This window comes from Mycolicibacterium stellerae, assembly GCF_003719305.1.
Classification (GTDB): Bacteria; Actinomycetota; Actinomycetes; order Mycobacteriales; family Mycobacteriaceae; genus Mycobacterium; species Mycobacterium stellerae.
In genome coordinates, this window is the sequence record NZ_RARC01000006.1 from 55754 (window position 1) to 169189 (window position 113436).

Genomic DNA, 113436 nt, shown 5'->3' on the forward strand with positions numbered 1-113436 from the left:
GGGTCGACCTCGCTGGACGTCAACGACGCCACGTGACCGCGCTCACCTCGACGCACCACCGAGATGACCGTCGTCCTGCGCTGCACCGAAACACCGTTGGTGGTCATCGAGTTGTTCGCCCACCGCAGTGAGGCGTCGCTGCGGTCGGTGACCGTGACGATGGTCTCGTCGGCCTTCCCCAACCGCGCGGCTTCGGCCAACACAGTGTCGACGACTTGCTGTGCCCCGATCACCGCTACCGCCCTCCTTCGGCGCGCGTGTTGAGCACGTTGACGCCGCGGAACAAAGCCGACGGGCAGCCGTGGCTGACCGGTGCGACCTGTCCCGGTTGTGCCTTGCCGCAATTGAATGCGCCGCCCAGCCGCCATGTCGACGGGCCGCCGACGGCTTCCATCGCACCCCAGAAGTCGGTGGTGACGGCCTGATAGGCCACGTCGCGAAGCTGGCCATCCAGCTTCCCGTCGGTGATCCGGAAGAACCTCTGCCCGGTGAACTGAAAGTTGTACCGCTGCATGTCAATCGACCAGCTCTTGTCGCCAAGGATGTAGATCCCGTCCTCGACCCGCGAAATCAGGTCGTCGGTGGACAGCTCGTCGGCGCCCGGCTGCAGGGACACGTTGGCCATCCGCTGAATCGGGACATGGTGCGGTGAGTCGGCATACGAGCAGCCATTGGAGCGGTCAATCCCCAGCCGCGGTGCGAACACCCGATCTAGCTGGTAGCCGACGAACAGGCCGTCGCGCACCAGATCCCACCGTTGCGCCCGCACACCCTCGTCGTCCCAACCGACACTTGCCAGCCCGAAATTCTCGGTGCGGTCGGCGGTCACGTTCATCACAGGTGATCCGTACCGCATCGTGCCCAGCTTGTCCGGCGTGGCGAAAGACGTGCCCGCGTAGGCGGCCTCGTAGCCGATGGCGCGGTCATATTCGGTGGCGTGCCCGATGGATTCGTGGATCGTCAACCACAGGTTGGACGGATCGATGACCAGGTCGGTCGGTCTCGCCGTCACGCTCGGCGCCTTGACCTTCTCCGCGAGCAGCGTCGGCAGCTCAGCGAGCTCGGCCGTCCAGTCCCACACGTCGTCACCGTCGACCGCCTCCCAGCCCCTCCCGGTCGGCGGCGCGAGCGTGCGCATGGTCTCGAAGGATCCCGCAGCAGCGTCGACGGCGACGGCCTCGAGTGTCGGTTGCACGCGCACCCGCTGTTGGGTGATCGACGAGCCTGCGGTGTCGGCGTAGAACGTCTGCTCCTTGACCGCGTGCAGGTTTGCCGACACGTGATTGACGCCGTCGGCGGCAAGCAGCCGCCCAGAATACTCGGCGAGAAGTCCAATCTTGTCGGCCGCGGGGATCGCGAACGGGTCGATCCGGTAGTCGGACACCCAGCTGACGTCGGTGTACACCGGTTCGGGAGCCAACTCGATCTTCTCGGCGTTGAGCGCCGCCAGCGTGCGAGCCACCGCAACGGCGCGACGGGCGGTCTCCGCTGCGACACCCGCGTCCAACTCGGCGTGCGATGCGAAGCCCCAGGTGCCGTCGACGATCACCCGCACCGCAAACCCGACCTCGCGGTCGACGACGGCTGTCTCCAGCTCACCGTCGCGCAGCGCCACGACCTCGTTGACGATGCGGTGGATGCGCAGGTCGGCATGGCTGGCGCCGGCTGCCACGGCGGCCGACAGCGCGGCGTCGGCAAGCTCATGGCGCGGCAGCGCAAGGAAGTCGGGATCGACTTGTCGGGATGCTGTCACGGCTACACCGTAGTTCGACGGCGTTGCGACCGCTTTAATGGCTCAGTGGCAGCCAATCGAGTGCGGTCGACGGCAGTGGGCTACGCGCTGCTGGCACCCAGCTTGTTCGGCGTCGTCACGTTCCTGCTGTTGCCGATGCTGGTCGTCGCGTGGCTCAGCGTGCACCGCTGGGACCTGTTGGGGCCCATTGCGTATGTCGGACTGGATAATTGGCGTTCGGTGTTGACTGATCCGTCGTTCGCCACGTCCCTTGTGGTGACGGCGCTATTCATCGCGATCGTGGTGCCAACCCAGTCGGTGCTCGGCCTCTTCGCCGCGGCGATGCTGGCCCGCGGGCTGCCGGGCAGTGGTTTCTTCCGCACGCTGTACGTGCTGCCCTGGATCTGCGCACCGCTGGCGATCGCCGTGCTGTGGCGGTGGATCCTGTCGCCGACCGACGGCGCGGTCAGCACGCTGCTTGGCGAGCGGATCGAGTGGTTGACCGACCCTGACCTGGCGTTGCCCGTGGTCTCGGCGGTGACGATCTGGACGAACGTCGGCTACGTGACACTGTTCTTCCTCGCGGGCATGCTCGCCATCCCCGCCGACATCCAGGACGCGGCGCGCACCGACGGCGCGAACGCATGGCAGCGGTTTCGCCGCATCACGTTGCCGATGCTGAGGCCGACGCTGTTCTTCGTCCTCGTCACCGGCGTCATCAGTGCGGCGCAGGTGTTCGACACCGTCTACGCGCTGACCGCGGGTGGGCCGCAAGGCCGCACCGACCTGATCGCTCATCGGATCTACGCCGAGGCGTTCGGCGCTGCTGCGGTCGGACGGGCGGCGGTGATGGCCGCGGTGCTCTTCGTCCTTCTTGTCGGCGTGACGATCGCCCAGCATTCCTACTTCCGCGGCCGGATCACCTATGACGTCGTTTAGCCGGGCAGTGTCCGCCCCGCTGATCTACGCCGGGCTGGCAGCGGGTGCGCTGATCACCCTGGCACCGTTTGCGCTGGGGTTGATGACGTCGTTCACGACGGCAGAACAGTTCAATACCGGTAGGCCCCTGTCGTTTCCCGCGCCGCCGACCCTGCAGAACTACACGGGATTGGCCGATGCCGGGTTCGGCCGCGCGCTGGTGGTGACCGCGCTGATGACAGCCGTCATCCTGGTCGGTCAGCTGACCTTCTCGGTATTGGCGGCGTATGCGTTCGCCCGACTGGAGTTTCCCGGCCGCGACGCGCTGTTCTGGGTCTACCTCGCGACCTTGATGGTGCCCGCGACGGTGACGGTGGTGCCGCTGTATCTGATGATGGCGCAGGCCGGTCTGCGAAACACGTTCTGGGCGTTGGTGTTGCCGTTCGTGTTCGGCTCGCCGTACGCGATCTTCCTGCTTCGCGAGTACTTTCGTGGGATTCCGGCCGATCTCATCAAGGCGGCACGCATCGACGGCGCCAACACCCTCGATGTTCTCGTTCATGTCGTGGTGCCTGCCAGCAAGCCGATTCTGGTGACGCTGTCGCTCATCACCGTTGTCAGCCAGTGGAACAGCTTCATGTGGCCGCTGGTGATCACCACCGGTGGCAAATGGCAGGTGCTGACGGTCGCGACGGCGGGTCTGCAGTCCCGCTACAACGCGCAGTGGACGTTGGTGATGGCGGCGACGACGGTCGCGATCGTTCCGCTGATCCTGCTGTTCGTCGCCCTCGGCAGACACATCGTGCGTTCCATCGTCGTCACGGGGCTGAAATGACGTTGCGCCCCAAGGTTTCCACGATGGCCGCGACGGGCCTGGCTCTCACCATGGCCCTTCTGCTCGTCGTCGCGGTGCTGCTGGGCCGGTCGACCGAACCAGCAGGCCGCACAGTGGTCACCGTGCGACTGTGGGGCGAGCAGGTGGCCGCCGCTTACCGGGAATCGTTCGACGAGTTCACCCGGAGCCACCCCGACATCGATGTGCGGGTCAACGTGGTGGCGTATGCCACCTACTTCGACACCTTGCGCACCGACGCCGCGGGCGGCAGCGCAGACGACATCTTCTGGCTGTCGAACGCGTACTTCGCCGCGTATGCCGACAGCGGCCGGCTGATGGATATCGCAAAAGTGTTGGGTCCAAACGCTGCAGCGGACTGGGAACCGTCGGTTGTCGACCAGTTCACCCGCAACGGTGTGCTGTGGGCGGTGCCTCAGCTGACCGATGCGGGCATCGCGGTCTACTTCAACGCCGACCTCATCGAGCAGGCAGGCGTCGACCTGCGGCAACTTCAGGATATGCGGTGGTCTCCCGGCGATGTGGACACCCTGCGGCCCCTGCTCGCCCGGCTGACAGTCGACGCGGACGGACGCAGGGCCGACGAACCCGGCTTCGACCCCGGGCGCATCCGGCAGTGGGGATACAACGCGGCCAACGATCTTCAGGGCATCTATCTGAACTACGTCGGCTCGGCAGGAGGCATGTTCTCCGACGGCGACCGGTTCGCCTTCGACAATCCCGGGTCGGTCGCGGCTTTCGACTACCTGGTGCGCCTGATCAACGACGACCACGTCGCCCCGCCCGCATCGGACACCAACGGCAACGGTGACTTCTCCCGCAACCAGTTCCTGCAGGGCAGGATGGCGCTGTTTCAGTCCGGTACCTACAACCTGGCGGCGATCGCCGACGACAGCCGCTTCAGGTGGGGTGTCGTCCCGATGCCCATCGGGCCGGTGGGCCGGGTGAGCGTCACCAACGGCATTGCCGCTGCAGGGAATTCGGCAACCAAGCATCCCGACGCCGTTCGAGAGGTACTGGCCTGGATGGGTAGCCCACGTGGCAACCAGTACCTGGGTGCGCGCGGCGCGGCCATCCCCGCCGTCCTGCCCGCGCAACGCGCCTACTTCGACTACTGGACCGGGCGCGGCGTCGACGTCGGACCGTTCTTCTCGGTGCTCGACGGCCCGCGGATACCCGCGCCTGGCGGCCCCGGCTTTCCCGCGGGCTACGAGGCGCTGCAACCGTACTTCGACGAGATCTTTCTGGGGCGGGCCGATGTGGCCACCTCGCTGGCCGATGCCCAGGCCGCCGCCAACGCCGCCGCCGAGCGCTAACTGGTTCCCAGCACGGTGAGTTCCAGCACCAGCGCCGCGCCGCACACCAGCAGGACGACCGAAAGGGCCACCCAGTCGCGCCGTTCGGGTCCCGACGGGGCCGCAGAGATTTGACCGGCACCGCCGCGCGCGGTGATCGCGTCGCCCATCTCGTCGGCACGTCGGAGCGCCACGATGACCGCCGCTGCGATCAGGTCGACCGCCTCCAGCGCCCAGCGACGCCTGCGAGCCCGTCGCGTCGTCAGTACCGATCTGGGACGCAGGCTGCGCGCGGCATACAGAGTCCGGAACTCGTCGATCAGCATCGGGAAGGCCCGCAGGGCGAGCGCGAGCGTGACCGCCCATTCGTCGACCGGTATCCGCAACCGGCGCAGCGGTCTGCCGAGTTTCGCCACGGCGGGCGCGATCTCGGCGACGTTGGTGGTCCACGACACCATGCCACCCAGGGCGAGCAGCACGATCGACAGCGCGGTGATTCGCAGGAACTTGAGCAGTCCACCCAGTCCGAGGTCGAGGCCGAATAGTTCGACGACGGGACTGCCGCCGGACATCGCCGCGGTGACTCCGCCGAGTGCCAACAGGAGCCACAGCCATCGCGGAATCGACGGCAGCACGCCGCGCGGTATGCGGGCCAGCCGCGTCGTGACAAGCACGAGGACCGCGACTGCCCCGATCGGCACCCACCCGGGATAGAAGGTCAGCAGCACGCCGATCGCCGCCACCACAATGAGTTTCGTGCCCGCCCACAGGTCGTGGATGACGGTGCGGCCCGGCACCGGGCGCAGCAGCACGATCGGCCTGCGTTGTTGCTTTCGGGTTGGAGCGGTCATGACATGCCCCCGGCTGCGGTCGGTGCGGTCGCCAGCACGCCGTCCTGCAGGTGCAGGATGCGCGGGCACAGATCCTCGAGCCCGGTGAAATCGTGCGAAATCACGATGATGGTCAGCCCCTCGTCGCGCCGCAGTTGCTCGAGCAGGCGCAGCAGCCCGCGCGCGCTGGCGCCGTCGAGCCCCGCCAACGGCTCGTCCAGGATCAGGGCCCGCGGGGATCGCGCCAGCAGGCCGGCCAGCACGACGCGACGCATCTGTCCGCCGCTGAGCTGGTCGATCCGCCGGTCCGCCAACGTCGCATCGAGGCCGACGGTGGCCAGCGCCGTGATCACCCGGGCACGGTCACGGGGTGAGAACCCTGCCGCCGACGCGATCTCCAGGTCCACACGGCTGCGCAGCAGCTGCAACCGGGCCGCCTGAAACGAGATGGCGACGGCGCCGACCTGGTCGGCGGCGGGCGCACCGTCGAGCAGGCAACTCCCGCTCGTCGGCTCGGCGAGGCCGGCCATGATCCACGCCAGGGTGGACTTACCCGACCCGTTGAGGCCATGAATCAGTACGCCGTCGCCCTCATGAACGGCAAAGTTGATATCACGCAACGCCTCTGTGGCCCATGGCGTGCCGCTGCCGTACTCATGGTTGACGTCGATGAGTTCCAGGACTGGAGCCTCACGACGCGGCTTGAGCGGGCCTTTCGCGGCCGGCGCCTCGGTCGTTTCCACCATCTCGGTGTTGTCGGAGGCACCGCCGTTGCCGGTCAGGTCGATCGCACGGTCGGCGGAGTCGGCCTCGTCGTTGTAGTGGGTGATGTGCACCAACGACATCTGGTGATGGTTGGTCAGCCCGGACAGCACGGCCAGCAGCCCATCGCGGCCCTCCTGGTCGACCATGCTGGTCACCTCGTCGGCGATCAGTAGCGACGGCTCCCTCGCGAGAGCCGCTGCCACGGCGAGGCGTTGCAGCTCGCCGCCGGACAGCCCGCCGGTGTCGCGTTCGGCCAGGCCGTCGAGGCCGACCTCGGTGAGCAGCCTGTGCACATCGGTGGTGGTGCCCGGCGGCAGTCCCCAGACCACGTCATCAGCGACCCGCGTGCCGAGCACCTGGCTTTCCGGGTGCTGCAGGATGACCGCGGTGCCGCCGAGGCGGCCGAGCCCGACCGAGCCGGGACGATCGACAGTGCCCGATGACGGCTCGCGTCCGGCAAGCATCAGCATCAGCGTCGTCTTACCGGAGCCGTTGGGCCCGGTCACCGCGACGTGTTCACCGGGTTCGATGGTCAAGGTCACCGGGCCGAGCGCGTCATGGTCGCTTTCGGGATACCGGAATCGGACGTCGGTGAGCCGCACGGGAACGGGCGCGATCGGTGCCGTATCGGGTGGGGAATCGAGCTTGTGCACATCGGGTATCACGACCAGCCGGTTGATCACCTGCGCCAACGCCCACCAGCCGATGAGCATCACGACGGTGATGACGAGCACAGACCACCCGCCGAGCAGATAAGGCCAGTAGTGCAGCGCTGTGGCAAAGCCGGTCTTCAGACGCTCGGCCAAAGCGTCCATGTTGGGGAGCCACCACCATTTCGGGAGGCTCGCCATGAACGCGGCGACGCCGTCGACGTTGGCGGTCATCGATTCGAAGATCAGGTGTCGCAGCCGAACAAGGACCGCGAGCGCCGCCACGACGGCTGCCCCGAACACCGCGCCCGCGAGGACCCCGACGCAGAGAACCGTGAGGGTGCCGCGGCCACGCCGCAGGATGAGACCGATCAGCAAACCGATGTAGGCGTCATTGACCACCGTCATAAATCCGCCCATTCCGGCGATCAAGAACGCGATCGTGGCACCTGCGACGGTCGCCGCGATCAGCACCCGAAGCCGGAACCGGTAGATCAGCAGGCCCATCGGCACGGTGCCGAGCAGCCCGATCCCTGCGGCGAAAGGCACCACGACCGCGATGATGGCGGTGGCCGCACACAGCGCGGCCATCACCGATGCGTGCGCGAGTTCGACGGGCTGCAGTGAACCTCGCCGCCGAGTCACGCTCGAGCGGCGAGTTGCAGTCATTGCACGATTCTGCCAGTCGCCGCTCGATCCGCCCGTGGCGGCGCTGTGAGCGCCGACACGCGTCCGGGGGTTTGATTCGTATAGTGAAACTATGTAACTATTGTGTGGTGACTCAACCGCTTGGTGCCGACCTGCTGGCCGTGGTGGCGCGACTCAACCGCCTGGCATCTCAGCGGGCCCGCATACCGCTGCCGTTCGCGCAGGGACGGCTACTGTCCACGATCGAGGACCAGGGTGCAGCGCGCATCTCGGATCTGGCCACACTCGATCACTGTTCGCAACCGACGATGACCATGCAGGTGCGTCGGCTGGAGGACGCGGGTCTGGTGTCACGCACTGTCGATCCCGAAGATGCACGCGCAGTCCTTATCCGGATCACCCCGAAGGGGGTGGACATGCTGCGGCAGGTTCGCGTCGATCGCGGCGCCGCGATCGATCCATACCTGGAACGGCTCGATGCCGGCGACCGGCAGACGCTCGAGGATGCCGTACGCGTGATGCGCAACCTTCTCCAGGACGCGGCAGCCCCAAAACCAACCGTCAAATAGCGTCAACCGTTAGGAGCAGCCGCACCGTATGTGGCGTCAACCCAAGGCCGTATGGGCCGTCGCGTTCGCCTCTGTCGTCGCCTTCATGGGAATCGGCCTTGTCGACCCGATACTCAAGCCGATCGCCGACAACCTCAATGCCTCGCCGTCGCAGGTGTCACTGCTGTTCACCAGCTATATGGCGGTGATGGGGGTAGCCATGCTCGTCACCGGCGTGGTCGCCAGCCGGATCGGCCCGAAGAGGACGCTGCTGGTTGGCCTGGCGGTGATCATCGCAGGCGCAGGGCTGGCGGGCATGTCGGACACCGTGATGGGCATCGTCGGCTGGCGGGCGCTGTGGGGTCTTGGCAACGCCTTGTTCATCGCGACCGCATTGGCCACCATCGTCAACTCCGCACGCGGATCGGTCGCCCAGGCGATCATCCTCTACGAGGCGTCGCTCGGCCTCGGAATCGCCGTTGGCCCGTTGGTCGGGGGTGTACTCGGCTCGATCTCGTGGCGCGGCCCGTTCTTCGGAGTTTCGGCGTTGATGGCCATCGCGCTCGTCGTCACCACCTTCCTGCTTCCGTCAACGCCGCGCGCCGAACACGCCACGACGCTGGCCGACCCGTTCCGCGCACTGCGCCACCGTGGGCTGCTCGGCGTGGGTATCACCGCGCTCCTCTACAACTTCGGCTTCTTCACCCTGCTGGCGTTCACACCGTTCCCGCTCGATATGAACGCCCACCAGATCGGGCTGATCTTCTTCGGCTGGGGCGTCGCGCTGGCATTCACCTCCGTCGTGGTGGCGCCTCGGCTGCAGCGCCGGTTCGGTACGGTGCCAACGCTTTTGGTCAACCTGCTGGCGATGACCGCAACGTTGGTGGTGATGGCGCTCGGCACGGACAGCAGGGCCGTGCTGGCGGCGTGCGTGGTGGTCTCGGGCCTGTTCATCGGGATCAACAACACGCTGATCACCGAGACCGTGATGAAGGCCGCACCGGTGGAGCGTGGAGTCGCTTCTGCGGCATACAGTTTCGTGCGGTTCTCCGGCGCCGCGGTCGCACCGTGGCTCGCCGGGGTTCTCGGCGAACGGGTCAGCGTGCACCTGCCGTTCTGGGTCGGCGCCGCTGCGGTGCTGCTCGCAGCCGGTGTGCTCGCGCTAACGCGCCGTCATCTCGTCGGCATCGACGCCGAGGAGACCGAACTCGACGAGATCACCGACCACGCCGAGTCGGTCACCGTCGGCAGCGACACGTGATTTCGGCGCGCTCATCGACGCTCAGCGCACGCGAGCGCGCCGAAATCACAAGAACGAATCGACGAGCTTGCCGACCAGATAAGTGGCCGCGATCGCGACGCCACCGAAGAGCAACTGCCGCAGCCCCGCCCACCAGATGGGTCTGCTGGTGAATTTCGCCGCGGCGCCGCCCGTGATCGCAAGGCCGATGCCACCGCAGACCACTCCCAGCCACAACGACTCGAATCCGAGCAGGTACGGGATGAGCGGCACGATCGCGCCGATCGCAAACATCACGAACGACGAGCCTGCGGCGACCCACGGAGACGGTTTCTCGCTCGGGTTGACGCCAAGCTCCTGCGCCACATGAAGGTTCAGCGCGCGGTCCTCGTCGCGGTGGATTTCCTCCGAAGCCTTTTCCGCGGTTTCCGCCGTCATCCCCATCTCGACGAACATCCAGACCAGTTCGGTTTCTTCTGCCTCGGGGTGGCTGCTCAGCGCGCGTCGCTCCAGCCGAACCTCGGCATCGATCTGCTCGTTGGCCGTAGTGACTGAGGTGTATTCGCCAAGGGCCATCGAGAATGCGCCGGCCAACAGTCCGGCCACACCACTGAGCACCACGGTGTTGGCGCTCGCGCTCGCCCCCGCCACGCCGGCGATCAACGCGGTGTTGCTGACCAGACCGTCCATCGCCCCGAAGGTGGCCGCGCGCAACCATCCGCCGGACACATCGGAGTGTCGATGTTGCGGAATGTGCGGCATTCCGGTCGGCGATACCGGTGCCTTGTCCTCGGCCATGGCCTGAAATTCAACGCCATCCGTTCGCCCAGGTCTAGCGAGGTTTGCCTACGTTTGCCAAGTCACAGTTTCCACGAAGGCATTACGGGCTACCGTCTGGGTATGACCACCACTGCGGAGCATCTACGCAATACGCTGGACGGCCGTTGGCGCGATGTGAAGAACAGGGTGAGGCAGGAACTCTCCACGGAGATCTTCAAACCCCACTACACCCCCAACACCGTTATCGCCCGCACCAAGGTGGCGGAGCAGCTGAAGATCATGGCTCAGCGGGGTGCGGCGGAGGACGGCTTCAGGAAGGAATTCGGCGGTAACGGGGACGTCGGCGCGGCCATCACCCAGATCGAGATGCTGGCGATGTCCGACCTGTCGCTGATGGTCAAGGCCGGTGTGCAGTGGGGCTTGTTCGGCGGCGCAATCGAGAACCTGGGCACCGAGCGGCATCACAAGGCGTACGTCAAGAAGATCATCGACCTCGAGCTGCTTGGCTGTTTCGCGATGACCGAAACCGGTCACGGCAGCGACGTGCAAGCCCTTGAAACCACCGCCACTTACGACCCTGCGACGCAGGAGTTCGTCATCGACTCCCCCACCCGCACCTCGCGAAAGGATTACATCGGCGGCGCCGCCCAAACTGCGAGGGTGGCGGCAGTTTTCGCGCAATTGATCACGCCGGACGGGAAGGGCCACGGCGTGCACTGCTTCGTCGTGCCGATCCGCGACGACGAGGGCAACGACCTGCCGGGCGTGACCACGTCTGACTGCCACTACAAGGGCGGCCTGCCCGGCGTCGATAACGGTCGCATCCAGTTCGACCGGGTCCGCGTCCCCCGCGACAACCTGTTGAACAAGTACGCCGACGTCGCCGAGGACGGCACCTACTCATCGCCGATCGAAAATCCCGGGCGCCGGTTCTTCACCATGCTCGGCACCTTGATCCGCGGCCGGGTCACCGTCGGCGGCAGCGCGGGCGCGGCGGCTCGGGTGGCATTGGACATCGCGACCCGGTACGCATTGGAGCGCAGGCAGTTCCAAGCACCCGGCGACGACCGCGAGGTGCTGATCATGGATTATCTCGTGCACCAGCGCAGGCTCTTTCCGTTGATCGCAAAGTCCTACGCGCTGCAGTTCGCGCAGAACGAGCTGGTGGCCAAGTGCCATGAGCTGCAGACGGCGGACGACCCCGACGCCGAAGAGCAGCGCGAACTGGAATCCCGGGCGGCCGGCCTCAAGGCCGCCAACACGTGGCACGCGACGCGTGCGATCCAGGAGGCCCGCGAAGCCTGCGGCGGCGCAGGCTATCTCGCCGAGAACCGGCTGATCGCGCTCAAGGCCGACACCGACGTCTTCACCACCTTCGAGGGTGACAACCATGTGCTGACCCAACTGGTGGCCAAGGAGCTGCTGACCGCCTACGCGGACGACATCAAGGGCATGAGCCCGGTCGAGTGGGTGCGGTTCGCCGCCAACTTCGCCGGCGAGCGGGTGATGAAACGCACTGCGGCCGAGACGATCATGCAGACCATCCTCGACACCCGGCAGGACAACGAGGAAGAGGGCAGCCTGTTCAACCGCGGCACCCAGGTCAAGATGTTCGAGGACCGAGAGGAGTACATGCTCGCGACGGTTGCTCGCCGGTTACAGAGCAAGTCGAAGGAGATGAGTGCTTTCGATGCGTTCAACTCGGTCCAAGACCATGTGCTGCACACGGCACGGGTACACATCGAACGCATCATCCTGGAATCGTTCGTCGCTGGCATCGACGCATGCGAGGACGACAAGGCCCGCGAGATCCTGAACATGGTCTGCGACCTGTACGCACTGTCGGTGATCGAACAAGACAGGGCCTGGTTCATGGAGCATCGCTTCCTGTCCACTGAGCGCGCCAAGGCGGTGACCCGCGGAATCAACGAACGGTGCCGCAACCTGCGGCCGTATGCCGAACTGCTGGTCGAAGGCTTCGGGATCCCCGAGCAGCTGCGCTACGCCGAGATGCTGCACCCGGAGAACATTCCCGACGCCGACGAGCATCAGCAGAAGGACGTCACCAGCTCCGGCACCATCGAGCCGAAGTAGCCGCCGACCGCTTCGCCGCGGAATTCTGACAGTCCAGCGCTTTTGCCGACAGCGTCGTCGTAAAGAAATCGGTGTCGGTGCCGCGTGACAGACTCGGCGCGTGACCGATCTTGGTGAATTATCCGGCCGTACCGCACTGATTACCGGTGGAACTCGCGGCATCGGCAAGGGCATCGCCGACCGTCTGCGTGCGAACGGGGCACGGGTATTGGTCGCTGCGCGGTCGACACCCGAGGATTCCTCTGCTGACGACGTCGTGGTCGCCGACGTGGCCACCACCGACGGCGTTGCGGCATTGGCCGCCGAGGCGCTCGAGCGACTCGGCGAGATAGACATCGCGGTACACAACGTCGGCGGCTCCGGGCAATACGAGGGCGGAGCGGCATCGCTCACCGACGACGACTGGCAATCGGCGTTGGACACGAACCTGCTGGCGGCCGTCCGGCTGGACCGTTGCGTCATCCCGGGAATGATCGAACGAGGATCCGGGGCCATTGTGCACATCACGTCGATCCAGCGTCGCGCGCCGCTACCGGCGTCGATTCCGTACGCAGCGGCCAAGGCGGCGCTCACCAACTACAGCAAGGCCCTGTCGAACGAGTTGGCGCCAAAGGGGATTCGCGTCAACGCGGTGTGCCCGGGCTACATCGAGACGGAGTCGGCCTACCGGATGGCGGTCGAGATCGGCGAGATGAACAACATCACGATCGACGAGGCACGCACCCTGATCATGGACTCGATCGGCGGCATTCCGCTCGGTGCGCCGGGTAGCCCTGCCGACGTCGGTGAGCTCGTCGCGTTCCTGGTGTCCGACCGCGCCCGATACATCAACGGCGCCGAGTACGTGATCGACGGAGGCAGCGTCCGCGGAGTCTGACTACGGGTTGGGGATCGGGTCGCGTGCCTCGAGCTTGCCGTCCTCGCCGATCTGGAAACGGACCGAGCCGATGCCGGTGGGACAGCACGCCGGATCCTGGCCCTGACGCCACTGGTACTGCACGTTCGCGGTGTCATTGCCCATCGATATGACGTTGATGTACGGCCGCGGCTCCGGCGTGGCCGGGCCCAGCGGATTGTTGCGGTCGAAGAACAGCACCTGCATGGGGCTGTCCGACGCGTCGCCGGCGGTCACCACCACCCAGTTGAGCCTGCAGTCGGGCGTGTGACCGCGCGCGGATTCCCGCCACTGCGCACCGGCAGGCAGGCTCGCGATCGCCTGCCCGACGGTGTCGGGGCTTGGGCCGTCCGAAGGCCCGCAGGCCTGCGTACTGGTCGGCGATGGACCCGGTGGGCTCCAGCCACATCCGATGGCGAACAGTCCAACGGCGATCAGGGCCGCAAGCAAGCCAGACAGTCGCATGGGCACGAGCTTACGGACTCCGCGCTTTTGGCCAGACGACGATCGGTGGCGATCACCCAGCGGTGAGTGCTTTCTTGCCGTAGACCCGCTCCATCATGGCGGTGTCCCCGTGCATCAGGGCGCGGACGGTTTTGCCGTTACGGACGGTGAATACGTCAGCATCCCTTCCGGTTTCGCCGCCGGCGGACACCTCGGTGAGCGCGACGACCGTGTCGCCTTCGGCGATGACGTCGATGAGCCGCACGGCCAAGGACTTCTCGGCCAACCGACCCATGTACTCGAGGACTTCGGTCTTTCCGTGGAAAGTGCCACTGACCGCGCTCTGACCCGGCTGCACCCATTCGACATCGTCGTCGAACAGGCTCATCACCGTTTCGATGTCACCCGTCGCGAAGGCGTCGTAACCCTTCTTGATGAGTTCCTTGTTTTCTTGCTCGGACACTGTGGAGACTCCCTTCGTGCGCATCCGATATTCCGGCCGCGAGAGGAGTGGCCGGTCTGGGGAGCAGCACGTCGCAGCTCCGGATCGGTCAGACCGTTCGCCGCCACCTAACAGTGTCGACTCGATTAGTCGCGAATTAGCGAATTTCGCACTTACCGCTTGATTTCGCTTTCGAGGGCGTCATGCTCGTCGACCAGCCAGTTTGTCGACGTACAACCGGACCCTCGGAATGCCGACTGCGCTGCGCGATCAGTCGGCGATGAGAGCAGGGCGCTGTTGGCTCAACACTCGGTTGCGCCGCCCATCGCCTGACGATGTGCGAACGCAACCAGTCCAATGCCCACCGCTTCGGCGGCGGATACCCAAGGTCGACCCACTCGCAAACTACCGGGACGCGGGGAGGTCGAAGTGTGCTCCCCCGGGTGGACTCGAACCACCAACCCTTCGGTTAACAGCCGAATGCTCTGCCAATTGAGCTACAGGGGATTGCCCTGTCCGCGCGGGTTCAGCCGCGGACCGAGGGTTGACTTTAGCGTACGTGCGGGCCGGCCCGCCAATACTGTCCCGGCCCGGCGCGCACCCCACTCGGTGAGGCAGGATGGACACTGTCACACCGTCGTCGGGAAGGGGCTCCGTGTTCCGGTATGTCGTCGTAATGGCGGTCGGCTACGTGTTGGGTACGAAGGCGGGCCGACGCCGCTATGAGCAGATCGCGGGCACGTATCGCGCCGTCACCGAGAGTCCGGCCGCCAAGGCCGTGATCACGGCGGGACGCCGAAAGATTGCGAATCGGGTCTCACCGGACCCGAAGATGGTGACGCTGACGCCGATTGACGGCGAAACCGCGGTGCTCAACCCGCAGACAGCACCGACGGCCGATAAGCGCTAGTTGACGCCGCCGGTGTAGGTCTGACCCGGCAGCAGTCCGCCGTTTTGGTAGTTGTTGGGCCCGTAGATGCCCCATGGTGTGCCGAAGTTGTTCGGTGAGCCGTTCGAGTAGCTCAGGCAGTGCCCGTCCTCTTGGTTGCCGAACCAGGCGAGGCACGCCGGACCGGCCTGGTAGTTCTGGGGCGCAGAGGTCGAAATCGTAGTCGCGGCGATAACGGGTCCCGCCGCCGCGGCAACCGCGAAAGCGCTGATGGCGATCACCTGACGAGTCTTCTTCGAAGCCACAATTGCCTTTCACCGGTGGGTCGAGGGCTGTTACACCATAACTTGTAGGGGCTGCTTACGCAGTAAGGTCGTCGCCGCTGGCCTGTTCCAACAGGCTGCGGCGATAAGCCTCCATCGCCACCAGGTCCCCAAACAGCGCGTGATACTCGTCACCCTGCTCCACCGGTGACATGCGCTGCAGCTTGGATTTCACCTCGGCGATCTGGCGACCGACCGCGACCTCCTGCAGGCGAGCCAGCACCCCGCTGATGTAGCGCGGCAGCCTCTCGTCGTCTTCCACACTGATCGACTCCACCCCGAGCTCGTAGACCAGGCTCGCGGCGGCGTCCGAACCGGTCTGCTGGCGGACCGAGTCGATCCATTCCGCACCCGAGGCGCCCGCCGTGGTGCCGCCCGCCGCCGCGATGGCGGCCCGCACCGCCGTATATCCCGGATGGGTGAAGCTCTCGGGAGTCAGCGCGTCGAAGACCGGTCCCGCCAACGCCGCGTATTGCAGGGCCGACTTCAGGGCCTCCCGCTGCGGCCACAGCGTGGGATCCCGCGGATCAGGTCGCGCCACCGCCGTCGCCGAGGTGGTCGACGGCCTGGCCCGCGTACGTTCCGATGCTTGCTGACCGCCGCCCTTTGACTGGTCCCGGACCCTGTTCACCACCTGGGCCACGTCGCCCCAGCCCACCCAGCCGGCCAGTTGGCGGGCATACTCGTCGCGCAGCGTCGGATCCTTGATCCGCGCGACCATCGGCACGCACCGGCGCAGCGCGGTGACCCGGCCCTCCGCGTTCTCCAGGTCGTGGTCGGCAAGCTCGGTGCGAATTGCGAACTCGAACAACGGAGTTCGGCGTGCCACCAGGTCACGAAGGGCCCCGTCACCAGACTTCAGCCGCAAATCGCACGGATCCATGCCGTCGGCAGCCACAGCAACGAACGACTGCCCGGCAAGATTCTGTTCACCGCCGAACGCCTTCACCGCCGCAGCACGGCCTGCGGCGTCGCCGTCGAACACGTAGATCAGTTCGCCGCGAAAGAAGTTGTCGTCCATCATGAGTCGCCGCAACATCGCCAGATGTTCGTCACCGAACGCGGTCCCACACGATGCCACCGCAGTGGTCACCCCGGCAAGATGCATAGCCATCACATCGGTGTAGCCCTCGACGACGACCGCCTGGTGAGCCTTGGCGATGTCCCGCTTGGCATGGTCGAGACCGAAAAGCACCGAGGACTTTTTGTACAGCACGGTTTCGGGTGTGTTGACGTACTTCGCCTGGTTTTGGTCGTCGTCGAACAACCTGCGGGCGCCGAAACCGATGACCTCTCCGCTGGACACCCGGATGGGCCACAGCAGCCGCCGGTGGAAGCGGTCCATCGGCCCGCGCCTGCCTTCTCGCGACAGCCCGGCCGCCTCGAGTTCTTTGAACTCAAAGCCCTTGCGCAGCAAGTGCTTCGTCAACGAATCCCAACCCGAAGGTGCGAATCCGCAGCCGAAATGCGCTGCGGAGTCCGCATCGAAGTTGCGGTCACGAAGGTACTCACGCGCGGGCGCCGCCTCGTCCGACTTCAGCGCCTCGGCATAGAACTCCTGCGCGGCGGCGTTGGCGGCGATCAACCGGCTGCGGCTGCCCCGGTCACGCTGCACGCTGGTCGCCGCCCCGGTGTAGGTGACGGTGAAGCCGACGCGGTCGGCAAGTAGCTCGACCGCCTCGACGAATGTGACGTGCTCGATCTTCTGCACGAACGCGTAGACGTCGCCGCCCTCACCGCAGCCGAAGCAGTGGAAGTGACCGTGATTGGGGCGCACATGGAACGACGGGGACTTCTCGTCGTGGAACGGGCACAGGCCCTTCAGCGAGTCTGCCCCGGCACGGCGCAGTTGGACGTAGTCGCCGACCACATCTTCTATCCGCACGCGTTCGCGAATGGCCGCGATATCGCGATCTGGGATACGGCCGGCCACCGAATCAGTCTAGAGCGGGTTCCAACCGCTCCAATCGGCCTTCGGTGAACGACGCGATCTGGTCGACGACCACCCGGAGGCGCCCGCCGTCGTCGTCGGCCGCATTGAACGCGGGCACGAAGATCGGGTCGAGGGTGGCGGGTGCACCGGCGAACAGCCACTGCGCGACACGGTGAATGCGGTCACGCTGACGGGCCTGCAGGTCCAGGTGTCGCGGGTCGGACATGATGAACTGCAGGGCCAGCACCTTCAGCACCGCCACCTCGGCGCGCACCAGCGCGGGCACGCGCAGCTCGGCGGCATAGCGGACCAGCGGCCCAGGGCCGGCATGCGCCCTGGTGGCGGCGATCGCCGCCGACGCGAACCGCCCGACCAGCGCGCTGGTCAGAGTCTTCAAGTCGACCGACGCGGCGAGCGTGGAGTCATACTTGCCGACGGCCGCGACCACCGGCAGCTCGGAGAGCCGCACGGCCGCCGACACCAGGTCGTCGGCGGACAAGCCACCGCCCATTCCGTGCGACTCCCCCAGCCTGCCCAGCTCGGTGGCGGCGTCGTCGTCGGCAAGCACCCGCATGTCGATGCGGCCAGACACCACGCCGTCCTCGACGTCGTGCACCGAGTACGCCACGTCGTCGGCCCAATCCATCACCTGGGCCTCCAGGCAGGGCCGGAGTTCGGGCGCTCGGTCCCGCATCCAGTCGGCGGCGGCCATATCGTCGGTGTAGAAGCCGAACTTGCTGCGCTGCGGGCTCCGCTGCCACGGGTACTTGGTGACGGCGTCCAGCGCCGCCCGGGTGAGATTCAGCCCGGCGCTACGCTCTTGCGGATCAAGGACTTTGGGTTCGAGCCGCGTCAGGATCCGGAAGTTCTGGGCATTGCCCTCGAAACCGCCGTGCGCATCGGAGAATTCGTTGAGCGCGCGCTCACCGTTGTGCCCGTACGGCGGATGCCCGATGTCATGGGCCAGCCCGGCCATGTCGACGAGGTCGGGATCGCAGCCAAGCCCGATCGCCATCCCGCGGCCGATCTGCGCGACCTCCAACGAGTGCGTCAGCCTGGTGCGCGGGGTGTCGCTCTGACGCGGCCCGACGACCTGCGTCTTGTCAGCGAGCCGACGCAGCGCCGCGCAGTGCAGTACCCGGGCCCGGTCGCGGGCGAAGTCGGTACGGTGTTCGGACTCGGTCCCCGGCAACGCGGCACTCTTCGGCGGCTCGACCACCAGGCGCTGCCGGTCGAACTCGTCGTATGCGTCGTTGTTCATCGCCACCGACGCATAGTCTGCCAGGACTCTTCTTCGGTACCGGCTGTCGCGGCGTGGCAGCGCACTACATTGACGATCATGCGCATCGCCCGCTTGCTCAGCCTGGTCCTCGCGATTCTGGCCGCCGGGGTCCTGCTTGCGCCGACCGCAGGCAGCACACCGCCGTTCCGGCTGCCCGGCTACGTCACCGATCAAGCGCAAACCCTGAACGGCTCGCAGCGCAGCGAGGTGGAAGCGGCCGTCGACCAGCTCTACACCGATCGCCGGGCGCGCCTCTGGGTGGTCTACGTCGACAGCTTCGATAGCCTCGGCGCGGTGACCTGGGCCGAAAGGACCAGGCAAACAAGCGACTTGGACGCTAACGACGCCATCCTTGCCGTCGCCACCCGCGACCGCTCCTATGCGTTCCAGGTGCCGACCGACATCGTCAGCAACTCGGCTTCCAACGACATTCGCCGCGATGCGATCGAACCCAAACTGCGCCGCAACGACTGGGCCGGTGCTGCGGTTGCGGCGGCCGAAGGACTGAACACCGCGAGCGCACCAGGACCGGGAGTCTCAGGGTTCGGCCTACTCGTCGCGGTGGCCATTCTTGTCGTCCTGGTGCTGCTGTTGTGGATTTGGACCCGGCGGCGACGACGCAAGCGTCGCGAAGCCGAGTTCGCCGCAGCGCGCCGCGTCGACCCCTCCGATCCCAACGCACTGGCCTCGGTCCCCCTCGACGCGCTCGACGACCTGTCCAAGTCGATCGTCGTGGACGTCGACAACGCCGTGCGCACGAGCGACAACGAACTCGTGTTGGCCGTCGAGGAATTCGGCGACAAGGACACGGCGCCGTTCAGCAAGGCGGTCATGACCGCGAAAACTACGCTGGCGCAGGCATTCAACGTACGTCAGATCCTCGACGACGCCGTCCCGGAGACGCCCGCGCAGCGGCGAGACCTGCTGACCCGAGTGGTGGTGGCGGCGGCCAAGGCCGACCGCGAACTCGATTCCCAACGGGAGGCATTCGCGCAGCTGCGGGATTTGGTCATCAACGCACCGAGCCGGCTCGATGTGATGACGCAACAGATGGTCGACCTGACGGCGCGCCTAGAACCATCGCAGCAGGCGCTTACCGCGCTTCACAACCAATTCGCCGATACCGCACTGGCTTCGGTGGCAGGCAATGTCGATACTGCAAAGCAGCGACTGAGCTTCGCCGAGCAGAACATCACCAGCGCGCGGAGCCTGCTGGCCCGTCCGGCGGATCGCCAGGGTGGGCTCGTCGACGCCGTCCGCGCCGCCGAGTCGGCGCTGGGTCAGGCGCGCATGCTGCTGGACGCGGTGGACACCGCCGCAACCGACATCAACCGCGCGATCGCTACACTCCCGGCAGCGATCGCCGATATTCAGGCCGGCATCAAGGCCGCGGGAGACCAACTGGCTCAGGGCGGCATCGCTCAGGCCGACAAGCTCGGCGCGGCCCGGGATGTGGCGGTCAGGGCCGTCGCGGAGGCCCAAAGCGCGGGCACCGCAGACCCGCTTGGCGCGTTCACCAAGCTGACCCAGGCCGATGCCGAGCTGGATCGGCTACTGGCCAGCGTCACCGAGGAACGCGAAGCCGCCGAGCGGCTCAGCCGCGCATACGATCAAGCGCTCTTCGCTGCGCAGTCCAAGGTGCGCGCCGTTTCGGACTTCATCGACGTTCGTCGCGGCAGCATCGGCCCAGAGGCGCGCACACGGCTCGCCGAAGCGGTGCGCCAACTGCAGGCCGCGCAGGACAGGCGAGAGAGCAATCTCAACGATGCGATCGCGCACGCGAACGGTGCGGCGATGCTGGCGTCGCAGGCGCAGTCGATGGCCACCTCCGACGCGCAGGCCGCTGCGCGTGCATACACCGGGCGCTACGGCAGCGGCGGCGGGTCCAATATGGGCGCGGTGCTCGGCGGCATCATCCTCGGAAACATCCTCAGCGGCGGGATGGGCGGTGGCATCGGCGGCGGCATGGGCGGCGGCTGGAGCTCGACCTCCTACGGAGGGTCCAGCTCGGGCGGCGGCCTTGGTGGCGGCGGCGGCCGCTTCTAGGGCTCGGTTCCACTCGCGAGCAGTCGCAAAAGTACCCATTTCGCGGCCGTTTCGGGGACATCTGCGTTCCCCTACTGACGTGTGGGCCCAGCTCGCGGAAGAACGTCAGCTGCCTTTGAGGCGCACCGCCAGATAATCCGCCACGGCGTCGAGCCCCACCCGCTCCTGCGACATCGCGTCACGTTCGCGAATCGTCACAGCCTGGTCGTCGAGCGTGTCGAAGTCGACCGTGACGCAGAACGGCGTGCCGATCTCATCCTGTCGGCGGTAGCGCCTGCCGATCGCACCCGCGTCGTCGAATTCGACGTTCCACGACTTGCGCAACTCGGCGGCGAGGTCACGCGCCTTGGGCGACAGGTCCTCGTTTCGCGACAACGGTAGCACCGCCGCCTTGACCGGGGCCAGCCGCGGGTCGATCCGGAGCACCGTGCGTTTGTCGACGCCGCCCTTGGCGTTGGGCGCCTCGTCCTCGGCGTAGGCATCGACGAGAAACGCCATGAACGACCGGGTCAGACCTGCTGCGGGTTCGATCACGTACGGCACATACCTGGTGTCGGTGGCCTGGTCATAGAACGACAGGTCGACACCGGAATGCTTTGAGTGCGTTGACAAGTCGAAGTTGGTGCGATTGGCAACGCCTTCCAGCTCACCCCACGGGTTGCCCTGGAAGCCGAACTTGTACTCGATGTCGACGGTGCGATCCGAGTAGTGCGACAACTTGTCCTTGGGATGCTCGAACAACCGCAGGTTGTCACTCTTGATGCCGAGGTCGACATACCACTGCAGCCTGGTGTCGATCCAGTACTGGTGCCATTCGGCAGCGGTGTCCGGCTCGACGAAGAACTCCATCTCCATCTGCTCGAACTCGCGGGTGCGAAAGATGAAGTTGCCCGGTGTGATCTCGTTGCGGAAGCTCTTGCCGATCTGGCCGATGCCGAAGGGCGGCTTCTTCCGTGATGTCGTGACTACGTTGGCGAAGTTCACGAAGATGCCCTGTGCGGTCTCCGGCCGCAGATAGTGCAGGCCTTCCTCCGTCTCGATCGGGCCGAGGTAGGTCTTGAGCATCATGTTGAAGTCGCGTGGTTCGGTCCACTGACCCTTGGTGCCACAGTCCGGGCAGACGATCTCCGACATCGAAACGGATTCGGGGTCGCCGATGCCCTTCTTCTCCGCGTAGGCCTCCTGCAAGTGGTCCTGCCGACGCCGCTTGTGGCAGTTCAGGCACTCCACCAGCGGATCGTTGAACACCTCGACGTGTCCTGAGGCCACCCAGACCTCGCGAGGCAGGATGATCGCGCTATCGAGGCCAACGACGTCGTCGCGGCTGGTGACCACGGATCGCCACCACTGCCGCTTGATGTTCTCCTTGAGCTCGACGCCCAAAGGGCCGTAGTCCCAAGCAGACTTGGTGCCACCGTAGATCTCGCCGGACTGGTAGACGAGGCCACGGCGCTTGGCCAGGTTTGCAACGGTGTCGATGATTGACGCCACGGGTAGAGCGTAACGATGCGTTTGTTGCGGGAGATACCCGCACGTCGCCGCGACGAGCGACGCGGAACCTGCGCCATTGACATGCGCGATCGCGCATGTATCGTGGCGGACATAATGAAAACGGTTTCCACCTTCGCATCAGGGCGGGCGCCGGATACCGATGACCGCCACCAGCACAGCGACGCGCCGCTGCCGGATCCGCCTCGGCGGGAGGTCCTCGACACCGCTGGCGACCTGCTCCGCGCTCTGGCCGCGCCCGTGCGAATAGCGATCGTGCTGCAGCTGCGCGAGTCGTCGCGCTGCGTGCATGAACTCGTCGACGCACTCGGTGTGCCGCAGCCGCTGGTGAGCCAGCACCTTCGCATCCTCAAGGCCGCGGGTGTGGTGGCAGGCGAGCGGTCCGGCCGCGAGGTGCTCTACCGCCTCGTCGATCACCACCTCGCCCACATCGTGGTCGCCGCGGTGACACATGCCGCGGAGGACAGCGAGTGAGCACCGCGCCAGGCGTGCGCGCGACCAAGCAGCGCGCGGCGATCTCGGCACTGCTCGAAAACCTGGACGACTTCCGCTCGGCCCAGGACCTGCACGACGAACTGCGCCGCCGTGGTGAGGGCATCGGCCTGACCACCGTTTACCGCACGCTGCAGTCGATGGCGGCGACGGGTTTGGTCGACACTTTGCGCACCGACACCGGCGAGTCGGTGTACCGGCGCTGCTCCGAGCATCACCATCACCACCTGGTGTGCCGGGTGTGTGGCTGCACGGTCGAGGTGCAGGGCGGGCAGGTCGAATCATGGGCCGCCGACGTCGCGCGCGAGCACGGCTTCTCCGACGTCAGCCACACGATCGAGATCTTCGGCGTGTGCGGCAGCTGCGCGCCTGGTGACTAGGCGCCTGCGTCGCCGACCAAAGCCTGACGCACATCGGCGCCCGTGCTGAGCACCATCATGACCAGCGTCCGCAGCGCCTCGTCGGTCAAACCTGCCGCCGGGAAGTTGTAGCGCAGTGTGACATCCGCGCTGCCTCCGCCGGCCACCTGCTCGGCCAGTGAGACCGTTCCCAGCACGGTGTCGTGTGCGAGCGCAAGGACCTTGTCTCGAATTTCGTTGTCCAACTGGAGGTCCCACGCCAGGATCTGGGTCAGCGACACCATCTCGAGACCGTCGGCGATCGTTACCACCCGCACCGACGCGAACGTGTGGCCATGGTGAACGGTGAGCGCGCCGTCGTCCTCTTCCTCGAACGGCAACACGCCATCGATGACGACCCGCAGGCGGTCGGCGAGCTCCATCAGGCCCTGCCGCTCATGCACATCATTCGGCTCTGCCGAAGCGACGATTGCGGTTCACGTATTCCTCGCACGCGTCCCACAGGTCGCGTCGGTCGTAGTCGGGCCACAGCTTGTCCTGGAAGACGTATTCGGCGTAGGCCGCCTGCCACAGCAGAAAGTTGCTCGCGCGCTGCTCGCCAGACGTCCTGATAAACAGGTCGACGTCGGGGATGTCGGCGCGGTGCAGGTGTTTGGCGAATGCAGCTTCGGTGATCCGGTTCGGGTTGATCTTTCCGTCCACGGCTTCCTGCGCGAGTTCGCGTGCGGCCTCGACGATTTCGGTACGACCGCCATAGTTGACGCAGTAGTTGATGGTGATGACGTCGTTGCCGACCGTCATCTGCTCGGCGATATCGAACTCTTTGATGACGCTGCGCCACATCCGGGGACGCGAGCCTACCCAGCGCATCCGCACACCCATGTCGTTGAGGTTCTCCCGCCTGCGCCGGACGACCTCGCGGTTGAACCCCATCAGGAAACGGACCTCTTCGGTACTTCGCTTCCAGTTCTCGGTCGAAAAGGCGTAGACCGTCAGATGCTTGATGCCGATTTCGATGGCGCCACAAGTGATGTCGATGAGGACTGCCTCACCCATCTTGTGGCCCTCGGTGCGGTGCAGCCCCCGCTGGGTGGCCCAGCGACCGTTGCCGTCCATGACGACCGCCACGTGCTGAGGCACCTGGGCGGCCGGGATCTGAGGCGCGGCGGCCTTCGACGTGTGCTGAGGCGGACGGGCAAACCTGCCGTTACTGTGCGCGGGCAACTGCGGAAAGACCACCGGCCAGCTCGACTTGTCGGGGAAAGTCGGATAGTCGTCAGGCGCCGGAGGCAGCTGTGGGTACGTGGTCTTGGCCGCCCTTTTCATCGCCACGGATGACATCCTGCCCGAACAGCGAAACGCGGTGCTCGGCGACCGCGCGATCGACCCGGTACACGCGTTCGACCAGCGGCAATGTCCGGAGCTGACGCTCGAGGTGCCACTGCAGGTGTGCGGCCACCAGCCCGCTGGCCTGGGTACGGTGCGACTGTTGCGACGCCTGGGCGGTTTCCCAGTCACCGTCGTAGAGCGCCGACATCAGGTCGAGCACAGCCTGCGGCGGGGTAACCGAGCCGGACGGCCTACAGTGCACGCACACGCTGCCGCCCGCGGCGATGTGAAACGCCCTGTGCGGACCGGCAGCAGCGCAGCGGGCGCACTCGGTGAGCGAGGGCGCCCATCCGGCGATTCCCATGGCGCGCAGCAGATAAGCGTCCAGCACGAGTTCCCACGGACGGCCGCCGTCGGCCACCGCCCGCAGCGCACCGACCGTCAGCCGGTGCAGCGCGGGCACCGGAGCGCGTTCCTCCCCTGCCAGCCGCTCTGCGGTTTCCAGCACAGCGCACGCACAGGTGTAGCGACCGTAGTCGCTGACAATGTCGGCGGCGAACGCGTCGATGGCCTGCACCTGGGTGACGATGTCGAGATTGCGGCCTGGATGCAGTTGAACGTCGATGTGGGCGAAGGGCTCCAGCCGGGAACCGAACTTGCTGCGGGTGCGCCGGACCCCCTTGGCCACGGCACGGACCAACCCGTGCTCACGGGTGAGCAGGGTGACGATCCGGTCGGCCTCGCCGAGCTTGTGCTGGCGAAGCACCACAGCCCGATCCCGGTACAGGCGCATCGGACTAGTTTCGCACCGTGTTCCGACAGAGCCGGGAGGCAGCGCCGGGATATTCTCGAGCTTGATGGCCCAGCCTGCCCTGCCCACCCTCACAGGCTTGCTCTACCGGCTGGCCAGTGGCGGCGTGACGTCGGTTGAGCTGGTGCGGCAGTCGCTGGATGCCATCGAGGCCAGCCAACCGACACTCAACGCCTTCCGCGTCGTGTTGCGGAAGCAGGCGCTTGCCGACGCCGCCAAGGCCGACCACAGGCGCGCCGCCGGACACCAGGCCCCATTGCTCGGAATTCCGATCGCGGTCAAGGACGACGTCGACGTCGCGGGCGTGCCAACAATGTTCGGCGCGGCGGGGCGGGTGCAGCTGGCGATGGCCGACGCTGAGGTCGTGCGCAGGTTGCGGACCGCAGGCGCGGTGATCGTCGGCAAGACAAACACCTGCGAGCTTGGCCAGTGGCCGTTCACCAGCGGGCCCGCGTTCGGACACACGCGCAACCCGTGGTCACGCAACCACACTCCGGGTGGTTCCTCCGGCGGCAGTGCGGCGGCCGTGGCAGCGGGACTGGTGACCGCCGCAATCGGGTCCGACGGCGCGGGCAGTGTCCGGATTCCCGCCGCCTGGACGCACTTGGTCGGCATCAAACCGCAGCGGGGCCGGATCTCGACATGGCCGCTGCCGGAGGCATTCAACGGCATCACGGTCAACGGCGTGCTGGCCCGCACCGTCACCGATGCGGCACTGTTGCTCGACGCCGCGTCGGGCAACGTCGACGGGGACCGCCACAAGCCGCCGCCGATACAGGCGGCCGAGGCCGTCGGCCGGGCACCAGGCGCGCTGAAGATCGCCATGTCGACGAAGTTCCCGTACAACGTCTTCCGGCCAAGGCTGAACCCTGAGATCCGGGCCGCGCTGCACACCGTCGGCGAGCAGCTGACCGACCTCGGACACACCATCGTCGCCGCCGACCCCGACTACAAAGTCGGGATGTCCTGGAACTTCCTGGCCCGGTCGACGTCCGGGCTGCTGGACTGGGCGGACCGCCTCGGCCACGGCGTCGAACTGGACCCGCGCACCGTCGAGAACCTCCGGACCGGACGGTTGCTATCGGAGAACGTGCTGCGCAAGGCCCGCGCGAAGGAAGCCGCGGCCCAGCGCCGAGTCGGCTACATCTTCAACCTCGTCGACGTGATCCTGGCGCCGACCACCGCGCTGCCGCCGCCCACAGTGCACCACTTCGACAACCGCGGCGGGTTCTCCACCGACCGGGCGATGATTCGCGCCTGCCCGGCCACATGGCCGTGGAACTTGCTGGGGTGGCCGTCGATCAATGTCCCCGCCGGCTTCACGTCGGACGGATTACCGATCGGCGTGCAACTGATGGGTCCGGCCGACAGCGAGCCGCTGCTGATCTCCCTTGCCGCCGAGCTAGAAGCGGTAAACGGCTGGGTGACCAAAGAGCCCGAGCCGTGGTGGACTGAATCCGGCGATGCGTCCGGAAGCAGCTCTCTTGGCTAAGGCTCTGGGGTAAAGTCCCACGACGTGAGCGTGTGGCGCTGCGCAGTCGTGATCCCGGCCGTCGTTGTAATGGGTGCTGCGATCGCAGGCACACCCACCGCGGCCGCCAACAACAAACGGCTCAACGACGGTGTGGTCGCCAATGTCTACACGATCCAGCACCAGCACGGCTGCGCCAACGACGTGACGATCAACCCGCAGCTGCAGTTGGCCGCGGAGTGGCATACAAACGACGTGCTGAACAACCGGGCGCTCGACGGCGACGTCGGGTCGGACGGGTCGACACCGCAGACGCGGGCTGATGCCGCAGGCTACAAAGGCATCGTCACCCAGACCGTCGCGATCAACCCGGCGCTGGCGATCAACGGCATCGACATCATGAACCAGTGGTACTACCGGCCCGATTACATGGCGATCATGTCGAACTGCGCCAACACCCAGATGGGCGTGTGGTCGGAGAACAGCCTCGACCGGTCGGTCGTTGTCGCCGTCTACGGCCAGCCCGCCTAGAAGCGCCGTTGACCAGCCGCTAACTGACCCCTTTACTCGACCTTGACCGCGTGTTTAATCGCGCTCGTGACGATGGCATCGTGACTACGCTTCGACAGGTGGAGCTGGGGGTTCTCGGGCCACTACACGTCCGGCAGTTCGGTCTCCCGGTCGCGATACCTGGCGCCAAACCACGCGTCATTCTCACGATGCTCGGGCTGCACGGCGGATCTGTGGTGGCGGCCGACGCACTCGTCGAACTCCTGTGGGGCGATGATCCGCCGCGGACCGCCGTCAAAGCCATGCAGACCCACATCTCCGCTCTGCGTCGCGCCCTCGGCGACGGCTTCGTGTTGACGGAGGGCACGGGCTGGACCCTGGGTACCGTTGAGATCGACGCCACCCGATACAAGTCGGCCGCTCAACTCGGCCGCGATGCCATTGCCGCCGGGGACGCAAACCAGGCGGTGACCCACTTCGACGAGGCGCTGGCCCTCTGGCGCGGCATCCCTGAACTACCCGACGGACGGCGCGGCGTTTCTGAGAAGACGCGCTGGACCGAGGGCCATGCCGCGCTCGTGGAGGATCGGGCCGACGCGCTGCTTGCGACGGGCCGCGCCGCCGAAATCATCGGTGAGCTCGAGGCCGCCATCGCCGACTCTCCGTTGCGCGAAAGGCGTTGGGGCCATCTGATGCTGGCCCTCTATCGGGCGGGCAGACAAGGCGAAGCCCTCGGCGCTTATCAACGGGCCCGATCGCTGCTCGCCGAGGAGCTGGGCGTCGATCCAGGTCCAGATCTGCGCAGGCTCGAATCCGCGATCGTTGCACAAGACGTATCTCTGGAATTGCCTGTATCGCATCAACTTTCGGCAGTTACACGCGCAGTGACGTTCCTACTCACCGATATCGAAGGATCGACTGCCGCGTGGGAGGCGGATGCGGACGCGATGGCCGCGGCGCTCGCGCGTCACGACGAGATCGTCGAACAGGTCGTCACGTTCCGCGCAGGGCGGCTCATCAAGACTCGCGGCGAGGGCGACGCGACGTTCTCGGTCTTCGACCGACCGTCCGGGGCGGCCGCCGCCGCCATCGAGCTCCAGGAAGCGATCCGGCGGGAGCCGTGGCCGTTGGCGGACCCGATGCGTATCCGCGTTGCTCTGCACACCGGCGAGGTGGAGTTCCGCGACGGCGACTACTTCGGCAGGGCGGTCAATCGGGCCGCACGCCTGCGGTCGCTGGCCACGGGCGGTCAGATCCTGTGCTCGGGGGCGACCGCTGAACTCGTGATCGACACGCTCGCCGACGATGTCGTGCTGGCCGATTTGGGGACGCGCCAACTGAAGAACCTCGCGCGCCCTGAGCACGTATTCGAGCTTCGCATCGAGGCCGAGGAGTCCCGGTCGCCGGTAGTCGATTCGCCGGTGGAGCGTCCCCCGCTGCCCGCCGTGCTCGGCGGCTCCGGACCGTTTGTCGGGCGCGGACGCGAACTCGAGCGGCTACTGGCCGCCTGGCAGACGACGCAGGTCGCGGGCAGCCACGCCGTGCTGATCTCCGGCGAACCGGGTGTGGGCAAGACGCGACTGGCCGGCGAATGGTCCCGCCACGTATACGAACAGGGCGCCATCGTCCTCTACGGGCGCTGCGACGAGGATCTGGGCGCGCCGTATCAGCCGTTCTCAGAGGCGCTGCGGTCTCTGGCGCCGGGCTTCGGCACCAGCCGGTTGCGCGGGATTCGCGGTATCGAAGCGCTGATACCTCTTGTCCCGGAGCTGACCGAGGTGCTGCCGGAACTGGCGGCGCCGCCCCGAGCCGACCCGGACACCGAGCGTTATGCACTTTTCGACGCTGTCGGTGCGCTCTTGGGTGTCGCCGCCGCGAGTGCGCCCGTGATCCTGGTCCTCGACGACCTGCATTGGGCGGCCAAGCCAACACTGTTGTTGTTGCGGCATCTCCTTCGCTTCGGCGAGCACGCACGCATTCAGATCGTCGGCACATATCGCAGTACTGATCTCGATCGCTCGCACCCGCTCGCGGCCATGCTCGCCGATCTTCACCGCGACGGTTCGGTCAGTCGCCTCACACTTGGCGGCCTTGACGAAGACGACGTCACCGCATACGTCGCCGAAGCCGGCTACGACGACGAGGAGTTGGCCCGCGCTTTGGCGTCGGTCACAGGAGGCAATCCATTCTTCCTCATCGAGGCACTCCGTCACGTCGATGAGAGCGGTGGGCGCTGGGATCCGACGACCCTGCCGCAGGGCGTCCGGGAAGCCGTGAGTCGCAGGCTTTCTCGGCTTCCAGAGGAGACGAACACGGCGCTCGCAACCGCCGCCGTCGTGGGAAGCCGGTTCGAGCTGGCGCTGGTCGAGCGCGTGGTCGGTCACGACCTCGTCGATGCGTTTGACGAATCGGCCAAGGCGGGCATCGTGATCGAAGAGCCCGGCGGCCGCTACCGGTTCAACCACGCAATCGTCCGGCAGTCGCTGTTGGCCGAGCTCGCTTCCGTCCGGCGCATGCGCCTCCATCAGCGCATAGCAACGACTTTGGAGTCCGAACCGGGCGCCGACGACGAACTTCTGGCCGAGCTGGCCTACCACTACTTCGAATGCGCGTGGGCGGGAAATGCGGCCAAGGCGGTCGATTACTGCAGGCGCGCGGCCGACCAGGCAATGGCGCGCCTGGCTTACGAAGGCGCCGCCGACCTCTACAACAAGGCCGTTCACGCGCTCGAAGACCTCGACGACGAGCTACCCGACCGCGACGAACAGCGGGCGGAACTGCTGGTCGCTCGCTGCGAGGCGCTGCTGGCTGCAGGCGATGTGGTCGCAGCAAAGGGCGCTGTCTCCCAATTACAGTCGACTGCAGCTCATTCCGGTCGACTTGCGGCGTGGGGCGCGTGCTTTGACGGTCAGCTATCGATGCTCACGGATCCGGAGCGGCTGGACGAGATCGAGTCCGCGGTGGCGGACGCCGCCGCGAGTTTGGCGCAGTTCGAGGATGCCGCGGGTGAGGCGAAAGCTCACACCGTCCGCGCCGGAGTCCTGGTCCGGCTCGGCCGAATCGGGGATGCCGAGACCGCCCTGGATCAGGCGTTGACGGCAGCGCGGCGAGCGCGCGACCACCGCCGTGTCAACGCAGTGCTGGCCGGGGCACCCCTCGCCGCGCTGTGGGGTCCCAATCCGGTCCCCCGCGCTGGCGGACGGTGTCTTGATGTCGTTCGCCTGCTGCGCATCACGACCGGCTCACCGGTTGTCGAGGCAACATCGACAAGGTGTCAGGGAGTGCTGGACGCGTTTCGCGGGCGCGCGTCCGCGGGGCGCCAGCTGATCGAGTCCGCCAGACGATCACTCACCGAACTCGGTATGCGGCACGCCTTGCTCGAGGTCGACCAGTTCGCAGGCATCGTCGAGTTGGTCGCCGACGATCCCGCGGCTGCGGAGCCACTTCTTCGCCGGGCATACAACGGCTTTCGACGCATGGGCCTCGAAGCGGACACGGCGGAGACCGCCGCTTTGTTGGCGCGGGCGTGCGTGGCACTCGACAGAGAGACCGAGGCCGACGAATTATGCACCGAGAGCGAACGTCTCGCGGGTAACGACTTAAAGGCCGCGATCGCCTGGCGGACGGTTCGGGCGCAACTCCTGGCGCGCGGCGACGACCACGGCGATGCCCGGCGGATCGCTCAAGAGGCTGTCGCCATTGCCGAGCACACGGACCTGTTGGTCGATCACGGCGACGCGTGCCTCGCGTTGGCGACGGTGCTGAGGGCCGCGGGCGACACTGCGAGCGCACGAGTCGCCGCCGAGAAGGCAGTCAGCTTGTACGAGTTGAAAGGCGCTGAGGCACTTGCAGTAAAAGCGCGGACCGTTCTTCTCCAGGGTGTGCCACCCGCCAGGTCATTTGAGCACGCGGCAAGCAATGAACCGGACAACCAGTGTGTGCAAGCGCTGCGAACGATGGAGGCCGCGCTCAACCTCGAAGACTGGGACGAGTTCGAACAGATGTGGGCACCAGACGTGTTCGTCGAAAGCCGTCGGAAGATCGTCGGCTTCACCCAGGCTGATCTGCCGTCGAGCGACTGGCCACGCGAGGCCCGACGCCTTCTCGACATCGCCGGTCCGATACGGGGTCGGATGGTGGAGGTGATCGCAGTGCGCGGCGATCACCTCGCCCTGACTCGATTGGAGTTCGAATATACCGACACGACTCCCGGAGCGCCCAGTGATGAACTGATTGTTCTGTTCGGTATGAATGCAGAACGTCGAATCGCGCTACATGTGGTATTCGATGTCGAAGACATCGACGCTGCGATCGCGGAGCTCGACGCCCAGTACGTGCGGCTCGAAGAGCAAGAACCTAGGGCCGCGATTGCCGAACCTGAAAACGCCTGCGTGCGTGTCGTTCGCCGCATGGAGTCGGCATGGCGTAACGAAGACTGGCGTGAGGGCGAGAAGCTGGTCGCTCCCAGCGTTCACGTCGAGAACCGCAGGAAGATCGTCGGCGTCGCACGCGGCGACCTTTCGTCGGCCGAATGGGTAGCCGAGGCAAGGCAGTTTCGGCAACCAGGCATGGTGCGGCACCGAAGTTCATTCGTCGCGATCCGAGGCGAGCGTTTGGCTCTCACCAAAGTGCAAGTCAGCACAGTCGATACAAGTTCGGGCGCGCCGGAAGACGAGATGCTCATTCTCTATGGCGTCGATGATCGCGCTCGCATCGCGCTGCAGGTGACTTTCGATGTCGGCGACTTCGACGCTGCGATCGCCGAACTGGACGCCCAGCACGAGCGGCTCGAGACACTTTCTGCACGAACACCGCTTGAGAACAGCGCGAGCCGCATCGATGCAAAGTTCAACGAGCTGTTCGCCGAAAGGCGTTGGGACGAGGTTGCTGCACTGTGGGTCGACAACGTGTCGGTTGAAGACCGGCGGCGAGTTCTCCGCAGAGAGGCGAACTACGACCACGCAGGTGGGCTAGCAGAAGTCCGAGCGATGGCCGACCTGGGCGTCCAAACCATGACGTCGGTTGTCGTGGCGACCCGTGGCCAACGGCTGACCCTGTGCCGAGCCCGCTACTCCGGCCGAGACCAGCGCCCCGAGGCGTTTCACACCGAGATACTTCGCATCATCGAGATCGACAGCAGTGAGCGATGTGTCGCGTCCGTCGCGTTCGACCTCGACGATTTCGACGCCGCCTCCGCCGAACTGGACGCCAGATACCTGGCAGGCGAGGCGGCGCCGCACGCGCATACATGGACAGTCATCGCGGGAGCCTATGCCGCACTTGACCGTCACGAAATGCCTCCGACAACACCCGATTGGGTCAACATCGACCGTCAACGGCTGGCAATGATGGAGCCAGGCGACGCCGCGACACATCTTCGGGCGGTTTGGGAGGTACTGCCAGACTTTGGCATTCACGTCGTGGCGGTGCACCGGCTGACCGACCTTGGCGCGGTTGTCACCTGGTTTGCCAGTGGAACTTCACAACAGGGCTTCGATACCGAGCAGCAAGGCATCGGGGTCCTGATGGTGCAGGGTGATTTGATCAATCATTTCGAGTTGTTCGACGACGTGGACCTCGAAGCCGCACTCGCGACGTTCGACGAACTCAGCCGACCGGCGCCGCGGCTGGACAACTCGGCAAGCCGAGTGCTTCAGCGATTCCACGCCAACTTCGAGGCGCAGAACTGGGCGGCGATGGCCGAAATGATCGCCGATGAGCACTACGGCGACGATCGTCGACGTGTCATAGGCGCGGGCATACGTCGCGGTCGAGATTCCCAGATCAAAGATCTGCAGGAAATGAGCGTCGAGTCATGGACGCTGACCCCAGACGTCATCGCAATTCGCGGAGAGCGGCTTCTCCTCTATCACGGCCGCGTGTCGGGGTACGGCCAGCAGACCGAGGCGCTGCAGTGGGAGCTGCTCGTCATCGTTGAAACCAACGCCGACGAACAAATCACGGCGTGGCTCGTCTTCGACCCCGACGATATCGACGCCGCGTTCGCCGAACTCGATTCCCGTTACGCCGCAGGCGAAGCCGCCGCGTCTGCAGGGACTTGGTCGGTCATCGCGGGCGTATACGCCGAATTCAACCGGCACGAACTTCCCACGACCACACCGAAATGGATATACCGCGACCATCGCTCCCTCGTGTCCACTAAGGCGCAGGATTTAGCCGCATACATCGATTCCGCATGGGATGCGACGCCGGATCTGAGTATTCATGTGGAGGCGGTGCATCGCCTGAGCAACTTTGGAGCAGTCGTAACCCATACGGCGTCTGGCACGAGTCGGGAGGGCTTCGGTGTCGAGTGGCGAATGATCCACATCTACACAGTCGATGGCACGATGATCAGCCGCTGCGAGATGTTCGACGAGACCGATCTCGGCGCCGCATTGGCGAGATTCGGGGAGCTGCATCCGTCGGGGCACCGCCTGGAAAATGCGGCAAGCCAGGTCTACAAGCGTCTTTGGAATCTGTTTGAGACCGGCGACTGGCGCGCGGTACCTGACGTGTTCACCGAAGACATTGCGAACGATGATCGCCGTCGGGTCGTCAACGCCGGAGTGGAACACGGCCGCGACATCCAACTGGAGAACCTGCGACGCCTTGCCGACATCGGAGCCGCGATATCGACCAACGTGATTGCGACTCGGGGTGATCGGCTCATCCTCACCCGGTTCCGCAGCACCAACAGCGATCTGCGGATCGGCGAGTTCGACAGCGAGATGCTCACCATTATCGAAACCGACGTCGATAATCGAATCACGGCGGGTGCGCTGTTCGAGCCCGACGATCTCGAAGCCGCCTTCGCCGAACTCGATGAGCGATACCTCGCTGGCGAAGCAGCGCCGCACGCGAACCTGTGGTCGGTCATAATCGGGACCTACACCGGAATGACCCGAGGCGAACTTCCCACGACGACGCCGAACCTGGTGAACATCGACCACCGTCACGTGACCCGCATGGAGCCCGATGACGGGATCGCCTACTTCCGAGCCTCGTGGGACCTTGCAAAAGGTTTCAAGCTCTATATCGAAGCTGTGCACCGGCTCAATGACCTCGGAGCGGTCTTCACGCGAACGGCCGCCGCAACCTCAGATGCGGGATTCGAGGCAGAATGGCGGGCGATCGATCTCGTCTTGGTCGACGGCGGCCTGATCAACCGCGGCGAAAATTTCGACGAGGATGACCTCGACGCGGCGCTTGCTCGATTCGAGGAACTGCATCCGCCGGTGCACACACTCGAAAATGTGGCAACACGGGTCCACGACTGTTACCAAGAGCATTTCAATTCACGCGAGTGGGATGCACTGATCCAGTTGCTGGCCGAGGACCACCACAGCGACGATCGACGGCCGGTCGCGAACGAAGGAATACGGCATGGTCGCGAAGCCGAACTCTCGAACCTCAAGACGATGGCGGATCTGGGCGTCAGGACTACGTCGGTACACCTGGCCACCCGCGGAGATCGCCTTGCCCTGTGTCGCGTTGAGGGCACGGCGGGTGAATCAGTCGTGCTGGCGGTTCTGCGCATCGTCGAGATCGACGCCGACGAACGGATCGTGGCGCGCGTCATCTTCGATGTCGAAGACCTCGACGCGGCGTTGGCCGAACTCGACGCGCGGTTCCTCGCCGGTGAAGCCGCGTCCAATGCGCGCACATGGTCGGCAATCCTGAGCGCCAGCCGAGCGTTCAATCGGCGTGAGATGTTCCCGACGACGGCGAACTGGGTCAACATCGATCACCGGCGTGTGACAGCTTTCGAGCCAGGCGACATGTCGGCCTATGTCCACGCCACATGGGACGTCGCTACAGGCGTCAGACACCGCATCGTTTCGGTGCATCGTTTGGGCGAGCTCGGCGCGGTGCTCACCCAAATGTCCACCGGGACCTCGCGCGAAGCTTTCGAGGTCGAATGGCGCGAGATTGTTCTTCTGGCATTCAAAGACGATGCTATGAGCCGCTGTGAGATCTTCGATGAAACAGACCTCGGCGCCGCACTCGCGAGATTCGACGAACTCGGCAGGTAATAGCGAGTTCGGCGCAGTTCGTTGCGCCCACCGCAACCAAATGCGCCGAAATTACTAGAAGCCGAGCCGGCCAAGCTGTTTGGGGTCGCGCTGCCAATTCTTGGCGATCTTGACGCGTAGGTCCAGATACACCTTGGTGCCGAGCAGCTTCTCGATCTGTGTGCGCGCGGCCGTGCCGACCTCGCGCAACCTCGCTCCGCCCTTGCCGATGACAATGCCCTTCTGGCTGTCCCGCTCGACGAAAAGGATGGCATGCACATCGATCAGGTCGTCACGGCCTTCGCGCGGGCTGACCTCCTCGATCACCACGGCCAGCGAGTGTGGCAGCTCGTCGCGCACGCCTTCCAGTGCGGCCTCGCGAATCAGCTCGGCCATCAGCACTTCCTCGGGCTCGTCGGTCAACTCGCCATCGGGATAGAACGCAGGCCCGGGCGGTAGCAGGTCAGCGAGCACGCCGATCAGCACGTCAACCTGCTCCCCGGTCGTCGCCGAGACCGGCACGATCTCGGCGTCCGGCCCGACCAACTCGCTTGCCGCCATCAGCTGTGCGGCCAGCCGCTCCTTGGGGACCTTGTCGATCTTGGTGACGATCGCGACCACCTTGGTTCTGGGAGCGACGGCTCGGATCTGCTCATGGATCCACCGGTCGCCCGGACCGATCGACTCATCGGCGGGTATACACAAGCCGATGACGTCGACCTCCGAATAGGTGTCGCGGACGAGGTCGTTGAGGCGCTGGCCCAGCAGCGTCCTCGGCCGGTGCAGCCCTGGGGTGTCGACGAGGATGATCTGGAAGTCGTCGCGGTGCACGATCCCGCGAATGGTGTGCCGCGTTGTCTGCGGGCGGTTCGACGTGATCGCCACCTTGGCACCGACGAGAGCGTTCATCAATGTCGATTTGCCGGTATTGGGTCTGCCGACGAAACAGACAAAGCCGGAACGGAACTCGCTCATCGCTCCCCGAGCCTGCGGGGAGATCGCGATTTCCGCCCAATCGGCGATCTGTGAGCAGTTTCGGCGATCACAGCGGCGTGCCCGCCCGGTCGGTGACGATGACGACGGCGTCCGCCGACAGTTCTCGCACGGCGGCGACCCCGGCATCGTCGGCGGATCCGCCGACCAATATAGCCGCCTCGAGACCCGTCGCACCGCTCGACACGGCGGCGGCCACCGCAGCCTGCAGAGCGGTCAGCGCCAATGCCTCCAGTGCGACGGGCGCGCCTGCGTAGGTGCGGCCGTCCTGATCCCGCACGGCGGCGCCGCTGCCTGCCTCGGCACGGCCCATCGCACCGCGGGCGAGCGTCACCAGCTTGGCGTCTTCTGCGTCGAGCTCAGTCATCGTCACCCTCCTGCTCAGGTGCGGTAGGGCTGACCAGGACGGTGCCGATCCGCACCCGGCCGCGATGGTCACGGCCGCCTTCGGCACGCAACTGCAGCCCGTCCCACGTCACTTCGGCACCGGGAAGCGGCACCCGACCGAGTTCCAGCGCCAGCAGGCCGCCGACGGTGTCGACGTCGAGGTCCTCGTCGAACTCGATGTCGTACAGCTCGCTGAGGTCCTCGATGGGCAGCCGGGCAGACACGCGAAAGCGCTTGTCCCCCAGTTCCTCAACCGGCGCGACCTCATCGGTGTCGTACTCGTCGGCGATTTCACCGACGATCTCCTCGAGCACGTCCTCGATGGTGACCAGTCCGGCGATCGCGCCGTACTCGTCGACGAGCAGCGCCATGTGGTTGCGGTCGCGCTGCATTTCGCGCAGCAGCGCGTCCAGCGGCTTGGAGTCGGGCACGAAGACCGGCGGGCGCATGACCGCCGACACGTTGGTGTCGCGTCCGCCATTGTTCGAGTAATAGGTGCGCTCGACGAGATCCTTCAGATACACCACGCCGACGACGTCGTCGACGTTCTCCCCGATCACCGGGATACGGGAATGCCCGCTGCGTACCGCAAGAGAGGTCGCCTGGCCCGCCGTCTTGTCGCTTTCGATCCAGACCATCTCGGTGCGGGGCACCATCACTTCACGCGCGGGTGTGTCGCCGAGCTCGAACACCGACTGGATCATCCGCCGCTCGTCGTCGGCCACCACGCCACTCTGTTGGGCAAGGTCGACGACCTCGCGCAGCTCGATTTCGGACGCGAACGGCCCGTTGCGAAAGCCCCGACCCGGTGTCAGGGCGTTACCGATGAGGACGAGGAGGCGGCTGATGGGCGTCAGCAGAACCGAAATCGCTTGCAGGGGAACAGCCGCGCCGAGCGCGATCGAGTAGGCGTTCTGCCTGCCGAGGGTTCGCGGTCCCACCCCGATCAACACGAAGCTGCTGACGACCATGATCGCGGCCGCCGCGATCAGGCCCCAATCCAGGCCGAGGTGCTCGTAAAGGTAGTCCACCAGCAGCGCCGTCGCGGTGATCTCGCACGCGATACGCAGCAGCACAACGAGATTGATGTAGCGCGGCCGTTCGTTGATGACGCGGGCAAGCCGGACCGCCCCTGGCCGCTCGTCACGAACCATTTCTTCGACGCGGGCGATCGACACCGTGCTGATTGCGGCGTCGATCGCTGCGAACAGACCGCCGAGACCGATCAGCGCGATCGCGCCGACCAGCGAACCTATGCCGGTCACGACTCGTCGAAGTAACGAGACTTGTCCAGCAGTCGCCGATCCTTCTCGGTCTGCCGGTCCTGGTGATACGCCTCGACCTGGGCGGCCACCCACTCCTCGAGCAGTTGGCGTTGCAGCGTGAACATCTCCTTCTCTTCGTCTGGTTCGGCGTGGTCGTAGCCGAGTAGATGCAGAACCCCGTGCACGGTCAGCAGCGCCAACTCCTGCCCGAGCGTGTGCCCGGCCTTGGTGGCCTGGTCGGCCGCGAACTGCGGACACAACACGATGTCACCGAGCATCGACGGCCCCGGCTCTGGTGCGTCTGGCCGGCCACCGGGCTCGAGTTCGTCCATCGGAAAGCTCATCACGTCCGTCGGCCCCGGAAGATCCATCCACCGCATGTGCAGATCGGCCATCGCGGCGCTGTCGAGCAACACCATCGAGAGCTCCGCTGCGGGATGCACTTTCATCTTCTTGATGACGAAGCGGGCGACGCTGACGAGTTCCTCTTCGGAGACGTCGAGGCCCGATTCGTTGGAAACCTCAATACTCATGACTCCGCGGTCCGCCTATCGCCGCGGCCGGTTGCCCGTGGCGCGGCGTTGCGCGCGGTTGGTCAGCCCGGGCTCTTCGTTTCTGGCGTAGGCGTCGACGATCTCGGACACGAGCCGATGCCGCACGACGTCGGCGCTGGTGAGCTCGGCAACGTGGATGTCCTCGACACCGTCGAGAATGTTCACCGCCGCCCGCAGCCCGGAGTTCGTACTGCCGGGCAGGTCGACCTGCGTGATATCGCCGGTGACAACCATTTTCGCGCCGAACCCCAGCCGGGTGAGGAACATCTTCATCTGCTCGCCGGTGGTGTTCTGCGCCTCGTCGAGAATGATGAACGCATCTGAGATCGTTCTGCCCCGCATGTATGCCAGCGGCGCTACCTCAATCACCCCGGCGCTCATCAGCTTCGGGATCAGCTCCGGATCCATCATGTCGTGCAGGGCGTCGTAGAGCGGTCGTAGATAGGGGTCGATCTTCTCCGATAGTGTGCCGGGCAGAAAGCCAAGGCGCTCACCGGCTTCCACCGCCGGCCGGGTGAGGATGATGCGAGACACCTGCTTGGTCTGCAGTGCGCGCACGGCCTTTGCCATCGCCAGATACGTCTTGCCGGTGCCGGCCGGTCCGATGCCGAACACGATGGTGTGCGCGTCGATCGCGTCGACATATCGCTTCTGGTTTAGCGTCTTCGGCCGGATCGTCTTTCCGCGCCTCGACAGGATGTCGAGCGTCAGCACCTCGGCGGGCGACTCCCCCTCGGTGCCGGTCAGCATCGCGACGCTGTGCCGCACCACCTCTGGGGTGAGCGGCTGGCCGCCGGCCGCGATCGCGATCAGTTCGGAGATCACTCGCTCGGCGAGTGCGACATCGGCAGGTTCACCGGTCAGGGTGAGCGCGTTGCCGCGGGCATGGATATCGGCCGCCAGGACGCGCTCGAGTGCGCGCAGATTCTCGTCGGCGGAGCCAAGAAGGCCCACGATGAGGTCGGGCGGAACATTGATGCTGCTGCGGACGGGCGTATCCGCGTCAGCGTTCGTCTCGCTGGGCGTCACGTGGGGTTTTCTGCCTGCTTTCTGGGTTCTTGCCTGTTTCGTTGCTGCCGAATACCCAGTTTACCGCCGGGCACCGACGCGTCCCAATGTTTAACCTGCGACGACGTCGTCCGGAGCGGGACGCGAGTCAGGCCCAGCGCGGCGTCAACGCCCCGAGCGCGCCCAACGCGACCGCCGCGGCTGTCGACGTCCTCAGCACCGTCGGCCCCAGCCGCACCGCGTTCGCCCCGGCCGCAGACAACGCGGCGATCTCGTCGTCGGCGATGCCGCCCTCCGGTCCGATCACCAACATCAGCGAATCTACTTGTGCGAACGACAGTTTCGTCATTGGCTCGATAGCAGACTCGTGCAGCGCCAGGACCGTCGCTCCCCGGGAGACCGCCTCGCGCACGTCGGCCAGCAACGCGTCAGTGCTCGCCACGCCCGTGACCGATGGGATGTGCGGCCTGCGCGACTGGCGGGCGGCCGCGCGGGCCACCGCACGCCACCGCCGCAGGCCCTTGTCGGCCCGTCCGCCGTCCCAGCGCGCCACACATCGAGCCGCCTGCCAGGCCACGAACGCGTCGGCGCCGGCCTCTGTGGCCAACTCGATGGCCAGTTCGGATCGGTCGGACTTGGGGATTGCCTGCACGACGGTGACCGACGGCGTCGCAGGCACGACCGTCCAGCGGTTCAGGACACGAGCCGTCAGCCGCGCCTTGCCCACCTCCTCGATCACGCAATGCGCCACCGAGCCTGCGCCGTCACCGAGGTCGAGCTCTTCACCGGCCCTGATCCGCCGCACGCTGGCCGCGTGGAAACCCTCGTCACCGTCGACGACGGCCAGGTCACCGACTTCGGGCAGGTGGTCGACGTAGAAGAGGGCCCGGTGAGCGCGTGCGCGAAGAGAATCAGACACTGCACTCATGGCCGTTAGCGGCCGGTGAACGTCTCGCGCAGCCTGTTGAACAGCCCGCCGCCTGTGCTGCCCGACTGGGTGGACCTCACCTCGGCCGTGTCCCGGGTGCGGTGCTCTTTCAGCTTGCGCAGCAGCTCGATGTCGTCGTGATCGAGCCGCGAGGGAACCACCACGTCGATGTGGGCGTGCAGGTCTCCACGCACCCCCGACCTCAGATGCGGCATGCCGCGGCCACGCAGCGTGGTCACCGAGCCGGGCTGGGTGCCCGCCGCGATGGTGACCTCGATGGGGCCGTCCAGGATCGCGTCGACCGCCACTGAGGTGCCCAGTGCGGCGTCCACCATCGGCACCGAGATGGTGCAGTGCAGGTCGTCGCCGTCGCGGACGAACGTGTCGTGCTGCTGTTCGTGAACCTCGACGTACAGATCGCCCGCGGGGCCGCCGCCAGGGCCTACCTCGCCCTGCGCGGCCAGCCTGACGCGCATACCGTCCCCGACGCCTGCCGGGATCTTGACGCTGATCTCGCGCCGGGCGCGCACCCGGCCGTCGCCGCCGCAGCGGTTACACGGGTCCAGAATGACCTCGCCCACGCCGCCGCAGACCGGACACGGCCGCGACGTCATGACCTGGCCCAGCAGCGAGCGCTGGACCGTCTGGATCTCGCCACGCCCGCCGCACGTGTCGCAGGTGGTCGGTGTGGACTTGCCGTGTGTGCCCCTGCCCTGACACAGGTCGCACAAGACCGCGGTGTCGACGGTGACCTGTTTGGTGACCCCGGTCGCGCATTCTTCGAGGTCCAGCCGCATCCGCAGCAGCGAGTCGGCGCCGGGCCGGACCCTGCCGACCGGGCCGCGGGACGTGGAACCGCCGCCGAAGAAGGCCTCGAATACGTCGCCGAGCCCGCCGAAGCCGCCGAACCCGTTACCTGGTGCACCCGCCGACTCGAGCGGATCGCCCCCGAGGTCGACGATGCGTCGCTTCTCGGGGTCGCTGAGCACCTCGTAGGCGACGCTGATCTCCTGGAACCGCGCCTGGGCCTGCTGGTCTGGGTTGACGTCGGGATGCAGTTCACGGGCCAGCTTGCGGTAGGCGCGCTTGATCTCCGAATCACTTGCGCCCTTGCTCACCCCGAGCAGGGCGTAATAGTCGCGTGCCACTCCCTGACCTTCCTTACCGCTGACGCGGTTTACCGATTGCCTAGAACTTCGCCGATGTAGAGCGCAACCGCGGCAACGTTGGCGATAGTTCCCGGATAGTCCATCCGAGTCGGTCCCAGCACACCCATACCGCCGTAGACAGTTCCCATACTGCCGTAGGCCGTGGTGACCACCGAAGTGCCCAGCATCTCCTCGGCTTCCGTCTCGTGTCCGATGCGCACGGTGACCTTGCCCGCCTCCTGCTGTGCGGCCAGCAGCCTCAGCACCACGACCTGCTCCTCGAGCGCCTCGAGGACCGAGCGCAGGGACCCGCCGAAGTCGGCGGTGTTACGGGTCAGGTTGGCGGTGCCGCCCAGTAACAGCCTCTCTTCGGTGTGTTCGACGAGCGACTCCAGCAGCACCGTTGCCGACCGGCCGATCGCGTCACCGAGACCGCCTCTGCCGTCCATGTGGACGGCCAGATCCGACACCGCAACCGACGCAGCGGACAGTCGCTTGCCCTCCAGCGCCTGGCCAAGCATCTCGCGAAGCTGACTGACCTGATGGTCGTCGATGGTGTCACCGAGTTCGACCATGCGCTGGTCGACGCGGCCGGAGTCGGTGATCACCACAAGCAGCAGCCGCGCAGGCGTCAGCGCCACGACCTCGAGATGGCGGACCGTCGAGGTGGACAGCGTCGGGTACTGGACGATCGCGACCTGGCGGGTCAGCTGTGCCAGCAGCCGCACCGCGCGGCGCAACACATCGTCTAAGTCCACACCGGACTCGAGGAACTTCAGGATGGCCGAGCGCTCCGACGTCGACAGCGGCTTGATGTCCTCGAGCCGGTCGACGAACTCGCGGTAGCCCTTCTCGGTCGGCACCCGGCCCGAGCTCGTGTGCGGCTGCGCGATGTAGCCCTCAGCTTCCAAAACGGCCATATCGTTGCGCACGGTCGCGCTGGACACGCCCAGGTTGTGCCGCTCGACGAGGCTCTTCGAGCCGATCGGTTCCTTCGTCGATACGAAGTCGGCAACGATGGCACGCAACACTTCGAACCGCCGGTCCTCGGCACTACCCATGGTGTTCACCTCCCGATCGAATCCATTTTACGGTGACCAACAGGGGCTATGCCTCCTCGCCGCCACCTCGATGATGTTCGCGTGGCGGATCGGCCGGTTGGGACTAGCCTCTGATCATGGTGAAGCCGTCGACACGCGGAACGAGTCGAGAGGTTTCGGGCCGGTGATCTTCAAGGGCGTACTCGATGGCAAGCCGTATCCCAACCACGGGCTGACGCACCGGCAGTGGTCCCAGATTCCGCCTCGCCAGATCCGCCTCGACGAGCTGGTGACGACGACGACTGTGTTGCAGCTGGACCGCCTGCTGTCGGAGGACTCGACGTTTTACGGGGACCTGTTTCCGCATGCTGTGCGGTGGCGAGGGGTGATCTACCTCGAGGATGGGCTGCACCGCGCAGTCCGGGCCGCGCTGCGCAATCGGACAGTGCTGCACGCCCGGGTATTCGATATGGATACGCCGGTCCCACACCAGGTTTAGCGCTCAAAGCCGCGTTGCAACGCCGCCGCGTTTCGTTCCTCACGCCGCTCAAACAGGCCCGCGGGCAACATCTTCCTTGCCAATCCAGATGGAAGGACAAGGTATGACGAGTAAACGTGTCGCAATCCGCACGGCAATGAGTGTGACGTTGGCCATCGCAGCACTGGCCTTACTGCCAGTCGTTGCCACATCCGGCGTCGCAAGCGCCGATCCGGGGATCGGGTGGGGCGCACCCGGACCGGGAATTCTGCCCGGCCCGGGCCTCGGCGGCGTCGGTGGTCCGGCGTCTGGCCTCGGTGTTCTCCCCGGGCTCGGGTGGGGCCTTCCCGGCGTCGGCGTTGGCGGTGTCGGCGGGCCGGCTTCGGGACTTGGGGTGCTTCCCGGGCTGGGCTGGGGCCTTCCCGGGCCGGGGCTTATCTGACTCCTGGGCCGGACGTGCCGCGCCACTGCTCGAGATGGCGCGGCACGTGCCGCCCCGGGACGGGACGATGAAGGAATGCGAGTTCTTGTTGTCGAAGACGAAACGCTGCTTGCCGACGCGATTGCGGATGGATTGCGTCGCCACGCGATGGCCGTCGACGTCGTCTACGACGGAGCGGCCGCACTCGAACGCGGCACCGTCAACGACTACGACGTGGTGGTGCTGGACCGCGACTTGCCCCAGGTATCCGGTGACGATGTGTGTAGGACGCTCACCGAATCCGATGGGATGGCCCGCATCCTGATGCTGACGGCGGCCACCACGGTGGTAGACCGGGTGGCCGGCCTTGGCTTGGGTGCCGACGACTACCTCATCAAGCCGTTTGCCTTCGACGAACTGGTCGCAAGGATTCAGGCGCTGGCCCGCAGAGCACGGCCTGCGGCACCGCCGATACTGGAACGAAACGGCATCCAGCTCGACCCGCACCGGCGTACGGTGACCCGTGAGGGCACGCCGGTCTCGTTGTCCCGCAAGGAGTTCGCGGTCCTTAACGAACTGTTGCGCGCGGACGGCGGCGTCGTGTCGGCAGAGTACCTGCTCGAAAAGGCCTGGGACGAACACATCGACCCGTTCACCGGTGTGGTCCGGTACACCATGATGATGCTGCGCCGGAAACTGGGTGACCCGCCGCTGATCGACACCGAGCCCGGCGTGGGATACCGGCTCCGATGAACCGGCGACGGTCCACCATCCGGCTACGCCTCACAGCGCTGTATGCAGGCGCGTTCTTCATCGCGGGAGCGATTCTGATCGGTCTGAATCTCGGCTATCTCGCGCGATCGTTACCCAACCGGCCCGCGGCACAGGGCATCGTCAGAGAGTTTCTCGACGAGCGCGGCGTCCGCAACCGCCCGGTCATCGACAGCCTGTTCGGGGCGATCTCAAAGCAGGCCGAACAAGAACGCCGAGAAACGTTGCGAGGCATGCTGATTTGGTCGTTGGCATCCCTTGGCGTGGTCGGTGTCGCCGCCGGTGGCTTCGGCTGGCTGCTTGCGGGCCGAGCACTCGCGCCGCTGCAGAATGTCACCGCGACCGCGCGGCGCGTCGCCGACCGCAATCTGCACGAACGCATCGCACTGGACGGACCCGACGACGAGATCAAGGAGCTCGCGGACACATTCGATGCGATGCTCGAGCGCCTCGACCGGGCATTTGACGGACAACGTCGATTCGTGGCCAATGCATCGCATGAGCTGCGCACACCGCTGGCGATCAATCGGACCCTGATCGAGGTCGCACTGGCCGATCCTGAGGTGCCCGCTCCGACCCGGCGGCTCGGCGCAACGTTGTTGGAGGTCAACCACCGCAACGAGCGGCTGATCGACGGCTTGCTGATATTGGCAAGCAACGAACAGCCGATTGACCGCAGTACTCGGGTCGACCTGGCCGCCATCGCCCGGCGGGCGATTTCAACGGCTGCGCCTGCAGCCGACCGAGCGGACATCGATTTGCGCTCGGCGCTCGCGCCGGCGTTCGTCGCAGGCGATCCCGCGCTGCTGGAACGGATAGCCCAGAACCTCGTCGACAACGCCGTGCGATACAACCGCACCAATCGCGGCTGGGTGCTGGTCACCGTCGGCGGCGATCAGCAGAGTGCTCGGCTGACCGTTGAGAACACCGGACCCGTGGTGGCGCCATTCGAGGTCGACGGACTGTTCGAACCATTCCGTCGACTGAACTCCGAGCGCACCGCCGACGCCACCAGCCTGGCACCGGACCGCGGGGCCGGCCTTGGACTGTCGATCGTCCGGTCGGTCGCGACGGCGCACCGCGGTGCGGTGCGCGCGTCGGCCCGACCCGATGGCGGACTGCTGGTTTCAGTCACCCTGCCTGCGTGTCAGTAGTCATGGCAGGTGTCGGCGACCCGCGCCAGCATCTGCACCTTCTGCTGTCCTTCTGGCGTGTTCCGCTTTTCCTCGATCTTGGCTCGGATATCAGGGTTTCGGTCCAGATAACCTTGCACCCGCTGCCGACGCTGATCGACGGGCAGAGCGATCAGTTCCCGCAGTTTGGCCTGGGCCTCTGGATGGTCGGCCAACCGAGCCGAAGCCTGCGGCGCCTGCACCTGCAATGCCGCCATCAACTGCTCGTAGGAGCAGCTCGTCTCGATCAACGGACCATCGCCGGGTTCAGCCGACGCCACCGGGGGCAGCGATACCGCCGCGGCCACCCCGCAGAGGGCGATTCCCATCAATGCCAGTTTCTTCAATGCGGTCATGTTCTTCAATGCGTTCATGGCCGCAGTCCACCAGAACCGCCGTTAGGCCAGCGCTAGTTGCGATTTCGGCGTGGTTGGTTGCGCGCAGCGCATTGCGCGCAGCGCAACTACTCACGCCGAAATCCCTACCCGCCACCCCGCGGGGGCGGCTGTGAGCCCGCGGATTCCGGATCGACCTCGACCGCGTACGACGTGATCTCGGTGATCTGTTCGCCGGCGAATTCGTAGATGTCACAACTGGCCACCGCCGTGACACCGGACGGGCCGCTGTAGCGCGAGACGGTGTCGACGGCGACGACATCGGAACCGGCCGCCACGACACAGCGGTCGTAGGTGGTCGTGGTGTCCTCGAGGCTGCCCACAGTCTCGCGGCAGGTCTGCCTGACGGCGTCCGCCCCCTCGAGCACCATGTATCCGACGATCGTCCAGCGCACATCCTTGGCGAGATGCCCGAGCGCCTCGTCGAATCGATGCTCGGAGAATGCGCGGGCGACGGCGGCTGGGTCGAATGCCATCAGCCGACGGTACTTCTACCGCACGGTCGTCACGGCCAATGGCTCGTGTGTCCCGCTCACTCTGATGTCGACGGTATGGATCTCGGCGGTCGGGATCGCCGTCGAGGCCGCCAGCTCGCCCCCGCGATCCCCCGCCGGTCGCCATGTGCCGACCGTCGACTCGACACCTTCGATGGTGGTCACAACGATGTCGTAGGCGGGGGCCGACCTCGCCCAGTCTTCGACGTATTCGCACGTCCAGTCCAGCCGAGTGCCCCACTTCTTCTCGGTGACGGCGAGCGCGGCGTTGAGACCGATCTTCATTGGCTGCATGGCCGCATACGCGGGTCCCGCTGCCTGCGGGCCAGGCCCGGAGAACGCGTCGGCGCCGATCACACCGGCCCCGATCGCGACAACGGCTGCGGCTGCGACCCCGGCAGCGAGCATGCTGCGCCGTGATCGCCGATGCCGCTTGGCGGCCACCGATGCCAGCGACGGCATCAGATCCCGCGATCTCGGGTCCACGGCTGCATCGGCGGGTTGCTCGGTCAGCGCGATCGCCTCGTCGCGGCTCAGCCGGTTGAGGACGCCAGGCAGCCCGGCCAGTTCGGTGAGCGCAGCGGCGCGTTCGGGGTTTACCGCGAGGTACACCTCGAAGTCACGGCGGTCCTGCCGGCTGAGCGCACCGAGAACGTATGCGGCGTCCCATTGGGCGATGTCGTCGATCATCGGACGACACCCCTTTCCTGCAACGCAATTCGCAGCGCTCGCAACGCGTAGTGCAGCCGGGATTTCACCGTGCCTTCCGGGATCCGCTCGTCTGCAGCGATATCGGCGACGGTCTGGCCGAGGTAATAGGCACGAACGACCGCGACGCGATGGTCGGCGGAAAGTGACATCAACGCGTCGGACAGGATCCATTTGTCGAACGCAGGCCCGATCTCATCCGGCGACGATCGTTCCGGAACCGCGTCCATCTTCAATTCACGCGTGTACCTTGCGCTTCGGCGATCGTCGATCACCTGGTTGCGGGCCACCGTGAACAGCCAGGCCCTGACTCCGTCGGTGCACTGCTCGAGCAGTTCGGGCTTACGCCAGAGTCGCAGTAGCGATTCCTGCACCACATCTTCGGCGAATGGCATGTCTCCTCGGGTGAGCCGCAAGACGTACCGCAACAGCGCCTGGCTGTGTGCGTCATGGATCGTCCGCAGGAGTTCGGCCCGATCGGGGTCGGTCATGGCACTGATGCTCCGCGCGCACCCTTTGCATCTGCTGTGAACTTCCTGGTGAATACGAGACAGAACGCGGAAATCGTTCAACGACGCGTGAATCAGTCGAGCACGGTGCGCACGACGGCGTCGGCCAGAAGCCGGCCGCGATCGGTGAGCACCAGCCGACCGCCAACATCGTCCAGCAACCCGTCGCCGATGGCGATCCGCGCGCGGTCACCCTCTCGATCGCTGAGAGTGTCGGCAGCCAGGCCGCGTCGCAGCCGCAGTCGCAGCATCACGTCCTCGGTGTGCATCGCGCGCGCGTCGAGCTCTTCGAAATCGGCGACCGGCAGCCGGTGTTCCTCCAGGGCTTGCGCATATGCGTTGGGGTGCTTGATATTCCACCATCGCATCGAGCCGACGTAGCCGTGCGCTCCCGGCCCGGCGCCCCACCACTCGCCGCCGTCCCAGTAACCCATGTTGTGCAAGCACTCGCCGCCGGGCCTGCTCCAGTTGGACACCTCATACCAGTCGAAGCCGGCCGCGCGGAGCCGTTCGTCGACAAGCTCGTAGCGGTGGGCAAGCACATCGTCGTCGGTCGGCGACATCTCGCCGCGGCGCACTCGACGGCCCATCGCCGTGCCCTCTTCGATGGTGAGCGCGTAAGCCGAGATGTGATCAACGCCTCCCTCGATCGCGGTGTCGACGGAACGCAACAGATCGTCGTCGGACTCCCCCGGCGTGCCATAGATGAGGTCGATGTTGACGTGTTCGAACCCGGCGGCGAGGGCTTCGCGCGCCGCGGCGGGCGCCCGCCCAGGCGAATGAACCCGGTCAAGAGTGGCCAGTACGTGCGGAGCGACCGACTGCATGCCCAGCGATAAGCGCGTGTAGCCGGCGGCACGCAGCGCGGCGAACAGCTGCGGCGACGTCGACTCCGGGTTGGCCTCGGTGGTCACCTCGGCGCCAGGCGCAAGGACGAACTGCTCGCGAACCGCGTCGAGCACCCCGGTCAGGCCCGCCGCGCCGAGCAGAGACGGCGTTCCCCCGCCGACGAACACCGTCCGGACTTCCGGAGCCGCTCCGGCGGCGACATCCGGCCCCGGAGCCGCTCCGGCGGCGACATCCGGCCCCGGAGCCGCTCCGGCGGCGACATCCGGCCCCGGAGCCGCTCCGGCGGCGACATCCGGCCCCGGCGCCGTCCGGGCCGCGGCCATGGCCAGCTCGGTGCGCAGGGCGGCCAGCCAGCCGTCGGGGTTCGCTCCGCCCAGCTCGGCGGGCGTATAGGTGTTGAAGTCGCAGTATCCGCAGCGGGTGGCGCAGAACGGCACGTGGATATAGAGACCGAACGGCCTGCCCGGCACCGGCGCGAGGCCGGGCAGGTCTGCAGGCTGCGTTCGGACTGTCATGCGGCCAGTCTCCCAGAGGGCCTTTTACTCAGGCTGAGCCCAAATCTGTCCCGGTTAGGGCGTATGTCGGTGGCCGTGGCACAATTGGGCACGTGATGGCCGCCCGCATCTTCACCCACCGCGTCTCGCTGGTGGCACGGCGGCATGTCGACTTCAAGCGCGTTTGTACCTGTTGTTGTCTGCCTTGACGCGTCTGATCTAGGACCCAGCCCACCCCGTACTTTCAGCTGGCCGCCGGATCTGCGCCGCCGGACAGCCCCCCGGTGAACAGCGCGCCCGAAGGCCGGCTCCGAAGGAGCCAATTCGATGACCACCGCAAAGCCAAAGCCTGCCAAGCGCAGAGGCGAAGGCCAGTGGAAGCTCGGTTACCGCGAGCCGCTGAACGCCAACGAACAGGTCAAGAAGGACGACAACCCGCTCAACGTCCGCGCCAGGATCGAGAACATCTACGCCCACCGCGGCTTCGATTCCATCGACAAGCAGGATCTGCGTGGCCGGATGCGCTGGTGGGGTCTGTACACGCAGCGTGAGCAGGGCTACGACGGCACCTGGACCGGCGACGAGAACACCGACATGCTCGAAGCCAAGTTCTTCATGCTCCGCGTCCGCTGCGACGGCGGTGCACTGTCGACGGCCGCCCTGCGGACGCTGGGGCAGATCTCCACCGAGTTCGCGCGCGACACCGCCGACATCTCCGACCGGGAGAACGTCCAGTACCACTGGATCCAGATCGAGGACATGCCCGAGATCTGGAAGCGGCTCGCCGAGGTCGGCCTGCAGACCACCGAGGCCTGCGGCGACTGCCCTCGTGTGGTGCTTGGCTCGCCGCTCGCCGGGGACTCTGTCGACGAGGTGCTCGACGCCACGCCCGCGATCGACGAGATCGTCCGCCGCTACATCGGCAAACCCGAGTACTCGAACCTGCCGCGCAAGTTCAAGACGGCGATCTCGGGTCTGCAGGACGTCTGCCACGAGGTCAACGATGTCGCCTTCGTCGGGGTCAATCACCCCGAGCACGGCCCAGGCCTGGACCTGTGGGTGGGCGGTGGCCTGTCCACCAACCCGATGCTGGGTCAGCGCGTCGGCGCGTGGGTGCCGCTGGATGAGGTGCCCGACGTGTGGGAGGCCGTGGTTTCGGTGTTCCGCGATTACGGCTACCGCAGGCTTCGCGCCAAGGCCCGGTTGAAGTTCCTGATCAAGGACTGGGGCGTGGAAAAATTCAGGGAAGTCCTCGAACAGGAGTACCTGGGCCGCAAGCTCATCGACGGGCCCGCACCGGATCCCGTCGTGCACACGATCGACCACGTCGGCGTACAGAAGCTGAAGAACGGGCTCAACGCCGTCGGCGTCGCACCGATCGCGGGCCGGGTGTCGGGCACGATCCTGTCGAAGGTCGCCGACCTGGCCGAGGCGGTCGGTTCCGATCGGATCCGCTTCACGCCGTATCAGAAGCTGGTCGTGTTGGACGTGCCAGACGACAAGCTCGACGAGCTGGTCGCCGGGCTCGATGCGCTGGGCCTGCCGTCGAAGCCGTCGCACTGGCGGAAGAACTTGATGGCCTGCACGGGGATCGAGTTCTGCAAGTTGTCGTTCGCCGAGACCCGCAAGCGCGCGCAGGTGCTGGTGCCCGAGCTGGAGAAGCGGCTCGAGGACATCAACGCCCAGCTCGACGTGCCGATCACGGTCAACATCAACGGCTGCCCCAACTCGTGCGCGCGCATCCAGGTCGCCGACATCGGATTCAAGGGTCAGATGGTCGACGACGGCGACGGGCCGGTCGAGGGATTCCAGGTGCATCTCGGCGGCAGCCTGGGTCTGGACAGCGGTTTCGGCCGCAAGCTGCGCCAGCACAAGGTGCTGTCGAGCGAACTCGGCGACTACATCGACCGGGTTGTTCGCAATTTCGTGAAACAACGCGAGCAGGGCGAGCGTTTCGCTACCTGGGCGGTACGAGCAGACGAGGCGGACCTGAGGTGACGGCGATGACCGAGACAGACCTGCAACAGCTGGCCGAACGTGGCGCTGCCGAACTCGAGGGCGCCAGCGCGGACGACCTGCTGCGCTGGACCGACGAGCACTTCGGCGGCGAGGCCGGAGCCGGATCACCTGCGACATCGGGATACGTCGTGGCGTCGAACATGCAGGACGCGGCCCTTGTCGCGATGGCCGCGAAGGTGCGACCCGGCGTCGACGTGTTGTTCCTGGACACCGGCTACCACTTCGTGGAGACGATCGGCACCCGCGACGCCGTCGAGGCCGTCTACGACGTCAACATCGTGAACGTGACGGCGGAGAACAGCGTCGCCAAGCAGGACCAGTTGTTCGGCAAGGACCTGTTCGCCCGCGAGCCCAACGAGTGCTGCCGGATGCGCAAGGTCGAGCCGTTGGGCAGGGCTTTGGCGGGATATTCAGCCTGGGTCACGGGGATTCGTCGGGTCGAGGCGCCTACGCGGGCCAACGCGCCGTTGATCAGCTGGGACAAGGCGTTCAACCTGGTGAAGATCAACCCCATCGCGGCCTGGACGGATGAGGACCTGCAGGCCTACATCGACGCCAACGACATCCTGGTCAATCCCCTTGTTTTCGAAGGCTATCCGTCCATCGGATGCGCACCGTGCACGTCGAAGCCCGTAGAGGGCGCCGATCCGCGCAGCGGCCGCTGGGCGGGCTCGACCAAGACTGAATGCGGGCTGCACGCTTCGTGACCCTCGTCCTGACGGCACACGGCAGCGCCGATCCGCGTTCGGCGGCATCGGCTCACGAGCTGGCACGCACGATCCGGCGGGTGCGCAGCGACGTCGACGTGCGCGTGGCCTTCTGCGAACAAAACTCGCCGAATCTTGGTGATGTGCTTGCCGCGACCCGCGGTGGCGCCGTGGTCGTGCCTCTATTGCTGGCCGACGCGTACCACGCCCGCGTCGACATCCCCGCGATGATCGACCAGTCGGGATCCGGCGCGCGGCAGGCCGACGTGCTCGGTGAGGACGACCGGCTCGTAGCGGTCCTTCACCAGCGTCTGGCGCATGCCGGCGTGTCCCGACTCGATCACGGCGTCGGTGTGCTCGTCACTGCCGTTGGCTCGTCACGCCAGCAGGCCAATGCGCGTACCGCATCGGTCGCCGACTATCTGGTGGCTCACACAAATTGGACGGCCACGACCGCATTCGCCACCGGTCCACACCCGACTCTTGCCGAGGCGGCACAACTGCTTCGCGACCGCGGAGCCTCCCGGCTGGTCATTGCGCCCTGGTTCCTCGCCCACGGCCGGATCACCGATCGTGTCGCCGACTATGCTCGCGCGCAAGGGATTCCGATGGCCGAACCGCTCGGGCCGCACCGCCTGGTGGCCGAGACGGTTCTCGATCGCTTCGACGAAGTCGTCGCCGCCCAGCGCGCGGCCGCCTAAACCTTCCGGTCTCCTCGACAGCCCCGACACCCAGGTGTCGGGGCTGTCTGCGTCCACCCAACTGAGGCAAATGCCCCTTGCGAAAATTACCCTGGGGGGTATATTCAGAATAGGAAAGCAGATACCCCCATAGGTATTGAAAGAGGAGAGGGACCATGAAGTTCATCCAGTACTACCTGGACTGCCTGTCACACGCGTCGTATCTGGTCGCCGACGAGGAAAGCGGCCGCGCGGTGGTGATCGACCCCCAACGCGACGTCTCGGAATACATCACCGACGCCAAGGAAATGGGATTCACCATCGAGCTCGTCATAGAAACCCACTTCCACGCCGACTTTCTTTCCGGCCACCTCGAACTGGCGAAGGCAACGGGCGCGAAGATCGTCTACTCGTCCGTCGCTGAAGCGGAGTTCGACTTCATCGGCGTCGCAGACGGCGAGCGCTACTCGCTTGGGGACGTGACGCTGGAGTTTCGCCACACGCCCGGCCACACGCCGGAGTCGCTGAGCATCGTGGTCTACGAACACGCCGACGACAAGGTGCCCTACGGCGTCCTCACCGGCGATACCCTGTTCATCGGCGACGTCGGCCGTCCCGATCTGCTGGCCTCGATTGGCTTCACCCGCGAAGAGCTTGCCGACAAACTCTACGACTCGCTGCACAACAAGCTGATGACGCTGCCCGACGCAACCCGCGTCTATCCGGCCCACGGCGCCGGTTCAGCCTGCGGCAAGAACTTGTCGACGGAGCTGTGGTCGACGATCGGCGACCAGAAGGCAACGAACTACGCCTTGCTCGCGCCGGACAAGCCGACGTTCATGACGCTCGTCACGGAGGGGCAGCCGCCGGCACCGGGCTACTTCGTCTACGACGCGATCCTCAACCGCAAGGCGCACGGACTGCTCGACGAGTCCAAACGGCCCGAGCCGATGACCTACGAACAGGTGGGCAACGCGTTGGACGCGGGCGCCGTGCTCGTCGACGGCCGCAGCCCAGAGGAGTTCGCTGCCGGCCACCTCCGCCGCGCGATCAACATCGGACTCGAGGGCCGCTACGCCGAGTTCGCCGGTTCGATCCTTCCGCCCGACGTCGACATCGTGCTGTTCACCGAACCCGGCCAAGAGCGGGAAGGCAAGAACCGGCTCGGCCGAATCGGGTTCGACCGGGTGATCGGCTTCCTTTCATCGCCCTTCAAGACCATGTACGACCATCCCGACGACGTCCAGGCCGCGTCGCGATTGACCGCCAAGGCATTCACCGAGCGCGTCTCGGAGCTGCCCGGTCTGCAGATCGTCGACGTTCGCAATCCCGGCGAGGTGGAGGCGGGCGCGATTCCCGGCGCCATCAACATCCCGGTGGCTGCGCTGACCGGCCGGCTCGACGAGCTCGATGCCACGGTGCCGACCGTCGTGTACTGCGCGGGAGGCTACCGGTCCTCGGTGGCCGCAAGTCTGCTGCGCCAGCGCGGCTTCGTCGATGTCAGCGACATCCTCGGTGGCTACCAAGCCTGGACTCAAGCCGTCCAAACCGCCTGAGAGGGAGCGAAATTCATGATCACCAACAAGCACAAGGTTCTCATCATCGGCGGCGGCACCGCCGGCATCACGGTCGCGGCACGTCTACTTCGCAAGGGGTACTCCGACGTCGCGATCATCGAGCCGTCCGAGACGCACTACTACCAACCGCTATGGACCCTCGTCGGCGGTGGGCAGGCCAAGGCGTCGATCACCGCACGCTCCGAGGCATCGGTGATGCCGAAGGGCGCGACGTGGATCAAGAACGCCGCGTCATCCGTCGACCCAGAGAACCGGGCGGTCACCTGCGCCGACGGAGCGGTCTACGAATATGACGTGCTGGTCGTGTGCCCCGGCATCCAGCTTGACTGGAGCCACACCGAGGGTCTGACGGAAGCATTGGGACGCAATGGCGTGTCGTCGAACTACCGATTCGACCTCGCGCCGCGCACATGGGATTTCATCCGCAACACGCGATCGGGCACGGCGGTCTTCATGATGCCGTCCGGTCCGATCAAGTGTGCCGGCGCGCCGCAGAAGATTGCATACCTTGCCAGTGATTATTGGCGAAAGCAGGGCGTGCTCAAAGACATCGACGTTCATCTCGTCGTGCCAACGCCTCGGATATTCGGTATCCCGGCGATAGCCGACAACCTCGACAAGGTCATCGCCGACTACGGCATCAACCTGCACACCAATTCAGAGGTGACGACGGTCGATGCGGAGGCGCACAAGGTCGCGGTGTCCAGTGTCGCCGAGGGGGGTACCGACACGACGCTGCCCTACGACGTGCTTCACGCCGCACCGCGCCAATCGGCTCCGGACTGGATCAAGTCCAGCCCGCTGGCAACCGGCGATGCCAACGGGTATGTCGACGTCGATAAGCACACGCTGCAGCACGTCCGCTACCCGAACGTCTTCGCCCTCGGCGACGCGGGCTCAACGCCGAACTCGAAGACGGGTGCGGCGATTCGCAAGCAGGCGCCTGTCGTCGTCGAGAACATCGACGCCTTCTTGACGGGCCGACCGCTGCAGGCCGAGTACGACGGTTACTCGTCCTGCCCCATCGTCACGTCGTCACACGCGATGCTGTTGGCCGAATTCGACTACTCGCTGAAGATGACGCCGAGCTTGCCCGGCCTTGATCCGGCGAAGCCACACCGGGCCTACTGGTATCTGAAGAAGTACGGGCTGCCGTTCATGTACTGGAACCTGATGCTGAAAGGGCTTGCCTAGGCCAAGCGACTCAGCAGAGGCGTAAACCAGATGCCCATCGGGGTTACAACTACTGAGAGCCTATGACAATCGCTTTGTCACTGGCCTTCGGCGTGCTGCTAGGCCTGCTCTGCGGCGGTGGGTCCATTCTCGCGGTGCCGGCGCTGGACTACGCCGTGGGCCTCGACATGCGGCAAGCAATTCCGGTGTCGCTGATCGTCATCGGGTCGACCTCAGCCTTGGGAGCTGTGCCCAGAATCCGGGCTCGTCAGGTTCAATGGCGGTTGGCCGCCACCGTGGTCTCTTTGATCGCCGGACACCTGGGTGCGCGTGCCGACACCGACCGGCTCCAGCGCTGGTTCGCTTACCTGGTTTTTGCGGTAGCCGCCTTCGTCCCTATCGACACCACCTCATTGCGCTAGTCCGATGTTTCTGAGCTTCAACCGATTACAAAGGAAGTGTGTACATGAATGTCACGATTATCGAGACGTCTGGTCTAGGTGACCGCAGCTATCTCGTCAGCGACGGCGGCGTCGCCGCGGTGATCGACCCTCAGCGCGACATCGACCGCATACTCGACCTCACAAGTGAACAGGGCGTGACGATCACCCACATCCTGGAAACCCATATCCACAACGACTACGTAACTGGAGGGTTGGAGTTAGCCCGCACGGTGGGCGCTGAATACGTTGTCGCCGTTGGTGATGAGCTCTGCTATCAACGGCGGGCGGTGACCGACGGAGACGTCGTTGACGTCGGACCATTCCGATTTGAGGTAGTGCACACCCCCGGACACACCTACAGCCATGTCAGCTACGTGCTGCAGAATCCGGCGGGCACCGCCGTCGGCGTTTTCACCGGCGGCTCCATGCTGCACGGAACGACCGGCCGCACCGATCTGCTGGGCGCCGAGCACACCAATGAGCTGACCCACGCCCAATTTCACTCGGTGCGCCGCCTGGCCGCCGAGCTTCCCGACCATGTGTCGGTCTACCCCACCCACGGGTTCGGCAGTTTCTGCTCCGCCACGCCCGCGAGTGGCGATGCGTCCACCATCGCCGACGAGCGACGCGACAACCCTGCGCTCACCAAGGACGAGCAGAGCTACGTTGCCGACCTGATCTCCGGACTCACCGCCTACCCGGCCTATTACGCACACATGGGTGTCATCAACAAGGCCGGGCCGGATCCGGTCGATCTCTCGATGCCCGAACCGGTCGTCACCGCGGAACTGCGCCGCCGCATCGATGCCGGCGAGTGGGTGGTCGACCTGCGCAACCGGAGAGCCTTCGCGGCCGGACACCTGGCCGGCACGTTCGGCTTCGAGTTGTCCGAATCGTTCGTGACGTACCTCGGCTGGCTCTATGCGTGGGGTGCGCCGCTCACCCTCATTGGTGCAGACGCCGATCAGATACTTTCGGCACGCCGCGAGCTCGCGCGTATTGGCGTCGACAACCTCTCCGGATCGGCGACAGGCGACATCGCCCTGCTGGCCGATGGCGCACCCCTGCACAGCTACCGGGTCGCGGATTTCGCCGGCCTCGCCCGAGAATTTGGCCACAATGACCTCACCGTGCTCGACGTGCGCCAGAGCAATGAGTACGACAGTGCCCACATTCCCGGCGCCGTCAACATCCCGTTGCATGAGTTGCTGGCTCGACGCGAGACGGTGCCGGCCGGCCAAATCTGGGTCCATTGCGGAACGGGATACCGTGCAGCGGTTGCGTCGTCGATCATCGAGCGCCCCGATCGCTCTGTCGTGCTTGTCGATGACGAGTTCGATAGCGCAGTCGAACTCGGTATCACCGGGTGACAGTGAACAACGAGACAACCACGAGGACAAGCACCGAGAATCCCAGCAGCTGAACCTCGAGGCGTGGCGTCAACTGCGTCGGCAGCGGACGGCGGGTGAGGACTCGTTGGCGACGGCGACCGATTGCGTACGCCGCAAACGCCATCAAGAAGGCGAAGGCGACAGCGGCCGTACCAAGTCGGCCGGGGAAGCTGTGAAAGTCACGCAGCATCAACAACGCTCCGTTAGCAAGCAACGCAAGCGAAGTGCGCGTCCACGCCAACGCGGTCCGCTCGGCTTGCAGCCCACTGTCGCTCTGCGTGGCCCGGCTCACCCCGAAACCAGCTTGACGATCACCAATCCCATAGCGATCAATCCGATCACGATGAGGCCTACAGCGAGGTAGGCCGGCGAGGGGTGGCGGGGCAACGGCTTACCCTCCCGCATCGCACGATCGACCTGTTGCCATCGCCACAGTCCGATGCCTGCGGTCATCGTCGCCAAGAGTCCGAGCAGCAGGCCCAAGGCGTGGCGTGCCCCGGGGATGCCGAACTGCGGCACGAACTGAATCACCGCGACCGCTGCGGCCAGCAGACCAAGCGCTGTGCGCTGCCAGGCAAGAAACGTTCGCTCGTTTGCCAGCGTGAACCGGTAGTCGAGCTCGACCTTGTCGTCTTCACCTGTCATGGGCACCTCAGCTCGGTCGGCCAGCACAACGTTAGCGGCGTCGGGAGGCCTTCGATCGAAAACGGAACCGACCGCCGACGCCGGCCCGTTCTGTCCGCGCGGAGGATCGATCCTGACACGTGCACCGCTGCGCCGTCGGAACCGAACTCATTACGGCGTCGATGTGCTGACCACAACCACCCCAGGCGGTCTTGCCGCATTTCGGACATTGGACGGGATAACACATGGTTTCTTCTCCTGCAGGTCGTCGGGTCAGCCGGTGGCCGCGGCCTTGCGCGCGGCGATCTTGTCGCGAACCTGTGCCATATCGAGTTCCTTCACCTGGTGGATCAGGTCCTCCAGCACGGAAGGCGGCATGGCCCCGGGCCGGCTGTAGACGAGCACGCCGTCGCGAAACGCCATCACCGTCGGGATCGACTGAATGCCGACGATCGTGGAGAGCTCCGCCTCGGCTTGTGTGTCGACCTTGGCATGCACGATATCGGCGTGCGACTGTGAGGAGCGTTCGAAGACAGGCGCGAACGCGCGACACGGGCCGCACCACGATGCCCAGAAATCGACCAGAACGATCGAGTTGTCCCGGATCGTCGACTCGAAGTCATCCAGGGTGAGGTTCACGGTACTCATCGAAGGTTTCCTTTCAATTCAATCTTGTTGTGCTGTGGTCAATCACACGGTCTCGTGGGCCGCGGCCCAAGCGTTGTAACCGCCGGCGAGATCAGACACCTGCTCGAACCCTTGCGCCCGAAGCAGGGAGGCCGCCACGCTGGACCGCCAGCCGCCGGCGCAATGCACCACGATGGGCCTGTCCGTGCGAATTTCGTTCATCCGCGTCCGCATCTGAGCCAGCGGAACAGGAATCGACCCGGGAATCGCGCCGAGATCTCGTTCACCCGGGTTGCGGATATCGATCAGCGTCACCGCGTCCTCGTCGAGCAGCCGATCCAGTTCCTCGACGCTGACACGCGGCGCCTGCCGCACCAGATCGGCGAGTTCGGCGGGGAACGCCTCGCCGCGGTCGACCGTGAAATATCCGATCGCGTTGTCGGATCCGATGCGCGCCAGGCGCATTGCGGCATCCTGCTCCTCGCCGGGGTAGGTAACCAACGCGATCTTCTCCCCCACCTCGGCGACCATGCCGCCGGTTTCAGCGAACCGACCGTCGAAGCCGACATTCACCGATCCGCGCAAATGGGCGACGGAGAAGTCGTCGACCGACCGGCTGTCAACCACCCGGACACCCGCGTCACGAGCAGCACGCAGTTGGGCGGATGTCATCTCGGGAATGTGCCGCGCCCGGTCGAGCAGCGGATGGACGCGCTTGTTCATTGCTGCGTCCACTGCGAAGTATGACGGGGCGGCGGGCTGACCAGCGGTGACCAGCTCAACGAACGCAGCCTCCGTCATCGGCTGCACCGACGGGTTTGTGCGGCGCTGCTCCCCGATGGTCGAGGTCAATTCGGTCGACAGATTCTTGCCACATGACGACCCCGCGCCATGGGCTGGCATGACTGTCACCGAGTCGGGCAGCCGCATGAGCTTGTCGTGGATGGTGTGGTACATCGCTTGCGCCAGATCGCCTGTCGAGCTGTCACCGATGTTGACCAGATCCGGCCGCCCGACATCGCCGATGAACAACGAGTCTCCGGTCAGCACCGCGGCCGGCTCGGCATCGGGACGTTCGCGCACCAGCACACTGATCGATTCCCAGGTGTGGCCTGGCGTCGAGATGATCTCCAGGTCGACGTCACCGAGTGTGATGTGCTCGCCATCGGATAGCCGGCGGATCGGATAGTCGGTGTCGGCCGCCTCGCCGAAACCGACCCAGGCGCCGGTCGCGTCGACCAGTTCCAGGTGCCCCGAAACGAAGTCGGCGTGGAAATGTGTGTTGATGACACCTTCGATCGCCAGGCCGTATTTGGCTGCGTCGTCGAGGTATTCGCCGATATCGCGGCGCGGATCTACCACGACCGCACGCCCGGTGCTTTCGTCACCGATCAGGTACGACGCATGTGACAGGCACTCGATGTAGTACTGCTCGAGGATCATCGATTAGCTCCTTTCCGTCTGGGGGATGTATACCCCTCTGGGTATCTCAACTATACCCTATGGGGTATCTATTCCAGAGGTTGCGGATACCCCCACTGGTATGCAATCCTAGGAGCTAGGGATACCCCCGCCCGTATATATATGCCGAGTAGATGTACCGGCGCTACGGCCGTCAGCAAGGAGAAGAAACCATGTCAAGATCGGCCTCTGTCGATGCCAGTGATCTCCGCGAAAGGCTGAACGCCAGCCATGCACCGCGACTGATCGACGTGCGGACTCCCGGCGAGTTCGAAACCGCCCACATCCCCGGGGCCTACAACGTGCCGCTGGACCTACTTCGGGAACATCGCGACGAGATCGTCAAGCATCTCGACCAAGACGTCGTGCTGATCTGTCGATCCGGTCAGCGAGCCGCTCAGGCCGACGAAACGCTCCGGAATGCCGGACTGACGAATGTGCACGTCCTCGACGGCGGTATAACGGCCTGGGAAAGCAAGGGTTTCGAGGTCAACCGGGGAACCGAACGGTGGGACCTGGAACGCCAGGTCCGCTTGGTCGCCGGCCTCATCGTCGCCGTCAGCGTGCTGCTCGGAGCCTTCGTGCCCGGTGCTCAGTGGGTCGCCTTCGCGATCGGTGCCGGGCTGGCCGTCGCCGCCCTGACGAACACCTGCGCGATGGGCATGTTGCTGGCACGTCTGCCCTATAACAGGGGGCCGTCCTGTGACGCTCAGACCGTCGTGGCCCAGCTCGTCGACCCAGCTTCCAAGTCTGCGCAAGCGAGGTAAATGCCATGATCGTGTTGACTGTCGCCCTCGCGGTTCTCGTCGGAGTGTCGCTGGGCTTACTCGGGGGTGGCGGCTCGATTCTCACCGTGCCTCTGCTCGCCTACGTGGCAGGCATGGACGCCAAGCAGGCGATCGCCACCTCGCTCCTGGTCGTTGGAGCGACCAGTGCGGTGGGCGCCATCTCTCATGCGAAGGCGGGCCGCGTGCAATGGCGCACCGGGCTGATCTTCGGTGCAGCCGGCATGGCCGGCGCCTATGCAGGCGGTCTGCTTGGCCGATTCATCCCGGGCTCGGTGCTCTTACTCGGGTTCGCCGCGATGATGATCGCCACCGCCATCGCCATGCTGCGCGGTCGCAAGAACGCCGTAGTGGAATCGGCGCACGGCATCCCGGTCGCCAAGATCATTGCAGAGGGTCTCGTGGTCGGCCTGGTGACCGGTTTGGTCGGGGCCGGCGGCGGGTTCCTGGTGGTGCCCGCGCTCGCGCTGCTCGGTGGGCTGCCCATGCCGATCGCGGTAGGCACATCACTGGTCGTCATCGCGATGAAGTCGTTCGCCGGCCTGGCCGGGTACCTGTCCAGCGTGCAGATCGACTGGGCGGTCGCGGGAATGGTCACTGCCGCCGCTGTCGCCGGTGGCCTGATCGGCGCGCGCCTGAACGCGAAGGTGAACCCGGATGCGCTTCGCAAGGCCTTCGGCTGGTTCGTGCTGGCAATGTCGTCGGTGATCCTGGCCGAAGAGCTGCATCTTTGGGCCGGCGTTGCCGCAGCGAGCCTGACCGCGGCTGCGGGCGCGATTTACTTCGCATGCACCCGCACTGAGCACTGCCCGGTGAGGCGCCTGATCCGCCACCCGGCGACCCCGGCGGCGGCTTGACCGCCTCGGATACCCCCGAGGGTACTATGGACTCAGACGTAACGAAAGGAACCGCCATGGTCGGCGACCAGGAAAGCATTGCCGCAGTTCTCAACAGGCTGCGCCGGGCGCAGGGTCAGCTCGCCGGCGTCATCTCGATGATCGAGCAGGGCCGGGACTGCAAGGACGTCGTCACGCAACTGGCGGCCGTATCGAAGGCCCTCGACAGGGCCGGCTTCAAGATCGTCGCGACCGGCCTTCGGGAATGCATCGCCGACGACGGCTCCGCCGACAAGCGCGAGATGAGCGTCGACGAACTGGAGAAGCTCTTCCTGGCGCTCGCCTGACCCAACTCACCTTCAAGGAGTGCAGATGAGTATCGCATTGAGCACCAGTTTGCAGGCCACGTTCGACGACGCCGTCGCCCGCACCCGTGAAGCCCTCGCCGAGCAGGGATTCGGCGTGTTGACCGAGATCGACATGAAAGCAACGCTGAAGAACAAACTCAACGAGGACATGGAGGATTACGTCATCCTCGGTGCATGCAACCCCCCGCTGGCGCATCGCGCTGTCAACGTGGACCGCCAGATCGGGCTGCTTCTGCCGTGCAATGTCGTGGTCCGAACCGACCCGGACGACCAGGAGACTGTGCACGTCGAGGCGATGAACCCGCAACTGCTTGTTGATGTCACGGGCGACGAGCAACTGAAACCGATCGCCGATGAGGTGACGAAGAAACTCCAGGCCGCCATCGACTCCATCTGAGTCGCTGGTTAAATTCCCGTTGAGCCTAGATCTCGTGTGCGCGCGTCCCAGCCGGTACCAATATCGGGGTGACCACCGCGCTGTCTGACGACTCCTGCTGTCGCTGAACCAGTCTCCGCTTCCGCTCAGCTACAGAAAGTCGCTCACAGTGTCAGTGTTCGTCGATATCGCCCCCGACGAGTCGCACGCCGACTCGCCGAAAGCACCTGCGCCCGCGAGTAAGTGGCAAGGCAGGCTTACCAGAGCCGCGCTGCCGGTGCTGTCGCTGATCGTCTTCTTCATCGTCTGGCAGATCGCCGCGGCGAGCGGTGTCTGGAACCAGACGTTCGTGCCCTATCCGAGCACGGTGTGGCACGCCTTCATCGACGTCTCGACGACGCACGACGGGGTCCGCGGGTACGCGGGCTACCTGCTGTGGGAGCACCTCTACATGACGCTTCGCCGGGTACTTGCCGGCGTCGTCATCGGCGTTGTGCTTGGTGTGCTGCTCGGCCTCGTCATGGGTTCGGTCAGCTGGGTGCGCAGCGTGCTCGAACCGTGGCTGACATTTCTGCGTGCGCTGCCGCCGCTGGCCTACTTCTTCCTGCTGGTGATCTGGCTCGGCATCGACGAGGCACCCAAGATCACGCTGCTCGCACTCGCCGCCCTGCCGCCCGCCGCGGTCGCGACCACCGCGGCCGTCGTCGCCGCACCCGTCGGCCTTCAGGAGGCGGCCCGCGCGCTGGGGGCGTCGCGCAGCGAGGTCATCCGCGACGTCGTCGTGCCATCGGCTCTGCCAGAGACGTTCACCGGCATCCGGCTCGCGGTCGGCATGGCGTACTCCTCGGTGGTCGCCGCCGAACTCTTCAACGGCATCCCCGGTATCGGCGGCCTGGTCAAGGACGCCAGCAACTACAACAACACCCCAGTCGTGCTGGTCGGCATCTTCGCCATCGGCATATCCGGCCTGGTCATCGACGGTCTGCTGCGCGCCGTCGAACGGCGCGCTGTCCCCTGGAGAGGAAAAATATGAAGTTCAAGGCTGCTCTAGCTGTATTGGCCATTGCCACAGCGGCGTTGGCGGGCTGCTCGGTCGACCAGCCGGGTCAGCAGGCCGACAAGCCGACGATCCGCGTCGGCTACCAGACCTTCCCCAGCGGGGATCTGATCGTGAAGAACAACAAGTGGCTGGAAGAGGCGCTGCCGGACTACAACATCAAGTGGATCAAGTTCGACTCCGGCGCCGACGTCAACACCGCGTTCATCGCCAAGGAACTCGACTTCGGCGCGCTGGGCTCGAGCCCCGTCGCGCGCGGACTGTCCGAACCGCTGAACATTCCGTACAAGGTCGCGTTCGTGCTCGACGTGGCCGGCGACAACGAGGCGTTGGTTGCTCGCAACGGCACCACCATCAACTCGATAGCCGAGTTGAAGGGCAAGCGAATCGCGACACCGTTCGCCTCGACGGCGCACTACAGCCTGCTGGCCGCGCTGTCGCAGAACAAGCTGTCCCCCAGCGATGTTCAGCTGGTCGACCTGCAGCCGCAGGCGATCCTCGCGGCGTGGGAGCGCGGCGACATCGATGCTGCCTACACCTGGCTGCCGACACTGGACGACCTTCGCAAGTCCGGCAAGGATCTGATCACCAGCCGCCAGCTGGCCAAGGACGGTAAGCCGACGCTCGACCTGGCAGCCGTCGCGGATGATTTCGCGTCCGCACATCCCGAGATCGTCGATATCTGGCGTCAGCAGGAAGCACGCGCGCTGACGACGATCAAGGACGAGCCTGACGCCGCAGCCAAGGCCATCGCCGCCGAGATCGGGCTGTCGCCGGAAGACACCGCGGGACAACTCAAGCAGGGCGTGTACCTAACGCCTGAAGAGGTCGCATCGCCGGAATGGCTTGGCTCCGATGGCAAGCCGGGCAACATCGCGGCCAACCTACAGAGCGCGTCGCAGTTCCTGGCCGACCAGAAGCAGATCCCGTCGGCGGCGCCACTGAAGACGTTCCAAGACGCCATCTACACCAAGGGGCTTCCGGGTGTCCTCAGTCAGTGACCTGAAAGTAGCTGCGCGCCAACGGGAAGACGACGGTGTCCGAATAGCCGGTGTGTCGCACCGTTATGGGAAGGGAAGCAACGAGGTCACCGCGCTCGGCCCGGTCGACCTGACCGTCGAGCCCGGCTCGTTCCTGGTTCTGGTCGGCGCGTCGGGCTGCGGAAAGAGCACGCTGCTGCGACTGCTAGCCGGATTCGAGTCGCCCAGCGAGGGTTCGGTGCAGATCTCGGGCACCGCTCCGACACCGGGCGTTACCGCGGGTGTGGTGTTCCAGCAGCCGCGGCTCTTCCCATGGCGGACGGTCGGTGGAAACGTCGACCTGGCCCTCAAATACGCCAACGTGCCAAGGGAGCGGCGCGCCGAGCGACGTGCCGAGCTCTTGGAACGCGTCGGCCTCGAGGGCACCGGCGAGCGCAAGATCTGGGAGATCAGCGGCGGTCAGCAGCAACGCGTCGCCATTGCTCGGGCGTTGGCCGCAGAGACACCGCTGTTCCTGCTCGACGAACCGTTCGCCGCGCTCGACGCGCTGACCAGGGAACGGCTGCAGGAGGACGTTAGACAGGTCAGCGCCGAGTCCGGCCGGACAACGGTTTTCGTGACACACAGCGCCGACGAGGCCGCGTTCCTCGGCTCGCGAATCGTGGTGCTGACAAGGCGGCCCGGACAGGTGGCGCTCGATCTGCCGGTCAATCTGCCACGCGGCGCCGTGGACGCCGACGAACTCCGTCGCTCCCCCGAATATGCCGAGCTGCGTACCGAGGTCGGACGCGCCGTGAAGGCGGCTGCCGCCTAGTAAGACTCACGATGACTCCAGATGTGGTCTTGTATCGCCGTTCAGTTCTACCGTTCCCGTAGCCTATCGACTCCCCATCGAAGGATGGTTCGCCCATGTCCGAAATCACCACCACCCCTGATGCTTTGAGCGAAGAGCCGACGGGGCTGGTACGCAGACTGCGCGGCAACCTGGGCGTGGCATCGATTGTGTTCATGGTGGTGGCCGCCGCCGCGCCGCTCGGCGTGATCGGCGGCGTCGTACCGCTCGGCATCGCCGCGGGCAACGGCGCAGGCTTTCCGGCCACATTCGTGGTCTCCACGGTCATCCTGCTGTTCTTCGCGGTCGGATTCACCGCGTTGACACCCTATGTCGAGGACGCGGGCGCGTTCTTCTCCTACGTCCGGACGTCGCTGGGCTTTCCGGCCGGCATCGGCATCGCGTTCGTCGCGCTGGTCAGCTACGTGGCGATCGAGGCGGGTGTCTACGGCCTGCTCGGACCGGCGGGCGGAGTGATCGTCGAGCTGTTCGGCGGCCCGGCCCTGCCCTGGTGGGTGTTCGCGGCGGCGGCCTTCGCGGTCACAACGTACGTTGGCTACCGCAATATCGAGTTGTCCAGCCGGGTGCTGGCCGTGCTGCTGAGCGCCGAGATTGCGATTGTGGTGGTGCTGGATGCGGTCATCGTGTTCCAGGGCGGTGACCACGGGCTGTCGAGCGGTGTCGTCAACCCGAGCGCCATCTTCTCCGGCTCGCTCGGCATCGGGCTGCTGTTCGCACTGATCAGCTACGTCGGCTTCGAGGCCACCGCGATCTTCCGCGATGAGGCCAAGACACCCGATCGCACCATCCCGCGCGCCACCTACATTGCTCTCATCCTCATCGGCGTGTTCTATGCGGTGACCAGCTGGGCGCTGATCTCGGGCTGGGGTGACGAGGAAGCGGTAAGCCGCGCAACGGATTCCGGCTCCACCTTCCTTGCCGACACCGCGCAGCGCTACATCGGCGTCGTCGGAACCGACATCATCACCGTGCTCTACTTCACCAGCCTGTTCGCCTGCATCCTGTCGTTCCACAACGTGGCATCGCGGTACATCTTCGCCCTGTCGCAGCGCGACGTGCTGCCTGAGTCGCTGAGCCGCCCGCATGACCGGCATGGCTCGCCGCATCAAGCGTCGCTGTGGATCTCGGGTGTGGTTGCGGTCAGCGTCATCGCGGCGGTGGTGTTCAACCTCGATCCGGCGGCCCAGTTCTACACCTGGTTCGCAGGCGCCACCACGGTCGGCTTCGTCGTACTGCTGATCGCCACATCGGTGGCCGTGCTGGTGTACTTCGCCCGCGACCGTCGCGGCTACTCGCAGTGGCGGGTGCGGATAGCCCCTGCCCTCGGCCTGCTCGGATTGACACTCGGGCTTGTGCTGATCGTGGCCAACCTGAAGGACCTGGTGGGCGGTTCCACAATCCTGGGTTGGGCAATCGTCGGACTGCTCGTCGTCGCGTTCATCGCAGGTGTCATCGTCGGCAAGCGAGTCGGTGACAAGGTCGGCGACAAAGTCGACGACAAGGCGGTGACGCAACCATGACATACACCGTCAACTCGACCTCGACGCAGGAGGGTGCGCAGTCGGCGCCCGAACAGGAGCTGCGCAAGGGGCTTGACGACGGGTCGCTGACCGAGATCGAGATCGCGTGGAGTGACCCGTTCGGCCACGCGCAGGGTAAGCGGATCCCCGCCTCCCAGTTCTTGAACCGAGCGCTGGGCACCGGATTCGCGTTCTGCGAAGCATCTCTGGGCTGGGACACGGCAGGCACGGTGATCGACTCGTTGCGGCTGACCAACTGGAGCGGCGGCTATCCCGACGTCTATGCCGTCCCGGACTTCGCCACGTATAAGCCGTTGCCGTGGCGGCCCCGGGTCGGCCACGTCATCTCCGACATCGTTTCCCACGACCGCAGTCCGTCGCTTCTCGATCCCCGCGCCGTACTCAAGAAGGTCCTGGCACGACTTGCCGGCCTGGGTTTCACCGCCAAGATCGGTGTCGAATTCGAGCTGTACCTTCTCAACGCGGACGGCTCGGCGTTCCAGGAAGACATCCACGCCTATTCGCTGGAGAACGCCAACGCCCTCGATCCGATACTCACGGATCTCTACGACACGCTGAGCGCCTTCACCGCCTTGGAGGGTATCCAAACCGAGTACGGCCCAGGGCAGATCGAGACCAACCTCGTCTATACAGATGCGCTGGCAGCCGCCGACGACGCCGCCCGGCTCAAGTACGCCGCCAAGGAGGTGGCACGCAAACACGGCAAGATCGCCAGTTTCATGGCCAAGCCCTTCACCGAACATTCGGGAAGTTCGCAGCATCTGCATATTTCGCTGTGGCGCGGTGACGAGCCGGCCTTCGCACCCGACGGCGGAGCCGAGAACGAGCTGGCCCTGCACGCCATCGCGGGCCTGCTGGAGCACCTGCCGTCGATCGCGCTGTTCGGTGCGCATTCGGTCAACGCATACAGACGATTCACTCCGGACTCTTTCGCGCCTGCGACCGTCACGTGGAGCCGCGACAACCGCAGCGCAGCCGTGCGGTCGTTGATCGAGCCCGATCCGTCCGCAGCTCGCATCGAACTGCGTAGCGGCGCCTCTGATGCGAACCCGTATTGGTTGATCGCGTCGGCCCTGGCGGCGGTCATCGCAGGGCTGGAAGCCAAACGCAACGCGCCGCCCGCTATCGGCGGCAATCTCTACACCGAAGGCGTTCCGTTGCCCGAATCGCTCGGTGTGGCAATCGAACTGGCCACCCGGGACGACACCATCCTGGAAATACTCGGTGCCGACTCGGTGCTCGACTTTGCCGCCTTGGCTCGCAGCGAGTGGACCCTCTTCTCGAGCGAAGTCAGCGACTGGGAACGCAGGCGCTACCTGAGCAGCTCGTGACCGCAACTGCGGCTGATGTCGCCGGCCGGCCGGCTCCGCGGTTCGGCGTGTGGGCACCTGTATACGGCAATCATGGCGCCAGGAGTCATCCGCACGACGCGCCCGACGCGAGCTACCGGCGCACCCGCGACCTGTTGTTGCGAGCCGAGCGGGCCGGTTTCGACTCAACGTTGTTGGCCGAGCACGTCATCCACCCAAGCAATACCGAGGACGACGTGCTCGAGACGTGGTCGACGATAGCCGCACTCGCACAGGCCACCTCGCGCATCGAGTTGATCGGCGCGGTGAAGCCTCTGCTGTTCAACCCATTGGTCTTCGCGAAGATCGCAGCCAACATCGCCGACATCGCCGACGGCCGACTCGCGGTCAACCTCGTCACCGGGTGGTTCCTGCCCGAGCTGGAAGGGCTCGGACTCGACCCGCTCGATCACGACGATCGCTACGCCTACTCGCGGGAATGGATCGGGATCGTCACCGAACTGTGGGCGGGCAAGCACGTTCCCATCGGTGACCGCGGTGGCCAACCCGCGCTGATTCGACCGGTGCCTGCCAACCCGCCGTCGTTGTATGTCGGCGGGGAATCCGAGCCGGGTCGTGCCTTGGCCGCCGAAACGGCGGATGTGTTCTTCATCAACGGCCGCCCGTTCACCGATACCGTCGAAGTCATCGAGGATCTCCGCTCACGACCGCGTGGCGGCGCGGCACTGCGGTTCGGACTGTCCGCGTTCGTGATCGCCCGCGACACCGAAGCCGAGGCGACCGCCGAACTGGAGTACCTGCAGTCGCTCTCGGACGCCGAGAGCCGGCCAGAGATCTCCGGCGGCACCGACCCGAAGACGCAGATGTACAAGGTGCTGTCGGGCACGAAACGCATCGGCTCCAACGGAGGCACCCTGGCCGGTCTGGTCGGCAGCTACGAGCAGGTGGTCGAGCGGATCCAGGCTTATTACGACGCCGGAGTCGAGTTGTTCATGCTGCAGTTCCAACCCATCGAGTCGGAGCTGGACCGGTTCGCCGACAAGATCATCCCCCAATTCCGATGAAACGGGAGTCGACATGACCGTCACACGCGAGCCCGTCGCGCCGCGAAAGCCGTTCTCCGATGAGCCACTCGGCGGAACCGTCGATGAGCGGCTCGCTCGGTTACCCGAACTGGTTGCCGCGCTGCGTCGCGACGACCCTACGGCCGAGCGTGATCGAGTTCTGCAGTACGGGGCCGTCGAGTCGATCCGGCGCACAGGCGTGCTCGGGTTGCGGGTTCCTACGGAATTCGGCGGCCCGGGCGGCAAGGCGCGTGACGTACTCAGCGCCGTGATCCAGATCGCGCGCGGCAGTTCCAATGTGGCCCAGGCGCTCCGGTCGCATTTCGGGTTCGCCGAGCGGCTGCTCAGCAATCGGGCCACCCAGGCCGAGCGTGAAACCTGGTTCACCCGCGTCTATCCCGGCCTCATCGTCGGAAACGCCATCACCGACGCGGCGGGTCGGGCTCCGTCGAGTGCAGACACCAAGGTGCTCGCCGACACCGCAGGGGTGCTGCGGCTCAACGGCTACAAGTTCTATTCCACCGGAACGCTGTTCGCCGATGTCATCGCGGTGTCGGCGCTGGACGCAGAGGGACGAGACGTCCAGGCGATCATTCCTGCAGACCGCGCAGGCGTCGAATTGTTCGACGACTGGGACGGTTTCGGTCAGCGCACCACCGCCAGCGGAGGCACACGATTCACCGATGTCGAGGTGCTTCCCGACGAGGTGGTGACCGTATCCGAGGGCAACACTCTGGGGCACGCGACGGCTTTCCTGCAGCTGTATCTGGCTGCGGTGGCGGTGGGCATCGCCTACGCCGTATTCGACGACGCCGTCGAATACGTGCGCACCAAGGCCCGTCCTGCGTCGCATTCCGTAGCGGACAGCGCGACGGCCGACCCGTTCGTCTTGGAGGCTGTCGGGGAGATCTCGGCCGCGGCGACATCGGCTGAAGCCATCGTCTTGGCGGCCGCCGACGCCATCGATCATCTCGTCGACGACGGGCGCCAGAGCGATCCCGACACGCTCGCCGACGTCGCCGTCACCGTGGCACGAGCGCAGCTCGTCGCCGAACGGTTGACGATCGCGGCGGCCGGACGGCTCTTCGACACCGGTGGTGCATCGGCCACCGCTCGCGCGCTGAACCTGGATCGACATTGGCGTAATGCACGGACGATCGCCGGACACAGCCCACTGGCCTACAAGGCTTACGCGGCAGGCAGTTACGCCGTCAACGGCACGTGGCCGCCTGCCAACGGCTACTTCTGACTCACGTTCTAGGCGCGAGCAGACGCATATGTACCCAAAAGCTCGCCGAAAAGGGGACTTTTGCGTCTGCTCGCCAGGAGAAGTCAGGCCTTCGTCAGCGCCTCGTCGTCGTCGGTTTCGTCGGCCGCTGGAGCCTCGGTGCCGCCGGGCAGCCTCGGTACCCGGGTAGCCCGGACGTAGACGGTGTCGCCCTCTTTAAGACCAAGCGCCTCGGCGTCTCCGCGGGTGATCTGGGCCGTGAACGGCAGGTTATTGGTCGCGCTGGTCAGCTCGACTCGGACTTCGAAGCCCAACATGACGATTCGGTCGATGGTGGCCTTCAGCACACCAGTCGCCTGCACCGAGTCATCGCTGGTGGCGATCGCCATATCGGGATTGCGGCCCACCCGGATATCGTGCGGGCGCACGAGCGTCCCGTTGAGCGATGACACCGCGCCGAGGAAGGACATCACGAACGCATTGGCAGGCGAGTCGTATACCTCAGTCGGTGATCCGACCTGCTCGATACGTCCCTTGTTGAGTACAGCGATCCGGTCGGCCACATCGAGTGCCTCGGACTGGTCGTGCGTCACCAGGACGGTGGTGACATGCACCTCGTCGTGCAGCCTGCGCAGCCATGCACGCAGATCCTCGCGAACTTTCGCGTCCAGCGCACCGAACGGCTCGTCGAGCAGAAGCACCTGCGGGTCGACGGCGAGCGCGCGGGCCAGTGCCATGCGCTGCCGCTGACCGCCAGACAGCTGGTTGGGATAGCGGGTCTGGAAGCCGGCGAGACCGACCACCTCGAGGAGGTTGTCCACCTTCTCCTTGACCTCGGCCTTCGGGCGCTTGCGGATCCGCAGACCGAAGCCGACGTTGTCGCGCACCGTCAGATGCTTGAAGGCCGCATAGTGCTGGAACACGAAGCCGATGCCGCGCCGTTGCGGCGGAATGTGCGTCACGTCTTCACCATTGATGGTGATCGTGCCGGTATCGGGCTGGTCGAGCCCGGCGATGGCCCGCAGCAGCGTCGACTTGCCCGACCCGCTCGGCCCGAGCAGCGCGGTCAGCGAACCGGCAGGCACGTCGAAGTCGACGTTGTCCAGCGCTGCGAAGTCGCCATAGTGCTTGTTGGCGCCCCGCACCGTGATCGCGTTCGTCATATCAGCGTCTCCTCGAGCCTCAATTGTCCGTCTTGGCGCGGCGCGCGTCGAGGATCACCTGGGCGATCAACACGATTACCGCGACGCTCATCAGCAGCGTCGACACGGCGTATGCGCCGTACTCGGCGCCGCGGTTGTACCGATCCGCCACCAACAGCGTGAGGGTTTGCGACTGTCCTGGCAGGTTGGACGACACCATGATCACCGCGCCGAACTCACCAAGGGTGCGCGCGACGGTCAGCACGACACCATAGGTCAGCCCCCATCGGATCGACGGCAACGTGATTCGCCAGAAGGTCTGCCACCACTGCGAGCCCAGTGTGGCTGCGGCCTCTTCTTGGTCGGTGCCCAGTTCGTGCAGCACCGGCTCGACCTCCCGGATGACGAACGGGACTGTGACGAAGATGCTGGCCAGCACGATGCCAGGGAAACCGAAGATGATCTTGAAGCCGAGGTCGTTCTCGACAAACCCGAAGAACCCCGCGGTCCCCCACAGCAGGATCAGCGCCACGCCAACGACGACGGGCGAGACAGCGAACGGCAGGTCGATGACTGCCTGCAGCAGGCTCTTGCCACGAAATTTATTGCGGGCCAACACTAATGCGGTCGGCACTCCGAAGAGCACGTTGAGGGGCACGACGATTGCGACGACGAGCAAGGATAGCTGCAGCGCGGATATGGCGGCCGGGGTCGTGATCGACTCGAAGAACGCGCCGATGCCGGGCGTGAACGTGCGCCAGAGGATCAACCCGACCGGCACGATCAACAACAGAAGGACATATGCGAGCGCGGTGTAACGAAGCAGGTAACGCACTGCAGGTGAGACGTTCACTGTGCCAACTCCTCCCGCTTGGCCGCCCGTGACCCGATGCTGCGAAGCAGAAATAGCACAATGAACGAAATAGCAAGCAGCACAATCGAGATGGCAGCAGCGCCGGTGCGATCATCGTTTTCGATCAGAGTCCGGATCCACTGCGACGACACCTCCGTCTCGCCGGGCACCGCGCCGCCGATCAGCACCACCGACCCGTATTCGCCGATCGCTCGGGAAAATGCCAGTCCCGCTCCGGAAAGCAGAGACGGCAGCAACGCGGGAAGGATGACGAGGGTGAAGATGGTGCCGTTGTTGGCGCCAAGCGATGCCGCCGCCTCCTCGACCTCGCGGTCCAGTTCGAGCAGCACCGGCTGCACCGACCGCACGACAAACGGCAGGGTGACGAACAACAACGCGATACCCACGCCCCACTTCGTGTGCTGCAAATGGATGCCGACGGGGCTGTTGGGGCCGTAGAGGGCCAGCATCACCAGGCTGGCGACGATCGTCGGCAGCGCGAACGGCAGGTCGATGATCGCGTCGACCAGCCGCTTACCCGGAAAGTCGTCCCGCGTCAGCACCCAGGCCACCAGCAACCCGAAGAACAGGTTGATCACCGCGACCGCGATCGAGATGGTCAGGGTGACGCGCAGCGACTCGATCGCGGCATTCGACGTCACCGCTGCCCAGAACGCGTGCCAGCCACCGCCTGCGGACTGAAACACGATCGCCGCCAGAGGGAGCAGCACGATGATGGACAGCCACGTCGTCGCGACACCGACCCGCAGCGACGTGCTGCCGTACCGGCTCTTGAAGAAGCCGCGAGGGGGCGTCAATGTCTCGGACGAGGGTCCGACACTAGCCGTCATCCAGTCGCCTGCTTGTAGATCTTGGTGATGGACCCGTTGTCCTTGTCGAACAACGCAGGATCAACCTCGCTCCATCCACCCAGGTCGGCGATGGTCCACAACTTCTGCGGTGTCGGGAAATCGTTCTCGAACTCCTTGGCGACCGACGGATCAACGGGCCGGAAGCCTGCCTGCGCCCAGATCTTCTGCCCCTCGGGGGTGTAGAGGAAGTTCTTCAGCGCGTTGGCCTGATCGAGGTGGGCACTGGACGTGACAACTGCGACCGGGTTCTCGATCTTGAAGGTCTGCGGCGGGTTGATGTGCTCCACCGGCTTACCCTGCCGCTCGACGTTGATCGCCTCGTTCTCGTAACTGATCAGCACGTCACCGGTGCCCTGGACGAACACGTCGGTGGCCTCGCGGCCGGACCCGGGCCGCGTCTTGACGTGCTCGGTGACCAGCTTGGTGACGTAGTCAAGGCCTGCCTGCTGGTTCTTGCCACCGTCGCTCTTGGCCGCGTAGGGCGCCAACAGGTTCCACTTGGCCGAGCCGGAGCTCAGTGGGCTGGGCGTGACGACCTCGACCCCGGGCTGCAGCAGGTCGTCCCAGTCCTTGATGTTCTTCGGGTTACCTTTGCGAACGACCAGCGAAACCACCGAACCGAATGGGATTCCCTTGGTGGCGTCTGCGTTCCAGTCCTTGGCGACCTTGTCGGCCTTGACCAGTCGAGTGACGTCCGGTTCGACTGAGAAGTTGACGATGTCGGCCGGCTTGCCATCGACGACGGCCCGCGACTGATCACCGGAGGCGCCGTAGGACGTGGTCACGCCGATGCCCTTGCCTTCCTCAGTGGCGGCGAATGCCGGAATGATCTTGCTCCAGCCGGGCTCGGGCACCGCATACGCGACCAACGTCAGCGTGGTGTCTGCGGCACCCTGATCGCCACCGCCGGCAACGTCGCTGGACCCGCCGCCGCACGCCGTGAGCACTGTCGCCGCGGTAGCGAGTGCGGCGGCGCTGAGCCAGGTTCTACGGATGTTCATTGATGACCTTTCCTTGCGGGGAATTGACGGAAATCCGCCACGACGGCAAGGGGAAGGATCAGTTTCTCGGCACAGATGCAGCCGCTACCGACACCAAACCGCGGACGGGGATGGAATCAGCGACAACAACAGACATCAGCGACAGCTGTGAAACCCACGGCAATGAGGGCCAGCACATGGCCCTTCTTGTTGCCGGACACTGTCTGCATGCCGCGAAGAATAACAGAATCGCAGCTGACACTCAGGTCCGGGCTTCGCCGGTCAACGCGTGACCAGCCACATGACGATGACCAGCACCACGAGAATGACCAACACCAACGTCACCCGAGATCGCGGCATAGCCTCACTCCGATTCCTCGTCCTGGTGTCGGGCCCGACGCAGCAGCCGAATCCCGTTCCCAAGCCCCCCGTCCAGCAGGATCGCGATCCCGTACGCGAGCGCCAACACCACAGGCATCACGACCGCGGTCTGTGCGACGAACCCGAGTCCGGATAGCCACAGCTCAACGCCGTCCCACCAGTTGAGGAAGCCACCCACCCGGCCAGCCTACGGTGCGAAGACGGCCGAGCATCCTTCCGAACCGGCTGCCTTGTCGCCGGAGTTCGAGCCAGCAACGCTGGACATACCCTCCGACAAGTGGACGCCGAGCCGGTTTGGAGTCGATGATGTCCGCATGGTTCTGCAACAGAATGAAGAGGCCGACGAGGCCGCGTCGCCTGCGCCGTTGACCGTGACGGCCCCGGTGCCGTACGCGCCGAGCGGAGCGTTGCGGAACCCGTTTCCCCCGATCGCCGACTACGCGTTCCTGTCCGACTGCGAAAACACCTGCCTGATCTCGTCGGCCGGTTCGGTGGAGTGGCTGTGTGTACCGAGGCCGGACTCCCCCAGCGTGTTCGGCGCCATCCTGGATCGCGGGGCCGGACATTTCCGGCTCGGGCCCTACGGCGTCTCGGTGCCCGCGGCCCGCCGCTATCTACCGGGCAGCCTGATCCTGGAGACGACTTGGCAGACCCACACCGGCTGGATCATCGTGCGCGACGCGCTGGTGATGGGCCCGTGGCATGACATCGAATCGCGGTCGCGCACCCACCGCCGCACCCCGATGGACTGGGATGCCGAGCACATCCTGCTGCGCACGGTGCGGTGTGTCAGCGGCACCGTCGAGCTGGTGATGCAGTGTGAGCCGTCGTTCGACTATCACCGCGTCAGCGCCAGCTGGGAATACTCGGCCCAGGCCTACGGCGAGGCGATCGCGCGGGCCAACAAGGATCCCGACTCGCACCCGACGATGCGGCTGACCACCAACCTGCGCATCGGGCTGGAGGGCCGCGAGGCGCGCGCCCGCACCAGGATGAAGGAAGGCGACAACGTCTTCGTCGCGCTGAGCTGGTCGAAACACCCAGTGCCGCAGACATATGACGAGGCTGCCGACAGAATGTGGCAGACCAGCGAGTGCTGGCGGCAGTGGATCAACATCGGCGACTTCCCCGACCACCCGTGGCGGTCCTACTTGCAGCGCAGTGCGCTGACGTTGAAGGGCCTCACATACTCGCCGACGGGCGCCCTTCTGGCGGCGCCGACGACTTCGCTGCCCGAAACCCCTCAAGGCGAACGAAACTGGGATTACCGCTACGCCTGGGTGCGCGATTCGACGTTCGCGCTGTGGGGGCTTTACACCCTCGGGCTGGATCGCGAGGCCGACGACTTCTTCGCGTTCATCGCCGACGTATCCGGTGCCAACAACGGTGAACGCCACCCGCTGCAGGTGATGTACGCCGTCGGCGGCGAAAGAACCCTGGTCGAGGAGGAGCTCAAGCACCTGTCCGGCTACGACAACGCCCGCCCGGTGCGGATCGGCAACGGCGCATACGACCAGATGCAACACGACATCTGGGGCACGATGCTGGACTCGGTTTACCTGCACACCAAGTCGCGTGAGCAGATTCCGGAGACGCTGTGGCCGGTGCTCAAGCAACAGGTCGAAGAGGCGATCAAGCACTGGCGCGAGCCCGACCGTGGCATCTGGGAAGTGCGCGGCGAACCCCAGCACTTCACGTCCAGCAAGATCATGTGCTGGGTGGCGCTGGACCGCGGCTCCAAGCTGGCGGAGATCGAGGGCGAGCGGTCGTACGCTCAGCAGTGGCGCGCAATCGCCGAGGAGATCAAGGCCGACATCTTGGCCAACGGCGTGGACTCCCGCGGGGTGCTCACCCAGCGCTACGGCGACGACGCACTCGACGCGTCGCTGCTGCTGGCGGTGCTGACCCGGTTCCTGCCGTCCGACGACCCACGGGTGCGCGCCACCGTCCTGGCGATCGCTGACGAGCTGACCGAGGAAGGGTTGGTGCTGCGCTACCGCGTGGAGGAAACCGACGACGGGCTGTCCGGCGAGGAGGGCACGTTCACGATCTGCTCGTTCTGGTTGGTGTCGGCGCTGGTCGAGATCGGTGAGATCCACCGCGCCAAGCACCTGTGCGAACGGCTGCTGTCCTTCGCAAGCCCACTACACCTCTACGCCGAGGAGATCGAGCCGCGCACCGGACGCCACCTGGGCAACTTCCCGCAGGCCTTCACCCACCTGGCGTTGATCAACGCGGTCGTGCACGTCATCCGCGCCGAGGAGGAGTCGGACAGCTCTGGCGGGTTCCAGCCCGCCAACGCGCCGATGTAGCTGCCGTCCTTACTTCACCGCGGCGTTGTTGATGATGTCGATGGCCATCGTCGCAGCCTCGTCGGCGAGGTTGTAGGCACAGACCCAGGTCTCGACGGTCAGGTTGGACGCCGCCGCCAGTGCATGCTGACACCCCCAACCGTCGGCGTCCTCCTGGGTCGCCAACTGGGTGATCAGACCGTCCCCACTTGCCACGTCTCCGAACTCCCACAGCGAGCTGGTGTCCTCGGTGTCCACCGCCAACGACGACCCCGCGCACTTCTCCCAGCTCGATTTGGACTTCTCGAAAAACCGGCTGGCGTTGCTCGCCTGCGGGTAGATCACCCCGGTCTGCTCGATCCAGTGGTCGTTGTCCTCATCGGGTTCGCGAACCACGATGTCGCGCACCGCCGTCCATCCGCTGCCCTTGTAGACGGGTTCCTCTGCTCCGAACATCGCGCCCAGACAATCCGGGTCGGACACCTTGTCCGATGAATCCGTCATATCGTCCATATCGCTGGTCACCTCGAGCTCGGTGGTCCCCATGATGTCGTTGATCTCGTCGATGGGGAGCAACACCTCGTCAAGGGCCGACTCGTCCAGCCGCGGCACATCCGTCGGCACCGTCTTCGCGTCGCGCACCGCGATGCCGGAAACGGTGCTCACACAACCGGATACCGCCATCATGGCGGCCACGGCCATCCCGACGACGAGCGCCCGCGCTGTCATTTCTTCGGCTTGTCGCTCGCGGCGTCGCTCGACAACGCCGCAACGAAGGCCTCCTGCGGAACATCCACGCGCCCGATGGTCTTCATCCGCTTCTTACCTTCCTTCTGCTTCTCCAGCAGCTTGCGCTTACGCGTGATGTCGCCGCCGTAACACTTCGACAGCACGTCCTTGCGAATCGCGCGGATGTTCTCGCGGGCAATGATTCTCGAACCGATCGCGGCCTGCACCGGAACCTCGAACTGCTGGCGCGGGATGAGTTCCTTGAGCTTGGTCGTCATCTTGTTGCCGTACGCGGCCGCGGCGTCCTTGTGCACGATCGCGCTGAACGCGTCGACGGCCTCACCCTGAAGCAGGATGTCGACCTTGACCAGATCGGCTTCCTGTTCGCCGGCCTCCTCGTAGTCGAGGCTGGCGTACCCGCGGGTGCGCGATTTCAGCGAGTCGAAGAAGTCGAAGATGATTTCGCCCAGCGGCATCGTGTAGCGCAGCTCGACGCGCTCGGGTGACAGATAGTCCATGCCGCCCAGCTCCCCGCGGCGGGACTGGCAGAGCTCCATGATGGTCCCGATGAATTCACTCGGGGCGATGATCGTGGTCTTGACCACCGGCTCGAACACCGTGCGCACCTTGCCTTCCGGCCAGTCCGACGGGTTGGTGACGACGAGCTCGCTGCCGTCGTCCTTCTCTACGCGGTAGACGACGTTGGGCGAGGTGGAAATCAGGTCCAGGTCGAATTCCCGCTCCAGCCGTTCCCGGGTGATCTCCATGTGCAGCAATCCGAGGAAGCCACACCGGAAGCCGAAGCCCAGCGCCACCGACGTCTCCGGCTCCCAGACCAGCGCTGCGTCGTTCAGCTGAAGTCTGTCGAGGGCGTCGCGCAGGTCTGGATAGTCGGAGCCGTCGACCGGATACAGCCCGGAGTAGACCATCGGCTTGGGTTCGCGGTAGCCGGTCAGCGCTTCGGTGGCGCCGTGGCGCGCCGTCGTCACGGTGTCGCCGACCTTTGACTGACGGACGTCCTTCACACCCGTGATGAGATAACCCACCTCGCCGACCCCAAGGCCCACCGACGGCTTGGGATCGGGCGACACGATGCCGACCTCCAGCAGCTCATGGTGGGCGCCGGTGGACATCATTTTGATCCGCTCGCGCGGCAGGATCTTGCCGTCGACGACGCGGACGTAGGTCACCACACCGCGATAGATGTCGTAGACGGAGTCGAAGATCATCGCGCGGGTCGGCGCGTCGGCGTCGCCCTGCGGCGAGGGCACCTCGCGCACGACGTGGTCGAGGAGATCGGCGACGCCATCGCCCGTCTTGCCGGACACCCGCAGCACGTCGGTTGGCTCGCAGCCGATGATGTGGGCGAGCTCGCCTGCGTAGCGGTCGGGATCGGCGGCAGGCAGGTCGATTTTGTTCAGCACCGGGATGATGTGCAGGTCGCGGTCCAGCGCCAGGTACAGGTTCGCCAGCGTCTGCGCCTCGATGCCCTGGGCGGCGTCGACCAGCAGCACAGCGCCTTCGCATGCCTCCAACGCACGCGACACCTCGTAGGTGAAGTCGACGTGGCCGGGCGTGTCGATCAAGTGCAACACGTAATCGGTGCCGTCGACTTTCCACGGCAGCCGGACGTTCTGAGCCTTGATGGTGATGCCGCGTTCCCGCTCGATGTCCATCCGGTCCAGGTACTGCGCGCGCATATCACGGTCCGCGACAACGCCGGTGAGCTGCAGCATCCGGTCGGCCAGCGTGGACTTGCCGTGGTCGATGTGCGCGATGATGCAGAAGTTCCGAATCTGCGCCGGCGCGGTGAAGGTCTGGTCGGCGAAACTGCTTATGGGAATCTCCTGGTCAGGCTTCGTATAGCGGAGGCGCTATACGCGTCCAGGGTATCGAGCGACCGGCACGCCGACACAATCGCGCGCATTCCGCTTCACCTATGCTCCGAATATGGCCTCGCAATGGAAGACCTTCCAGCGCTTAGCGGAGCACCTGGTGTTCAACGAGGGGCCCAGGTTCATCCGTCAGCTGCAGCGGCCCGAGACGCTGCCCCGCAGCATCCAGCAGGGCATCAAGGCGGGTATCGACGCCCTCACCGGAGTCGTTGACGAGTCCAGACCCGCCATCACGGCCGGGCGCCCGGTCACCGACAACAGCGTTCCCACCGCGCAGCGGGCCCGCAGGCTGGTGTACGCGCCCGATCTCGACGGCCGCGCCGATCCCGGGGAAGTGGTGTGGACGTGGGTGGTGTACGAAGACGACCCGTCGCGGGGTAAGGATCGCCCGGTTCTTGTGGTTGGCCGCGACCGTCGCACCCTGCTCGGCTTGATGCTGTCCAGCCAGGAGCACCACCGCAACGATCGCGAGTGGGTCGGTATCGGTTCGGGGCCTTGGGATTACGAGGCCCGCCCGAGCTGGGTGCGGTTGGACCGGGTACTCGACGTGCCCGAGGAGGGCATCCGCCGCGAAGGCGCGATCCTCGAGCGCGAGACGTTCGAGATCGTCGCGACACGGCTGCGCCGCGACTATTCGTGGAGCTGACACCTACCGCGGCGCCCGCCACATCGGAATCATCGTCGGTCCATCGGGTACCCGAATCTCACCGATCTGCTCGAATCCAAACCGGGTGTAGTACGGGATCAGCGATTCCTCGCTCGCCTCGAGATACGCCGGGGCCCGCTCGCCGTCACAGCGATCAAGGCGTGAACGCATCAGCGCCTGGCCGAAGCCGGCGCCCCGCACAGACGGGTCGCTGCCGATGACCATCAGATACCAGTGCGGCTCCTCGGGGTGAGCCTCCTCCATGAGCTTGCCGAGGGTCTTGGTCTGCTCGGCCCGCGAATGGAAGTGCCATGCCAACGTGGGCATCATCTTCAGCTCTTCCCATCGCGACGACTTGCGCCGGCCCGGCGGGTCCCACAGCGTGGCCGCGCCGATGACCCCGCCGCGGCCGGCCACCTCCGAACCGCCGCGGGAGAGGAAATGGTTTCTGGTCAGCGACGCGAACATCGGGGGCAGCGCCTTCGCCCTTGCGCTGTCGTCGGGCAGCAGGTACTTCATCACCGGGTCGTCATAGAAGGCCCTGGCCAGCACTTTGGACTGGGAGCGAACGTCTGCCCGCGCGGTGGGGCGAAGTTCGATCTCAGCCACGGGTGATGTAGTCCTGCAACGCCCGCTGCTCGGTCTCCAGCTCCTCCATCCGCTGCTTGACGATGTCGCCGATGCTGACGATGCCGACAAGGCGGTCGTTCTCGACGACCGGAACGTGCCGGACGCGCTTGGTGGTCATCACCGCGGTGAGGTGATCGACCGTGTCGGTCGGCGAACATGTCGCGACCATCGTCGTCATGATCGCCGAGACCGGCAGCCTCAGCAGCTCGACGCCGTGTTCGTGCAGTTTGCGCACCACGTCGCGCTCCGAGACGATGCCGGCGACACCGTCGGCCGACACCACGACCATGGCGCCGATGTTGTTGACGGCGAGCTCGGTGAGCAGCCCGGAGACCGACGTCTCGGGGGTGATCGTCGCCACTGCGGCGCCCTTCGTTCGCAACACGTCCGCGATTCGCATCGTCGCCTCCATAGTGACCGAGTTCACACCCAGGTTAGGTCGAACTCGGTCGACGGGAAAGCATCTTCGTCGGAACAGCCTCGCGGCGGTTTCGGTTGGACGAACGTGAAGCGACAGTCGACACGAGGAATGAAAGCATGACTAATAAAACTGGTGACGTGCCCGCAGTCGCCCTTGGCGACGAGTTGACGGTCAGTGCAATCGGTTTCGGAGCGATGGCGTTGACGCCGGTGTACGGCGAGGTCGACGACGCCGAATCGCTTGCGACGCTGCACAGCTGCCTCGACCTCGGCGTGACATTCATCGACACCGCCAACGTGTACGGAAGCGGGAACAACGAGCGGCTGATCTCCAAGCTGCTCGCCGACCGTCGCGATCAAGTCACCCTGGCCACGAAATTCGGCATCGCGGGCAACCCGGCCGACCGGGCGGCAGGCAGCCTGATCGCACACGGCGACGCCGCGTATGTCCACAAGTCCATCGACGAGAGCCTGTCGCGGTTGAAGACCGACGTGGTCGACCTCTATTACATGCATCGTCGCGACCCTTCGGTGCCCATCGAAGAGACGGTCGGCGCGATGGCCGAGCTGGTGACGAAGGGCAAGGTGCGCCACCTGGGGTTGTCGGAGGTGACGGCCGACGAGCTGCGCGCTGCGGTCGCAGTGCATCCGATTGCCGCGGTGCAGAGCGAGTGGTCGATTTGGAGCCGTGACGTGGAGCGCAATGTCGTGCCGACGGCCGCCGAACTCGGCGTGGGTTTTGTCCCTTATTCACCGCTGGGCCGCGGCTTTCTGACCGGTACCGTCCGGTCGGCGGCCGATCTCGCATCGACGAACGACTTCCGCAAGACGATGCCGCGGTTCGCCGAAGGGGCCTTGGACGCCAACCTCGCCGTTGTGGACGTCGTGACGTCGGTCGCGGAGGCGGCGGGCGCGACGGCGGCCCAGGTCGCGTTGGCATGGTTGAGGTATCGCGCCGACGGGTTCGGTGTCGCATCTGTGCCGATCCCGGGCACCCGGCGGGCCGCCCGCGTTGAAGAGAACCTGGGATCGTTGTCGGTGGTGCTCGATGCGGATCAGATCAATGCGCTGGACGCCGTCGCAGATGCGGTGTCGGGCAACAGGTTCCGCGATATGAGCTGGGTGTCCGCCGGCCGCGAGTAGCTGCCGAGGGCGTCAGGCCGCTGCCGCTGCAAAAGGAATCGTTACCTGAAAAAGCCGTTCTGTCACACTTGGATGTCAAGTAACGGTAGGCATGACCCATGATCGAAGTCACCCTGCTCGGCACCGGCAGTCCTGTACCCGACGCGAACCGGGCCGGTCCGTCGACCCTCATCCGGGCGGGCGGGCAGACGTTCCTGGTCGACTGCGGACGCGGTGTGCAGCAACGCATGACCGCCGTCGGCGTCGGCGCCAACAGCCTGACGGCGCTGCTGCTCACCCACCTGCACAGCGATCACATCGCCGACCTCGGCGACCTCATCATCACCCGATGGGTGACCACCTTCGAGCCCGACCCGCCGCCCCTGCCGATCATCGGGCCGCCAGGCACGGCGGATGTCGTCGACGCCACGTTGAAGGCGTTCGGGCGTGACATCGGCTACCGGATCGCGCACCACGCCGACATCACCGGTCCGCCGCGCGTCGAGGTGGAGGAGGTGACCGAAGGTGTGGTGTGGGGCAGCGACGGAGTCGGCATACGGGTGGCGCCGACCGATCACCGACCGGTCGAACCCACGATCGCATTCCGGGTCGAGTTCGACGGCGCTTCGGTGGTCCTGGCCGGCGACACCGTGCCGTGCGCCAGCCTGGACGAATTGGCCTCAGGCGCTGGCGCGCTCGTACACACGGTGATCCGCAAGGACCTGATCATGCAGATGCCTGCGCAGCGCATTCGCGACATCTGCGACTACCACTCCTCGGTCGAGGAGGCGGCTGCCACCGCGGAGCGGGCCGGTGTGGGGATCCTTGTCCTCACCCACTACGTCCCCGGCATCGCGCCCGGGCAGGAGGACGACTGGCGTGCACTGGCGGCGACCGTCTTCGGCAGGCAGATCGAACTCGGAGACGACCTGCTGCGGGTCGAGGTACACCCCGGCGTGTGCCGCAGCGAGGGTTAAGCCACCAGGGCGTAGCGCCTCGGCCGCTGGCTCGTAGGTCATGACGGCGAAGTGGTCGGCGTCGACGTCGGTGACGGAAAGCGACGCGATGTCGGCGGGGACGACCAATCCACCGTTGAGCGGCCGGACGCACCGCATCAGCGCAACGGGCATGGTCAGGTGCCGCCACGATTGCGGCCAGTCATGGCCGGTGGCCTCGCGGGATGGGAGGTCGAGATCGAACTCCTCGGCCATGAAGGTCAGGCTAGCCGGGAGATCTCCACCACCACGTCGAGGTCGGTCGAACCCTCCCCCGAATAGACGCCCTTCAACGGTGAGACGTCCGAATAATCGCGGCCCACACCCACACTGATGTACTGCTCATTGATGTCGGTGTCGTTGGTCGGGTCATAGTTCCACCAGCCGCCCGTCCACGCCTGAATCCACGCGTGGCTCTGACCGTCGATGGTTTCGCCGACCGAGGCCTTATGGTTGGGATGCAGATAGCCCGATACGTACCTGGCCGGGATTCCCATGCCCCGCAATAGAATCAACGTCAGATGAGCGAAGTCCTGGCAGACGCCTTTGCCTTCCCGGTGAGCATCGAGTCCTGATGAGTGGACACCGGTGGTGCCCGGCACGTATTCCAGCTCACTGTGCACCCAGTTCGCGGCGGCGGTCACCGCTTCCAGCGGTTCGTGATCCTTGGCGATCTTCTGGCCCACCCTGACGATGCGCTTGCTGGTCGGCGTGTAGTGCGTTGGCCCGAGCACTTCGTCGAATTGGTCGAAGACCGCCTCGGAGTTCAGGTCGTCCCAGGTGACCTTCTCCTCGGGGAGCGCATCGCTGTCGGTTTCCACAACCGACGACGAGGTGACCTCCAGTTCAGTGTGCGGGGCGTGCAGATCGAAGGACGTCACCGCTGTGCCCCAATAATCGACATAGCGATACGAACGCGTCGCGGGAACGGTTTCCACACGGTTGAGGATGACGTTCTGCCGAGAGTCCGACCGCGGCGTCAGGCGTGCCTCGTTGAACGAGGCGGTCACCGGTGACTTGTACGCGTAACCGGTCGAGTGCACCACCCGTAGGCGCCACATCTAGACCTCACCTTCCTCGATGACAAGCGACCCGTTGCGGCCCGCATCCGTCCACGCCACCCACGGCGCGGAGTGGAAGTACTCCAGCGCCAACGCTTCTCCGACGTCGCTACACGTCTTCTGCAGGCCGGCAAGGCGCTCTTCGAGCGATTCCAACAGCACGCCGGGACGAAGGAACTCCAGCTCGCTGCGGGCCCGGCCCAGCAGTCGCTGGGCTTCGGCAGTGGCGCCGACCCGGTTCAGCGCGCGGTGGTGCAGTTCGTCGAGGCTGTGCTCGGCCAGCCGAAGCGAATAGAACACCGACCGCGGGAACAACCGGTCCAAGAGCATGAACTCGACGACGCGGACCGCGTCGAGCACGCCGCGATACGTGCGCAGATAGGTGTCGTGCGCACCGGCGGAGCGCAGCACCGTCACCCAGGCGGGCGACGAGGCGCTGTCCCCGACGCGGGAAAGCAGCAGTCGAACCGTCATGTCGACACGTTCGACCGCACGACCGAGCACCATGAACCGATAGCCGTCATCACGGGACAGGGTCGAGTCGGCAAGCCCGGCGAACATCGCCGCACGGCCCTCGACGAAGGACAAGAACTCGGCGGGCCCCAGACGCTTGGCTGCACGCTCACGTTCGGGTAGGGCGTTATACGTCGTGTTGAGGCACTCCCAGATTTCGGTGGACGTGACTTCACGTGCACCTCTTGCGTTCTCGCGCGCAGCCGATATCGACTCGACGATCGAGCAGCCACCGTTGGTGTCACGGCTGAAAGCGACCAGGTCGGTCAACGACCAGACATCGAGCGCCTGATCTTCCGGTGGCTCGATGCCCAGCACCCGCAACAGCGTGCGGGACGCCTGGTCGGGGTCGACGCTGGAGTCCTCGAGCAGTTGGTGGACCGTGACATCGAGGATGCGGGCGGTGTCGTCGGCGCGCTCCACGTAGCGCCCGATCCAATACAGCGATTCAGCGTTGCGGGCGAGCACAATTCATCACCGCCTGCTGTTGTTGTTGCTGCTGCTGGCTCTGGCCGGGACCCTGCGACTGAGGCTGCGATTGCGACTGCTGCTGTTGCTGCTGCGCCGACGACTCGCCGTTCTTGTCGCTCTTCGCCCCCTTTGGCGCCTTGGGCAGCTTGCGGACCACTTCGGCGGCGGCCAGCTCGCGGTCGGCCGCCGAGGTGCGCGACGCCAGTACCCAGGTGTCCTTGGAGCCGCCGCCCTGACTCGAGTTGACCACCAGCGATCCCTCCGGGAGCGCGACGCGCGTCAGGCCGCCCGGAAGAACCCACACATCGTCGCCGTCGTTCACCGCGAACGGCCGCAGGTCAACATGGCGCGGGGCCAGTTTGTCGTCGATCTGTGTCGGCACCGTGGACAGTTGCACGACCGGCTGGGCGATCCAGCCGCGCGGGTCGTTGCGGATCTTTCTGCAGATCGTGGCGAGCTCTTTCTCGGAGGCGTTGGGTCCGAAGACAATGCCGTAGCCGCCGGAGCCTTCGACGGGTTTGATCACCAGCTCGTCGACACGGTCGAGCACCTCCTCGCGTTCGTCGTCGAGCCAGCACCTGAAGGTGTCGACGTTGGCGACCAACGGCTTCTCGCCGAGGTAGTACTCGATGATCGTTGGCACGTAGGTGTAGACGAGCTTGTCGTCGCCGACGCCGTTGCCGACTGCGCTGGAGATGACGACGTTGCCTGCGCGCGCCGCGTTCAGCACGCCGGCAACGCCGAGCACGGACTTGGGATTGAAATGCATCGGATCGAGGAAGTCATCGTCGATGCGGCGGTAGATGACGTCCACCTGGCGCTCACCCTCGGTGGTCCGCATGTAGACGGTGTTGTCACGGCAGAACAGGTCGCGCCCCTCGACCAGCTCGACACCCATTTGCCTGGCGAGCAGGGAATGCTCGAAGTAGGCGGAGTTGTAGACCCCGGGCGTCAGCACCACCACGGTCGGATCCGCTTCGTTGGATGCAGCGGCGTTGCGCAGCGCCCGCAGCAGATGCGACGAGTAGTCGCCCACCGCGCGCACCCGATGAGAGGCGAACAGGTTGGGAAAGACGCGCGCCATCGTGCGGCGGTTCTCCATCACGTACGACACGCCCGACGGAGAGCGCAGGTTGTCCTCCAGCACCCGGAAGTTGCCCTGCGCATCGCGAACCAGGTCGATGCCTGCCACGTGGATACGCACCCCGTTGGGCGGGACGATGCCCGCGGCTTCCCGGTGGAAGTGCTCACACGAGGTGACCAGCCTGCGCGGGATGACCCCGTCGCGCAGGATTTCCTGCTCACCGTAGATGTCGTCGAGATACATCTCCAGCGCCTTGACGCGCTGCCGGATGCCCTTCTCCAACCGAGACCACTCGGCAGCGGAGATGACTCGCGGCACCAGGTCGAGCGGGAACGGGCGTTCCTGGCCAGACAGTGAGAACGTGATGCCCTGATCGACGAACGCGCGACCGAGGGCCTCGTTGCGCGCTTCCAGCTCAGAGGCGTCGGACGGGGCGAGCTCGGCGAAGATGCCCTTGTACGGCCCGCGAACGTTGCCCTGCCCGTCGAACATCTCGTCGAAGGCTTTGGAGTAGCTGCCCAGGTCGTTGTAGCCGTCGAAAATTCCGTCGTAGCGCGCGGTTCGGCGGCCATTGCCGCGGGCGGATTTCGCGGTGTCGGTCGGCAATGTTCGAAGGGTCACGCCTGACATGCTGCCCCAACCGCCGCGTTTCCGCAGGCCAGTGGCTTCCCCTTCTTGACCACTTTGGGCTTTTACCCACGGCGCTGGTAATCTGAACACTCGCTGCCCGTGCGACGGGCGCCAGACTTTGCCCAACCCCAACGAAGATTTACGAAGGAACTAGCGCGTGGCCAACATCAAGTCGAAGGTAAAGCGCAACCGCACCAACGAGCTTGCCCGACTGCGCAACCAGTCAGTGAAGTCCTCACTGCGCACGGCCGTCCGCTCGTTCCGTGAGGCTGCCGAGGCGGGCGAGAAGGAAAAGGCCGCCGAGTTGCTCGAGTCGACCAACCGCAAGCTGGACAAGGCCGCCAGCAAGGGCGTCATCCACAAGAACCAGGCGGCGAACAAGAAGTCGGCGCTGTCGCGCGCCTTCAACAAGCTCTGATTCGACTGGGGATCAGTCCCGGTCGGCGACCAGTTCCGCCACTTTCCGCACCGCCGCTTCCAACGCATAGTCGGCGTCTGCCGCCGCGCCCTTCACGTCGGCGTTGAGCGCCGCGACCAACTGCATCGCCTTCCCGACCGATTCCCGCGACCAGCGTCGCGACTGCCGCTGTGCCTTCTGCACCCGCCACGGCGGCATGCCCAATTCGGAGGCCAGCCGGTAATGGTCACCTGACAGCGGCCCGACCCGAGCGATCGTGTGCACCGCCTCGGCGAGCGCATCGGCGAGCACGACATGGGGCTCGCCGCTCATCATCGCCCAGCGCAACGCCTCGGCAGCGCCTGCGACATCGCCGACCACCGCCTTGTCGGCGATGTCGAAGCCCTTCACCTCCGCCTTGCCGCTGTAATAGCGGCGCACCGCGACCGCGTCCACCGTGCCGTCGGTATCGGCCACCAGCTGCGAGCAGACCGATGCGAGCTCGCGGATGTCGGATCCCACCGCGTCAAGCAGGGCCGTCACGGTGTCATCGGAGACCTTGACCTTCAAGGCGCGGAACTCGCCGCGGACGAACTCGGCGCGCTCGGCGGCTTTGGCGATGCGGGCACACGGATGAACCTTCGCGCCGAGGTCCTTCAACTTCCCGGCCAGCGCCTTGGCGCGCCCTCCGCCCGAATGCACGACGACGAGCAGGGTGCCATCCGGTAGGTCGGCGGCCGCGCTCTCGATGAGGGCCACCGCCTCCTTGCCCGCTTCGGCGGCGGACTCCAGCACCACCACCCGCTCATCGGCGAACAACGAGGGGCTGAGCAGCTCGGCGAGTTCGGCCGTGCTGACCTCGCCGGCACGCATGCGGTTCACCGGGACGTCGTCGGTACCCGCCTGCTTGCGCGCGGCGCGCAGGACAGCGGCGACCGCACGCTCGACCAGAAACTCCTCGTCCCCCAGCACAAGATGCAATCGGGGGACCGGTTCGCTCATGCACCGCCCCCGCAAGCGTGGCTCATGCCCCGATCGTGTCATGCCGCGCCGACAGCCGCCTCCGGCACCACCGCCACAGCATGACCGCCGCGGTGGCCGCGGCTCCGACGGTCAGTGCACCGGGCAGCCCTGCTGGCACGGGCACAGAAGCGCCGGGGATGCCCGCCGCCCATCGCGCCACGTTCAACAGCCACCACAGCTCGGGTCCGGTGAACCTGATCAGAAGATCCGCACCCGCAGGCCACAACACCGACAGCGCGGCCGCCGCGGTACCGATGACGGTGATCGGGGCGATCACGGCGGCCACCGCGAGGTTGGCCAGCGCCGCGACCACGCTCAACCTGCCCGAAATGGCCGCCACCAGCGGCGCCGTCACCAGCTGTGCGGCGACGGCGACGCTCACCGCGTCGGCCAACGGCTTGGGCCAGCCGCGGGCGACCAGCCGTCGCGACCATCCTGGTGCGATCACCACAAGGGCAGCTGTCGCCGACACCGAAAGGGCGAAGCCGACGTCGACGGCGAGTTCGGGGGCCGCGATCATCAACGCGATGACCGCCGCCGCCAGCACCGGGATCGCCTGTCTGCGGCGGTGTGTCACGACGGCCAGCAGCGTGATGGCCGCCATCACCGCGGCGCGCAACACGCTCGCCGACGGTTGCACGACGATGACGAACGCCACCAAGGCGGCGCCGGCCAACACGACCGCTGTTCGAGGGCCGACGAAGACCGCCACCAGCAGCACCGCGCCGCAGACGATCGTCACGTTCGCGCCCGACACCGCCGTGAGGTGCGTCAACCCCGCGGCACGAAAATGCGCGGTGGTGTCGGCCGACAGTGCCGAGGTGTCACCGAGGACGAGGGCAGGAAGCATCGCCGCCTGATCGGCGGGCAAGGCATCGCGTGCCGCGGTGGCGAACGCACTGCGTACCCGTTGCCCCGCCCGCTGGATCGGCGCGGCCTCCCCCATCGTCGGTTCTCCGGTTGCCGAAAGCACGGCGACCGTGAGATCGCGTCGAGTCGGCCTGGAGATCCGGGCCGTGAAAGCGGCGGGCTGGCCCGCTGTCAGCTCGGCGAATCCGGCCACCGACGCGAAAACCACTACCCGGCCCGACATTTCGTCACCGGCGACGTATCGCAGAGACCCGCGAAACATCAACCTTCCGCCGCCCAGCATCCTCGGCGTTTCGCTTGACGTGACGATGACGGCGGTGGCGTCACCGTAACGGTCCACGAGCGGATGGCCCTGGACCTGCTCAACGCGCAGCTGCACCGCGACGGCGAAGCCAAGCCCTATCAACGCGATCGCGACCACGGCCGCCGCCGTCATTCGCGCGCCATCATGCGGCGCACGATGTCTGCCGCCCCACCACGCCGTCACACTCGCGGCGGCGATCGCCGCCGACAGCAGCGCGATGACACCGCTGATCGACCACAGAATCCCAGCGGCCGTGACCGCCCAGCTCGTCAGCGCCGCAGGAACAAGACGCAGATCCAGGCGGACCTCGCGACCGTCCGCGACGCTCACACATGAACCTGGGCACGCAGCTTCTCGAGGCGGGCAGGCCCGATACCGTCCACGTCGGCAAGCTGGTCGACGCTGGCGAACGACCCGTTGGCGTCACGCCACGCGATGATGGCCGCCGCGGTCACCGGTCCGACACCCGGCAGCGCGTCGAGCTGCTCTTCGGTCGCGGTGTTGAGGTCGACCGGAGCGCCGGCCGCCGACTCGCTTGCGGCCTGCTCCCGGCCGCTCGCCGATGCGGATCCCGTCGGCTGCGTCGCCACCGAACTGCCCATGGTCGTTGGTTCCCCAGGAGGCGCTGCGATGCCGACGATGATCTGCTCGCCGTCGGCGAGGCGACGAGCCATGTTCAGGCCGATCAGATCGGCGCCGTCGAGCGCGCCACCCGCGGCGCTGAGCGCGTCGGCGATGCGTGCCCCCGACGACAAAGTCACCAGACCCGGCTTGTGCACAAGCCCGACGACGCTCACGACGACCGGCCCCTCGGGGGCAGGCGTCGACGGAGTGGGCTGTGCCGTTGAAACCATCTCCACCGGTGGCAGTTTCGCCGATGTCACCGGCGGGGTGTTGTCCCGGAGCAGCGTGAAGATGGTCACCAACACGGCGATCACTCCGACGACGCCCAACGCGATGGCACCGGCGCGGCCGGGGTCTGCACGGGCGGCCGCGAGCCACCCTGGCTGTGCCCCGGCACCTGCGTCGGGCAGCCAACGCGACAGTGCGGCATCGGAATTGCCGTCGTCGTTCGACCCGGATTCCGCCTCGGCCTCTGCGCAGAGCCTGCGCTGAAGACGTTCGGTGGGCAGTTCGGTTCCCATATGCCCGACGGTAGGTCCGGCGCGTGACCGTAACCGCCTGCCGAGACCCCGATAGCCGACGACTGTGGATGAAGTCCGCTCTGTGGAGCATTCCCAGTAACGAGGGAGGCCCTCCCCGGAGTTGACCGCTGCCGGGGAGGGCCTCAATTGGCGGGTGGATCTACTCGGTTGTCGCTTACTGGTTGAACATCGCCAGACGGCCGATGCCGTGGTGGTGGTACCAGCCGGGGATCGCGGTCGGCGCCGGCTTGGCGTAGGTGTCCGGTGAGGTGACGATCGAGGCGTTGGGGCCGTTCTGGGTGACCGTGGTCGTGGCGTTGGCCATGCCTGCCAGGCCGAGGGCGGCGCCGCCGAGGATGCCTGCCGAGACGACCGGGAGGGCGATGTAGCGGGTGAAGCTGCGGGCGATGGTGGTGGTCATTTCGAATCTCCTTGTGTTGGTTGGCTTTTCAGCTCTCCTGCCGATTTCTTCCGGCGATGAGATAACTATGTCCCAGCGACGAGGTGATGTATGTCGGCCAACCAGCCCTCGGACCGGTTGAACCGTCTGTCCCCCGATTGGGGGAAGTGGATCGGTGTCGGGGCAGAAATTCGTATGATCCCGACGTGGACGGTGTGCACGACCTTGGTGGGCTGGACGGTTTCGGCCCGATCGAGCACACCGAAAGCGAGCCGATGTTCGCCGAGGAGTGGGAACGGCGCACCTTTCGACTGATGATCGGGGCGATCGGTTCGCTCGGCGGCCCCGGCGGCAAATTCCGGCATTCGATCGAGCGGATGGATCCCGCGCACTACCTGTCATCGCCCTACTACGAACACTGGCTTACCGGCGTCACCACGCTCGTGGTGGAAGCGGGCATGACCACGCGCGAAGAACTCGATCGCCGCGCGGGCGGGCAGTTCCCGCTGTCACGGCCCGACCGCGGCGTACTGCCTGCCGACCTCGCGTCCAGGACCACCCCGAGTTTCGCGATCGGCGACACGGTGCGGGTACGAGAGCGACACCCCCATGGCCACACCCGCGCGCCCCGCTACGTCCAGGGCAGGCGCGGAACCATCGTGCGCGTCGACGAGGCAGCCGAATTCGACGATATCGAGGCGCACGGCGGCGGTTCGGTCACCGATCCCCTGTATTCGGTGCGCTTCACGTCCCGCGAACTGTGGGGCGAGGCCGGCACAGACGGCGACGTCGTGCATATCGACTTGTTCGAGCGATATCTGCAGGAGGCGTGATGCCAGACCATCACCATCCCGAAGCGATCGCACCCGTGCAGGCGCGAGTAGCAGCCATCGAATCTGTGCTCATCGAAAAGGGAATTCTGGACGTCGACGCGGTGGACCAGATCGTCGCGCGTTTCGAGGACACCCTCGGACCCATGAACGGTGCCAGGGTCGTCGCCCGGGCGTGGACAGATCCCGAATTCAGGGCGCGGTTGTTGGCAGACGGCACGGCGGCCATCGCCGAATTCGGCTTCAGCGGGCCCGAGGGCGAATACATGGTCGTGGTGGAGAACACCCCGACGGTTCACAACCTGGTCGTCTGCACGCTGTGCTCGTGCTACCCGTGGCCGACGCTCGGCCTGCCACCGAAGTGGTACAAAGCGCCCGCCTACCGTTCGCGTGCGGTGCGGGAGCCCCGCAAGCTGCTCGCCGAGATGGGCACCGTCATCGCCGACGACGTCGAAGTCCGGGTATGGGATTCCAGTGCGGAGGCGCGGTACCTGGTACTCCCGATGCGACCGGCGGGCACCGACGACCTGTCCGAGGAGCAACTCGCGGCCCTCGTCACGCGCGATTCCATGATCGGGGTGCAGCGGCTGTGACGGCCACCCCGTTCGACGACGAGTCGCTGCCCCGCGACAACGGCGAACTCGTCTTCGACGCACCGTGGCAGGCTCGCTCGTTGGCCATCGCGGTCGCTGTGGTCGAGCGGCTGGGCCTGCCATGGGATGCGTTTCGACATCGCCTGATGGCCAGCATCGCCGAGCAGCCGGATCGCCCGTACTACGAGTCGTGGACGACGGCCCTCGAGTCACTCGTCCTCGCCGAGCACCTCGCCACCACCGCCGCGCTCGACGAGGCGATGCCGACCAAGCGAGCCCCGCTATAGGCCCCAACCGTCGTTTCGCCAACACACCCAATCGATTTCGACGAGCGCACCGACCGCAAGACCCGTGGTGCCCACACACGTGCGGCTCGGCAGCCGGTCGGGGAACCAGTGCGCGTAGGCGGCGTTGAAGGCGTCGTAGTCGTTCCAGTCGATCAGGAAGGCGCGCACCGAGACGACGTCGGCCAGTCCCCCGCCGCACAGTTGGGTGACACGCAACAGGTTGCCAAGGACCTGATCCGTCTGGGTCGCCACCTCGTCGCCGACGACGGTGCCGGTCACATCGGTGGGCATCTGCCCGGTCACATACAGCGTTGGACCGGCGGCCGTGGCGTGAGCGAAAGGTGCGACGGCCGGGGGGACACCGTCGCGCGGGGTGAAGGTGAATGCGCGAATTCCGCCGGTCAACTCGGTCACCCCGGCCAGTGTGGGAAACATCGTTTGTCGATGCGCGCATGCACACCCTGGCGTTGGTCGACCACCTGGGTGACCGTGAAGTCGACGGCCACAGACATGAATGAGTAGGCGTCCGCGCGACTTTGACCGAAATGGTCGACCAGGACGTCGAGGGTACGCAGCGCCGCGGACCTCATCGCCTCGTCCAACGAGTCGCCGAAACCGTGGACGAGAAGTTCGGTCGCGGTCTCCAGCACGGGTACCGTGAACGGGAGATCACGGCGAATCGTCAAGCGCAACAACCCGTTCAGCGATGACTCCAGTGCAGTCCCGCTGATCTCCCCGTCGCCCTGCGAGACGTGCGGATCGCCGACCGACAGCAACCCACCCGGCACCTGCACCGGGTAGTACATGCGGCCGCCCGCGCCGATGCGCCAGTTGTCGACGTTTCCGCCGTGGTCGCCGGGCGGCACCGACGACACCCGCTGCGGCTCGGCGGGCGCTACGCCCATGGTGCCGAAGTGCGGTCGCAGCGGCACGACGACTCCGGGCAGCGCAGGTGCGCGCGCGGCCGGATCGGGCGAAACGATCGTGCCCGCAGCGTCTGCCAGCGGTGTGACGGTCCAGTCGTAACCGAACAGCGCACGGCCGAGCATGGCGTTGGTGTCGAGCTCGTACACCGTGACCCGCTCGGTGGCGAACTCGGAGTAGAGGTGCCCCCAATGCGCGGCGAGGTTCGATCCGTAGGGCAGCCGCGGGACTGCTTCGAGGATGTCGACCTGCAACAGATCGCCGGGCTTGGCACCCTCGACCGCGATGGGTCCGGTGAGAAGGTGCGGCCCCGGTCCACGGTCCGACACCGCGTCGAACACCTCGGAGATGCCCTTGTCCATCAAGAGATCGGGTGCGTCACCCGCGTGATGGGTGAGCGTCTCGATCGCGACGAGGTCCCCCGGCGCCACGGTCAACGTCGGCGCCAGCCGGGGGTCGAAGTAGCCCCAGTGCACCGTCGACGGGGTCGCAGGCAGGAAGTGCTGCATCGACCAGATCATGCCAGCACCCCGGTGTCGCGGCTCGCCGAGCGCGTCCTCGCGTATACATAGTGACCACAGGTGATCCGCTACGAATACGCCACACGAGGAGCCACGTATGGTTGCCGACCGACCGCTGAAAGTGATTCAGTGGACGACGGGAAACATCGGAAAGCGTTCGCTACACGCCATCATCGGCAGGCCCGACATGGAACTGGTCGGCGTCTACGCACACGGCGCAGACAAGGTCGGAGTGGATGCGGCCGAACTGGCCGGCTGGCCCGAGCCCACCGGGGTGGCGGCGACCAACGACATCGACGCGTTGATCGCATTGAAGCCTGACGCCTGCTGCTATAACCCGCTGTGGCCGAACATCGACGAGCTGACCCGGCTACTGGAGGCCGGTGTCAACGTCTGCTCCAGCGCAGCGTGGATCACCGGCGGCAAGCAGACGCCCGAGGATTTGGACCGGATCCGAAAGGCCTGCGAGAAGGGCGATTCGACGATATTCGGCAGCGGCGCACATCCGGGCATGACCAACATGGTCGGCATGGTGCTCAGCGGATCATGTGAGCGGGTGGACGAGATCCGGATCACCGAGTCGGTCGATTGTTCCACCTACGAGTCGGCGGGCACGCAGACCGCCATGGGCTTCTCGCAGGGCCCGGACACTCCGGGCCTTGCCGAAAGCGTGCGAAGGGAAAGCGAGGTCTTCGCCGAGTCCGCGGCGATGATGGCCGACGCGATCGGGGCCAAGCTCGATCGGATGACGTTCGACGTCACTTTCACCCCGGCCACCGGCGACACCGATCTCGGGTTCATGCAGATCCCGAAGGACACCGTGGGCGGTGTGATGGGTTACCACCGCGGCTGGGTCGGCGACAGGAACGTCGTGAGTGTCGGATTCAACTGGATCATGGGCGATCATGTGACGCCTCCCAAACCGCTCGAGCACGGGCACGTCATCCAGGTTTTCGGGCTGCCCAATATGCGCACCGTGCTGCACTGCCTGCCACCCAAGGAATGGACCGAACCCGGCTTCATGGGTCTCGGGATGATCTATACCGCCCTGCCGGTGACCAATGCCGTACCGGCCGTCGTCGCGGCGGCACCGGGAATCATGACGTTGAAGGATCTGCCGCCGGTCACCGGGCGGTTCGCCGGCTAGCTAGATCACCACTCCGTCGACTCCGCCATCACCACCCGCGAGACTGCAGAGAGATCGCGATCAGCGACGAACGCACGATCTGTCAGCAGACTCGAGGGTGTGAAGCGACCCTGCATGTGACTCAGGTGCTGTCAGCAGCGTGGTTTCGGGGCGGCCACCTCGTCACATCCGTGCGCCGAGTTCAGCCTTTCCCGGGCCGCTGAGATCCCTCAGCGCGTCACGGCGGCCCGCCATCGCCATCAGCAATGCCTCGCCGGGACCCTCTACCTCGGGACCTTCGCCGTGAGACCAGTCGAGGTCGGTCGCGACGAGGTGAAGGCGCTTCGTGCGCCGCGCGCCGCGGATGGTCGGCGCGGTGAGTGCGAAGTCCAGCGCAACGCGAAGTCGCCGATCATCGATCGTGCGGGGTAGATGCAGCGGCCTGCGGATGTCCTGCTGATGGATCATGTTGTCGGTGAGCGCGATCCGTCCGCCGAAACCCGCCGTCAACCCACGCGGTTCAGCGTGCGTCCTGATCAGCGCGATCAGCTCGCCCGCAGTGTGGTCGGCGTAGTCGTCGACCCCAACCTGGTTGATCCGGTCAACACTGAGCCAACCCTTGAGGAATCGGCGAACCAACGCGCCGCCGTGCAGTTCGTCGAAGCTGATTGCATGCGCGACGACCTCGCGGACATTCCACCGCTCACACAGCGTCGCCGCCTCCCATTGCTCCGGCGACAGCGACTCGAGAAACGCGGCGAAGTCTTCCCGTTCACTGCGGGCAAGATCCAGCCAGGGCATTAGTCGTCGAGTCCGACGCAGACGCCGATCGCGCCAGCCCCGACGTGTACCGCGAGCACGGGACCCATGTCGGTGACGGTGGGAGGGGCGATCTGCGGGAGCCGCTCCGTCAACGTCTTGGCGACGTCATCGGCGGTGTCACGGTTGTCGACGTGGTGGACGGCGATCTTGGCACTTCCGTCGCCGACCATCTCGACTACCTGGTCGATCATCGCCGCATGTGCCTTTGTGGCGGTGCGGATCCGCTGGGCAAGCACCAACCTGCCGTCGACGTCGAGGCACAACAATGGCTTCAGCGACAAGGCGGAACCCAACAGTGACGCTCCCCTGCGAATTCTGCCGCTGCGCCGCAGATTGTCGAGCCGGTGCACGACGATGAACGCGTGGACGCGCGGAACGGCCGAACGAGCCGCGGCCTCAACGGCATTCAGGTCTGCACCGGCGGCGGCCTGCTGCGCGGCCGCCAAGGCGACGAACCCCACTCCCATCGCGGCCGACCTGGAGTTGACGACGCGCACCGAGGGACCGAACTCGCGCGCCACCGACACCGCAGAACTGTAGGTGCTCGACAGCGCGGCCGATATGTGCACGGCCACCACCCCGTCGCCGCCGCTGTGCGTCAGCGCTTCACGGTAGGCATCGGCGAGTTCGGCAGGCGTAGCGCCCGCCGTGGTGGCGTGGCGCAGGTGGACATCGGCAGGCACATCGTCATCGCCGTCGCGGAAATTCTTGCCGTCCAGCAGGATGTGTAGCGGTACCTGCCGTATACCGCAGCGCTCGAGGTCCTCGGGCTGCAGACGCGAGGACGAGTCGGTGACCACGACGACTGCCATGCTAGGAAGCGTCCTCCTGCACAACGCCGGCTTCCTGCAGGCCCTTGAGCATCAGTTCGGCAACCGCTTGATGTGCCTCGAAATTCCAGTGGATGCCGTCGGGATTTCCTCTACCGCTCATGATGTGCTCGGCGACCGCAGCTTTCAGGTCGACCACCGGTACATCGTGTTGCGCTGCCCATTCGGTGATCGCTTTCACCGTGCCCGGCCTTCCATGGTGGGCCTTGCCGTACGTCTCGGCGACATGCACCGAGGGCAATGACGCGACGATGGGAATACCGGGTCGGTTGAAATCGATTGCACCGCGGGTCAGTTCGAGATATTCGACGGAGACGTGCGGCGGCAGCGCCGCACGTGCGATCGGAGACAACCTTGGCTGTGCCCAACTGTAGCCATCACGTACCCAGCGGCGAAGCCACGACGGACGCACGTAGCGGATCAGCTCACGCAACGCTGTCGGCAATGGCGATGGCAGCGAGTCCATCCCGCTGGTCGCGAAGATAACGGCTCCAGCACGGGGCAGGGCCGCCCAGGCGCGCGGATCCTGCGTCGCCGCCCACCACACATCGCGGCAGGTCCAGCCGATCCGGCCGATGAGCTCGACGTCCCAATCAAGATGTGCAGCAACGATATTGGGCCAGATCCGCGGATCGTCGGCAGGCACGCCGCCGGTCGGCCCGTAATACGAGAGGGAGTCGCAGAAAACGAGAAGTGTCCGCCGGCGGGCTGGGGCGGAGCGGCTCGGGGATTGGTTGGTGTCAGAGGACATCGTTGGCGACCTGGGCCGAGGCGTTCCACACATCGAGGCGCCACCGGATATCGTCGAAGTCCGCGTCGTCGTCGGAATGCCCCGACAGCTGCACCCAGCTGGCGTTACCCATGCCGCCAAGCGCCGGCCAGTTGTCCACCGGTAGTTTCAGCAGCGCCGCCGTCAGCGCGGCGATCAGCCCGCCGTGTGCAACCAGCACCACCGGCCGTTCGGGTTCGTCTGTCCCCCACTCGGTTTGATCGCAGACAAGTTCCTTGATCATCGGCACGCCCCGCGCCGCAACGTCGACTCGGCTCTCCCCACCGTGCGGCGCCCACGTCGCGTCGTTGCGCCACGCGATGCGCGCTCCCGGCGCCGCTGCGTCGACCTCGATATGAGTCAAACCCTGCCAGTCGCCGAGGTGTGTCTCGCGGAGCCGGGCGTCCACCTCCACGGGCAGACCGGACCGCTCCCCGAGGGATTCCGCGGTGTCGAGCGCACGACGAAGGTCGGAGGAGACGATCAGCAGCGGTTGCCGTTTGGCCAGCACCTCCGCGACGGCGGCGGCCTGATCCCGGCCGAGGTCGCTGAGATCGGTGTCGAGTTGGCCCTGCATGCGGTTTCCCGCATTGAACTCGGTCTGCCCGTGTCGCAGCATCACCAGGCGGCGGATCGTCACGGCGCCTCCCCGTCGAGGTCGACGGGGACGATCGGGCAGTCCCGCCACAACCGGTCCAGCGCATAGAAGTTGCGCTCGTCCTGATGCTGGATGTGCACCACGATGTCGACGAAATCCAACAGGGTCCAGCGTCCTTCGCGGGCGCCCTCCCTGCGTGCCGGCTTGTAACCGGCCAGCCGCATCTTCTCCTCCACCTCGTCGACGATCGCGTTGACCTGACGTTCGTTGGACGCCGACGCGATCACGAAGCAATCGGTGATCACCAGCTGGCCGGACACGTCGATGACGACGACGTCTTCGGCGAGTTTCGACGACGCCGCCCGCGCGGCCACCGTCGCCATCGCGATGGCTTCATCGGAGGCGGTCACCGCGAATGCTCCTGTGCGGCAAGTACCTGCGTACGGTAGAGGCCTCGCTTGGACACGTACTGCACGACACCGTCGGGCACCAGATACCAGATCGGCCTGTTCACCTCGGCGCGCTTGCGGCAGTCGGTCGACGAGATCGCCAGAGCGGGCACCTCGACCAGGGTCAGCGCGTCGGGCGGCATCTCTTTGAGCGCCTTCTCGATGTGCTTGCCGTCGAGTTCGTAGCCGGGTCGGCTCACCCCGACGAACTTGGCGAGGGCGAACAGCTCCTCCCAGTCCTGCCACGTCAGGATCGAGGCCAGCGCGTCGGCGCCGGTGATGAAGTAAAGATCGGCGTCGGGGTTGAACGCCTGCAGATCACGCAGGGTGTCGCGGGTGTACGTCGGCCCACCGCGGTCGATGTCGGCCCGGCTCACGGAGAACCGCGGATTGGATGCGGTGGCGATGACGGTCATCAGGTAGCGGTCCTCGGCGGGCGTGACATCGCGGCTCTTCTGCCACGGCTGGCCGGTCGGCACGAACACCACCTGGTCCAGATCGAACAGGTCGGCAACCTCGCTGGCTGCGACCAGGTGCCCGTTGTGAACGGGATCGAACGTCCCGCCCATCACGCCGAGCCTGCGTCGAGATGCCACGTTTAGGCAGCTTACGGCAGCCGTCCCGACCGCTAGACGGCCGAGAGTCGATGCGCGCCGAGCAGTTCGGACACCTCGAACGAGGCGCGGTCGGCGCGGTACACATCGCGGGCGTATTCCACACACCGGCCGGTGCTGTCCTCGGTGCAGCGGGTCAGCAGGGTACCCGCCGATCCCGCGCGCACTCCGAGCTGCGAACTGGACGCATCGTCGAGCACGATCGACTCCAGCACAGCGGTCGAGCGAGCCAGGTCGACGCCGTAGCGGCTGCGCAGGATCGCCCACAGCGACCCGTCGTCGGGTTCGTCGAGGATGCCTGGGGTGAGATCGGCGGGCAGGAACGTCGTCTCCAGCGCGAACGGGACGTCATCGACGGTGCGCAGCCGATGAAACACGTTGACCATTGCGGCGTCGTCGAGACCGAGTGCCAGCCGGACCGCGGGCGTCGGGTGTTGGTGTTCGGCCCACATCAGGCGCGCGGCCGGGCGGCGCCCCAGCCGGGACACCTCCTCCGAGAAGCTGCCGATGTGGAACCGCACCCGCGGCTCGGCGACGAAGGTGCCGCGGGGCGGCCTGCGGTAGACCACCCCCTCGCTTTCGAGCAGAGACAGCGCCTGGCGGGCGGTCATGCGACTGACACCGTGCTGTTCGGCGAGCTCTCGCTCGGAGGGCAGCAACGTGTGAGGTCCCAACTGCTCAGTGGCGATGCGGTCGCGAACCAGGGCCGCAATCGCGATGTATCTCGGGGTGGCGGGTGCCTGGTCCCTGGCGGCGGCGGGCATCTCTGCAGAGTAACCGCGTCCGTCAACCAGCTGGTATAGGCCACCGATTTGTAAACACTTCGTAATCGGGCGCCGTTGGGCTTGACGGTGGCCTGAGTCACACCCATACTACGGTTCGACCACATGGTCTATACCACTGGAGGAAACGATGACGAATCCGGAACCCCCAGCCGCCAGCGATGCCGCTGACCTGGCAAAATTCGGCTATGACCAGTCCCTGGAGCGGCGCACCGGACGATTCGCGTCGTTCGCAGTGGCGTTCGCCTTCGTCTCCATCGCCACCGGCATTTTCACCACCTACGGAGCGGTTCTGAACTCGTCGGGACCGATGGGCATCTGGACGTGGCCGATCGCCACCGTCGGCCAGTTGGCGGTGGCCTTCGTCCTCGGCGCACTCGCCGCGCGAATCCCGGTGACCGGCTACCACTACCAGTGGATGTCGCGGCTGGCCAACCCGGTGCTTGGCTGGATCCTCGGCTGGATCTCGTTCACGTTCCTGGCCATCGTGGTGGTCGCGGTGGACTACACGATCGCGTCGACGATCTTCCCGGTGCTGCTGAACTACGAGGGCACCGCGACGATCGCGTGGCTGGTGACCGCCGTCGTGCTGCTGATTCAGGCAGCGTTGGTGGCGTTCTCGACGCGGTGGGCGGAACGGGTGAACAACACCTTCGTCTCGCTCGAACTCATCGGCATGGTGGCGCTGACGGTGCTGCTGCTCATCGTGGCCGCCGTGCGCGGAGACATGGACTTCTCGAATCTGGTCAGCACGGGCGCCGTGCCCGCGGAGGGCTACTGGAGCTTCGGTGAGCTGACAACGGCGGGCCCGTGGATGCTCGGGTTCCTTCTGGGCGCCTTCACCATCGTCGGCTTCGAGTCCGCGGCCAACCTGGCCGAGGAGACCAACGACCCCGAACGCGTTGTGCCGCGGGCGATGTGGCAGGCGGTACTCGCCTCCGGTGTGCTCGGCTTCATCTTCATCGTCGCCGTCACACTCGCCGCGGGCGATCCCGTCGCGCTGGCCGAGTCCGGCACCCCGATCGCCGACGTCATCCACAACACCCTCGGTTCAGCCGTCGCGACCCTGCTGCTGCTGATGGTGGTGCTGGCGATCTTCGCCTGCGGACTGGTGATCATGATCACCGGTGTGCGGTTGACCTGGGCCATGTCGCGTGACGAGCGCTTCCCCGGCTGGCAGCAGTGGCAACAGGTTTCGCCGACCTTCCACACGCCGCTGAAGGCCACCGTGCTGTATGTCGTCCTCGCCGAACTGATCCTGGCGATCTTCTCGCATTCGGAGACCGCCCTGTTCACCTTGTTCGGTGCGGCCACCCTGCTCCCCGCGGTGATGTACGCATCGACGGTGGTGCTGTACCTGATCAAGCGCAAGTCCCTGCCGGTGAGCGACAAGTTCAACCTCGGCGCGTGGGAGATCCCGATCCTGGTGGTTGCCGTGGTGTGGCTGGTGTTCGAGCTCGCGCTGTTCCGGGACTCGAGTTTCAAACAGGCGTGGGCATACGTCATCGTGATGGTGGTCATCGGTGCGTGCTATCTCGGCTACCTGCTGGTGACCCGCGGCAAGAGCGGACTGACGATGCCCGGCATGGCGTCGATCGATGCCGAGCTGGAGGCGCAGGCGTCCAAGGACTAGGAAGGACGGCGGGGCTGCTCATGCACCACTTCCTGGCCATCGACCAGGGGACTTCGGGCACCAAGGCCATCGTGGTCGACGAGGCCGGGCAGGTCGTCTCGATCGCAGAGGTGGCGGTGCGGCCGGAGTACTCGGCAGGCGGCGCAGTCGAGCAGGACCCGGAGGCGCTGTTCGACTCGGTCGTCAGCGCCGGCCGAAACGCCTTGGCGCAGGCGGACGTTCCGGTCGCGGCGGTGGCGCTGGCCAACCAGGGCGAGACCGTGCTGGCCTGGGACCGCGGCACCGGCCGCCCGTTGACACCTGCCGTGGTGTGGCAGGACCGCCGGGCCGAGTCGATCTGCGCGCCGCTACAGGCATCCGCGGACACCGTCGCACAGCGCACAGGTCTGGTGCTCGACCCCTATTTCACCGCACCGAAGATGGCGTGGATCCGAGCGAATATGACGACTGCCGGTGTGGTCGCCACCACCGACACCTGGCTGGTGCACCGGTTGTGCGGTGCGTTTGTCACCGACGCGTCGACGGCCAGCAGGTCACTGCTGACCTCTCTGGACTCCGCCGAATGGGACGACGAGCTGATCGGTTTATTCGGCCTGACCGGCGAGGCGCTACCCGAGATCGTCGGCTGTGACCAGATCGTCGGCAGCACAGATGCTTTCGGGCCGACGATTCCCGTCGCCGGACTGATCGTCGACCAGCAGGCGGCACTGTTGGCCGAAAGCTGCCTGACGCCAGGCGATGCCAAAGCCACATTCGGCACCGGCGCCTTCCTGCTGGCCCAGCTCGGCGCCAACCCGGCCCGGTCGACGTCGGGCTTGACCACCTCGGTGGCGTGGCGGTTGCGCGAGCACACGTCGTATTGCGTCGACGGTCAGGTCTACACGGCGGCGTCCGCGGTGCGCTGGGCAGTCGACCTGGGGCTGGTGCCTGCGGCGAATGAAATCGACTCTGTCGCAGCAGATTCCAGTGACGGCGTGCTGTGTGTCCCCGCCCTGGCCGGATTGGCGGCGCCGTGGTGGGACTCAGCGGCCGGCGCGTCGTTCAGCGGCATGTCACTGTCAAGCGGGCGCGGCCAATTGGTGCGTGCCCTTCTGGAGGGCATCGCCGCTCAGGTCGCGGCGCTGGCCGACCTGGTGGCCTCCGATTTGGGACAGCCGTTGACCCGGCTGAGGGTCGACGGAGGGCTCACTCAGTCCACGGTTCTCATGCAGGCGCAGGCCGACTTGGCGCGGATCCCCGTCGACGTCTACCCCTCGCTGCACGCCACCGCGCTCGGCGCCGCCGCATGTGCGCGACTGGCGCTCGATACCGGTCTCGACGTGACAGACGCCGTCGGCACGTGGACACCCGACCACACCTACCTACCGCAGTGGTCAACCGACCGAGCCGAGGAGTTCATGTCGCGATGGATGCGCGCCGCGGAATCGGTTCTCGTGCATGAGGAGACGACCGTCCCATGAGTGCCGCCGTCGATATCAGTGACGTCATCGTCGTCGGCGGCGGGATCGTCGGCTCGGCGATTGCGCGGGCGCTCGCGGGCACGAAACTCTCGGTCACCCTGCTCGAAGCACGTAACGACGTCGGTGACGGCACCAGCAAGGCCAATACCGCGCTGCTGCACACCGGATACGACGCGACTCCCGACACACTCGAGTCACGACTGGTGGCGCGCGGCTACGAGTTGCTCGGTGCCTACGCCGAACAGACGGGTATCCCAGTCGAGCACACCGGCGCACTGCTCGTCGCATGGACCGACGAAGAGCTCGACGCCCTTCCCGCTCTGAAGGAAAAGGCCGAACGAAACTTCTACCACCGCTGCGAGATCGTCGGTGCCGACGAGGTGTATCGGCGGGTTCCCGACCTGGGCCACGGTGTACTCGGCGGGCTGACGGTGCCCGGTGAGTCGATCATCTGCACCTGGACGACGAACCTCGCCCTGGCGACCGATGCCGTAGCACGCGGCGCGCGGCTGATGCGTGGCGCGCGGGTAACCGGGGCGGTGGCCGATGACGGGCGCACCACGCTGCAGACAACCCGCGGCGATGTGTGCGGGCGTTGGGTCATCAACGCGGCGGGTCTTGGCGCCGACCATCTCGACGCCGAGTTCGGCCATCACCGCTTCGCCGTCACGCCGCGCCGCGGTGAACTGCTGGTGTTCGACAAACTGGCCCGGCCAATGGTGCCGTGCATCGTGCTGGCCGTGCCGTCATCCCGTGGCAAGGGGGTGCTGGTCAGCCCGACCATCTACGGCAACGTGATGGTGGGCCCGACGTCGGAAAACCTTCAAGACCGTACCGCGACAGGAACTTCGGAGGAAGGGTTCGAATTCCTGGTGTCCAAGGGCCGCGCGCTGATGCCGTCGCTGTTCGACGAAGAGATCACCGCCACCTACGCCGGGCTGCGCGCCGCGATCGACCAGGACGACTATCTCATCGACATCAACGTAGCAGCGCGCTACCTGCTGGTCGGCGGAATCCGATCCACCGGGCTGACTTCCGGAATGGCGATCGCGGAATACGTGACGGGTCTGCTCGACGATGCCGGCCTCGACGTGACCGAACGCCCGGATCTCCCACCGCCGCCCAAGATGCCGAACCTGGGGGACGCCTACCTTCGCCCGTATCAGGATGGCGAGCGCATCGCCGCCGATTCCGAATACGGCCGCATCATCTGCTTCTGTGAACGGGTCACCGCGGGCGAGCTTCGCGACGCGTTCCAATCCCCCATCCCACCAGCCGATCTCGACGGGCTGCGGCGTCGCACCCGGGTCATGAACGGCCGCTGCCAAGGCTTCTACTGCGGTGCGCACACCAAGGCGCTGTTGGATGCGGGCGGCCAGGCTCGATGACCGAAGAACATGTCGCGGTGGCGATCGTCGGAGGCGGGCCGTCGGGCTTGACCGCCGCCGCCGCACTCGCCCCCCGGGTCGACGGTGGGGTCCTCGTCATCGAACGTGAAGCCGAGACCGGCGGAATCCCACGCCACAGCGACCATCCGGGCTACGGCATGCGCGACCTCAAGCGGTTCATCTGCGGCCCCGCATACGCAAGGCGACTCACCTCGATGGCGCTCGACGCGGGCGCCACGCTGGAGACCCAAGCGATGGTCACCAACTGGGCAGGCGAGCGACGGCTGCAGATCACCTCGCCGCGGGGCGTCCGCACCGTCACGGCCGACGCGGTGGTGCTGGCGACGGGCGCGAGGGAGCGACCCCGGCCGGCGCGCCTGGTGCCCGGCGATCGTCCCGACGGCGTGTACACCACGGGGCAGTTGCAGAACCTGGTGCATCTGCACCACGCCCACGTCGGCAACCGGGCACTGATCGTCGGCGCCGAACTCGTGAGCTGGTCGGCGGTGTTGACTCTGCGCGAAGCGGGTTGCGCCACAGCCGGAATGGTCAGCGGGTATCCGCGGTCGGAGGCCTATGCGGCGTTCCGCGTGCCGGGCCGGTTCCTGATGGAAGGGCCCGTGTTCACCCGCAGCCGGGTCGTCGGCATAGACGGCAAAGACCGGGTACGCGCCGCGGTGGTGGAGAACATCGAAACCGGCGAGCGCACCATCGTCGACTGCGACACGGTCGTCTTCACCGGCGACTGGATCCCCGACCACGAACTGGCCCGCACCGGCGGCCTGGCGATGGACCCCGCGACGCGTGGTCCAGTGGTCGACGCGGGCCTGCGCACCAGCAGCCCCGGGGTGTTCGCGGTCGGCAACCTGCTGCACCCCGTCGACACCGCCGACGGCGCTGCGTTGGACGGACGCCATGTCGCGGCCGCGGTCTGCGGATGGCTGGACCATCGCGACGAGCCACCGAAAGCCGTCCGCATCCGCACCGGCGCGCCGCTGCGATGGGTTACCCCGCAGCTGGTCTCACCCGAGGGCGGCGTCGCGGCCAGGGGTGATCTGCTGTTCTGGGTCGACGAGTACCGCAGGCTGCCGAAGCTGAGGGCGGTGCAGGACGGGCGGACGCTCGCGATGAAGCGCACGCCGTGGCCTGCCGCCCCTGGCCGGGTGTACCGGGCGCCGTGGTCGCTGGTGGCAGCCGCCGACCCGGCAGGCGGCGACGTCACCGTCTCCTTCGCCTGACCTTCTTCTCGCGAACAGACGCAAAAGTACCCTCAGCCAACGATTTTGGGGTACTTTTGCGTCTGCTCGGCATTGAAACTAGACCGGCAACAAGGCGTCGATGACGCTTGCCAGCTGTTTGGCCGACCGGCATTCGTGCATGGTGATGACTTCCTCGTAGCGAGGGACCGCCGAGTCGCCACTGCCCCACAGATGCCGGGGCTCAGGGTTGAGCCAGTGCGCATGCCTGCTCGAGTCGACCATGTGCGTCAGCAGGTCGGTCTCGGGGTTGCGGTAGTTGTTGCGCCCGTCGCCGAGCACCAGCAGTGAACTGCGCGGCGAGAGAACATTGGGGTACTTGTCGAGGAACGACACGAACGCGTGCCCGTAGTCGGAGTGGCCGTCGCGGGTGTAGACGCCCGCTTCCCTGGTGATCCGCTGCACCGCGACGGCGAGGTCCGCGTCGGGCCCGAACAGCTCGGTGACCTCGTCGGTGGTGTCGATGAATGCGAAGACGCGGACTCGGGAGAACTGTTGCCGCAGCGCGTGAACCAGCAGAAGCGTGAAATGACTGAAGCCCGCGACCGAACCGGATACATCGCACAGCACGACCAACTCCGGGCGGGCGGGGTGCGGCTTCTTCAACACCACATCGATCGGCACCCCACCGGTGGACATGGACTTGCGCAGCGTCTTGCGAAGATCGATCTCCCCCGCCCGCGATCGCCGACGCCGCGCGGCAAGGCGCGTCGCCAGTGTGCGGGCCAGCGGTTGGACCACTCGTCGCATCTGCCGCAGCTGCTCGCCCGAGGCGCGCAGGAACTCGACGTTCTCGGCCAGCTGAGGGACGCCGTACATCTGCACGTGGTCGCGGCCCAGCTGCTCGGCCGTGCGCCGCTTCGTCTCACCCTCGACCATTTTGCGCAGCTGTGCGATCCGTTGAGCTGCAAGAGCCTTGGCGATCTGTTCCTGCGTCGGTGTCGGCTCGTGACCGTACGGCGCGAGCAGGCCGGCCAGCAGCCGCCCCTCCAGGTCGTCCAGGTTCATCGCCTTGAGTGCCTGATACGACGAGTACGACGGACCCCGGCTGGAATTGTAGCGGCCGTAGGCCTCGACGATCTGCGCGATCATCGCCGCCAGCCGCTCGTCCATGTTGGCCAGCTCATCGTTGTCTTGAAGCATGTCGAGAAGCATCTGCCGCATCGCATCGACGTCTTCGGGCGGCAGGCCGTCGGTGTCCGACTCGTCGTCGTCGAGCACCGTTCTCGCACCAAGTGCGGCGGGAAAGTACAGATCGAACATCGCGTCGTAGGTGTCGCGGTGGTCCGGCCTGCGCAGCACCGCGCACGCGAGACCCTCGCGCAGCGTTTCGCGGTCGCCGAGCCCGAGCACGCTCATCACCCGACCGGCGTCGACCGTCTCCGACGGGCCCACCGAAATGCCTTGACCGCGCAGGGCTTCGACGAACTCCACCAAGTGACCGGGAATTCCGTGCGGGGCCAGCGGCTGCGGCGGACGGGTGCGGCGGACGGCCATTAGTTGAGCCTCAGCTCCCCGGCGGCCTTCGTCTGGTCGGATTGATGCTTGAGCACCACGCCCAGCGTGGCGGCGATCAACTCGTCGTCGATGGTGTCCATCCCAAGTGCCAGAACCGTGCGCCCCCAGTCGATCGTCTCGGCGACCGACGGCACCTTCTTGAGCTGCATGCCGCGCAACACGCCGATGATGCGCACCAGCTCCTCGGCAAGATGCCCCGGCAGTTCCGGCACCCGGGACAACAGGATTCGGCGTTCGAGATCAGGGTCGGGGAAGTCGATGTGCAGGAACAGGCAGCGACGCTTGAGCGCCTCGGACAGCTCGCGGGTGGCGTTCGACGTCAGCAGGACGAACGGGGTGCGTTCGGCGGTGATGGTGCCGAGTTCGGGCACGGTGACCGCGAAATCGGACAGCACCTCAAGCAGCAGGCCCTCGATCTCGATGTCGGCCTTGTCGGTTTCGTCGATCAGCAGCACCGTCGGCTCGGTCCGGCGAATCGCCGTCAGCAGCGGCCGCGTCAGCAGGAATTCTTCTGAGAACACATCGGTTTTCGTCTGGTCCCAGTCGCCGTGGCCGGCCTGGATCCGCAGGATCTGCTTGGCGTGGTTCCACTCGTAGAGCGCGCGCGCCTCGTCGACACCCTCGTAACACTGCAGCCGCACCAGGCCCGATCCAGTCGCCTGGGCGACCGCACGGGCCAGTTCCGTCTTGCCGACGCCTGCAGGCCCCTCGACCAACAGCGGCTTGCCCAGCCGGTCGGCGAGGAAAACCGCGGTGGCCGTTGCGGTGTCGGGCAGGTAGCCGGTCTCGGTCAGCCGTCGCGCGACATCGTCGATGTCGGCGAACATCGGCGCCGAGCGTGCGGGCACACTCACTCGGTGGGTCCAATACTCTTCGCGCAAGCGCTCATCGTTCTCCTAATCAGGCGGGCCGGGTGTGGCCGTCTCCCCACACAATCCACTTGGTCGACGTCAATTCGGGTAAGCCCATCGGTCCGCGGGCGTGCAGCTTCTGGGTGGAGATGCCGATCTCGGCGCCGAAGCCGAACTGCTCGCCGTCGGTGAACGCCGTCGACGCGTTCACCATGACGGCGGCGGCGTCGACGCGCTCGGTGAACCGTTGCGCGGCAGCGATATCCGTCGCGACGATGGCCTCGGTGTGGCCGCTGCCGTATTCGTTGACGTGGGCGATCGCGGCGTCGACACCGTCAACCACCGCCAGCGCGATGTCCATCGACAGGAACTCCGTCCGCAGTTCCTCCTCGGAGGGATCGGCGTGCACCGTCACGCCCGCATCCTGCAGAGCCTTGGTCAGTCGCGGCACGGCGCGGTCGGCGATCGCGCTGTCGATCAACACCGATTCGGCGGCGTTGCAGACGCTGGGCCGACGCGTCTTGGCGTTGAGCAGAATGCGTTCGGCCACGTCGAGGTCGGCTGATTCATGAACGTAGACATGGCAATTTCCGACACCGGTCTCGATGGTGGGCACCTGCGCGTCGCGAACCACCGCGTCGATGAGCCCCGCTCCACCGCGCGGGATGACGACGTCGACCAGACCGCGGGCCTGGATCAGGTGGGTGACGCTGGCCCGGTCCTGGCTGGGCAGCAGCTGCACGGTGTCGGCGTTGCGGTTCTCGATCTCCAGTGCATCGCGCAGCGCCGTGACCAGCGCCTGGTTCGACCGCGCCGCCGACGAGCTGCCGCGCAACAGCACCGCGCTGCCCGCCTTGAATGTCAGGCCGAATGCGTCGACGGTCACGTTCGGCCTGCCCTCGTAGACCATGCCGATCACGCCGATCGGGACCCGCTGCTGACGCAACCGCAGGCCGTTGGGCAGCGTCTGGCCGCGTAGCACCTCACCGATCGGGTCGGGCAGCCCCGCCACCTGCCGCAGCCCGGCGGCGATGCCGTCGATCCGCTGCGGGTTGAGGGCGAGCCGATCCAGCATCGCGTCGGGGGTGCCCGCGGCCTTGGCGGCGGCCAGATCCTCTTTGTTTGCCTCGAGCACGTTGGCGGCTTCGCGAAGCACGTTGTCGGCCGCGGCGTGCAGGGCGGAGTTCTTGGCTGCCGTGCTCAAGGTCGCCAGCTCGCGGGCGGCCAGCCTGGCCCGTCGCGCCGCGTCGTGCACCTGCCGACGTAAGTCGGGCACTGACGGTGCTTGCAGACTCATTACCCCAGCGTATCGGACCTCTCCGCTGGGCTCGACGGGTGTCAGCCGACCCCTGGTGAGTTAGCGTTGACAGCTATGGCGGCGCGGATCTGCGTAGTGGGCAGTGTCAACGCCGACCTGACGTTCAAGGTCGATGCGCTGCCCCGGCCCGGGCAGACGGTGCTGGCCTCATCGCTGGCAAGCGCCCCCGGCGGTAAGGGCGGCAACCAGGCCGTCGCCGCCGCCCGCGCAGGCGCCGCGGTCTCGCTTGTCGCTGCGCTCGGAAACGATTCCGCCGGTGAGCAACTGCGCGCCCATCTGCGCGCAAACGAAGTAGGGCTCGACGGGATCGTCACGCTGTCAGAACCGAGCGGGTCGGCCGCGATCATCGTCGACTCGACGGGCGAGAACAGCATCGTCGTCGCGCCCGGCGCCAACGCCCATCTGAGCGTCGACCGCGCCGAGGCGCGCAGCGTCATCGCCGACAGCGATGTCGTGCTCATGCAGTTGGAGATCCCGATCGCCACCGCCGTCGCAGCCGCAGAGATCGCCAGAGAGGCCGGCGCCGTCGTCGTGGTCAACGCGTCGCCCGCAGGCGCGAAACCCCACGACCTGCTCGCGTTGTCGCAACTGGCCGACGTCGTCGTGGTCAACGAAGCCGAGGCGCGCGAATGGCACTGGCCGGTACCGCATCTGGTGATCACCCGCGGCTCGCGAGGCGCAAGTTACCTCGGCGCTGACGAGCGCTTCGACGTGCCGGCTCCCCCGGTCCACCCGGTCGATACCACCGGCGCAGGCGATGTGTTCGCGGGGGTGCTGGCCGCGGGCTGGCTCGACGGCTACGAGGACGCTTTGCGGCGGGCGTGCGTGGCGGGCGCGTTGTCGACGCTCGTGTCGGGTGCCGGGGACTGCGCCCCGTATGCCGAGGCCATCGAGGATGCTGTGACCAATCGGAAGGCTGGAGAAAGGCGAATATGACGTCGACCGCAACGCCGCGGCCGCCCGACGGCGACTGGCTGGGAACACGATTCCTGCACTTCCGCCGCGAGGGCCCGTTCGCCATTTGCACGCTGGACCGGCCCGAGGCGCGCAACGCGATGACGCCTGCGATGTACTTCGGCATCAAGTACGCGATCGGCCACGTCGAGGCCGACCCGGACCTCGCGGGTCTGCTGATCACCGGCACCGGCGACGTGTTCGCCCCCGGTGGCGACCTCGGTGGCGGCGGCGACGACAATTGGTTGACGTTCGGCGCCGCGCTCGGCATGGACGTCACGCCGTTCGAGAAGCTGCGCCAGTCGACCAAGCCGGTGGTGTCGGCGGTGAACGGGCTGTGCCAGGGTGGCGGCCTGCAGATCGCACTCTGCAGCGACATGGCCGTCGTGAGCGACCGCGCGACGTTCCGGGTGCCCGAACTGTTCCGTGGTATCGCCGACACGTACTACAGCCAGATACTGGCGCGCCTGATCGGCCCGGTCCGCACTCGCGACCTTATGCTCACCGGCCGCACGCTGACCGCGGCCGAGGCCGAGGACTGGGGCATGGTCTCGCGAGTGGTGCCGCACGAGGAGTTGATGGACGCGTCGCGCGACGTGCTCGCCCAGTGCTGCCGGACGGCTCCTGCCGCCAGGCGTGTGGTGAAGTCCAGCCTCGACAACTACATGGGGTTGTTCGACCGCATCGGCATGCAGGCCAGCTACAGCGGCGACGAGGCGGTCGAGGGGTTCCTGTCCTTCAAGGAACGCCGGTCGCCGAACTGGGTGCATCCGGATCTGCGGATCGACGGCCGCATCTGATCGGCCGAACGAGGGGCGGGGATAGTTCAGTATATTCTGAATACAGATTTTGATGTACTGTCGTGAATATGCAGACGGCCACCCAGAGCGATGCGTTGTCCCGGTTCGGATTCGCGATCTCCGATCCCATCCGCGCCGAGATTCTGTTGATGCTGCGCGACGCACCCGACTACCCCTCCGAGCTGGCCGACAAGATCGGCGTGAGCAGACAGATCCTGTCCAACCATCTCGCGTGTCTGCGCGGCTGCGGACTGGTCGTCGCCGAGCCCGAAGGCCGCCGCAGCCGGTACCGACTGGCCGATGAGCGCATCGGGCACGCGCTGGGCGACCTGATCGGCCTGGTGCTCACCGTCGACCCGGCTTGCTGCCCCTCCTCTGAAGCCGACGCCTGCTGCTGATGAGCGCGCCCGTCCGTTCACGGCGCGACGTGCTCGCGCGACGGATCCGACTTCTGGTCGCGGCGACGATCACCTACAACGTCGTCGAGGCTGTGATCGCATTGTCCGAGGGCGCACGCGTGTCCTCCTCGGCGCTATTCGGCTTCGGCCTCGACTCGGTGATCGAAGTGTCGTCGGCGGCGGCTGTTGCATGGCAGTTCTCCGCCAAGGATCCCGAGACGCGGGAGAAAACCACGCTGCGATTCATCGCGTTCGCGTTCTTCGCGCTCGCCGCGTACGTCTCGGTCGACGCGGTGCTGTCGCTGGTCGGCTTCGGCGAGCCGCAACCGTCGCCGATCGGAATCGGTCTAGCAACAGCGAGCCTCGTCATCATGCCGGTGTTGTCGCTGGCCCAACGGCGCGCCGGTCGCGAACTGGGATCGGCTTCCGCGGTGGCGGATTCGAAGCAGACACTGCTGTGCACCTACCTGTCGGCGGCCCTGTTGGCCGGGCTGGTGCTCAACGCGGTCATCGGTTGGTCGTGGGCCGATCCGGTCGCCGCGTTGGTCATCGCGGCGGTGGCGGTTCGCGAGGGCCGAAATGCCTGGCGCGGTGATCCGTGCTGTTAAAGGGAGGAACGGGAATGCCGGTTGTTGCGCTTGCATTGTTCGCAGTGTTTGCCGTGCTCGGATTCGGCTGGCGCAGTTGGCTTCAGCGCCGTCGCACCGGTTCCACCGGGTTTCGCGGCATCACCGGACGCGTCGGTTCGGTGGAATGGTTCGCCGGTGTCGGCTTCGTCGCCGCGATAGCCGCGGCGTTTTTCGCACCCGCTCTGCAATTGGCCGGTGTGGTTGATCCGCTGACTTTCCTGCAAGCCCCTTGGATCCAGCTCACCGGGATCGTGGTGGCGATCGCAGGCATCGCAGCAACGGTCTACGCGCAGATCGACATGGGTGACTCCTGGCGTATCGGCGTCGACCCGAGCGAGACGACAACGCTTGTCCGGCAAGGCGTTTTCGGCCTGGTGCGTAACCCGATCTTCAGCGCGATGTTCGTGTTCGGGCTTGGCATCGCGCTGGTGACACCCAATGTGGTGGCGATCGTCGGCTTCATGCTGTTGGTCCTCACGATCGAAGTGCAGGTGCGTGTCGTCGAGGAGCCCTACCTGGCAGCCACACACGGTGCGGAATATCGCGACTACCTGGCGTCGGTCGGCAGGTTCGCACCAGGGATCGGAAAACACTGATGGCAGAGCGTCAGCTCAAGCACGCCAGGGTCCAGGCGTGGATCTCGGCTTCGTAGTCGAGTTGCGAGTAGCGCCCGACCGGACCGGCGTGGGCCCCGGAGCGCGTCTCGGCGCGAAAGAGCACGGTTCGCCTGGACGCCGGAGACGCGCGGTCGACGCCCGCACCGTGCCCGGGGTCGGTCGCCCGTAGCGTGGCGACCCACTTCGCCGGCTCACGGACCAGCACCCTGGTGTCATGCATGGCGCCGGTGACCAGCAGGGCCGGTCTCGGTTCGGCAGCCGGCGGGTTGTCGACGGGCGAGTACGACTCCATCACCGCGCGGTCGCCGGGGTCGGCGGGGTTCCCCCACTCGTCCCACTCCGGGATCGTCAGCGGTAGCGACGAATCCGACATGGTGGCGACGACGTCGACGAAGGGCACCTCAGCCACGATGCCGGCGAAGCGCTCGGGTCGCTTGGAGTACAGCACGCCCTGCAGAAGGCCACCCGCCGACAGCCCGCGGCTCACGATGCGGGTGCCATCGACGAACCCGCCTGCGAGAAAGTCGGCGACGGCCGCCTGGTCGTCGAATGTGTTCGGCTTCGCCCGCAGATGACCGTCGAGCCACCAGCGACGGCCCAGCTCGCCGCCGCCGCGCGGCTGACCGAACGCGCACACCACCCCGCGATCAAGCAGCGACGGCAGTGAGCGCCACCAGTCGAAGCCGAAGTCGGCGTCCATGCACGCTTCGTAGGAGCCGTAGCCGTACAGATAGAGCGGCGGACTGCCGTCGAGGTCGACGTCGCGTCGGCGCACGACGACGACGGGCACTGCGGTGC

The 113436-nt window shown here is 66.1% G+C and carries 116 protein-coding genes and 1 tRNA gene (2 of these 117 only partly in view); 55 read left to right on the plus strand and 62 right to left on the minus strand.

The features are described 5' to 3' along the window. A protein-coding gene (locus tag D6M19_RS10310) for a metallopeptidase TldD-related protein (protein WP_123025111.1) crosses the window boundary here: on the minus strand, nt 1–233 show its start. The gene continues 1141 nt to the left of window position 1, outside the view; only the first 233 of its 1374 coding nucleotides appear in the window; it begins with the start codon at nt 231–233; the stop codon falls past the left edge of the window. Nucleotides 234–235: 2 nt separating this feature from the next. Next, on the minus strand, nt 236–1753 hold the full coding sequence (locus D6M19_RS10315) for a TldD/PmbA family protein (protein ID WP_123025112.1): 1518 nt from the start codon (nt 1751–1753) through the stop codon (nt 236–238). Between the two features lie 45 nt (nt 1754–1798). Here D6M19_RS10315 and D6M19_RS10320 point away from each other — a divergent pair, with 45 nt between their 5' ends. The 3 genes from D6M19_RS10320 to D6M19_RS10330 are packed head-to-tail and all read left to right on the plus strand — an operon-like array spanning nt 1799 to nt 4819. After that, complete coding sequence (locus D6M19_RS10320; RefSeq protein ID WP_234834804.1) at nt 1799–2671, plus strand: carbohydrate ABC transporter permease; 873 nt, start codon at nt 1799–1801, stop codon at nt 2669–2671. Next, nucleotides 2658–3485 (plus strand): carbohydrate ABC transporter permease, encoded by an 828-nt coding sequence (locus D6M19_RS10325; RefSeq protein ID WP_164478426.1) that lies wholly within the window; start codon nt 2658–2660, stop codon nt 3483–3485. Before D6M19_RS10320 ends, D6M19_RS10325 begins: the two co-directional genes overlap by 14 nt. After that, the gene (locus D6M19_RS10330) at nt 3482–4819 is read left to right on the plus strand and encodes an ABC transporter substrate-binding protein (RefSeq protein ID WP_123025113.1); all 1338 of its coding nucleotides are present in this window, start codon (nt 3482–3484) and stop codon (nt 4817–4819) included. Before D6M19_RS10325 ends, D6M19_RS10330 begins: the two co-directional genes overlap by 4 nt. Here D6M19_RS10330 and D6M19_RS10335 read toward each other — a convergent pair. Further along, complete coding sequence (locus D6M19_RS10335) at nt 4816–5649, minus strand: CbiQ family ECF transporter T component (protein WP_123025114.1); 834 nt, start codon at nt 5647–5649, stop codon at nt 4816–4818. The two genes, D6M19_RS10330 and D6M19_RS10335, sit on opposite strands and share 4 nt — an antisense overlap. Continuing rightward, nucleotides 5646–7712: an ATP-binding cassette domain-containing protein gene (locus D6M19_RS10340; RefSeq protein WP_123025115.1), complete on the minus strand. Its 2067-nt coding sequence runs from the start codon at nt 7710–7712 to the stop codon at nt 5646–5648. The genes D6M19_RS10335 and D6M19_RS10340 overlap by 4 nt, the downstream gene beginning before the upstream one ends. 107 nt (nt 7713–7819) lie before the next feature. Here D6M19_RS10340 and D6M19_RS10345 point away from each other — a divergent pair, with 107 nt between their 5' ends. Together D6M19_RS10345 and D6M19_RS10350 are read left to right on the plus strand one after the other, a co-directional pair. Continuing rightward, nucleotides 7820–8260, plus strand: a complete 441-nt coding sequence (locus D6M19_RS10345; protein WP_123025278.1) for a MarR family winged helix-turn-helix transcriptional regulator — start codon at nt 7820–7822, stop codon at nt 8258–8260. A gap of 28 nt (nt 8261–8288) precedes the next feature. Further along, nucleotides 8289–9500 (plus strand): MFS transporter, encoded by a 1212-nt coding sequence (locus tag D6M19_RS10350; protein ID WP_123025116.1) that lies wholly within the window; start codon nt 8289–8291, stop codon nt 9498–9500. A 45-nt stretch (nt 9501–9545) separates the two neighbouring features. Here D6M19_RS10350 and D6M19_RS10355 read toward each other — a convergent pair whose 3' ends face one another. Further along, nucleotides 9546–10277 carry a VIT1/CCC1 transporter family protein gene (locus D6M19_RS10355; protein WP_123025117.1) on the minus strand — a complete coding sequence of 244 codons (732 nt, stop codon included), beginning with the start codon at nt 10275–10277 and terminating at the stop codon, nt 9546–9548. 102 nt (nt 10278–10379) lie between these two features. On the opposite strand from D6M19_RS10355, the gene D6M19_RS10360 reads away from it, so the two are divergent. Further along, on the plus strand, nt 10380–12353 hold the full coding sequence (locus D6M19_RS10360; protein WP_123025118.1) for an acyl-CoA dehydrogenase family protein: 1974 nt from the start codon (nt 10380–10382) through the stop codon (nt 12351–12353). 100 nt (nt 12354–12453) lie between these two features. Continuing rightward, entirely contained in the window at nt 12454–13230 is a 777-nt protein-coding gene (locus D6M19_RS10365) for an SDR family oxidoreductase (RefSeq protein ID WP_123025119.1), read from the plus strand. Here D6M19_RS10365 and D6M19_RS10370 read toward each other — a convergent pair whose 3' ends face one another. From D6M19_RS10370 to D6M19_RS10380, 3 genes are all read right to left on the minus strand, one after another. Next, complete coding sequence (locus tag D6M19_RS10370; RefSeq protein ID WP_123025120.1) at nt 13231–13713, minus strand: LppP/LprE family lipoprotein; 483 nt, start codon at nt 13711–13713, stop codon at nt 13231–13233. It abuts the gene before it with no gap. Nucleotides 13714–13765: 52 nt separating this feature from the next. Further along, nucleotides 13766–14155 carry a nuclear transport factor 2 family protein gene (locus D6M19_RS10375; protein WP_123025121.1) on the minus strand — a complete coding sequence of 130 codons (390 nt, stop codon included), beginning with the start codon at nt 14153–14155 and terminating at the stop codon, nt 13766–13768. 413 nt (nt 14156–14568) lie between these two features. Next, nucleotides 14569–14641, minus strand: a tRNA-Asn gene (locus D6M19_RS10380). Nucleotides 14642–14789: 148 nt separating this feature from the next. Between D6M19_RS10380 and D6M19_RS10385 the strand changes: the two genes are divergently transcribed. Continuing rightward, the gene (locus tag D6M19_RS10385) at nt 14790–15044 is read left to right on the plus strand and encodes a hypothetical protein (RefSeq protein ID WP_123025122.1); all 255 of its coding nucleotides are present in this window, start codon (nt 14790–14792) and stop codon (nt 15042–15044) included. Here the strand turns inward: D6M19_RS10385 and D6M19_RS10390 are convergent. From D6M19_RS10390 to D6M19_RS10400, 3 genes are all read right to left on the minus strand, one after another. Beyond that, nucleotides 15041–15304, minus strand: coding sequence for a DUF7155 family protein (locus D6M19_RS10390; protein ID WP_327389786.1), 264 nt, complete (start codon nt 15302–15304; stop codon nt 15041–15043). The two genes, D6M19_RS10385 and D6M19_RS10390, sit on opposite strands and share 4 nt — an antisense overlap. Before the next feature lie 79 nt (nt 15305–15383). Continuing rightward, the gene (gene dnaG / locus D6M19_RS10395; RefSeq protein ID WP_123025124.1) at nt 15384–17279 is read right to left on the minus strand and encodes a DNA primase; all 1896 of its coding nucleotides are present in this window, start codon (nt 17277–17279) and stop codon (nt 15384–15386) included. Nucleotides 17280–17283: 4 nt separating this feature from the next. Then, entirely contained in the window at nt 17284–18540 is a 1257-nt protein-coding gene (locus tag D6M19_RS10400; protein ID WP_123025125.1) for a deoxyguanosinetriphosphate triphosphohydrolase, read from the minus strand. Between the two features lie 78 nt (nt 18541–18618). Between D6M19_RS10400 and D6M19_RS10405 the strand changes: the two genes are divergently transcribed. Beyond that, nucleotides 18619–20607: a TPM domain-containing protein gene (locus tag D6M19_RS10405; RefSeq protein WP_123025126.1), complete on the plus strand. Its 1989-nt coding sequence runs from the start codon at nt 18619–18621 to the stop codon at nt 20605–20607. Between the two features lie 105 nt (nt 20608–20712). On the opposite strand, the gene D6M19_RS10410 is transcribed toward D6M19_RS10405, so the two are convergent. Next, a complete protein-coding gene (locus tag D6M19_RS10410; protein ID WP_123025127.1) occupies nt 20713–22098 on the minus strand; it encodes a glycine--tRNA ligase in 1386 nt (461 codons plus the stop codon). A 114-nt stretch (nt 22099–22212) separates the two neighbouring features. On the opposite strand from D6M19_RS10410, the gene D6M19_RS10415 reads away from it, so the two are divergent. Together D6M19_RS10415 and D6M19_RS10420 are read left to right on the plus strand one after the other, a co-directional pair. Beyond that, a complete protein-coding gene (locus D6M19_RS10415; protein ID WP_123025279.1) occupies nt 22213–22590 on the plus strand; it encodes an ArsR/SmtB family transcription factor in 378 nt (125 codons plus the stop codon). After that, nucleotides 22587–22988, plus strand: a complete 402-nt coding sequence (locus D6M19_RS10420) for a Fur family transcriptional regulator (RefSeq protein WP_123025128.1) — start codon at nt 22587–22589, stop codon at nt 22986–22988. Before D6M19_RS10415 ends, D6M19_RS10420 begins: the two co-directional genes overlap by 4 nt. Here D6M19_RS10420 and D6M19_RS10425 read toward each other — a convergent pair. Genes D6M19_RS10425 through recO form a run of 3 tightly spaced genes read right to left on the minus strand, consistent with a single transcriptional unit; the run spans nt 22985 to nt 25089 of the window. Then, nucleotides 22985–23389 carry a hypothetical protein gene (locus tag D6M19_RS10425; protein WP_123025280.1) on the minus strand — a complete coding sequence of 135 codons (405 nt, stop codon included), beginning with the start codon at nt 23387–23389 and terminating at the stop codon, nt 22985–22987. The two genes, D6M19_RS10420 and D6M19_RS10425, sit on opposite strands and share 4 nt — an antisense overlap. 22 nt (nt 23390–23411) lie before the next feature. Continuing rightward, nucleotides 23412–24293: a decaprenyl diphosphate synthase gene (locus tag D6M19_RS10430; RefSeq protein ID WP_123025281.1), complete on the minus strand. Its 882-nt coding sequence runs from the start codon at nt 24291–24293 to the stop codon at nt 23412–23414. Then, the gene (gene recO / locus D6M19_RS10435; protein WP_123025129.1) at nt 24244–25089 is read right to left on the minus strand and encodes a DNA repair protein RecO; all 846 of its coding nucleotides are present in this window, start codon (nt 25087–25089) and stop codon (nt 24244–24246) included. Before recO ends, D6M19_RS10430 begins: the two co-directional genes overlap by 50 nt. A 64-nt stretch (nt 25090–25153) precedes the next feature. Between recO and D6M19_RS10440 the strand changes: the two genes are divergently transcribed. The 3 genes from D6M19_RS10440 to D6M19_RS10450 all read left to right on the plus strand — a co-directional run bounded on the left by D6M19_RS10440 (nt 25154) and on the right by D6M19_RS10450 (nt 35124). After that, on the plus strand, nt 25154–26599 hold the full coding sequence (locus D6M19_RS10440) for an amidase (protein WP_123025130.1): 1446 nt from the start codon (nt 25154–25156) through the stop codon (nt 26597–26599). 69 nt (nt 26600–26668) lie between these two features. Further along, nucleotides 26669–27109 (plus strand): CAP domain-containing protein, encoded by a 441-nt coding sequence (locus D6M19_RS10445; RefSeq protein ID WP_123025131.1) that lies wholly within the window; start codon nt 26669–26671, stop codon nt 27107–27109. 98 nt (nt 27110–27207) lie between these two features. After that, entirely contained in the window at nt 27208–35124 is a 7917-nt protein-coding gene (locus tag D6M19_RS10450) for a BTAD domain-containing putative transcriptional regulator (RefSeq protein WP_456093864.1), read from the plus strand. A 54-nt stretch (nt 35125–35178) separates the two neighbouring features. Here D6M19_RS10450 and era read toward each other — a convergent pair whose 3' ends face one another. From era to hrcA, 8 genes are all read right to left on the minus strand, one after another. Then, complete coding sequence (gene era / locus D6M19_RS10455) at nt 35179–36078, minus strand: GTPase Era (protein WP_123025132.1); 900 nt, start codon at nt 36076–36078, stop codon at nt 35179–35181. Between the two features lie 67 nt (nt 36079–36145). Continuing rightward, the gene (locus D6M19_RS10460; protein ID WP_123025283.1) at nt 36146–36463 is read right to left on the minus strand and encodes a cytidine deaminase-like protein; all 318 of its coding nucleotides are present in this window, start codon (nt 36461–36463) and stop codon (nt 36146–36148) included. Next, complete coding sequence (locus tag D6M19_RS10465) at nt 36456–37748, minus strand: hemolysin family protein (RefSeq protein WP_123025133.1); 1293 nt, start codon at nt 37746–37748, stop codon at nt 36456–36458. The genes D6M19_RS10460 and D6M19_RS10465 overlap by 8 nt, the downstream gene beginning before the upstream one ends. Further along, nucleotides 37745–38281: an rRNA maturation RNase YbeY gene (ybeY, locus tag D6M19_RS10470; RefSeq protein ID WP_123025134.1), complete on the minus strand. Its 537-nt coding sequence runs from the start codon at nt 38279–38281 to the stop codon at nt 37745–37747. Before ybeY ends, D6M19_RS10465 begins: the two co-directional genes overlap by 4 nt. 15 nt (nt 38282–38296) lie before the next feature. Next, nucleotides 38297–39331, minus strand: coding sequence for a PhoH family protein (locus tag D6M19_RS10475; RefSeq protein ID WP_123025135.1), 1035 nt, complete (start codon nt 39329–39331; stop codon nt 38297–38299). A gap of 127 nt (nt 39332–39458) precedes the next feature. Then, nucleotides 39459–40229: a 16S rRNA (uracil(1498)-N(3))-methyltransferase gene (locus D6M19_RS10480; protein WP_234834805.1), complete on the minus strand. Its 771-nt coding sequence runs from the start codon at nt 40227–40229 to the stop codon at nt 39459–39461. A gap of 14 nt (nt 40230–40243) precedes the next feature. Further along, on the minus strand, nt 40244–41386 hold the full coding sequence (gene dnaJ / locus D6M19_RS10485) for a molecular chaperone DnaJ (protein WP_123025137.1): 1143 nt from the start codon (nt 41384–41386) through the stop codon (nt 40244–40246). Nucleotides 41387–41415: 29 nt separating this feature from the next. Then, complete coding sequence (gene hrcA, locus D6M19_RS10490; RefSeq protein ID WP_123025138.1) at nt 41416–42447, minus strand: heat-inducible transcriptional repressor HrcA; 1032 nt, start codon at nt 42445–42447, stop codon at nt 41416–41418. Nucleotides 42448–42610: 163 nt separating this feature from the next. Here hrcA and D6M19_RS10495 point away from each other — a divergent pair, with 163 nt between their 5' ends. The 4 genes from D6M19_RS10495 to D6M19_RS10510 all read left to right on the plus strand — a co-directional run bounded on the left by D6M19_RS10495 (nt 42611) and on the right by D6M19_RS10510 (nt 45250). Then, on the plus strand, nt 42611–42925 hold the full coding sequence (locus D6M19_RS10495) for a type II toxin-antitoxin system VapB family antitoxin (protein WP_123025284.1): 315 nt from the start codon (nt 42611–42613) through the stop codon (nt 42923–42925). 103 nt (nt 42926–43028) lie between these two features. Then, on the plus strand, nt 43029–43346 hold the full coding sequence (locus D6M19_RS10500) for a hypothetical protein (RefSeq protein WP_123025139.1): 318 nt from the start codon (nt 43029–43031) through the stop codon (nt 43344–43346). A 75-nt stretch (nt 43347–43421) separates the two neighbouring features. Beyond that, entirely contained in the window at nt 43422–44078 is a 657-nt protein-coding gene (locus D6M19_RS10505; protein WP_123025140.1) for a response regulator transcription factor, read from the plus strand. Beyond that, a complete protein-coding gene (locus D6M19_RS10510) occupies nt 44075–45250 on the plus strand; it encodes a sensor histidine kinase (protein ID WP_123025141.1) in 1176 nt (391 codons plus the stop codon). Before D6M19_RS10505 ends, D6M19_RS10510 begins: the two co-directional genes overlap by 4 nt. Here D6M19_RS10510 and D6M19_RS10515 read toward each other — a convergent pair. The 5 genes from D6M19_RS10515 to hemW form a co-directional block, all read right to left on the minus strand. After that, nucleotides 45244–45642, minus strand: coding sequence for a hemophore-related protein (locus tag D6M19_RS10515; RefSeq protein ID WP_123025142.1), 399 nt, complete (start codon nt 45640–45642; stop codon nt 45244–45246). The two genes, D6M19_RS10510 and D6M19_RS10515, sit on opposite strands and share 7 nt — an antisense overlap. Before the next feature lie 107 nt (nt 45643–45749). Continuing rightward, on the minus strand, nt 45750–46139 hold the full coding sequence (locus D6M19_RS10520; RefSeq protein WP_123025143.1) for a nuclear transport factor 2 family protein: 390 nt from the start codon (nt 46137–46139) through the stop codon (nt 45750–45752). 15 nt (nt 46140–46154) lie between these two features. Beyond that, complete coding sequence (locus tag D6M19_RS10525) at nt 46155–46847, minus strand: hypothetical protein (RefSeq protein WP_123025144.1); 693 nt, start codon at nt 46845–46847, stop codon at nt 46155–46157. Next, entirely contained in the window at nt 46844–47356 is a 513-nt protein-coding gene (locus D6M19_RS10530; RefSeq protein WP_123025145.1) for a sigma-70 family RNA polymerase sigma factor, read from the minus strand. The genes D6M19_RS10525 and D6M19_RS10530 overlap by 4 nt, the downstream gene beginning before the upstream one ends. A gap of 92 nt (nt 47357–47448) precedes the next feature. Next, nucleotides 47449–48738 carry a radical SAM family heme chaperone HemW gene (gene hemW, locus D6M19_RS10535; RefSeq protein WP_123025146.1) on the minus strand — a complete coding sequence of 430 codons (1290 nt, stop codon included), beginning with the start codon at nt 48736–48738 and terminating at the stop codon, nt 47449–47451. Nucleotides 48739–48833: 95 nt separating this feature from the next. Between hemW and D6M19_RS35240 the strand changes: the two genes are divergently transcribed. The 8 genes from D6M19_RS35240 (at nt 48834) to D6M19_RS10575 (ending at nt 56686) form a co-directional block, all read left to right on the plus strand. Further along, a complete protein-coding gene (locus tag D6M19_RS35240; RefSeq protein WP_407665322.1) occupies nt 48834–48926 on the plus strand; it encodes an Ms4527A family Cys-rich leader peptide in 93 nt (30 codons plus the stop codon). 118 nt (nt 48927–49044) lie between these two features. After that, nucleotides 49045–50715 (plus strand): nitrite/sulfite reductase, encoded by a 1671-nt coding sequence (locus D6M19_RS10545; protein ID WP_123025147.1) that lies wholly within the window; start codon nt 49045–49047, stop codon nt 50713–50715. A gap of 5 nt (nt 50716–50720) precedes the next feature. After that, complete coding sequence (locus D6M19_RS10550; RefSeq protein ID WP_123025285.1) at nt 50721–51443, plus strand: phosphoadenylyl-sulfate reductase; 723 nt, start codon at nt 50721–50723, stop codon at nt 51441–51443. Then, nucleotides 51440–52144: a sirohydrochlorin chelatase gene (locus tag D6M19_RS10555; RefSeq protein WP_123025286.1), complete on the plus strand. Its 705-nt coding sequence runs from the start codon at nt 51440–51442 to the stop codon at nt 52142–52144. Before D6M19_RS10550 ends, D6M19_RS10555 begins: the two co-directional genes overlap by 4 nt. Before the next feature lie 155 nt (nt 52145–52299). After that, complete coding sequence (locus D6M19_RS10560; RefSeq protein ID WP_123025148.1) at nt 52300–53679, plus strand: MBL fold metallo-hydrolase; 1380 nt, start codon at nt 52300–52302, stop codon at nt 53677–53679. 15 nt (nt 53680–53694) lie between these two features. After that, entirely contained in the window at nt 53695–54894 is a 1200-nt protein-coding gene (locus D6M19_RS10565) for an NAD(P)/FAD-dependent oxidoreductase (protein WP_123025149.1), read from the plus strand. A 62-nt stretch (nt 54895–54956) separates the two neighbouring features. Next, nucleotides 54957–55295, plus strand: a complete 339-nt coding sequence (locus D6M19_RS10570; protein ID WP_123025150.1) for a TSUP family transporter — start codon at nt 54957–54959, stop codon at nt 55293–55295. A 44-nt stretch (nt 55296–55339) separates the two neighbouring features. Next, on the plus strand, nt 55340–56686 hold the full coding sequence (locus D6M19_RS10575) for an MBL fold metallo-hydrolase (RefSeq protein ID WP_123025151.1): 1347 nt from the start codon (nt 55340–55342) through the stop codon (nt 56684–56686). Here the strand turns inward: D6M19_RS10575 and D6M19_RS10580 are convergent. From D6M19_RS10580 to D6M19_RS10600, 4 genes are all read right to left on the minus strand, one after another. Continuing rightward, nucleotides 56676–56999 (minus strand): DUF202 domain-containing protein, encoded by a 324-nt coding sequence (locus D6M19_RS10580; RefSeq protein ID WP_123025152.1) that lies wholly within the window; start codon nt 56997–56999, stop codon nt 56676–56678. The two genes, D6M19_RS10575 and D6M19_RS10580, sit on opposite strands and share 11 nt — an antisense overlap. Then, nucleotides 56996–57352, minus strand: coding sequence for a YidH family protein (locus tag D6M19_RS10585; RefSeq protein WP_123025287.1), 357 nt, complete (start codon nt 57350–57352; stop codon nt 56996–56998). Before D6M19_RS10585 ends, D6M19_RS10580 begins: the two co-directional genes overlap by 4 nt. A gap of 252 nt (nt 57353–57604) precedes the next feature. Continuing rightward, nucleotides 57605–57979 (minus strand): thioredoxin, encoded by a 375-nt coding sequence (gene trxA / locus D6M19_RS10595; protein ID WP_123025154.1) that lies wholly within the window; start codon nt 57977–57979, stop codon nt 57605–57607. Between the two features lie 42 nt (nt 57980–58021). Further along, entirely contained in the window at nt 58022–59401 is a 1380-nt protein-coding gene (locus D6M19_RS10600) for an MBL fold metallo-hydrolase (protein WP_123025155.1), read from the minus strand. Nucleotides 59402–59592: 191 nt separating this feature from the next. Between D6M19_RS10600 and D6M19_RS10605 the strand changes: the two genes are divergently transcribed. The 11 genes from D6M19_RS10605 to D6M19_RS10655 all read left to right on the plus strand — a co-directional run bounded on the left by D6M19_RS10605 (nt 59593) and on the right by D6M19_RS10655 (nt 69838). Continuing rightward, nucleotides 59593–60186, plus strand: a complete 594-nt coding sequence (locus D6M19_RS10605; protein ID WP_123025156.1) for a rhodanese-like domain-containing protein — start codon at nt 59593–59595, stop codon at nt 60184–60186. A 5-nt stretch (nt 60187–60191) separates the two neighbouring features. Beyond that, nucleotides 60192–61061, plus strand: a complete 870-nt coding sequence (locus D6M19_RS10610; RefSeq protein WP_123025157.1) for a sulfite exporter TauE/SafE family protein — start codon at nt 60192–60194, stop codon at nt 61059–61061. Nucleotides 61062–61117: 56 nt separating this feature from the next. Beyond that, nucleotides 61118–61387 carry a metal-sensitive transcriptional regulator gene (locus tag D6M19_RS10615; protein ID WP_123025158.1) on the plus strand — a complete coding sequence of 90 codons (270 nt, stop codon included), beginning with the start codon at nt 61118–61120 and terminating at the stop codon, nt 61385–61387. A gap of 25 nt (nt 61388–61412) precedes the next feature. Further along, nucleotides 61413–61805: a DUF302 domain-containing protein gene (locus D6M19_RS10620; protein WP_123025288.1), complete on the plus strand. Its 393-nt coding sequence runs from the start codon at nt 61413–61415 to the stop codon at nt 61803–61805. A 148-nt stretch (nt 61806–61953) separates the two neighbouring features. Next, nucleotides 61954–62817 (plus strand): ABC transporter permease, encoded by an 864-nt coding sequence (locus D6M19_RS10625; RefSeq protein WP_123025159.1) that lies wholly within the window; start codon nt 61954–61956, stop codon nt 62815–62817. Continuing rightward, nucleotides 62814–63842: a taurine ABC transporter substrate-binding protein gene (locus D6M19_RS10630; protein ID WP_123025160.1), complete on the plus strand. Its 1029-nt coding sequence runs from the start codon at nt 62814–62816 to the stop codon at nt 63840–63842. Before D6M19_RS10625 ends, D6M19_RS10630 begins: the two co-directional genes overlap by 4 nt. Beyond that, nucleotides 63826–64635 (plus strand): ABC transporter ATP-binding protein, encoded by an 810-nt coding sequence (locus tag D6M19_RS10635; protein ID WP_123025161.1) that lies wholly within the window; start codon nt 63826–63828, stop codon nt 64633–64635. The genes D6M19_RS10630 and D6M19_RS10635 overlap by 17 nt, the downstream gene beginning before the upstream one ends. A 95-nt stretch (nt 64636–64730) precedes the next feature. Then, on the plus strand, nt 64731–66194 hold the full coding sequence (locus tag D6M19_RS10640) for an APC family permease (protein WP_123025162.1): 1464 nt from the start codon (nt 64731–64733) through the stop codon (nt 66192–66194). Further along, on the plus strand, nt 66191–67546 hold the full coding sequence (locus D6M19_RS10645; RefSeq protein ID WP_123025163.1) for a glutamine synthetase family protein: 1356 nt from the start codon (nt 66191–66193) through the stop codon (nt 67544–67546). The genes D6M19_RS10640 and D6M19_RS10645 overlap by 4 nt, the downstream gene beginning before the upstream one ends. After that, entirely contained in the window at nt 67543–68589 is a 1047-nt protein-coding gene (locus D6M19_RS10650; RefSeq protein ID WP_123025164.1) for an LLM class flavin-dependent oxidoreductase, read from the plus strand. The genes D6M19_RS10645 and D6M19_RS10650 overlap by 4 nt, the downstream gene beginning before the upstream one ends. Before the next feature lie 13 nt (nt 68590–68602). Continuing rightward, nucleotides 68603–69838 carry an acyl-CoA dehydrogenase family protein gene (locus tag D6M19_RS10655; RefSeq protein WP_123025165.1) on the plus strand — a complete coding sequence of 412 codons (1236 nt, stop codon included), beginning with the start codon at nt 68603–68605 and terminating at the stop codon, nt 69836–69838. 83 nt (nt 69839–69921) lie between these two features. On the opposite strand, the gene D6M19_RS10660 is transcribed toward D6M19_RS10655, so the two are convergent. From D6M19_RS10660 to D6M19_RS10680, 6 genes are all read right to left on the minus strand, one after another. Next, nucleotides 69922–70980, minus strand: coding sequence for a sulfate/molybdate ABC transporter ATP-binding protein (locus D6M19_RS10660; protein WP_123025166.1), 1059 nt, complete (start codon nt 70978–70980; stop codon nt 69922–69924). Nucleotides 70981–70999: 19 nt separating this feature from the next. Beyond that, nucleotides 71000–71812, minus strand: a complete 813-nt coding sequence (cysW, locus tag D6M19_RS10665; RefSeq protein WP_123025167.1) for a sulfate ABC transporter permease subunit CysW — start codon at nt 71810–71812, stop codon at nt 71000–71002. Beyond that, complete coding sequence (gene cysT / locus D6M19_RS10670) at nt 71809–72663, minus strand: sulfate ABC transporter permease subunit CysT (protein WP_123025168.1); 855 nt, start codon at nt 72661–72663, stop codon at nt 71809–71811. The genes cysW and cysT overlap by 4 nt, the downstream gene beginning before the upstream one ends. Continuing rightward, nucleotides 72660–73685 carry a sulfate ABC transporter substrate-binding protein gene (locus tag D6M19_RS10675; RefSeq protein WP_123025169.1) on the minus strand — a complete coding sequence of 342 codons (1026 nt, stop codon included), beginning with the start codon at nt 73683–73685 and terminating at the stop codon, nt 72660–72662. The genes cysT and D6M19_RS10675 overlap by 4 nt, the downstream gene beginning before the upstream one ends. Nucleotides 73686–73801: 116 nt before the next feature. Further along, nucleotides 73802–73894, minus strand: a complete 93-nt coding sequence (locus D6M19_RS35245) for an Ms4533A family Cys-rich leader peptide (protein ID WP_407665320.1) — start codon at nt 73892–73894, stop codon at nt 73802–73804. 134 nt (nt 73895–74028) lie between these two features. After that, on the minus strand, nt 74029–74223 hold the full coding sequence (locus D6M19_RS10680; protein WP_123025170.1) for a hypothetical protein: 195 nt from the start codon (nt 74221–74223) through the stop codon (nt 74029–74031). 136 nt (nt 74224–74359) lie between these two features. On the opposite strand from D6M19_RS10680, the gene D6M19_RS10685 reads away from it, so the two are divergent. Beyond that, nucleotides 74360–76357 carry a glycoside hydrolase family 15 protein gene (locus D6M19_RS10685; protein WP_123025171.1) on the plus strand — a complete coding sequence of 666 codons (1998 nt, stop codon included), beginning with the start codon at nt 74360–74362 and terminating at the stop codon, nt 76355–76357. Between the two features lie 9 nt (nt 76358–76366). Here D6M19_RS10685 and D6M19_RS10690 read toward each other — a convergent pair whose 3' ends face one another. Then, entirely contained in the window at nt 76367–77065 is a 699-nt protein-coding gene (locus tag D6M19_RS10690; protein WP_123025172.1) for a sensor domain-containing protein, read from the minus strand. Beyond that, nucleotides 77062–78909, minus strand: a complete 1848-nt coding sequence (gene lepA / locus D6M19_RS10695) for a translation elongation factor 4 (RefSeq protein WP_123025173.1) — start codon at nt 78907–78909, stop codon at nt 77062–77064. Before lepA ends, D6M19_RS10690 begins: the two co-directional genes overlap by 4 nt. 106 nt (nt 78910–79015) lie before the next feature. On the opposite strand from lepA, the gene D6M19_RS10700 reads away from it, so the two are divergent. Continuing rightward, on the plus strand, nt 79016–79606 hold the full coding sequence (locus D6M19_RS10700) for a type II toxin-antitoxin system PemK/MazF family toxin (protein WP_123025174.1): 591 nt from the start codon (nt 79016–79018) through the stop codon (nt 79604–79606). 3 nt (nt 79607–79609) lie between these two features. Here the strand turns inward: D6M19_RS10700 and D6M19_RS10705 are convergent, their stop codons facing one another. After that, nucleotides 79610–80215 (minus strand): GNAT family N-acetyltransferase, encoded by a 606-nt coding sequence (locus D6M19_RS10705; protein WP_164478428.1) that lies wholly within the window; start codon nt 80213–80215, stop codon nt 79610–79612. Further along, on the minus strand, nt 80208–80636 hold the full coding sequence (locus tag D6M19_RS10710) for a CBS domain-containing protein (protein WP_123025290.1): 429 nt from the start codon (nt 80634–80636) through the stop codon (nt 80208–80210). Before D6M19_RS10710 ends, D6M19_RS10705 begins: the two co-directional genes overlap by 8 nt. Before the next feature lie 137 nt (nt 80637–80773). On the opposite strand from D6M19_RS10710, the gene D6M19_RS10715 reads away from it, so the two are divergent. Next, complete coding sequence (locus D6M19_RS10715; RefSeq protein ID WP_123025175.1) at nt 80774–81799, plus strand: aldo/keto reductase; 1026 nt, start codon at nt 80774–80776, stop codon at nt 81797–81799. A gap of 98 nt (nt 81800–81897) precedes the next feature. Beyond that, the gene (locus D6M19_RS10720) at nt 81898–82755 is read left to right on the plus strand and encodes a ribonuclease Z (RefSeq protein WP_123025176.1); all 858 of its coding nucleotides are present in this window, start codon (nt 81898–81900) and stop codon (nt 82753–82755) included. Between the two features lie 239 nt (nt 82756–82994). Here D6M19_RS10720 and D6M19_RS10725 read toward each other — a convergent pair whose 3' ends face one another. The 3 genes from D6M19_RS10725 to D6M19_RS10735 are packed head-to-tail and all read right to left on the minus strand — an operon-like array spanning nt 82995 to nt 86532. Beyond that, a complete protein-coding gene (locus tag D6M19_RS10725) occupies nt 82995–83834 on the minus strand; it encodes a transglutaminase family protein (RefSeq protein ID WP_123025177.1) in 840 nt (279 codons plus the stop codon). After that, the gene (locus D6M19_RS10730; RefSeq protein ID WP_123025178.1) at nt 83835–84815 is read right to left on the minus strand and encodes an alpha-E domain-containing protein; all 981 of its coding nucleotides are present in this window, start codon (nt 84813–84815) and stop codon (nt 83835–83837) included. Then, a complete protein-coding gene (locus tag D6M19_RS10735) occupies nt 84796–86532 on the minus strand; it encodes a circularly permuted type 2 ATP-grasp protein (RefSeq protein ID WP_123025179.1) in 1737 nt (578 codons plus the stop codon). Before D6M19_RS10735 ends, D6M19_RS10730 begins: the two co-directional genes overlap by 20 nt. 157 nt (nt 86533–86689) lie before the next feature. Here D6M19_RS10735 and rpsT point away from each other — a divergent pair, with 157 nt between their 5' ends. Then, nucleotides 86690–86950, plus strand: a complete 261-nt coding sequence (gene rpsT, locus D6M19_RS10740; protein WP_123025180.1) for a 30S ribosomal protein S20 — start codon at nt 86690–86692, stop codon at nt 86948–86950. 12 nt (nt 86951–86962) lie between these two features. Here the strand turns inward: rpsT and holA are convergent, their stop codons facing one another. The 4 genes from holA to D6M19_RS10760 all read right to left on the minus strand — a co-directional run bounded on the left by holA (nt 86963) and on the right by D6M19_RS10760 (nt 90692). Continuing rightward, complete coding sequence (gene holA / locus D6M19_RS10745; protein ID WP_123025181.1) at nt 86963–87931, minus strand: DNA polymerase III subunit delta; 969 nt, start codon at nt 87929–87931, stop codon at nt 86963–86965. A gap of 22 nt (nt 87932–87953) precedes the next feature. Then, entirely contained in the window at nt 87954–89456 is a 1503-nt protein-coding gene (locus D6M19_RS10750; protein ID WP_234834806.1) for a ComEC/Rec2 family competence protein, read from the minus strand. Continuing rightward, the gene (locus D6M19_RS10755) at nt 89453–90271 is read right to left on the minus strand and encodes a ComEA family DNA-binding protein (protein ID WP_123025182.1); all 819 of its coding nucleotides are present in this window, start codon (nt 90269–90271) and stop codon (nt 89453–89455) included. The genes D6M19_RS10750 and D6M19_RS10755 overlap by 4 nt, the downstream gene beginning before the upstream one ends. 175 nt (nt 90272–90446) lie before the next feature. Further along, nucleotides 90447–90692, minus strand: coding sequence for a hypothetical protein (locus D6M19_RS10760; RefSeq protein ID WP_123025183.1), 246 nt, complete (start codon nt 90690–90692; stop codon nt 90447–90449). A gap of 185 nt (nt 90693–90877) precedes the next feature. On the opposite strand from D6M19_RS10760, the gene nthB reads away from it, so the two are divergent. From nthB to D6M19_RS10775, 3 genes are read left to right on the plus strand one after another with little or no spacing between them, the layout of a single operon-like run. Continuing rightward, nucleotides 90878–91504: a nitrile hydratase subunit beta gene (gene nthB / locus D6M19_RS10765; RefSeq protein WP_123025184.1), complete on the plus strand. Its 627-nt coding sequence runs from the start codon at nt 90878–90880 to the stop codon at nt 91502–91504. Continuing rightward, nucleotides 91504–92094 carry a nitrile hydratase subunit alpha gene (gene nthA / locus D6M19_RS10770; RefSeq protein ID WP_123025185.1) on the plus strand — a complete coding sequence of 197 codons (591 nt, stop codon included), beginning with the start codon at nt 91504–91506 and terminating at the stop codon, nt 92092–92094. Before nthB ends, nthA begins: the two co-directional genes overlap by 1 nt. Then, the gene (locus tag D6M19_RS10775; protein WP_123025186.1) at nt 92091–92381 is read left to right on the plus strand and encodes a nitrile hydratase accessory protein; all 291 of its coding nucleotides are present in this window, start codon (nt 92091–92093) and stop codon (nt 92379–92381) included. The genes nthA and D6M19_RS10775 overlap by 4 nt, the downstream gene beginning before the upstream one ends. Here D6M19_RS10775 and D6M19_RS10780 read toward each other — a convergent pair. Beyond that, the gene (locus tag D6M19_RS10780) at nt 92376–92786 is read right to left on the minus strand and encodes a RidA family protein (RefSeq protein WP_234834810.1); all 411 of its coding nucleotides are present in this window, start codon (nt 92784–92786) and stop codon (nt 92376–92378) included. The two genes, D6M19_RS10775 and D6M19_RS10780, sit on opposite strands and share 6 nt — an antisense overlap. 5 nt (nt 92787–92791) lie before the next feature. Continuing rightward, on the minus strand, nt 92792–93826 hold the full coding sequence (locus D6M19_RS10785; RefSeq protein WP_123025188.1) for an acetamidase/formamidase family protein: 1035 nt from the start codon (nt 93824–93826) through the stop codon (nt 92792–92794). Nucleotides 93827–93923: 97 nt separating this feature from the next. On the opposite strand from D6M19_RS10785, the gene D6M19_RS10790 reads away from it, so the two are divergent. Then, a complete protein-coding gene (locus D6M19_RS10790) occupies nt 93924–94973 on the plus strand; it encodes an NAD(P)H-dependent amine dehydrogenase family protein (RefSeq protein WP_123025189.1) in 1050 nt (349 codons plus the stop codon). 162 nt (nt 94974–95135) lie between these two features. On the opposite strand, the gene D6M19_RS10795 is transcribed toward D6M19_RS10790, so the two are convergent. Genes D6M19_RS10795 through D6M19_RS10825 form a run of 7 tightly spaced genes read right to left on the minus strand, consistent with a single transcriptional unit; the run spans nt 95136 to nt 99798 of the window. Then, a complete protein-coding gene (locus tag D6M19_RS10795) occupies nt 95136–95753 on the minus strand; it encodes a maleylpyruvate isomerase family mycothiol-dependent enzyme (protein WP_123025190.1) in 618 nt (205 codons plus the stop codon). Continuing rightward, nucleotides 95753–96586, minus strand: coding sequence for a DegV family protein (locus D6M19_RS10800; RefSeq protein ID WP_123025191.1), 834 nt, complete (start codon nt 96584–96586; stop codon nt 95753–95755). Before D6M19_RS10800 ends, D6M19_RS10795 begins: the two co-directional genes overlap by 1 nt. Before the next feature lies 1 nt (nt 96587). Beyond that, the gene (octT, locus tag D6M19_RS10805; RefSeq protein ID WP_123025192.1) at nt 96588–97355 is read right to left on the minus strand and encodes a diglucosylglycerate octanoyltransferase; all 768 of its coding nucleotides are present in this window, start codon (nt 97353–97355) and stop codon (nt 96588–96590) included. After that, nucleotides 97345–98013, minus strand: a complete 669-nt coding sequence (gene gpgP / locus D6M19_RS10810; RefSeq protein ID WP_123025193.1) for a glucosyl-3-phosphoglycerate phosphatase — start codon at nt 98011–98013, stop codon at nt 97345–97347. Before gpgP ends, octT begins: the two co-directional genes overlap by 11 nt. Next, the gene (gene rsfS / locus D6M19_RS10815) at nt 98010–98381 is read right to left on the minus strand and encodes a ribosome silencing factor (RefSeq protein WP_123025194.1); all 372 of its coding nucleotides are present in this window, start codon (nt 98379–98381) and stop codon (nt 98010–98012) included. The genes gpgP and rsfS overlap by 4 nt, the downstream gene beginning before the upstream one ends. Then, nucleotides 98378–99016 (minus strand): nicotinate-nucleotide adenylyltransferase, encoded by a 639-nt coding sequence (nadD, locus tag D6M19_RS10820; protein WP_123025195.1) that lies wholly within the window; start codon nt 99014–99016, stop codon nt 98378–98380. The genes rsfS and nadD overlap by 4 nt, the downstream gene beginning before the upstream one ends. Nucleotides 99017–99048: 32 nt before the next feature. Continuing rightward, the gene (locus D6M19_RS10825) at nt 99049–99798 is read right to left on the minus strand and encodes a GntR family transcriptional regulator (protein WP_123025196.1); all 750 of its coding nucleotides are present in this window, start codon (nt 99796–99798) and stop codon (nt 99049–99051) included. A gap of 148 nt (nt 99799–99946) precedes the next feature. Here D6M19_RS10825 and D6M19_RS10830 point away from each other — a divergent pair, with 148 nt between their 5' ends. Genes D6M19_RS10830 through D6M19_RS10845 form a run of 4 tightly spaced genes read left to right on the plus strand, consistent with a single transcriptional unit; the run spans nt 99947 to nt 105535 of the window. Beyond that, nucleotides 99947–101449 (plus strand): amino acid permease, encoded by a 1503-nt coding sequence (locus D6M19_RS10830; RefSeq protein ID WP_123025197.1) that lies wholly within the window; start codon nt 99947–99949, stop codon nt 101447–101449. Between the two features lie 20 nt (nt 101450–101469). Beyond that, the gene (locus D6M19_RS10835; RefSeq protein WP_123025198.1) at nt 101470–102909 is read left to right on the plus strand and encodes an FGGY family carbohydrate kinase; all 1440 of its coding nucleotides are present in this window, start codon (nt 101470–101472) and stop codon (nt 102907–102909) included. After that, a complete protein-coding gene (locus tag D6M19_RS10840; protein WP_123025199.1) occupies nt 102906–104297 on the plus strand; it encodes an NAD(P)/FAD-dependent oxidoreductase in 1392 nt (463 codons plus the stop codon). Before D6M19_RS10835 ends, D6M19_RS10840 begins: the two co-directional genes overlap by 4 nt. After that, the gene (locus D6M19_RS10845) at nt 104294–105535 is read left to right on the plus strand and encodes an NAD(P)/FAD-dependent oxidoreductase (protein WP_123025200.1); all 1242 of its coding nucleotides are present in this window, start codon (nt 104294–104296) and stop codon (nt 105533–105535) included. The genes D6M19_RS10840 and D6M19_RS10845 overlap by 4 nt, the downstream gene beginning before the upstream one ends. A 78-nt stretch (nt 105536–105613) precedes the next feature. On the opposite strand, the gene D6M19_RS10850 is transcribed toward D6M19_RS10845, so the two are convergent. The 3 genes from D6M19_RS10850 to D6M19_RS10860 are packed head-to-tail and all read right to left on the minus strand — an operon-like array spanning nt 105614 to nt 109219. Beyond that, complete coding sequence (locus D6M19_RS10850; RefSeq protein ID WP_123025201.1) at nt 105614–107050, minus strand: vWA domain-containing protein; 1437 nt, start codon at nt 107048–107050, stop codon at nt 105614–105616. Further along, nucleotides 107050–107925 carry an AAA family ATPase gene (locus D6M19_RS10855; protein ID WP_123025202.1) on the minus strand — a complete coding sequence of 292 codons (876 nt, stop codon included), beginning with the start codon at nt 107923–107925 and terminating at the stop codon, nt 107050–107052. Before D6M19_RS10855 ends, D6M19_RS10850 begins: the two co-directional genes overlap by 1 nt. Before the next feature lie 46 nt (nt 107926–107971). Then, nucleotides 107972–109219 carry a glutamate-5-semialdehyde dehydrogenase gene (locus D6M19_RS10860; RefSeq protein ID WP_123025203.1) on the minus strand — a complete coding sequence of 416 codons (1248 nt, stop codon included), beginning with the start codon at nt 109217–109219 and terminating at the stop codon, nt 107972–107974. 75 nt (nt 109220–109294) lie between these two features. On the opposite strand from D6M19_RS10860, the gene D6M19_RS10865 reads away from it, so the two are divergent. The 5 genes from D6M19_RS10865 (at nt 109295) to D6M19_RS10885 (ending at nt 112617) form a co-directional block, all read left to right on the plus strand. Then, the gene (locus D6M19_RS10865) at nt 109295–110176 is read left to right on the plus strand and encodes a ribokinase (RefSeq protein ID WP_123025204.1); all 882 of its coding nucleotides are present in this window, start codon (nt 109295–109297) and stop codon (nt 110174–110176) included. Further along, on the plus strand, nt 110173–110994 hold the full coding sequence (locus tag D6M19_RS10870; protein ID WP_123025205.1) for an enoyl-CoA hydratase/isomerase family protein: 822 nt from the start codon (nt 110173–110175) through the stop codon (nt 110992–110994). The genes D6M19_RS10865 and D6M19_RS10870 overlap by 4 nt, the downstream gene beginning before the upstream one ends. 68 nt (nt 110995–111062) lie before the next feature. After that, nucleotides 111063–111392 (plus strand): ArsR/SmtB family transcription factor, encoded by a 330-nt coding sequence (locus D6M19_RS10875; RefSeq protein WP_123025206.1) that lies wholly within the window; start codon nt 111063–111065, stop codon nt 111390–111392. Further along, nucleotides 111392–112000 carry a cation efflux transmembrane domain-containing protein gene (locus tag D6M19_RS10880; protein WP_123025207.1) on the plus strand — a complete coding sequence of 203 codons (609 nt, stop codon included), beginning with the start codon at nt 111392–111394 and terminating at the stop codon, nt 111998–112000. The genes D6M19_RS10875 and D6M19_RS10880 overlap by 1 nt, the downstream gene beginning before the upstream one ends. A 14-nt stretch (nt 112001–112014) precedes the next feature. Continuing rightward, nucleotides 112015–112617 (plus strand): methyltransferase family protein, encoded by a 603-nt coding sequence (locus D6M19_RS10885; RefSeq protein WP_123025208.1) that lies wholly within the window; start codon nt 112015–112017, stop codon nt 112615–112617. A 10-nt stretch (nt 112618–112627) separates the two neighbouring features. Here the strand turns inward: D6M19_RS10885 and D6M19_RS10890 are convergent, their stop codons facing one another. Beyond that, nucleotides 112628–113436 carry the final stretch of a prolyl oligopeptidase family serine peptidase gene (locus D6M19_RS10890; RefSeq protein ID WP_164478429.1) on the minus strand. It continues 1276 nt past the right edge of the window, so only the last 809 of its 2085 coding nucleotides appear in the window; the start codon falls outside the window, past its right edge; the stop codon is at nt 112628–112630.

What these genes read in the sequence shown, in the direction of transcription:
- D6M19_RS10325 (WP_164478426.1), top strand. Translation starts at nt 2,658, where the DNA reads ATGACGTCGTTTAGCCGGGCAGTGTCCGCCCCGCTGATCTACGCCGGG.
- D6M19_RS10330 (WP_123025113.1), top strand. Translation starts at nt 3,482, where the DNA reads ATGACGTTGCGCCCCAAGGTTTCCACGATGGCCGCGACGGGCCTGGCT.
- D6M19_RS10335 (WP_123025114.1), bottom strand. Translation starts at nt 5,649, where the DNA reads ATGACCGCTCCAACCCGAAAGCAACAACGCAGGCCGATCGTGCTGCTG.
- D6M19_RS10340 (WP_123025115.1), bottom strand. Translation starts at nt 7,712, where the DNA reads ATGACTGCAACTCGCCGCTCGAGCGTGACTCGGCGGCGAGGTTCACTG.
- D6M19_RS10350 (WP_123025116.1), top strand. Translation starts at nt 8,289, where the DNA reads ATGTGGCGTCAACCCAAGGCCGTATGGGCCGTCGCGTTCGCCTCTGTC.
- D6M19_RS10355 (WP_123025117.1), bottom strand. Translation starts at nt 10,277, where the DNA reads ATGGCCGAGGACAAGGCACCGGTATCGCCGACCGGAATGCCGCACATT.
- D6M19_RS10360 (WP_123025118.1), top strand. Translation starts at nt 10,380, where the DNA reads ATGACCACCACTGCGGAGCATCTACGCAATACGCTGGACGGCCGTTGG.
- D6M19_RS10370 (WP_123025120.1), bottom strand. Translation starts at nt 13,713, where the DNA reads ATGCGACTGTCTGGCTTGCTTGCGGCCCTGATCGCCGTTGGACTGTTC.
- D6M19_RS10400 (WP_123025125.1), bottom strand. Translation starts at nt 18,540, where the DNA reads ATGAACAACGACGCATACGACGAGTTCGACCGGCAGCGCCTGGTGGTC.
- D6M19_RS10405 (WP_123025126.1), top strand. Translation starts at nt 18,619, where the DNA reads ATGCGCATCGCCCGCTTGCTCAGCCTGGTCCTCGCGATTCTGGCCGCC.
- D6M19_RS10415 (WP_123025279.1), top strand. Translation starts at nt 22,213, where the DNA reads ATGAAAACGGTTTCCACCTTCGCATCAGGGCGGGCGCCGGATACCGAT.
- D6M19_RS10425 (WP_123025280.1), bottom strand. Translation starts at nt 23,389, where the DNA reads ATGGAGCTCGCCGACCGCCTGCGGGTCGTCATCGATGGCGTGTTGCCG.
- D6M19_RS10430 (WP_123025281.1), bottom strand. Translation starts at nt 24,293, where the DNA reads ATGAAAAGGGCGGCCAAGACCACGTACCCACAGCTGCCTCCGGCGCCT.
- recO (WP_123025129.1), bottom strand. Translation starts at nt 25,089, where the DNA reads ATGCGCCTGTACCGGGATCGGGCTGTGGTGCTTCGCCAGCACAAGCTC.
- D6M19_RS10440 (WP_123025130.1), top strand. Translation starts at nt 25,154, where the DNA reads ATGGCCCAGCCTGCCCTGCCCACCCTCACAGGCTTGCTCTACCGGCTG.
- D6M19_RS10445 (WP_123025131.1), top strand. Translation starts at nt 26,669, where the DNA reads ATGGGTGCTGCGATCGCAGGCACACCCACCGCGGCCGCCAACAACAAA.
- era (WP_123025132.1), bottom strand. Translation starts at nt 36,078, where the DNA reads ATGAGCGAGTTCCGTTCCGGCTTTGTCTGTTTCGTCGGCAGACCCAAT.
- D6M19_RS10460 (WP_123025283.1), bottom strand. Translation starts at nt 36,463, where the DNA reads ATGACTGAGCTCGACGCAGAAGACGCCAAGCTGGTGACGCTCGCCCGC.
- ybeY (WP_123025134.1), bottom strand. Translation starts at nt 38,281, where the DNA reads ATGAGTATTGAGGTTTCCAACGAATCGGGCCTCGACGTCTCCGAAGAG.
- hrcA (WP_123025138.1), bottom strand. Translation starts at nt 42,447, where the DNA reads ATGGGTAGTGCCGAGGACCGGCGGTTCGAAGTGTTGCGTGCCATCGTT.
- D6M19_RS10500 (WP_123025139.1), top strand. Translation starts at nt 43,029, where the DNA reads ATGACGAGTAAACGTGTCGCAATCCGCACGGCAATGAGTGTGACGTTG.
- D6M19_RS10505 (WP_123025140.1), top strand. Translation starts at nt 43,422, where the DNA reads ATGCGAGTTCTTGTTGTCGAAGACGAAACGCTGCTTGCCGACGCGATT.
- D6M19_RS10510 (WP_123025141.1), top strand. Translation starts at nt 44,075, where the DNA reads ATGAACCGGCGACGGTCCACCATCCGGCTACGCCTCACAGCGCTGTAT.
- D6M19_RS10515 (WP_123025142.1), bottom strand. Translation starts at nt 45,642, where the DNA reads ATGAACGCATTGAAGAACATGACCGCATTGAAGAAACTGGCATTGATG.
- D6M19_RS10520 (WP_123025143.1), bottom strand. Translation starts at nt 46,139, where the DNA reads ATGGCATTCGACCCAGCCGCCGTCGCCCGCGCATTCTCCGAGCATCGA.
- D6M19_RS10525 (WP_123025144.1), bottom strand. Translation starts at nt 46,847, where the DNA reads ATGATCGACGACATCGCCCAATGGGACGCCGCATACGTTCTCGGTGCG.
- D6M19_RS10530 (WP_123025145.1), bottom strand. Translation starts at nt 47,356, where the DNA reads ATGACCGACCCCGATCGGGCCGAACTCCTGCGGACGATCCATGACGCA.
- hemW (WP_123025146.1), bottom strand. Translation starts at nt 48,738, where the DNA reads ATGACAGTCCGAACGCAGCCTGCAGACCTGCCCGGCCTCGCGCCGGTG.
- D6M19_RS35240 (WP_407665322.1), top strand. Translation starts at nt 48,834, where the DNA reads ATGGCCGCCCGCATCTTCACCCACCGCGTCTCGCTGGTGGCACGGCGG.
- D6M19_RS10545 (WP_123025147.1), top strand. Translation starts at nt 49,045, where the DNA reads ATGACCACCGCAAAGCCAAAGCCTGCCAAGCGCAGAGGCGAAGGCCAG.
- D6M19_RS10550 (WP_123025285.1), top strand. Translation starts at nt 50,721, where the DNA reads ATGACCGAGACAGACCTGCAACAGCTGGCCGAACGTGGCGCTGCCGAA.
- D6M19_RS10560 (WP_123025148.1), top strand. Translation starts at nt 52,300, where the DNA reads ATGAAGTTCATCCAGTACTACCTGGACTGCCTGTCACACGCGTCGTAT.
- D6M19_RS10565 (WP_123025149.1), top strand. Translation starts at nt 53,695, where the DNA reads ATGATCACCAACAAGCACAAGGTTCTCATCATCGGCGGCGGCACCGCC.
- D6M19_RS10570 (WP_123025150.1), top strand. Translation starts at nt 54,957, where the DNA reads ATGACAATCGCTTTGTCACTGGCCTTCGGCGTGCTGCTAGGCCTGCTC.
- D6M19_RS10575 (WP_123025151.1), top strand. Translation starts at nt 55,340, where the DNA reads ATGAATGTCACGATTATCGAGACGTCTGGTCTAGGTGACCGCAGCTAT.
- D6M19_RS10585 (WP_123025287.1), bottom strand. Translation starts at nt 57,352, where the DNA reads ATGACAGGTGAAGACGACAAGGTCGAGCTCGACTACCGGTTCACGCTG.
- trxA (WP_123025154.1), bottom strand. Translation starts at nt 57,979, where the DNA reads ATGAGTACCGTGAACCTCACCCTGGATGACTTCGAGTCGACGATCCGG.
- D6M19_RS10600 (WP_123025155.1), bottom strand. Translation starts at nt 59,401, where the DNA reads ATGATCCTCGAGCAGTACTACATCGAGTGCCTGTCACATGCGTCGTAC.
- D6M19_RS10605 (WP_123025156.1), top strand. Translation starts at nt 59,593, where the DNA reads ATGTCAAGATCGGCCTCTGTCGATGCCAGTGATCTCCGCGAAAGGCTG.
- D6M19_RS10610 (WP_123025157.1), top strand. Translation starts at nt 60,192, where the DNA reads ATGATCGTGTTGACTGTCGCCCTCGCGGTTCTCGTCGGAGTGTCGCTG.
- D6M19_RS10615 (WP_123025158.1), top strand. Translation starts at nt 61,118, where the DNA reads ATGGTCGGCGACCAGGAAAGCATTGCCGCAGTTCTCAACAGGCTGCGC.
- D6M19_RS10620 (WP_123025288.1), top strand. Translation starts at nt 61,413, where the DNA reads ATGAGTATCGCATTGAGCACCAGTTTGCAGGCCACGTTCGACGACGCC.
- D6M19_RS10630 (WP_123025160.1), top strand. Translation starts at nt 62,814, where the DNA reads ATGAAGTTCAAGGCTGCTCTAGCTGTATTGGCCATTGCCACAGCGGCG.
- D6M19_RS10640 (WP_123025162.1), top strand. Translation starts at nt 64,731, where the DNA reads ATGTCCGAAATCACCACCACCCCTGATGCTTTGAGCGAAGAGCCGACG.
- D6M19_RS10645 (WP_123025163.1), top strand. Translation starts at nt 66,191, where the DNA reads ATGACATACACCGTCAACTCGACCTCGACGCAGGAGGGTGCGCAGTCG.
- D6M19_RS10655 (WP_123025165.1), top strand. Translation starts at nt 68,603, where the DNA reads ATGACCGTCACACGCGAGCCCGTCGCGCCGCGAAAGCCGTTCTCCGAT.
- D6M19_RS10660 (WP_123025166.1), bottom strand. Translation starts at nt 70,980, where the DNA reads ATGACGAACGCGATCACGGTGCGGGGCGCCAACAAGCACTATGGCGAC.
- cysT (WP_123025168.1), bottom strand. Translation starts at nt 72,663, where the DNA reads ATGACGGCTAGTGTCGGACCCTCGTCCGAGACATTGACGCCCCCTCGC.
- D6M19_RS10675 (WP_123025169.1), bottom strand. Translation starts at nt 73,685, where the DNA reads ATGAACATCCGTAGAACCTGGCTCAGCGCCGCCGCACTCGCTACCGCG.
- D6M19_RS35245 (WP_407665320.1), bottom strand. Translation starts at nt 73,894, where the DNA reads ATGCAGACAGTGTCCGGCAACAAGAAGGGCCATGTGCTGGCCCTCATT.
- D6M19_RS10685 (WP_123025171.1), top strand. Translation starts at nt 74,360, where the DNA reads ATGGTTCTGCAACAGAATGAAGAGGCCGACGAGGCCGCGTCGCCTGCG.
- D6M19_RS10690 (WP_123025172.1), bottom strand. Translation starts at nt 77,065, where the DNA reads ATGACAGCGCGGGCGCTCGTCGTCGGGATGGCCGTGGCCGCCATGATG.
- D6M19_RS10700 (WP_123025174.1), top strand. Translation starts at nt 79,016, where the DNA reads ATGGCCTCGCAATGGAAGACCTTCCAGCGCTTAGCGGAGCACCTGGTG.
- D6M19_RS10710 (WP_123025290.1), bottom strand. Translation starts at nt 80,636, where the DNA reads ATGCGAATCGCGGACGTGTTGCGAACGAAGGGCGCCGCAGTGGCGACG.
- D6M19_RS10715 (WP_123025175.1), top strand. Translation starts at nt 80,774, where the DNA reads ATGACTAATAAAACTGGTGACGTGCCCGCAGTCGCCCTTGGCGACGAG.
- D6M19_RS10720 (WP_123025176.1), top strand. Translation starts at nt 81,898, where the DNA reads ATGATCGAAGTCACCCTGCTCGGCACCGGCAGTCCTGTACCCGACGCG.
- D6M19_RS10725 (WP_123025177.1), bottom strand. Translation starts at nt 83,834, where the DNA reads ATGTGGCGCCTACGGGTGGTGCACTCGACCGGTTACGCGTACAAGTCA.
- D6M19_RS10735 (WP_123025179.1), bottom strand. Translation starts at nt 86,532, where the DNA reads ATGTCAGGCGTGACCCTTCGAACATTGCCGACCGACACCGCGAAATCC.
- holA (WP_123025181.1), bottom strand. Translation starts at nt 87,931, where the DNA reads ATGAGCGAACCGGTCCCCCGATTGCATCTTGTGCTGGGGGACGAGGAG.
- D6M19_RS10755 (WP_123025182.1), bottom strand. Translation starts at nt 90,271, where the DNA reads ATGGGAACCGAACTGCCCACCGAACGTCTTCAGCGCAGGCTCTGCGCA.
- D6M19_RS10760 (WP_123025183.1), bottom strand. Translation starts at nt 90,692, where the DNA reads ATGACCACCACCATCGCCCGCAGCTTCACCCGCTACATCGCCCTCCCG.
- nthA (WP_123025185.1), top strand. Translation starts at nt 91,504, where the DNA reads ATGCCAGACCATCACCATCCCGAAGCGATCGCACCCGTGCAGGCGCGA.
- D6M19_RS10785 (WP_123025188.1), bottom strand. Translation starts at nt 93,826, where the DNA reads ATGATCTGGTCGATGCAGCACTTCCTGCCTGCGACCCCGTCGACGGTG.
- D6M19_RS10790 (WP_123025189.1), top strand. Translation starts at nt 93,924, where the DNA reads ATGGTTGCCGACCGACCGCTGAAAGTGATTCAGTGGACGACGGGAAAC.
- D6M19_RS10795 (WP_123025190.1), bottom strand. Translation starts at nt 95,753, where the DNA reads ATGCCCTGGCTGGATCTTGCCCGCAGTGAACGGGAAGACTTCGCCGCG.
- D6M19_RS10800 (WP_123025191.1), bottom strand. Translation starts at nt 96,586, where the DNA reads ATGGCAGTCGTCGTGGTCACCGACTCGTCCTCGCGTCTGCAGCCCGAG.
- octT (WP_123025192.1), bottom strand. Translation starts at nt 97,355, where the DNA reads ATGTCCTCTGACACCAACCAATCCCCGAGCCGCTCCGCCCCAGCCCGC.
- D6M19_RS10825 (WP_123025196.1), bottom strand. Translation starts at nt 99,798, where the DNA reads ATGCCCGCCGCCGCCAGGGACCAGGCACCCGCCACCCCGAGATACATC.
- D6M19_RS10830 (WP_123025197.1), top strand. Translation starts at nt 99,947, where the DNA reads ATGACGAATCCGGAACCCCCAGCCGCCAGCGATGCCGCTGACCTGGCA.
- D6M19_RS10835 (WP_123025198.1), top strand. Translation starts at nt 101,470, where the DNA reads ATGCACCACTTCCTGGCCATCGACCAGGGGACTTCGGGCACCAAGGCC.
- D6M19_RS10840 (WP_123025199.1), top strand. Translation starts at nt 102,906, where the DNA reads ATGAGTGCCGCCGTCGATATCAGTGACGTCATCGTCGTCGGCGGCGGG.
- D6M19_RS10845 (WP_123025200.1), top strand. Translation starts at nt 104,294, where the DNA reads ATGACCGAAGAACATGTCGCGGTGGCGATCGTCGGAGGCGGGCCGTCG.
- D6M19_RS10850 (WP_123025201.1), bottom strand. Translation starts at nt 107,050, where the DNA reads ATGGCCGTCCGCCGCACCCGTCCGCCGCAGCCGCTGGCCCCGCACGGA.
- D6M19_RS10860 (WP_123025203.1), bottom strand. Translation starts at nt 109,219, where the DNA reads ATGAGTCTGCAAGCACCGTCAGTGCCCGACTTACGTCGGCAGGTGCAC.
- D6M19_RS10865 (WP_123025204.1), top strand. Translation starts at nt 109,295, where the DNA reads ATGGCGGCGCGGATCTGCGTAGTGGGCAGTGTCAACGCCGACCTGACG.
- D6M19_RS10870 (WP_123025205.1), top strand. Translation starts at nt 110,173, where the DNA reads ATGACGTCGACCGCAACGCCGCGGCCGCCCGACGGCGACTGGCTGGGA.
- D6M19_RS10875 (WP_123025206.1), top strand. Translation starts at nt 111,063, where the DNA reads ATGCAGACGGCCACCCAGAGCGATGCGTTGTCCCGGTTCGGATTCGCG.
- D6M19_RS10880 (WP_123025207.1), top strand. Translation starts at nt 111,392, where the DNA reads ATGAGCGCGCCCGTCCGTTCACGGCGCGACGTGCTCGCGCGACGGATC.
- D6M19_RS10885 (WP_123025208.1), top strand. Translation starts at nt 112,015, where the DNA reads ATGCCGGTTGTTGCGCTTGCATTGTTCGCAGTGTTTGCCGTGCTCGGA.